Raw genomic sequence first — 115,343 nt, 5'->3', positions numbered from 1 at the left:
ATAAATCGCAATCGTCAAATGACACCTTTCCTACCGCTTTACACATTGCCGCATATAAGGCTGTAGTGGAACATACGATACCTGCCGCCGAAAAACTACAAAAAGCATTAGCCGATAAGGCCGGACAGTTTAAAGATATAGTAAAAATAGGAAGGACACACTTACAGGATGCTACACCACTTACATTAGGACAAGAGTTCTCAGGATATGCAATACAGGTACAGTATGCCATTGACGCTATAAAATCGACTTTGCCACATTTATCGGAACTGGCTTTGGGGGGAACGGCAGTAGGAACAGGACTTAATACGCCTAAAGGATATGATACTAAAGTCGCAGAGCATATTTCCTCTTTCACGGGCTTGCCTTTCGTCACTGCGCCTAACAAATTCGAAGCATTAGCTTCTCATGATGCTGTTGTATCGACTCATGGGGCTTTAAACCAAATGGCTGTAGCCCTGTTTAAAATAGCTCAGGATATCAGGCTTTTGGGTTCCGGCCCAAGATCGGGTATCGGAGAATTGCTTCTGCCCGAAAACGAACCGGGTTCGTCTATTATGCCGGGAAAAGTAAACCCGACCCAGAACGAAGCAATGACAATGGTCTGTACTCAGGTTATGGGGAATAATACTACCATAACATTTGCCGGAGCAAACGGAAATTACGAGCTTAACGTTTTCAAGCCCGTTATTGCAGCTAACTTCCTGCAATCGGCCCAGCTATTAGCTGATGCCTGTATTTCGTTTACGGATCATTGCGTATCGGGAATCGAACCTAATCGTCAACGCATCAAAGAGCTTGTCGACAATTCGTTAATGTTAGTCACAGCATTGAATACTCACATCGGGTACGAAAAGTCTGCTAAAATAGCGAAAGCTGCACATAAGAATGGAACGACATTGAAAGAAGAAGCTGTAAAATCGGGATTCCTCACTGCGGAAGAATTTGATCAATGGGTAAAACCCGAAGACATGACCGGCAGTTTGAAATAAGGATAAAGTACTCCTTAACAAGATCAAAGGCAGAATGTATTGAATCGCTTCAATATCATTCTGCCTAGTCTTATAATAAACTGTACTTGGATCTTAAAACTCGAGAATCAATGCTTCTCTTGGTGATAACGTCAGTGAAGTACCGCTAACATCTATGGTCTTACCAGTCAATACGTCTTTAGATTGCGCTGCAGGCAGAATCTCACGGTATTTTGCAAGATCGAGAGTTAGCTCTTCATCCGATCCGCTCAAGAATACAACTACCGAACGCCCGTTATACTTTCTTTGGTACACATATGCTCCGTCAACCACTGCAAAGTGTTTTAATGAACCCTTGGAAATCACTTCATTTCCTTGTCTCCAGTGCAATAACTTTTTCATGAAGTCGTAAGCTGCATTTTGCTTATCCGTACGACCTTCTCTAGTAAAAGCATTTTGCTTGTCACCAGCCCATCCTCCGGGAAAATCCTCACGTAAAGTCCCATCACCTTTTCCTTTATCGGCAGCCATCAGAATCTCTGTACCATAGTAAATCTGAGGTATACCACGAGTCGTAAACAGAAAGGTCAAAGCCTGTTTGTAACGATTGACATTATTAGTAGATTCTTCTGTCGTGAAGAAGCGTGATAAATCGTGATTATCCAGAAATATCAATAAGTTAGAAGGATCGGCATACACTATATCCTGACTCAGATAGTCATGCAAACCGGCTAATCCCCCACTCCACGATACCTGCTCCGTAAACACACGGTTCATCAGACCCTGTAACGGGAAATCCATTACCGAACGAAGATGTGAATTTTTTGGATAAGCTAACCTACTATCCTTTTGCCAGAAAGATATTCCGACATTGCTATCCAGCCAGGTTTCTCCTACTATATTGAAATCCGGATACTCATCTGTTACTTCTTTACACCATCTTGCCATCATATCGAAATCGGCATATGGGTGTGTATCCTGACGGATACCATCAATACCACTATATTCTATCCACCAGATACTTGTCTGGATCAGGTAAGTTGCCACATGTTTATTTCTCTGGTTAAAGTCGGGCATAACAGTTGCAAAAGCACCATCTACTGCTATATCTTTATCATACTCAGAAGCATACTTATCGAATTGAGAAGCTGTACGGAAAGAAGATTGTATATACTCTTCGGGATAATTAAACCAGTCTTTCGACGGCATATCTTTAAATAAGAAACTTTCGCTTCCGCAATGGTTGAAAATCATATCCATTACAACTTTCATCCCTTTTGAATGGCTCTGCTCTACAAGAGATGCAAACTCTTCATTCGTACCGAAACGTCTGTCAACATTATAATAATCGGTAATAGCATAACCATGATAAGAACCATGAGGCATATCATTTTCCTGAATAGGATTTACCCAGATAGCAGTTATACCTAAATCAGCCAAATAATCGAGGTTATTTTCCATCCCTCTGAAATCCCCTCCATGGCGTCCATATTGATCCTTGCGGTCAACCTTATTATCGATCATACCTTTGATCACATCATTCGAAGGATCTCCATTGGCAAAACGGTCTGGCATTATCAGGTACAAAACGTCGCTCGAATTAAATCCTACTCTGTCGGACGAACCTGCCTTACGGGCTTTCAGTTCATAAGGCAAAGATTTCTTTTCCTTTCCACGAGTCAGTTGGATTTCGAATTTTTCGGGTGTAGCATTAGACAAATCCAGATAAAGTAACAGATAATTCGGATTATCTTGTTTTACAATATCTTTCACTGTTGCAGATTTTGCTGTTATATTAACGTTACAACCGGCAATATTATCTCCATACAAGAGAATTTGCAGTTCGGTGTTCTTCATTCCTGCCCACCAAAAAGCAGGCTCTAGTTTTTTTACTTCAATTGCAGAAAGGCTTCCACAAAAAAATATTGCTAATAAAAAGACTAAGTAAGATTTTTTCATTTCTTGCTTGTTTTACTGTAATGCGGATACATATGCACCCTCATCATATAGATAAATGATTATTTGATATTTAACAAAAATAGGGATAATAAGTTCTGTAAACTTTACAGCTATCCTGCCATCTTAGGTAAAACTTATGCAAACGATTGCAGACTATTTCGTTTCCAGTTTATAAAAACGGTTCTTATCATAAGAATAACTGTACAACCAATTGTCGGCACTCCAACCGATATTTACCCAATTATCATAGGGCTCGACAGTAAGATCTTCGCTGAAGGAAGAATCAGATATATCCAATGTTTTGATAACTTTTTTATCGGTGTAAACCACAATCCGGCTATTTGAGAAGAATATATAGCGATCTTTGATCTGTACAGGCAGATTTGTATCAGTATCTGTATTCAGTTTTGTATTGTCCCAAAAGTAAGAAAGTTGATCTGATGAATATATAAGTTTAATATCACCTGACGACCAAACTTCGACCGGATCTGTCTCTTGCCGGTTTCGGGGTTTGTACTTCTCGAAAAAGCGTTCCTTTATACGGATTGATCTTTCGGAATAATCGGATTCTTCATAAGAAGGTGTAAACAAGGGTTTCCACTCAGATGATGCAAAATAGTCGACAAGAGCTATTAATTCATCCAATGACAGATAACCCGAAACATCAACAAAATAACCGTTTTGCCCCTGTGATATTTCCATTCTCGGACTAGTGGTATTCTGGTCATATATGGCAATTTCGAAGCGCTTTTCTTTCAATTCTCCTCTTGATATCTTTTCCGCAATATAGTCATTCAGTACTTTTGCACGGGCTTGATACAGTAATCCTAACGTTTCTCTAAAGGAGGAATAATTCTGGCACAAATACAGATTTAGGTGTTCCTCTTTAAATGTACGGTCTACACAGACCGTAGCTTTAGCCTGACTTACTGATATAATGAAACAGATAATAAAGAATAGTTTTCTCATAAACGGTATTTCGACGGTATCAACTTTAGCAGATCCGAATCCGCCTTATCCGAAAACAGCAGCAATTGGCTATAAGGTTCGTCCAAATGCAGCAGTCGCCCGAAAGCAGGTTCTGTTTTATAGCCCTCTCTTTTTAACCGGATAATCTCTTCCCTGAACTTCTCTCCGGCGAGATTGAGCAACCTCCATTCCACCAACATATGCCTGTATCCGTTCTGTTCTATAGCCCTCCTATTTTCAGCATATATCTCGATAGGGAGGCTATTATACTGAAAAGATGCAACATAAACCTTTTCCGTCAGTCTATCGGAGAAACCGGGTAAACTCCCATATTTGAGAATGATAAACTCTTTGAATGCGTCTAACTCATCTGAACAGCAAGCAATATCAGCATCACTCCCTTCGATATTCAGACCGATAGGAATAGTACCTACAAGAACCGGTTCGTAAGCCGAAAGATCGTTCAATATATTCAAAGAGATAAGCGTCTTATAGCAATATTGCTGAAATGCACCTCCCTTTTGCAGGTATTCGATATTATTGGTAAACAGACTATTGTTATTCACTTCCGGGCAATCTCTTTTCGGTAAATTATCTTCTCATTTTTCATATCATATATCTCAGTTACCGGACTGTCCGGGCTGTATCCTTTTTCTTCGAAATACTTATCTATCGCAGGATGAACCCTGTTCAGTCCCATTAATATCGACAAATGCCCTTCGAAAGGGAATTCAACAACCGCGTATTCTTTATGAGGAAGTACTTTTACCTGATATTTCTTTTTCAAGCGTTCTACTTTCAGGCTATCCATTCCTTCGATAATACAGCCTACATCAGACCTGAGTTTACTTTTGTGTACTTTCTGAGGATCGTCGTAAAACACTCCGAAACCTTTACTTGTTGTCAGCGTATCATTCAATAACAAAGTGTAATACATCCTGTTCGAAACAGTTCCTGCCTGCGAGTAATCGCCCGATACTTTTTCGTAGACCACAATCTCTCCCCCGTTCATTTTCTCTTGTATTTGCACCGGCGAGAAACCTCCGTAATACCAGTACCCAAGCAATCCGCTTAGTGCAATAGATCCTCCGATAATTGCACCTATAACAATCTTCTTCTTGCTTCCAGTCATGTTTTCCTCTTTTTTATCGTACTCAGAAGCGCAATTCTCTGAGCAACATTAACCCTTAACAAAATCAAAATACAGTTTTCACCCTGCCGCCTTTATGATATCTCAACCGGCTCCCCCAGAAAACGGGGCTGCTTATTCAGGAGAATATCAAGAAAGACTTTCACCCGGGCAAATTTTTCTCTTAAAATAGTTTTGTATGAGACTCTACCCAAACCTACATCCTTGGCATTATATCCGTAGACGGTAAGTCCATAATGTTGTGCAAGGAAAACAGCCCGTTCGTTATGAAAACGTTGTGATACAACAATAAACGAATCCTGACCGAATATCTCTTTCATTCGCACAACCGAATCCAGCGTTCTGAAACCGGCATAATCGAGATAGATAATACTATCAGGCACTCCTAACTTCACCAGAGCATCTTTCATATCCTCGGGCTCGTTGTATGTTTCGTGCCCATTGTCGCCGCTCATAACGAAAGCTTCTACTTTGCCGGCATCATATAAAGCCTTTGCCGCCTGTATACGGTATGTGAAATAAGGGTTGGGATATCCGCCCCTGATATATTTTGAGGCACCTAATACCAAGGCTGTTTTTTGTTTGGGTATATTATTCGTATTATCATACACATAGCCACGTGTTGAACGTGGTATCTCCCAATTTGCATAAACCAGTACCCCTATTACAAACAGAGCAAAGATTACAAAACTCACAATCGACCACTTTATAACCTTTCTCTTCTTTCCCTTTTCCATCAATTTATACCTGTATCTATCCCTAAACAACTTTTATATTCTTACTACAGTTACAAACTACTACAAAAAGTATACAAAAGTGTACATGCAATGTGTGATCTTTGTCACTTTGGTGTCACCTTTATCACCCTGTTACAATTCTTATTATCAATCGATAAACGAGTAAAAGGTGACAAAGGTGACAGATTTTTTCTATTTTTATTTTTTGTCCTATCCGTTCAGAAATCCGGCTCATCCTATATTTACTTTTATATAGTACCAGCCTTTCTATATAGATAATTATTTTATTAAATACGGTCTAATACGGTTTTCAGCAGATCTTCGATCGAACCTTTATAATTAGAGTTGGATTCTCCTGCCAGACGGTTAGCAATGATAGAGCAAACAGTCATTGCACGGTGTCCCATCAGTTTACCCAAACCAGCCAGAGGAGCACTTTCCATTTCGTAGTTGGTTATAACATCGCCCTGATATTCGAACGACTCGATACGACTGTTCAAATCGGGATTGGCTAAAGGCATACGGACATAACGACCTTGCGGACCATAAAAACCGATAGCCGAAATAGTCGCTCCTTTTATCATATCATGCCCTATTTGTTCAACCAGGCTCTCATCCGCTTTCACCACATATGGCGAACAATGCAGTGGCGACCAGTTGACATGTCTTTTGAATGCTTCTTCAAAGCCTAGTTCGGAAACAGCATTGCGTCCTTCGTAATAATTCAGGACACCATCGAAACCGATTGACTTGGCCGATACTACATACGAACCTATCGGGCAATGAGGTTGTAAGCCTCCCGATGTACCTACCCGTACCATTGTCAGTTGCTTAAAGTCTTTCTTCACCTCACGGGTTTTGAAATTGACATTTGCCAATGCATCCAATTCCGTGATTACAATATCTATATTATCGGGACCGATACCATGCGAAAGCGCTGTTATACGTTTACCCTTATATGTTCCGGTAATGGTATGAAACTCTCTACTAGCCACTTCGCATTCGATACTATCGAAAAACGAAGCTGTAAGCGTCACTCTCGAAGGATCGCCCATCATTATGATCTTATCCGAAAGTTGTTCGGGTTTCAAATGAAGATGAAAAACACTGCCATCGCTATTGATGATTAGTTCCGATTCTGGTATTATTCTCATAATCTTTTATTTTTTGTTATTTTATTTTTTACTTTTCTTTCACGACCTCTGCACTCATTAGCAGCTTATTGTTACAAGGGTAGAGCAGAGCCCTACCCCTACACAGATTCGCTATATTATTTACTGTTTACTGTACTACCTCTACCCACATTCCGCTTGTACGGCTTTGTGTCTGTGTGCTATACATAGCTTCGGTGGAAACTGCCGGCAGGTAGAAACGTCCGCAATAAGCAGCCTGCAACCTGATCTTCACAGTTGTAGAATATCCGTATCCGAGGTTGAAGAAAGTCATCACTCTATCGTCACGTATATCCTGATAATTAAATGAAGATGTATTATTGGCTCCCGAATTAAACAACCGGTTATTAAAGATTTCCCATCCCGAAGGGAAAATCTGATTCAGTGCCACATCCGTGATAGCCTCACCCGAAACATTCTGTACAACCACATTGGCATAGAACTCTGTTCCCTGACGGAGCGACTTCACATCTATCTCATTATTATTCTCGTCTACATACTTCACATACAAGTTAAGCCCGTTATTTACCGGAGCCGATTTGTCGACCAAAGGTTGCGTACGTCCAACCAAACGCACATACAACTGCCCTTCGCCCGTATTAGTGAAACTCACATTAACGGCTTCCTGTGGTTTTATCGGAAACTCCTGATAAACCAATCCCGAACTTTGGGATTTTTGAGGGACACCGTTCAACGACCAGTCGAAGGCAATAATACCTTTACCCATCTTCTCGGCAAGTTTCGACATAGCTATAAGACCATAAGCCGCACTCTGTGTAGAGATGTAATAAGAATTCAGTTCTTCCGACACTTTCGGGGCGATTGACAAAGCTTTGGATGTTTGTCCTAACAGCAGGTTAGTCTCCATTATCATCGCCATATCGCGCGCCGGACTACCGTATGTATTATTATTTGCCGAATAATTATCGACAACCATATTCGCACTTCTTATGACCTGATTAGCTGCTTCTTTTTTACCTGCTAAAGCATAAGCTCCGGCAAGCCTCCAGCGAGCCTGTACAGACAGATCGCTCATCTCCTTCAGTCGGTTCATAGCTCCCAGTTCGGGTTGATTCGCCAATGCCAGCGTATACAAGCGGTAAGCCTGTTGCAAATCGGTCATCGAATACTTGTAATAAGAATTATAGAGGTCTCCCCTGTTCCAACGCTGAGCTGCTTTTTTCTGGAACTGTTTCCATTTACTGATAACAGATTCCGGCACATTATATCCCTTATTCTGCGCTTCTATCAGAAAATGACCTGCATAAGTTGTTACCCACTCGGTAGGATACGAAGATCCGGGCCAGTAAACAATACCACCATCGCCCAGCTGACGTGATGCCAGAATCTTGATAGCCTCGTTTACCACATATTTCATGCGTTCATTCTCCTTATCTGTAAATTTCCTGAATGCACTTACATATAAGAGAGGGAAAGCACGGGAAGTTACCTGTTCCGAACATCCATACGGATAATCGAACAGATACGACATATTTTTACTCAAGTCCACACTCGGCATACGCGACACTTCCAGTTTTGCCCAGTCATCGGCTGTGGGATAATCCATTTCGATATTCAAATCGGCACTATTACCGGCACTGACAAGCGCTTCCGATGTCAGCAGAATAGCCGGATTGGGGTTGCGGACTTCTATATCTATCGTTTCGTTAGAGGTTTCGCCTCCTCCTGTCGCTTTTATTGTAATCTTTTCGGCTCCGGTCTTCTTCGCTACTTTTACTTTGAAATATACTACCTTGTCCCCCACTTCGGTAAATGCAATCGATTTGGATGTACCTTCGGTAAACTGCATTAACCCGTTGGACGCCTGTACCGAAATGTTGACGTTCTTCACCTTCTTATCCATCGCAAATACATTGACAGGCAGAAGTATTTCTTCGTCAGGCCCTGCTACACGCGGCAAAGTCGACAATACCATCAACGGATTTTTCACCTGAACAGTCTTTTCGGAGTTACCGTACGCTCCATCGCTATTTCCGGCAACAACCATCACACGCACCGAACCGACATACGGATCGAGTTTGATCTTATGGCTCTGCGTTTCGCCTTTCTTCAAGGTAAATGGCCCGAGGTATTTCACGATTGGTTTAAAACGGTTTACCGGATTAGTAGACGGCTTCAAGGCTTCATCCCCACCGATGCTCAATAGAGGCCCCAGTTTTCCGGTCTGTGCACCTACAACCATATCGAACATATCCCATGTGCGGACACCGAGTGCCTGACGGGCGTAAAAATCGGCCCACGCATTTGGTGTTTTGAATGATGTTAAATCCAACAATCCTTCGTCTACCACAGCAAGGGTATAAGTCATGCTTTTCTTATTCTTTTCTGATACCTCCACCGAGAATTCTTTTTCGGGACGTAATTCGTCCGGCATTGTGATAACCGGAGTCAGTATCGTATTCTTATTATCCACACTGATGTTCAGCACTCCGTACATACGTATCGGAAGATCGTTGTCGGTCTGGGCATGAGGTTGCAACAAAGTCGCAAACACATAGAAATTAGGAGTCATTTCCTCAGTAACCTCAAATGTGTATTTTGTATCCTCAGTTGCATTGGTCTTCACCCAATTGCGGGATAATACCTTCGATCCGTTCTCTATGCTGATCAAAGCGCGTCCGTCGGAACTCTTTGGCAGTACAACGGTTGCTTTTTCTCCTACGCCATACGAACGTTTGTCTGTCGAGAACGACAACATAGTCAGCCCGCTCGCATCCTGTTTATCTGCACGCCCTCTCCACGACGGCCAATCTACATAGATTATTTTTCCGGATGTATGTCCGCCTTTGTCCGTAGCCAGTACCAGATAACGCCCCCATTCGGGATAATCGACCCTGAATTTAACACGGGCTTTTCCTCCCGAGGTCGAAATATCCTGATCAAGAACGATATTTGCCGATGTACTGTTTACGTATGACGAAAGATCATCATTGTTACGGTTCCACCACCAAGACCAGTTTACCTTATATACCTTAACATTGATTCCCGAACGGTTGGTTGGTTTGCCATCGGACGTCAAGGATACAATATCTATCATGTTATCCTTATCGGTTTCCAGCATATCATAATCAGACTCTGCCGGAGACTTCACCCCTATATAAGCCGGATAAGGCGAATAAGCGACAGTCTGGGTATAGATACTGGCATCGCCTCCCGACTCGAATACCCGCGAAATGAAATTTGCCCTCAGCATACCGGGAGCATTCACCGCCGGAGGTAATTGAGCTGTTACACTGGCATTTCCACTTGCATCCAAACGCCCTTCGAAAATGGTATATGTATCGGAATTAAACTTATTCACAGGATTGTTGAACGAGTAACTCTCGTAGCCTTTAAACGGATTAGAGAGATAAGAAAGGCTCATCTCCACTGTAGCCTTCAGATTGGAAGCCGGCGCACCGTGCAACCATTGAGACGATAAGCCACTGCTGAACGAACCCCGGCTCGCATCTAATACTTCTCCTACATTTAACCGGATTTTCAAACGGTTAGGCTTAACGGTCTCTATCTTCACCGTTTTGGAGAAAGTAGCGCCTCCCACTTTTATTACTGCCCGCCAGTTACCGGTTACAGCATTAGCATCTGTTGCCAGTTTGAAAGGATAAAATCCGTTTATCCCATTCGTATTCACCGACTTATGATACAACTGCCCTGTCGGGGTAAATAATTCCAGCGAAACCGGATGCCCCTTAGGCAGGGTATTATCTTTATCATCCAGAATAAATGTCAGGTAAATAGAATCGCCCGGACGCCAGACTCCCCTTTCGCCGTAAATATATCCTTTCAGCCCTTTTTCTATTTCTTTACCACTCACATCGAAGTTACTCAACGACAATGAGAGGTTCGAGGTCACTTTCAGATATCCTTTTTCCTTATCATTAGTAGCTACTATCACAAACGGAACTCCGCCCTGATAAGGTACCGATACAAATCCGTCCCCATCGGTTTTTCCCGAACCGATACGCTGCATCTGGAAATTATAAATATCCACTACAGCACCCGACAAGGGTTTGGTTGTAAGAATATCTGTCAATACAACCTGTACTTTCTTTTCCGAGCCAATCTTGGCTATCATTCCTATATTGGAAGCCAACACCACGCAATCCGAGCGGCGGTTGGTATAATAGCTCTTCTTACAAGGGTCATCCCGTTCCACCCAATCGTAATCTGACCAGTCCGATTCGTCATAGTAGTAAGTATAGGGCTGATCCCATTTTGCTTCTTCGTCTTCTGAAATCGAATTATTATCGAACCGTTCCAATTCCGAGCCTTGCGGTACTTGCGGAATCATTCCTCCGCATGGATACAGCGAATATTCTTGCTTGAAAGTAAATAACACCCTGTAAATAGCTCCCGGATCTTGTTTTATCAATGTAGACAGGTCGAGATAGAAATTATTCCATTCGCCAAGCTTCAGTGTCCGGTCTTCATCCAAGCGGATGCGCTTTTTGGCCACCAACCGTCCAAACCTACGCAATTCTTCCGAACCGCCTATGTTATTCGATTGAAGGTAGCCTAATACGTTGTTCTCATATATTTTGATAACCGACACATCTACTGCCCAAAGGTTAACCGCCTGAAAAGGAATATTAAGGTTATCCGAATTAGGAAGTATATTCCCTGCATTCAGCAGTTTTACATCGGGCTTGTTCTTTGCCACCGAAAGGTCGTAATTATATGTCCGGTCGAGACGTTTACCTCCTGCACTTTTCAACTCCTTATAAATGCTCAGATTAACATTCGATGCACTATTACTTCCATCGAGATAAAGTTTTAACACATTCTTCTGAATGTCATACGAAAAATTCTCAACGCCATTAGGAGTTACCAGTCCTTGTATATTCTGGTTACTCGACAACGGATCGCTGAATGTTATGCGGATACATTCCGTAGGTTCGTAGGCGGTACGTACATCAACCACAGAAAACTCATTTTGCTTTATCCCGGGTATATTGATCTGCAATTTATCGGCTTCCTTTTTCGCTCCTACAGGGCTACCGTCTACATTCAGTATATACACTAAATCCTGCGAAGTCCGCTTCAGGCTGTCTATGGTAAACAGGTATTTACCGGATGTTTCGGTAGGGCTGACCTTTACTTTAGCATCATTGGGATTACCTTCTACTTTGAACATCTTTTCGATATCGGCAATCTGCGCATCATCGGCAAAAGAGATGGTTCCCTGCACAGTATTCCATGTGAGGTCATTGTCTTTAGTCGGTGAATATGGCAATAAATCCACACTGTAATTCTGTTCAGGCACATTGAAATAGAAATAGAATTCTTTGAAATCTTTTTCGACCTGCAACACTTTATCCAATTTGAACCATACATCGTATATTTCGCCTTGCTTCAGTTCTCCCGGCTCAGGGACAAACTTAATGGAGCGCGAACTGGTCCAGTATGCTTTTCCTTTGATTTTAGGTGAAAATTCGAACAGGTCGTCTTCTATCTCCTTGTTTAATTCTACAGCAGGCATATCCTGATTCAATTCGATCTGAATTGACGAAGAAGAAGATACCGTTCCGTATGTAAACGCTGCTATATAACGTGCAAATTCCGGATTAATAGTTCTCGGCCCTTCGCTCCGGCACGAATTCACGAGCAATAATAAAACTAAAGAGGACAAAAATATAAATCCCGAAACAATCTCTTTTCTCATGGCCATCTTCTTTTTTGAATATAAGTGTTGAATACCGGTAATAAACGTAAAAAACAAATGTAATACTTTTCTCTTAACTTTTGCTTTCGCTACGGGAGAAACGTTACCCTTTGTTAGAAACACGAAAAAGCCTGTTTATGTTCTCTGGCAATGGTTTTTGAGGGTATTTCTTAAAAAAATCTTAACCCTTTGAGTTTTCCGGATTATGACAAAAAGATATTATACCGGAAGAATATTTAATCTTATTGTATATTAAAACCGTTTTATTTAAAATCTTTTTTCATATATTTGTTAAAGTCTCACTATTCTTTCACTTACACACATAATATGTTTGTATGAAGAGTTTTTTCAAGAGTGTTCTGGCCACTATTGTCGGAATATTAATCAGCAGTGCTATTATAGGCGTTATTTGCGCTTTTTTATTTTTCGGGTTTATAGGGATTATTCTGAGTAGTTCTTCAGAATCTTATTCCCTTAAGAATAATACGGTTATGACTATCAACCTTACAGGAGTGATGAAAGACCGGGTTATACCCAATCCCATTTACAGTTACTTAGGATTAGACGGTGACCCCGAAATGAGCCTGACGGATATTCTTGCTGCAATAAAGAAGGCTAAGAATAACGATAAAATCAAGGGTATATATATCCGTTCGGGATATTTCTCCGCATCCAGTTCTTCCCTTAACGAGATACGTGAAGCTTTACTCGAGTTCAAATCGAGTGGCAAATTTATAGTTGCCTATGCCGACGACTACCTTCAAGGTGGTTACTATGTATCTTCCGTGGCTGACAAAGTCTTTCTGAATCCGCAAGGATCGCTCGATTTACACGGCTTATCGGTCAGTCCTACTTTTTATAAAGGAATGCTCGATAAACTAGGTATAGAAATGCAGATATTTAAGGTCGGCACATACAAATCGGCTGTAGAACCGTATATAACAGACAAAATGAGCGACGCCAACAGAGAACAGGTAAGTTCATTTGCCAATGACATATGGGCTTCGATCCTGAAAGGAATATCGGATTCGAGAGACATACCGATCGAAGACCTGAACAGGCTGACTGATACTTTACCGGCATTCAGAGGCGGCGATTTTATCATCAACAACAAGTTGGCTGACGACTTATTATATGAAACGGAAGCCAAACAATATTTAAAAAACATGCTGGGCTTATCAGAATCTGACGATCTGTATACTGCATCGGTAACTGATATGCAGTCGGTAACCGATCCTAAAGAGTCGGGATCATCAGACCGGATAGCCGTATTATATGCCGAAGGTTCGATTGTCAGCGGAACCGGTTCGTCCGACATAAATGACAGATACCTGATACGCCAAATCGAGAAGCTTCGCGAAAATGATGATGTAAAAGCAGTAGTCTTCCGTGTAAATTCTCCCGGAGGAAGTGCTTATGCTTCCGAGCAAATCTGGAAAGCAATAACGAACCTTAAGGCAGTAAAACCTGTTATAGTATCTATGGGCGGATATGCAGCATCGGGCGGATATTACATTTCGTGCAATGCAACCAAGATATACGCACAACCGACAACCCTTACAGGATCGATAGGTATCTTCGGGATGTTCCCTAATGTAGAAGGGCTTACCAATAAGGTCGGACTTACTTTCGATGAAGTAAAAACAAATAAGTTTTCGGATTTCGGTGATATTACCCGCCCGATGACCACCGACGAAAAAGTAATCTTGCAACAATATATCGAGCGGGGCTACCGCCTGTTCCTGACCAGATGTTCCGAAGGTCGCAATATACCAATGGATGTTATGGAGCAAATAGCCGAAGGCCGTGTATGGACCGGTAAGCAAGCTCTTAGCTTAGGCTTGGTAGACGCCCTCGGCGGCATGGACGATGCTATCAGAGATGCTGCCATGATTGCAGGCCTTTCGAGTTACACGGTTTCCGAATATCCGCGAAAACCCGGACCTTTCGACGAATTCTTTAAAACCCAGAAAGACGAATTTGCCACACGTACCCTGAAAGAGTATTTAGGCGGCGACTTCCAACTGCTGAAAACAATCAAAGAAATTAAAGATCTGAAAGAGCAAGATTTCATACAGGCGCGGATGCCTTATGATCTCGAAATCAAATAAAGTCCGATTAAAAAATATCCCCTTTTATAACCTGTGCCACTAAGCAAAAACATACATATTAATAAATGGCTATTACCATTATCGTGGTTATACGGGATTGTCGTGTTTTTCAGGAACAAACTTTTCGATTGGAAAATACTCAAGCAAAAGCAGTATCCTCTACCCGTTATTTGTGTAGGCAACATCACAGTAGGCGGAACAGGTAAAACACCACATACCGAATACCTGATCGAATTATTGAGCAAACGGTACAAAGTTGCTGTTCTCAGCCGGGGATACAAACGGAAAACATCGGGATACATGCTGGCAACCTCCGAATCGACTGCCGCCCAGATAGGGGACGAACCCTTCCAGATAAAAAATAAATTTCCGGATATATTAGTTGCTGTAGACAGTAAGCGCCAAAGAGGCATAGAAAACCTGCTGGCTTTACCGGAAGAACAAAAACCGGATGTTATACTTCTCGACGACGCATTCCAGCACAGATATGTAAAACCCTCATTTACAATTCTGCTGACAGACTACAACCGGCTTATGACAAGGGATACATTACTCCCCGCCGGACGGCTCCGCGAACCGGCTTACCTCGCAGAAAAAGCAGATATAGTTATTATCACTAAATGCCCTTCTGTAATTAACCCATTAGATCAGAGAATATTATCGAAAGAAGTAGAAGTATACCCCTATCAGCATTTGTTTTTTACCTCATTCGAATACGGATTACTGACCCCTGTATTTTCGGAAGATAAACCCCGGCTTACCCTAAAGGAAATTACGAACAAAGATGTACTGATAGTTACAGGTATTGCCAATCCTAAACCCCTTCACCGGAGAATTAAAAGGTATACAAAAAAAATCGAAAAGTTGTCGTATCCCGATCATTATGAATTTACGCAAAAAGACTTGGATGATATACTTCAAAAGTTAAAATCGCCGGAGAAAGAAGATAAGATTATCATAGTCACCGAAAAAGATGCAGCACGCCTCAAATCTTTTACTAATTTGGATGAATCTTTCAAAGATAAATTCTATTATTTGCCTATAGAAGTTACCTTTGTAAATTCGCACGACCGAGAAACATTTAATAATAAAATAATAGAACATGTTACAGAAAATTCAAGCAACAGCCGATTACATTAAAGGTAAGGTAGGCAATATCCCCCAATATGCTATCATTTTGGGCACGGGGCTTGGTGAACTGGCAAACGCTATCACTGACAAAAAAGAGTTACCATACAACGAGATTCCCAATTTCCCGGTATCAACAGTAGAGGGGCACAGCGGAAAACTTATATTCGGTAAACTGGGAGACAAAGAAGTTATTGCTATGCAAGGGCGCTTCCATTTTTACGAAGGATATGATATGAAGGAAGTTACTTTCCCTATCCGTGTATTTCAGGCATTGCAGGTAAAATACCTCTTTGTGTCGAATGCGGCAGGTGGCATGAACGGAAGCTTCGATATAGGCGACATCATGCTGATTGACGACCATATCAATCTGTTTCCCGAACATCCTTTACGTGGGAAAAACTTTAACGAACTGGGAACCCGTTTCCCCGATATGAGTAATGCTTACGACAAAAACTTACGACTGTTGGCGATGGAGATAGCCAAAGAAAATGATATAAAACTTCAACACGGAGTATATATAGGAACTTCGGGCCCTACATTTGAGACTCCTGCCGAATACAATTACTTCCGTATCATCGGAGGGGATGCCGTAGGTATGTCTACCGTTCCTGAGGTAATTGTGGCCAATCATGCAAAAATGCAGGTACTTGCTTTCTCTATTATTACCGATATAGGTATTATCGGCAAGATTGTAGAAGTTACTCACGAAGAAGTGCAGGAGGCTGCCAAAATAGCCCAACCCAAGATGGCATTTATCATAAAAGAAGTAATAAAAAGGATCGATTAAAGTATCCGGTCTTTATATTCTCTGAAAACTTATATAATTTTGGAATCATGACAATCTTATCTTGTCGTGATTCCAAAATGTTTTATTTAAAACCAAGCATCAGTAAAAAATATGCAAAACGCTAAACGTACCGAGATAGCCCGTCTGGGTGAATTTGGACTTATAAAGCATCTAACCGAAAAAATAGAATTAAAGAATAGCAGTTCCCAACTGGGAGTCGGCGATGACGCTGCCATTCTTTCTTATACTGGCGATGATTCGAAGAGAGTACTTGTTACTACAGACTTATTACTCGAAGGTATCCATTTCGACTTAGTGTATGTCCCTCTTAAACATCTGGGTTATAAATCCGCCGTAGTCAATTTTTCAGATATCTATGCCATGAACGGACAGCCTAAACAGATAACTGTATCATTAGGTATATCTAAACGTTTTTCGGTAGAAGACCTCGAAGATTTTTATGCAGGTCTGAACTTAGCCTGTCAGGAATACGGAGTCGACATTGTCGGAGGCGATACATCTGCTTCCCTTACAGGGCTTGCCATATCTATCACCTGTATAGGTGAAGGAATGGACGGAAAGGTTGTAACCCGGAGCGGGGCTAAAGAAACCGATATCATCTGTGTATCGGGCGATTTAGGTGCTGCTTATATGGGATTGCAGTTACTCGAAAGGGAAAAGGCGGTATTTGATGGTAAAAAGGATTTTACGCCGGATTTCTCAGGTAAAGAATATTTACTCGAAAGACAACTTAAGCCTGAAGCAAGGAAAGACATTGTAGCCACACTGGCTGCCGAAAACGTGCTTCCTACTTCGATGATAGATATATCGGATGGCTTATCTTCCGAACTGTTGCACATTTGCACACAAAGTAAAGTCGGATGCCGCATTTACGAAGAGCGTATTCCTCTGGATTATCAGACAGCTTCTATGGCCGAACAATTTAACCTGAATGTTACGACAGTAGCCCTTAGTGGTGGCGAAGACTACGAATTACTATTCACCGTTCCGCTTCATAAGCACGAAATAGTGTCGAAGATGAAAGGCGTACATGTTATCGGACATATCACCAACGAGTCTTTGGGACTAGCTATCGAAACGCGTGACGGTACAGAAATAGAATTAAAAGCTCAGGGCTGGAATTCTTTGGAAGAATAATTATGAATGATTAAGCAGGTATCTACAAAAGATAATTTCGAGTTATTAGCCAGATTACTGAACGAGGCTTTTCGGACTGTAGCACATGAGTTTGGGCTTACTAGAGAAAACTGTCCCACAAATAATGCCTTTATTACAGGGGATGAATTGAAATCTCAATTAAACGAGAAACGTAAATTCTTCTATCTTACCGAAGATTCGAAACCGGTAGGTTTTATTGCCATAGAGAAATCCGAAAGGGAAGACAGAACTTTCTATATTGAGAAAGTAGCTGTTCATCCGGCATACAGACGGAGAAAAATGGGCGTTAAATTAATGGACTTTGCTACCGGATACATAAGAGAGTTGAATGGTAGTAAAATCTCAATCGGAATCATTAACGAAAACGTACAATTGAAAAAATGGTACAGCCTTCAGGGTTTCAGAGAAACCGGCATAAAGATATTCGAGCATCTACCTTTCGATGTATGTTATATGGAAAAAATAGTATCAAAATAAAAAAGTGTCCGGCAAATCCGGACACTTTTCTTATTTAATGTTTAGTTATCTACTACTTACTCCGACAAATAGCGTTCAGCTTCGATAGCAGCTTTACAACCACTTCCTGCAGCAGTAATGGCCTGACGGAATATTGGGTCTGCTACGTCTCCGGCAGCAAATACTCCGGGAATATTAGTACTTGTAAGATTCGGTACTGTTTTGATATAACCCACTTCATCCAAGTCCAGTTGTCCGGCAAAGATATCGGTATTCGGTTTATGACCGATAGCAAGGAAGAATCCGTCAATAGCGATATCGAATTTTTCTTCATTTGCTTCGCCTTTGTGACGAATAAGGTGTGCGCCTTCTACCCCGTTTTCACCGAATAAGCCTAATGTATTTGTATTATATAAGATTTCAATCTTTTCGTTCTTTTCAACTCTATCCTGCATTACTTTCGATGCTCTCATGAATGGCTTACGTACAATCAGATATACTTTACTTGCCAACCCTGACAGATAGATAGCTTCCTCACAAGCTGTATCACCACCTCCTACAACGGCAACCACTTTTTTACGATAGAAGAACCCGTCGCAAGTAGCACAGGCTGATACTCCCATTCCGGCATATTTAGCCTCATCGGGTAAACCTAAGTACTTAGCGGTAGCACCTGTAGATATAATAACTGTATCAGCTTCGATAACAGTCTTTCCGTCTACAGTGATTTTTTTAGGAGAAGCCTTCAAATCGGCAGCTGTAACGATTCCGGTACGGATATCAGCACCATATTTTTCAGCTTGTTTTTTCAGGTCTTCCATCAATTCTGTACCTGTTATACCTTCAGGGTATCCAGGAAAATTTTCCACTTCTGTAGTAGTAGTCAACTGCCCTCCGGGTTGTATTCCTTCGTATAATACAGGAGATAAGTTTGCTCTTGATGCATAAATAGCCGCAGTGTATCCTGCAGGACCTGAACCAATAATCAGACAACGTACTTTTTCGCTCATAATGTTTGTATGTTTTATTTTGTTATTTCAATATTGATAGCAAAATTATAGATTCCATTTATCAAAAACAAGTCTTCATAGTAACTTATTTTCTATCATAAGATAAACAAATTCTATGCTTTGCCAAAACCTCAACCGAACAGATTACCGCAGATCTATTATTTCAACATCAGGATAATCTTTCTTACTGAATACAAATGTATTGTCCGGCAAGTTTACCCCTTGCTGCATCTTACGTATCTTCAAATGGTTATTAATCCCATTAGTTCCGTACAGGCTAACAGAGGTAAACAAATAGGTTGCTTTATCCAGTGTAACTGTCATTTTACTGTAATCCTGCGATTTCTGAGGAATCATATCTACTACAATAACAGTCTTTGCCCCTTCTTTCTTCTCTCCCTGATAGACCAGTTTGAAACCACTCTTGTAAATATTGAGCAATACGGAAGGACTTACTCCTGCCAACTCATCACCGGTCGGATTACTTACATTCACCTCATCACCGCCTTTCGCATATACCCATTGTGTTTTACCATCAAACCAGGTAATACCGTCAGGTACATCTATCTTAAACTTATTACCTTTCAGGTAAGCTTGACCATCCTGACTATGAATCACTCTTTGCTTTACTTCTTCCGTATTCAATGTAAAAACAGCATGCATTCCTCCGGCACTATTATATGCTGCACTTGCTTTATCTAGTATTTGTCGGGCATCCTGGGCTTTTACCTGTAATATTCCGCAAACTAATAACAATAGAATTAACTTAGCTTTCATCTTTCAGTTTTCTTGTTTAGACTATTAAAACAACCGAACGTTTAATTTGTTAACAGCGGGTTGTACATCATAATAGCATGGTTCTCCGAGACAAGCTCTTCTTCAACCTGATCACTACTCAGACTTGTCTTTCGTTTCCATATCTTATTATGACGGGTATATCCGCCCCACCATTGCTGCTTGATCTGATGATCGGTTTCAAACACTTCAAATTTACTATCAATCGGACAATCGGACAACAATTCCCCGTTAAGATATGTATCATCGAGCCATAAATTGATCCGGTAGCTTTGGGATGTATCGTTTGTCAGTTGTAAATCAATATAATTATAGGACAATGTAGCTCCACACGCAAACGGTATTTTCCGGTTGATATCCGGGAACACATCAAAACTGTGCCGCCAACGCTCGGTTACCTTCAAGTCTGAATGTAAAGCCATCCAATAAAGAAGGTTACCCAATTGACATAATCCACCGCCTATATCGGTCAGGATTTGACCGTTGTGCAAAGCCAATCCTTCGAGATATCCTTTTCGTCTGGAAGGACGTCCGACCTGCTTCCATATCGAAAACATTTTGCCCGGTTCGATTATCGTACCGTTCAATTTTTCGATTGCTAGCCGCAGATTTGTAATTTTATTATGTTGCAGGTACATATCCACATCCTTGAGTGGACGTAACAGTACCGACCTGTGCTTTATCAATGAATGCTGGCAACTATCGTTCTCTTTATTAATGTAACTATATCGCGACAGATGCTGTAACCAATACAATTTCCTTTTCAGTATAAAATATTCTTTGCCCAGAAAACTCCTTAGTTTCCCTCTGTGTTCAGGCTTGCGAACTTCCCGAAAATCCATAATTAGTGTCTTTAATTGTCTTTCTAAGTGTTGTCAGGTCTCAGACCTTCGATATATAATCCTTAAAAATAACAATTAATGAAAGAACTCGGGCATTTGCTCAAAGAAACTTATCGTACCTTTCAAATAGAACTGATTTTCTGCTCGAGACTATATTCGTCTGCAATAAGCACATCACGGGGTTTGCTTCCCTGAGTCGGGCCGACGATACCTGCAGCTTCCAACTGATCCATCAGGCGTCCGGCACGGTTGTAACCGATCGAAAATTTACGTTGAATCAATGATGTAGATCCTTGTTGATGAACAACTATCAGGCGGGCAGCTTCTTCGAACAAAGGATCTTTGTCGCTCAGATCAACGGCTCCCGGCTTATCTTCATCGTTTGCACTTACGAATTCGGGCAGTTCAAATGCATGCGCATATCCCTGCTGTTTTCCGATATATTGCGTTATCTCTTCAACCTCCGGTGTATCTACGAAAGCACACTGTATACGTACAAGGTCACTACCCTGAGAGAATAACATATCTCCTCTACCTATCAATTGATTAGCCCCCGACATATCGAGGATAGTACGTGAGTCGATTTGCGATGTCACACGGAAAGCCATACGCGCCGGGAAATTCGCCTTGATCGTTCCCGTAATAATATTGGTTGTAGGGCGTTGGGTTGCAATAATCATATGAATACCTACCGCACGGGCTTTTTGGGCGATACGGGCAATAGGCATCTCAATCTCTTTTCCGGCAGTCATTATCAGGTCGCCAAACTCATCGATAATAACTACGATGTATGGAAGGAAACGGTGTCCTTTCAAAGGATTCAGACGGCGTTTCTTAAACTTCTCATTATATTCTTTGATTGTTCTTACATTTGCAGCCATCAATAACTCGTAACGGTCATCCATCTCCTTTGTCAGCGAATTCAAAGTCTGGGTTACTTTAGTTACATCGGTAATAATAGCCTTTTCTGCATCAGGTAATTTTGCCAGGTAATGCTTTTCTATGGTCGAATAGATATTGAACTCAACCATTTTAGGGTCTACCAGCACCATCTTCATTTCAGCAGGGTGCTTCTTATATAGGAGCGATGTGATAATAGCGTTCAGCCCGACCGATTTTCCTTGTCCTGTTGCACCCGCTACCAGAAGGTGAGGCATCTTACACAAATCGAACATGAATATTTCGTTGGTAATAGTCTTTCCTAATGCTACAGGAAGGTCATAAGCACACTCTTGAAAACGTTTCGATGCAATAACCGACTGCATAGAAACAATCTGAGGATCTTTATTCGGCACCTCTATACCGATTGTTCCTTTTCCGGGCATCGGTGCAATGATACGGATACCCAAAGCCGAAAGGCTCAGTGCAATATCATCTTCGAGATTCCGGATTTTAGAAATACGGACTCCCGCCTGAGGAACAATCTCATAAAGTGTGATCGTTGGCCCTACCGTTGCTTTTATATTGGTTATCTCAATACCGTAATTACGAAGGGTATTGATAATTTTCTCTTTATTTGCCTTTTGCTCATCCATGTCGACCCCTTTGCCTGTGGTGTCATACACTTTTAGCAACTCCATGGATGGAAACTGGAATTGCGACAGATCTTTTGTAGGATCGTATTCCTCCATTTCCTCCCCATCTACAGCATCCAGAATATCGGATTCACCGGAAGACGTAACCGGAGGTGCCGTTATTATAGGGCGAGCCTGTTCGGTACGGGGAGCCTGATAAGTTTCTTCCTCCGGAATTACGATTTCGAAATCGTCATCCAGAGCATTATTCGTGTTTCTTAAAGGTTTTTCCACTAATGGGGTTATAGAACGGGTAACAACCGGCACTTCTGCAACATCATTTTCGGGATAACTATTTATCAGATCAATTTCCACATCCTGCTGTTCGCCGTCGTCTTCTTCCTGATCGTTGTCTGCTAATACTTTTTTCTTGAACAGATTAATAAAACGGGCAATAATAGAAGGTTTCTTTTCTACTATTTCATCCTCTGTCTCCTCGATATCGTCAATCAATTCAGCATCTCCATTTTCTTTATTTGCACCGGGAAACTTATTCCGGTAGAAATCCATCGATGTTTTCTTTGTTATAACCGAGAAAACTACGAGCAACATTACAATGATCAAAACCACACCTATACTACCCACCGTGGTTTCGAGCAATTGCTCCAATATATAACCGTGGCTTCCACCCCAAATAACATGGCTATCGGGAAAAATCTTTGTCAGGATAAATGAGCTGAATATCGAACCCCATATAAGGACAAAGGCCGAGAGGATAAAACCTTTGATCAATGATATGGTTTTTATTCCCATCAATCTCAATCCGATGATCGAAATATAGAGAGGAATAATCATAGCGAATATCCCGAAATACTTATTAATAAGACCTTCTGCAACAAATGCACCGCCAACCCCTGTCCAGTTGGCTATATCCTGCTTATGAATGATAAGATCGATAAAATTCTTATTAACCACTTTACTCTGGTCGGCAGCTCCGGTGAAGAAGAAAGAAATCATCCCTATAAGCATATACAAAGCAATAAAGACAACACAGACACCTATCAAGAAATGTCCTCTTTCGCTCCGTAAAAAACGAAGTATACTCGACCCTGTTTTTGCACTATTCTTTTTCTTTTTACTTTTTTTTGGAGGCATATATAAATAACAGTCTTTAGACTAACTTTAATCTTTTATAGTGTATATCCCCGAACAAAACATTCTGAATATAAAAGATATAACTTCACTACATTTATTCAGGCTTGGAAATAACAAAGATACATCTTTTCGAGTTAGAATCAATAATTTGTCATATTTTACAATTAATGAAATTAAAAATGAATCGACAATAGACTAAACAACGACATTCTACGTTTTTAGTTCATAACAAATACCTAAATACAACACGATGAGATTAATTATCCAACCTGATTTCGAGAATCTATCACAGTGGGCTGCAAACTACGTCGTAGCCAGAATTAATGCAGCTGAACCAACAGCCAATCAACCTTTCGTTTTAGGCTTGCCTACAGGTTCTTCTCCGCTGGGAATGTATAAATGCTTAGTAGACCTTTGCAAGCAGGGTAAAGTATCGTTCCGGAATGTAGTTACATTCAATATGGATGAATATGTAAACATACCTGAGAATCATCCTGAGAGTTACCACTCTTTCATGTGGAATAACTTTTTCAGCCATATTGATATCAAAAAAGAAAATGTTAATATACTGAACGGTAATGCTCCTGATCTGGAAAAAGAGTGTGAGAACTACGAAACTAAGATAAAAGCTGTAGGAGGTATTGACCTTTTCTTAGGAGGTATCGGTCCCGACGGACATATTGCCTTCAACGAACCGGGATCGTCGCTGTCGTCGCGCACCCGTGTAAAGACATTGACCAGAGATACCATCATCGCTAACTCGCGTTTTTTTGATAACGATGTCAATAAAGTGCCCAAAACAGCCCTTACTGTAGGTGTGGGTACAGTTATGGACGCTAAAGAAGTTCTGATTATGGTAAATGGACATAACAAAGCCCGCGCTTTGGCGCAAGTAGTAGAAGGTTCGGTAAATCATATGTGGACTATTACTGCACTTCAACTGCACCCTAAAGCAATCATTGTATGTGACGAAGCTGCAACCGAAGAGATTAAGGTAGGAACATACAGATACTTTAAGGATATTGAAAAAGAGAATCTTAATCCCGACAGTCTACTGAAATAAAACGGCTCCTGACCATAGACAATAAAAAAACAGCAAAAGAATTGCTGTTTTTTTTATTTATACCATATTTACGGGATTTACAAACCCGAAAATCATTTATAACTTTGCATTTACTAAAAAAGACAGACAATGAAGAAGTATATATTTTCTCTTGGTATTCTGATTCCTTTATTCTTTGGAGCATGTAATTCAAAATCTCCTCAAAATGAACAGTCTCTAAAAGACGGAAAATGGCGAGGAGAATTCTCTGCAAAAGAAGGAATTATACCATTTATATTTGAAATAAAAAAAGGTGCTCCCAACACTAATACATACCTGACCTTTATAAATGGGGGAGAAGAAGTTATATCGGATTCCGTAACATACCGAGGTGACAGTGTTTTCATTCCTATCAAAGCTTACGATACCCAATTCGAAGGTGTATTTAAAGGTGATACCCTGAGTGGTGTATTCAAAAGGCTTTTCGCTGATAATGATAAAGGCTTACCTTTCAAAGCTATATACGGAGAATCGCCCCGTTTTACCGCCGAAGGAACAGCAACCGACACTCTTACCGGAAAATGGGATATACAATTCCTTACGGATTCATCCTCAGTATCCAATGTCGGCATTTTCAAACAGGATAATGGTATTCTGACAGGTTCGATCCTAACTAATTCGGGAGACCTCCGTTATCTGGAAGGAGTAATCGATCAAAATGGATTCAAACTCTCTGCATTTGCCGGACTCAGCCCTTATCTGGTACAAGGTAAGTTTACAGATAAGAATAATTTTGAAGGAGAGTTTATCACAGCCAGAGGAAAACAAAAGATAAAAGGACAAAGAAATGACAAAGCAACCCTTGCCGACCCTTATACTCTGACCAAACTTAAACCGGGAAGTAAATCGCTCAGTTTTAAACTACCGGATCTGAAAGGAAATACAGTATCTCTATCTGACGATAAGTTCAAAGGGAAAGTCGTAATTGTTTCTATACTCGGAAGCTGGTGTCCTAACTGCCTTGATGAAGCCGCATTCCTTGCTCCTTGGTACAGGGATAATAAATCGAGAGGAGTTGAAATTGTTGGCTTAGCTTTCGAAAGAAAAGATGATCCCGAATACGTGAATAAAGTATTATCGAATTTCGTTCAGAAATACAATATCGAATATGATGTTCTATTCGCAGGAAAAATAGGTGCTGATAAAACAGTTCTGCCCGAAATAGACGGACTGAAGAGTTATCCCACGACTTTCTTTATCGACAAAAAAGGAAACGTACGAAAAATACATACAGGCTTTAATGGCCCGGCAACAGGATTGTTTTACGACGAATTCAAAGCCGATTTCAACAAGATAATTGATGATCTGCTTAACGAAAAATAAGGGTTATTTTAGTTATTGGTTAAAAGGAGAAGGAGAGAAACCACTGAGGTTTCTCTCCTTTTTTCATCTGATCTAAATCTCTCAAAAAAAGCCCCGGAATAACCGAGACTTTACATTATTTATATAAGGACTGAATACTTTCACTTGATAATCAAATCTTTTTGATTTCGCCATCCTCTAAAACTACATGTCAGATTTTTATTCTCTGGAAGTAAGAAGAAAGAAAGGACTTCTCCTGTTTTTTTTACATATATGTGATTCTGAATCTTTAGATCATCTATTACATAAGCAGACTTGAAATATTCAATTGCCAAAGAATCATTCTGGTAATAGTTCCGAAGGTTTTCAATCACAATAGAACACTTTCCCTCAATTAGTCCTTGTGCGGAAGTAACAGGTATTTGAAAGAATAAGGAGACAGCAGATATGAAAAAGATTTTTCTCATTTGATTCTTATTTAAATAAATCTAAGCAAACCACTCAATTGAAGTAATTGTGTATTGCGATCCATCAAAATCATAAAATAACCTACCATAGCCATGAGATGCACAACCCGATGATCCACCTTTTATCTTTTGTTGATTAGCCTTAGAGATCTCTTTCTTCTTAAAATTCTTGATTGTTGTTTTCATTATGTTTTGCTTTTGTGTTATAAACTTGCAGCAAGTAAGCCATAAATCACAAAAGAAAGTATAACCAAACTATCGTTTTTTCGTCAAAAAGAAAGGGTCGATAAAATTATCGACCCTTCTCATGTTACAAAAATATTATTTTTATTTATGTTTTGCTTTCAATGCTTCAAATATCAAACCTTCCAGCTCCTCGGCCAATTCAGGATTATCTTTGATCATATCCTTAGACGCTTCTCTTCCCTGTCCCAGTTTGGCATCGTTATAGCTATACCACGAGCCGCTCTTCTTGATAACACCCAACTCTGCACCTAAGTCGATAATTTCGCCTGCACGGGAGATTCCTTCTCCATACATAATATCGAATTCTGCTTTGCGGAAAGGAGGTGCAACTTTGTTTTTCACCACTTTCACACGAGTCTGACTTCCTCTTACTTCTTCACCATCCTTTAATTGACCGATACGGCGAATATCCAAACGAACAGATGCGTAGAATTTCAGGGCATTACCTCCTGTTGTTGTTTCGGGATTACCGAACATTACCCCGATCTTATCACGCAACTGGTTGATAAATATACAGGTCGTATTCGTTTTATTAATAGCAGCTGTAAGTTTACGAAGAGCTTGAGACATCAAACGGGCTTGAAGACCCATCTTCGAATCACCCATATCTCCTTCCAACTCAGCTTTTGGTGTCAATGCTGCCACAGAGTCGATCACCACAATATCAATAGCTGATGAACGAATCAACTGTTCTGCAATCTCCAAAGCCTGCTCACCGCTATCGGGTTGAGATATCCACAAATTGTCTATATCTACACCCAATTTTTCTGCATAAAAACGGTCAAAAGCATGCTCCGCATCCACAAATGCAGCTATACCTCCGGCTTTTTGAGCTTCCGCAATGGCTTGTATTGCCAAGGTTGTTTTACCTGATGACTCCGGGCCGTATATTTCGATAACACGTCCACGTGGGTATCCTCCAACTCCTAATGCAGCATTTAACCCGATGGAGCCTGTAGGAATAACAGGAATCTCTTCTATTTTCTCGTCGCCCATTTTCATGATCGAGCCTTTTCCATAGCTTTTCTCGATCTTTTCCATTGCAGCTTGTAAAGCTTTTAATTTATCGCTGCTGGGTGCAACTTTTTTGCCAGCTTTTTCTGCTTTTGCGGTTTCCTTATTATCTTTTTCTTCTGCCATTTGTTTTGGTTATTTCTTTAATGATTCGAGCCATTCTAAAATTTGTTCGGCATGCTCTTTTGCCTTAATCTCTTTGGGGGTAAAGATATGGGTAATTACTCCATCCTCATTGATAAGGAAAGTAGTACGCAATGTCCCCATATATTTTTTTCCGGCAAGGGTTTTCTCTGCCCACAAGCCGAATGTTTCGACCAATACTTTATCGGTATCGGCAATCAAACGAAAAGGCAATTCAAATTTCTCAATAAACTTATTATGCGATTTTTCATCATCAACACTTACTCCTACAATTTCATAACCGGCATGACGCAACTCGTAGAAATTGTCCCGGAAATTACAAGCCTCAGCTGAGCATCCCGGGGTGTTATCTTTCGGATAGAAGTATAGTATAAACTTCCTTCCTTGATAATCGCTTGCCTTGACCTCTTTTCCTTCCTGATCTTTTCCCAAAACTTCGGGGATTCTATCTCCAATATTCAATGCCATTATTTCTTAGATTAATTTGAACCAAAGATAAGATTTAATTCTTTTGACTAAAAATAATTCTTGTATGTGTTGAAAACTAATTAAGTCGATAATCCTTCTTAATGGTTCTGTTACTTATAACGACCTATTTTTCAATAAAAAAACGGACAATCACCGACTTACAATATTACACACATATGTAGCCAATCTGTTTAAGAATAGAAGTATATTTATATAATCGATTTACAATAGAGCTTCTATCTGCTGTTTTTCTAAATATTTTGTCTAATTTAGCAATCCTGAAAACCTACAGAATCTCTTCTCATATATAGAGATTCGATACACAATAAATTTTTAGGTATAATTTCGTATGAAAACAATTGTAATACTAGGAGATGGTATGGCCGATGAGCCAATCGAAGCATTAGGTAACAAAACCCCTCTGCAAGCAGCAAAAAAACCGTATATCGATTTGCTTGCTTCGAAAGGAAAAAGTGGCTTGCTCGATACGATTCCGCCCGGATTTAAACCCGGTAGTGAGATTGCCAACCTCTCGGTATTAGGGTATGATGTACCTAAAGTATTTGAAGGACGCGGTTCATTGGAAGCCGCCAGTATGGAGATTGATATCGAACCGGGAGAAATGGCTATGAGATGCAATGTCATTTGTCTGGAAGACGGCAAAATAAAAAACCATTCAGCCGGACACATTTCGACCGAAGAAGCAGCCGAGTTGATCCATTTTCTGGATAAAGAATTAAATGATGGAACTGTCAGCCTCTATCCGGGAGTATCATACCGCCATTTACTGAAAATGAAAGGAGGTAACAAGAATTTGGATTGCACTGCTCCCCATGATGTATTAGGCACTCCGTTCAAAGATGTTTTGATCAAGGCAACAGAACCCGAAGCAGAAGCAACTGCCAAATATCTGAATGATCTTATCATCAAGTCACAGGAATTACTGAAAGACCATCCTATTAATAAAAAACGCATTGCTGAAGGTAAAGATCCGGCAAACAGTATCTGGCCTTGGTCTCCGGGGTATAGACCTCAGATGCAGACACTACAGGAGCTGTACGGAATAAAAAGTGGCTCTGTCATTTCAGCCGTCGATCTGATTATGGGAATTGGAAAATATGCGGGATTAAAGCTCATCCATGTAGAAGGAGCTACCGGATTATATGATACAAATTACGAAGGAAAAGCTCGGGCTGCAATAGATGCCCTCAAGCATGACGATTTTGTTTATCTCCATATCGAAGCCAGTGACGAAGCAGGACACGAGGGTGATTATGATCTGAAAACAAAAACTATTGAATATCTGGACTCCCGTGTAGTGAAAACTATATACGAGGCAACCAAAGATTGGGACGAACCTGTTACCATTGCGGTATTGCCAGACCACCCTACCCCATGCTATTTACGTACTCATACCAATAAACCGATTCCGTTCCTGATTTACCGCTCAAATGAAAAAGGCGATGACGTTCAGGTATACGACGAGTTCGAATCAGCAAAAGGAGCTTATGGTACTATTGTCGGGCATGAGTTTATGGATACTTTATTCTTTAAACGGTAATATATGAAGATAAAACTAGCTTTATTTCTATTTATCGCTTTGCTTTTCGTTAACTGTAAAGATGCTTCAAAAGGAGTAAATTCTAGTCAGGCTGTTGATGCAATCTCTGACTCAACAGCATGGGCGCAGAAGGAGCTTGCTCAATTAAGCAACTCGTGGGTTATCGACACTCTTTCTTACGATGACATAGTTCGTGTCAATGATGATCCGAAGAAACAAGGTATGTCTATCAGTGTTTTTATGGCATGCCCCATATCTTCGCCCAAAGGAACCGATCTTCCGGCTATACAAAAAACCATTGCCGGAATATTCGATCACGAGAACAAACCGGCAACACCGAAAGAGGCTTTTGACAATATAGCGGAAAAATACAGAAAGGATGCACAGAACTATGCCCGAGATTGGGAGGTAGAAGGCAATGAGTTTATAAATTTTTCGAACTTTGAGCAGAGTGTAGGCCTTTCTATTGCCAGTATATTCAGTCAGCTCATTACTGTAAGCACAGGATATAGTTCGTATTTAGGAGGAGCCCACGGTTCATTTTTCGTCAGGTATGACAATATAGAAACAAAAAGCGGAAAACATATTCCGGAAGAAGTGCTTTTCAAGAAAGATTATGAAAGCAAATTAGCTCCCATGATCCGGGACGAAATAGCCCGCAGAAATAGTCTGCCGAATGAAGAAGAACATTTGTCTCTACTTGTCGAATTATCTGAAATACAATCCAGCGGGAATTTCTATTTCGACAAAACGGGGATTATCTTTGTTTATAACCAATATGAGATAACGCCGTACGTGCAAGGAGTAGTAGAAATAAGTATACCATACAGCAAAATCAAACCTTTGATAAATGATACTTATCTACCTTTAATTACTTCGGTAGAAAAAGACAATGCTTAAAACAAAAAACACCCGACCACGATGAAATATTACAGTACAAATAAGCAAGCCGCCGAAGCTTCTCTTCAAGAAGCTGTTGTAAAAGGGTTGGCTTCCGACAAAGGCCTGTTTATGCCCGAAAAGATAAAACAGTTGCCACAATCTTTTTATGATAAGATAGATACCCTGTCTTTTCAGGAAATAGCATATACGGTAGCCGATGCCTTCTTCGGAGAGGATGTGGATGCTGATACACTGAAAAAAATCGTATACGATACACTTAGTTTTGATACTCCTCTGGTACATGTAAACGATAATATTTACAGCCTCGAATTGTTTCACGGACCTACGCTTGCTTTTAAAGATGTAGGCGGACGTTTCATGGCGCGTTTACTGGCTTATTTCATAAAGAAACAAGGACAAAGCGATGTTAAAGTTCTTGTAGCTACATCGGGTGATACAGGAAGTGCCGTAGCAAACGGTTTCTTAGGTGTAGACGGGATACATGTATATGTCCTTTACCCGAAAGGAAAAGTTAGCCCTATTCAGGAATGCCAGTTTACCACTCTTGGACAAAATATTACAGCGATAGAAATAGACGGAACTTTCGACGATTGTCAGGCGCTGGTTAAAACTGCATTTATGGATGCCGACCTGAATAAACAATTAAACCTGACTTCGGCCAATTCAATCAATGTCGCGCGTTTCCTTCCTCAGGCATTTTACTATTTCCATGCTTATGCACAACTAAAAAAAGAAGGAAAAGCAAACAATGTTGTTATTAGTGTACCCAGCGGAAACTTCGGTAATATTACTGCGGGACTGATAGCCAAACGGATGGGACTGCCCATTAAACGTTTTATTGCGGCAAATAACAGCAACGATATATTTTATGAATACCTGCAAACAGGCAAATACAATCCCCGTCCGTCGGTACAGACTATAGCTAATGCAATGGACGTAGGCGACCCCAGTAATTTTGCCCGTGTACTCGATTTGTACAATCAATCGGTGGACGAGATCAGGAAAGATATTTCCGGATGCTGGTATAAGGATGAAGCTATCGCGCAAACTCTAAAAAGTACATTCGAAAAAACAGGGTACCTACTCGACCCTCATGGAGCATGCGGATATCAGGCTTTGGCAGACGGATTGGCCAAGGACGAGACAGGGGTCTTCTTAGAAACCGCGCATCCTGCAAAATTCAAAGAAACTGTGGAAGATATTATCGGTCAAACAATCGAGATACCTAAACCTCTACTTGAATTTATGAAAGGTGAGAAAAAGAATATCGAACTGAAAAACAGCTACGATTTATTCAAAGAGACTTTATTGAAAGATAAATAAGAGTTCATTACTTATAATGATTGCAGTCAATAAAAGCCGGCTCTTCTGTATTTGAAGAGTTGGCTTTTGCTTTTTTATATCTAAATCTGTATTTTTGAGAAAAACAACACTGTATATGAGGCTCTTATTATCACTTCTTTTTGTATTGGGAATATTTACACCCAATAATGCCCAAATTACGTCTGTTACATACAAAACAGGAATAGCCGATTCTAACGGCAAGATTCTCATTCCTATGTCTAATGATACTGCATTTACCTTTATAGACCCTAATAATAGTAAGATGCTCCGGATTTTTGTTGGTGACAAAGTAGGTGTAATAGATATAGACGGAAGATCAATTATCCCTCTTGAGTACGAAAGTATTTATAATTTCTTTTATGACCGAACTTTGGCTAAGAAGAACGGGAAATGGGGTATTATAGACAAACAGGGGAATGTAATACAACCTTTTGAATTCGAGAATATAAGGTTCCATAGCAAAGAACTGGCATTTGCCTCGCTAAATGGTAAATATGGGACTATTGATACTAAAGGAGATATTAAGACTCCTTTCATATATGATAAGATTATAGTAGAAGATACATTTCTCTATAGTCTGGCTCCACATTTTCCCCAATATGCCGTTTTCAAGGATTACAGAGCCGGTGCCATCGATAGCACAGGAAGGTTGATTGTTCCCTGTAAATATGATAACATAGGAACTTATGACGGATTGTACACTTCGGTCGAAGATGACGGTAAATGGGGATATGTAGATACTTTGGGTAATATTGCTGTCCCGTTTGTATTTGATAAAGTATATCCCTTTGTAAATGATATTGCTGTTGTTGGAATTGATGATAAGTATGGCCTTATCGATCGAAAAGGCAAACTGGTCACCCCCTGTAAGTATAAATATATCGATGACAATCAACATGGATGCATGGAAGCATACAATGATACAGATGACGAATACATATTAATCAATAAGAAGGGGAAGGAAATCCGTCCCCGGTTTAAAGAAATCAATAACTATAAAAACGGCTTGTATGCTGTACATAAAGCCGAAGTATTGGACGAAAATGGAAACGAGCTTTATGCAATAGTGAATGCCCAAGGCAAAATGGTACAACCATTTCAGTACACCGATGTGTCAAATAATTTTGAAGACGGTGTACTTATTCTCAAAAAAAATAATCTGTATGGAGGAATCAATACCGAAGGCAAAGAAGTTATACCTTTTATTTATAATGAAACTTGGGATAACCAATTCACGCACGAGGTGCTCCGTGTCGTACGCGAAGATAAAGTAGGGCTTATTGATACATCAGGGCGGGAACTTCTGCCCTGCAGATTCGATGATATAGATTTCGCGAACTATTCAAAAATCACATTCACAGAAGAAGAGGTATATGGTGTCTTCGATACCGAACAGAAAAAAATACTCTTCACATCATCTGAATACGAAAGAATAAGGGTTAACTACGACAATATTATTTCAGCACAAAAAGACAATAAATGGGCGCTTATCAGTGCAGATAACCGGATTTTAACTCCTTTTATTTTCGACTATCTCGCATATGTATATAATGAAAATTTCATTGAGGTTGTACAGGAACAAAAGCGTGGACTGGTTGATTCTACAGGGCGGTCAATACTACCATGTATATATGACCAGATAGAAGTCTCTAAAGACGGAGAGATTATTATAGTAAAGAACGTAAAAGAGAGAAAAGAAATTCGATAGAATATTTCTCTTCTCCCTATATTTCGATATTAGAGGCCTTTATCTCAACAGTACCATCACACCTTTAGCGCCGTGTGCACCAACTACCAGCGACTGTTCGATATCGGCTGTTTTTGAAGGACCCGAGATAAATATTCCAAAACCATAATCGTTAAATTCCAGCTTGTTGTATGCTTCGTGCATATTGTTTACAATTTCATTCTTATCCAACAGTATCACCAGATATTCCGAGATAAAATAAACAACTTTCTGACGGACATTCTGAGGAACCCATACACAAGCATTTTCGGCAACACCCAATTCGCCTTTGATAATGCCTAAGTCTGTTCCATTCAGATCGTGAGGATCGTCTACGTTATCCGGATTCACTGTTGCTATACTAACTTCGGGCAGATTGGATGCTATCACCTTCGCTTCAGGATAAAGGGACTTGATTACTTCATTAACATCCTCTCCCGGAACCAGTAAGCGAGCATCGCCTCCTACAGCTTTACACATCTGCATAAACTTTTCGAGCTTATCTGGGTATTGTATCGCCGCAATATTATCCAGATCGGGCATATCGTATTTATCGTTTATATGCCGCCTGACATTGTTCAATATATCGTTTTTGCTACTCATTGTCTTTGTTTTTAATAGGTAAACATCCTGTTCATTTTTTCTTTTGTACTTTGCCTTTCTTCCACATAGAAGTGAACGATTCTTTAGCGAATTTCGGCAGTTCCCTGCCTTTGCCCCAATCATTCAATCCATTATAGATCATAAAGCGAGGCATGCTATTAACTATCGGAGCCATAGACAATGCCGTTTTATACAACGAAGGATGTGTAAACAAGAATTTCATACCACCCGACATCATCTTCTTCATTTTATCGGCTTTACCTAACGAGTCGAGCCCTTGCCTCCATCTGTATATCTGATCTGCGAGATCTATCTTGGCAGGACATACGTTATTACATGAATAGCACAGTGAACATGCAGACACATTATCCGAGTATTCTTTTGGATTTTTCAGCATACCCAGATTGATTCCGATAGGGCCCGGAATAAAATAGGTATACGAATATCCTCCACTCCGGCGATATACCGGACAGGTATTCATACAGGCACCACAGCGAATACATTTCAAAGTCTGAATGTGCTCTCTATTTCCTAAGATCTCGCTTCGTCCGTTATCTACAATCACGATGTGCATTTCACAACCTTCGCGGGGTTTACGGAAGTGCGACATATATGATGTTACGGGTTGCCCTGTTGCCGAACGTGCCAACAAACGGGAATATACACTCAACGCCTTGTGATTAGGTATTAATTTCTCCAACCCCATCGACACGATATGTACTTTAGGTAAGGATGTACCCATATCGGCATTACCTTCGTTGGTACAAACGACTACATCTCCGGTTTCGGCTACCCCGAAATTACATCCGGTCATACCTACATCGGCAGTCATAAACTCGTTTCGCAAATGCTGACGCGCGGCACGGGTAAGGTATGTAGGATCGCTGTTTCCCTTTTCAGTTCCGAGTTTCACCTCAAACAGTTTTCCTACTTCCTGACGTGTCATATGTATAGCCGGCATCACAATGTGGCTGGGCGGCTGGTTATCGAGCTGAAGTATGCGTTCACCCAGGTCACTTTCGACTACATCGATGCCTCTTTGCTCGAGATAAGGATTGAGGTGACATTCTTCGGTCAGCATCGATTTACTTTTCACCAGCTTCTTTGCATTGTGGTCGGAAAGTATCTTATATACAATTTCGTTATGCTCTTTATCGTCCTTGGCCCAGTGTACAATCACCCCATTAGCTTCCGCTGCTGCGGCAAATTGTTCGGCATACTTATCCAGATGAGAGATCGTATGCATTTTTATCTGGCTCGACAGTTCTCTCAATTGCTCCCATTCAGGGACATCCTTAGCCATGTTATCTCTTTTGGCGCGTACCATCCAAAGAGTTTCATTGTGCCAAGACTCTTCTTTCTTATTCGATATGAAGCGTGTTGCAGCTTCTGCATGTTTTGTACTCATAATCCGGCAGCTAAAATTTGAATGACATGAATAAACTTAATGGGTAGTTTTTCTCTGTTAACCACTCCTTGCATATGCATCAGGCAAGAGCTGTCAGCACCAGTAATATATTCAGCTCCCGTATTTATATGGTTATGAACTTTGTCTTGTCCCATACATACCGAAACCGCAGGTTCTTCGATCGAAAACATTCCTCCGAAACCACAGCATTCATCTACTTTCTCCGGTTCGAGTACCGTTACCCCTTCTACTTTAGCCAACAGGTCTTTGATTTTAGAATAACGAGGTTCCATTAATTCACTGGCTGATGACAGGTGTAACTCGCGCACTCCGTGGCAGCTATTATGCACACTCACTTTGTGAGGGAATTTTCCGGGAAGTTTATCTACTTTCAATACATCATGCAGAAATTCGCAGATGTCATATATTTTGCCGCTCGTCTGACAAAGATGCTGTTCTTTGCCCAGTATCTTCGGATAGTTTTCTTTCACAAATACAGCACAACTTGCCGATGGGGCAACAATGTACTCGTATTTGTCAAATAACTTCTCGAATTGTTGAGCCAAAGGTAAAGCTTCGTCTTCAAACCCGGCATTTGCCATCGGCTGTCCGCAGCACGTTTGGTCCAGCGGATAGTCGACTTCTACTCCGAGCGAATCAAGCAACTTGTAAGATGCCACCCCCACCTCCGGGAATATGGCATTTACATAACATGGAATAAATAGTCCGACTTTCATTTCTATATAGTTTTTAGTTGTTTTCGTTATTATAATGCTCACTGAACAATCTAATTGTTAGAATACTACAGTCCCCATGATCTTAGGTACAAGGTATACCATCAAACCGGCAACTATAATGTATCCCAATGCGTATGGTATAGCTTTCTTCATTATCTCACCTTCGCGGCCCTGTAATCCACATGCAGATGTTGCTACGGCAATACTCTGAGGCGATATAATCTTACCACCTGTGGCTCCTGCGGTATTAGCTGCTGCCAGCCAACTCGGATCTGCACCTGTTGTATGCGCCACAGATGCCTGTAACTTACCAAACAAGATATTAGAAGAAGTATCACTACCAGTAAGAAACGTACCCAAACATCCGATAGTAGGAGCAAACAACGGATAAAGAGACCCTGTTGCAATAGCTAAGGCAAGCCCTAACTGAGAGATCATTCCGGAGAAATCCATTATAGACGATAATGCGATCAGAGAACATACAGTAACAATAGTTTTACGTTGCTGCTTAATAACTGTTCCCAGAAGCTTTATTAACTCAACAATTTTTGCACCCTGAACCAGTCCTCCTAAAATAGAGCCTAAAAATAACAATACTCCGGCATCTATCAGCCACGAGATCTTAACTGACCTCACAACCTCTGCATTAGTTACAGCATCAAATATATTGAACTTGAATGTTGTGGATAGCAAGGGAGCCAGCTCATTCCTTAATGGTAATAACGGGCTTGTAAGGATTACAAGGATAAGAATAAATCCATAGACACTCCATGCATTGATAATCTCCCCGAAACTTCTTTTCGGAAATTTTGCTTTCAATTCCTTATCTTCAGCTGTAGATGTTAATTTAGCATATACGATAATAGCAATAATAGAAGCGATACTACCCAAGATAGCAGGGGTTTCGGCTCCCATATAACGGGCAGCAATATATTGGGTTACAAGAGATACAACACCAACGATCACACTCAGCAGGATATGCTTCGGCAAAGCCTTAATCCGTGGATCGGTCATAAATACCAATACAAAAGGAATCAATATCATCAAGGGTGACAATTGTAATACGACCTGTGTACTTAATGTCTGTACATCTGTTACACCTGCTTGCTCGGCAAGAACTTTAACCGGAGTACCAACTGCACCAAAGCCTGTTGCCACACTATTGGCTATAAGGCTGGCGACAGCCGAGAATATCGGCTTAAAGCCGAGGCTAATTAGTATTGCAGCCGGTATCGCAACAGCTGTCCCAAAGCCGGCCATACCTTCCAATAGTCCACCAAAACCCCATGTAAGTAGCAGTACCTGAATACATTTGTCTGATGATATGGACGAAAACTGCTCCTTCAGCACCTCCATTTTACCCGTCTTTACCAATACATTATAACTAAATATTGCCATAATGATAATAATCAGGATTGGGAAGATCGCTTTCAGAACTCCATAAACAAAAGAAAGGCCTGTATCCGCTATTGGAAAACCAAATGCAAATAAGGCTAAAACGATGGTCGTAGCTAATGTGATGAGGGCACTCTTATCGCCCGCCATTTTCAGAAAACCCATTAGAACAATCAATAAAAGAACCGGAATAATTGCGAAAGCAACATGTCCCCATGAGACATCCAAATTTCCGGTTAATGCAGTGTTTTGTAAAATAATGTTTAGTAGTGTTACCATGGCGTACAATTTTATCGGGTTATAATAATATATCCGTTATTTGTCTTTCAGTTGATCACGCAAATTATAAAAATTTCCCGACAAATCAGTCTGTTTCCCGTATGTTATATTGCAGGTTTAGCCAGATTTCTCTACTTTCTTTTGTTGAGAAAAAATGGCTTCCATAAGCTGTTTTTCTATCCTTTTACTATACCTTTGTCACAAAGAACACTCACAATGCACACAAACGACAAAAAGTACAAACTACTATCCGATGGAGAGAAGTTGACTCCTTCTGTAATAGGAGTTATTCCTTACCAAAATCACGGGTTACCCGAAATCAGAGAAAAGCTCTGCTCCTATTCCTTTAATAATAACATACGTATCCTGTCTGTCGACGATGCTCACCTAGCAGATACCTGTAACAAAAGAGGGTATACCGTCACTCTTGAGTATGAAAGGAACATTTATACTATACAGATTTCTATAGTCAAAACCGACAATATTAATTTTCAGGATTTCGGACTGGATGACATGATTGACGAAGGTGAATTCTTATCAGCAATTACCAGTACCGAATATATCGAAATACGGATGATGTTCGGAAAAAATCCGCTAAAATCATTTCATTGCCAGCTCCAACTTTCATATTCCCTTATCCCAGATGCCTGGATGGTTATAGACTGTGCAACCTATAGGGTACTTCCGCGAAAATGGTTAAAACTGGCTGCTAAATCGAAAACTCCCCCTTCACCGGATTATCTTTATTCATTGCACGCTGTATACGAAGAAAAAGAAGGGTACAGAAATTATTGGTTCAAAACACACGGACTCTTGCGATGCGGTTTTGTAGATCTTGAGATATTGAATATCCGTTCGGGAGAACAGCAGATGTATGACCTCATAAACAATGTGGTAAAACGATTCTTATACAATCCGCCACTCGAAAATGAAAAGTTCACAATCGGATTTGACGGGCTACAGATCAACCTAACATGGATACGATGGGAACGTGCCTTAGCTTATTTTTCAGAAAACATACTAGGTGGAGATGAGGACAGATACAGTGATGAAATAAAACACCCGGATCCGTCCGGTATTCTTTTTGCCATTGAAGATGGAAACCTGATCTCTCCCGAAATATATGCACGGGCATTATCCAATAATCCCATACTATTTATATCCGAAGAAGAAACCTGCCGCATGGGTAATCTGGCAAGAGAACGGTATCCTTTCTTTTTTGATTTATTTTCTAAATTCCTGACAACCCGGAATTCTTCTTTCCTGAAAAAACTAGTGAATAATACCAGATTAAAACCAAAGGAGGATTGGTTTTTCTGGGCGAAAATAGGATTAATTATTGATGATGCAAAAAATGAAACCGAAAAAGAACATCTATGGTTCACTGTAATTGATGCCGGAGAGTGTAACATCAGATGTCAGCTAATAAACGACCCTTATTGGATATCGAATATTTATAAAGGTGATATCCGGACTTTTCCGACAGAAATGATTACCGACTGGCTGATTGCCGACAAAGATGGTAACCAATATACTCCTGATTCGATCTATCAGTTACTGGATTAGTTTACTTTAGAGATTTTACCTCCGTCAAAAAAGTTCAGAATATTTTTTGCTACCTCACGCTGCATATCGTGACGGGCATCGAGTGTTTGTGTTCCTGCGTGCGGAGTCAGAACAACGTTATCCAGTTTGAAAAATTCGGGATTGATCTTCGGTTCTGTTTCATAAACATCAAGGCCTGCCCCGTATATTTTGTTCTCTTTCAAAGCTTCTATTAAAGCGGTCTCGTCTACGGTAGAACCTCTGGATGTATTAATAAGCACTGCCGAAGGTTTCATCTTGGCAATAGCTTTCGCATCTATAATATGATATGTTTCGGCAGTTGCCGGAGCATTTACCGAAATATAGTCCGATTCGCTTAACAACTCCTCAAAACTTACATATCTTGCATGGTACTGCTCCTCTATTGCAACATCAACCGGTTTACGGTTGTGGTAAACAATATTCATCCCTGAAGCAACAGCACGCCGGGCAATAGCCTGCCCTATACGTCCCATACCGTATATACCTAAGGTCTTTCCATATAGCGAAGCACCCAGATTATCATATAATCCCCAGCCAATATTTTCGACTTCGCGTAACTTGTTATTAAAGAATCCTATCTTACGGGCTACAGCATGCATCAATCCGAAACAAAGTTCGGCAGTAGGCTCTAATACCGAATCGGGGGTATTAGTAACTACAATACCTTTTTGTGCGGCATAATCAACATCAATGTTATTAAACCCCACACCATAATTAGCTATCAACTTTAGGTTAACAGCCTTTTCTATGATTTCTTTGTCTGTAAAAAAACTGAAATTAGGAATGAATACATCGTAGTCTCCTATTATCTCCAGTATCTGTTCCTTCTTGAAATAACGTTTTTCAGGATAAGTTATATCAAACCGGTCTTCGAGTATATCGAAAGGCTCTCTATGAAAGTTGTGTCCTGATAAAATCTTCTTTTTCATAATCCAATCTTTTTACCCAGTCTATTACTCTTTACAGCCGGATCCAAACTCTGGAAGTTCTTTAAAACGGCAGATCGTCGGCGCTGTCTCCACTGAAATCTGCCGGTGCAGCAGGAGGAGCTTGCTGATAATTAGGAGCAGGAGCTGATGCTGGAGCACCATAACCACCACCGGCCATTGGCGCAGCTATTTCTACTTTCCATGCTCTGATATCGGTATACCAACGTCCATTATATTCACGACTTTCGACATCGAATGATATATCTAATATATTACCTATTTGAAGTACAGACTCATCGGCTTTATCACCCCATATGGAAATACATACCTTTTTAGGATATTGGCCATCTGTCTCAACTATAACGTCTTGTTTTCTCCACTCTCCATTTTTACCCATTCCTGACTGAAGAGGTAATAACTGAACTAATTTAGCAGTTAATTGCATAACAAATTTGTTTTTTTAATAAGATGAGCTCTTATCTCATCTCTGTCTCCAATGAGCAAAGGTACAAAAAACTACTCATTTGCGAGTTCATTATCCTGACTTTCTGTCTGCTCGTCATTATCGGAGTTTTCCTTTTTATTTATAAAACTCTGATAATAAGATATCAGCAATGTAGTCATCGGTATCGCAATAATCATGCCCGCTATACCCATCAGAAATCCCCAAATAGATAAGGAAAGTAAAATTATCGCAGGATTCAACCCCATTGCTTTTCCCATTATCCTGGGCACCAGAATAATATCAATTATACATTGGATAATGATATATATAAGCAATACCATACCGACAAGCGCCCAAAAACCCTGTCCGGTCTGAGACGCCTTCAACCAACATAGTAAAATAGCCGGCCCTATACTGATAATATGCATATACGGTATCATATGCAGGACACCTATACATACACCCAAAACAATAGCCAAAGGCAAGCCTACTATCTGGAAACCGATGGCAAACAGGATTGCGACAATCACACATATAAGAGCCTGATGGCGGAAATAAGTATTCATACTTTTTTCCACATCAGCTGTAAGTTTACTTACTCTGGGACGATGACGCGGAGGCACCATATCCATCCAGAGTTTATTCACTTTATCATAGTCGAGCAAAATAAATATCATATAAAGGATCACAATAAACACAACTGTGAATCCCAGTATAAAAGATATTCCGCTCGATAGCATATTCTGTACGGTTGGCATAATATACTTCAGAGTCTCAGTCGCATTTTCGGTAGATAAGGTATCCCGTAAAGACTGAAAATCGACATGTTTCTCTATAAAATCATGCACGCTAAGTGGTATTCCATTGATCTCAAGTGACTGTAACTGGTAGGTCGCTATCAGGTTGTTTATCTGAAATATTTCTCTCTCTATCAATGGAGTAATCCCCATAAATAGCAGCACAAGGGCTCCGATCAGTAATACAAACGTAAGCATCACAGCCAGATAGCGTTTCTTCAAACGTAACTTATCCTGAAGAAAACGCACAATCGGATTAAGTAAATATGCAATCAGCCAAGCGATAAGGAAAGGAAGCAACACACTCCGCAGGATATAAATCAGATAAATCCCGGCAGCAAGCAATAATACGCTTATAGTTAAACGAATAACTCTATCAAATGTAAATGGACGGTCAAAACTGTTACCCATAAGGAAATGAAGTCTTTTTAAATATTTTATCTTTGCAAAGATATTTTTTTTCGTACAGATTGGGTAACAATTCGATAAGAATTAATTTACAGATAGAGATTTGTACTAAATATGAATCCTCAATTTATATTAGAAATATGAGATATATACTATTAGTCCTTTTTACAGGTATTTTCAGTATTACAGGTTTCGCCCAGAATACAGCAGCAATAAATACTTTCGTAAACACTCAGGGATTTGAGAACGCATTACTCGGATTCTGCGTCAAAGACCTGAACGGCAAAGAAGTCGCTTCTTATAATAAAGATGCCGCCCTGACTCCTGCCTCAACCCTCAAGATAGTAACAACCGCAACAGCCTTAGAAGTTTTGGGCGATAACTATAGTTTCCCTACTACCCTGAGCTTAGATGCCGGCAATCCTCAGCGGCTTATTATCCATGGATATGGCGATCCCACACTGGGAAGCGAACACATCGGACGGGGTGCCAACGATTGGTTAAATGACTGGATTATACAGATAAAGAAAAAAACCGGATCGGATCTGCCTATCGACATATACATTGACGACAGCTATTTCGGTTATACAGGAGTTTCCTCCAAATGGCTACAAGAAGACCTTGGTAATTACTTTGCTGCCGGAACATACGGCATCAGTATATACGACAATCTTTACCGGTTGTACTTCAACACAGAGTCTTTTGACGAAGCTCCACGTATTGTAAAGACACAGCCCGATATGCCTGAACTGATTTTTCTTAATACATTAAAAACCAATAGTAGTAGCCAAGACAACGGATATATCAACGGACAACCATTCAGCAACTACAGGACTTTAGTAGGAGATATCCCGGCAAACCGCAAATCATTTTCGATAAAAGGCGATATTCCCGATCCGGGATTAATGCTTGGCAATATCCTCTCGCAGAGACTTAGTGAAGAAGGATACACTATTGGAAATATAAGTACAGCACGTACCCAATATTTTGAACAAATGTATAATACTTTCAGGTTGGCCTATAATAACGAGAATCTATTCTACACACACCTTTCTCCCGATTTAAAACTAATCATCAGGGTTATCAATGAAAAAAGCAATAATCATTATACCGAACACCTGATGCGTACAATCGGGCGTACCCTAGGCAATAAAGACTCATACACAAACCCCTTGCCTGAAGGCATTACGCAAACCGGATTATTCTGGCAGAGTAAAGGTATAGACACAAACTCTATGCACATCTATGACGGATGCGGACTTGCTCCATCCAATGCCATAAGTGCACAGATGTTGTGTGATATACTGGTATATATGAAGACTCAGAGCAAATACAGTGAATCTTTTTACGAGTCATTACCTAAAGCCGGAAAAGAAGGTACGGTACGCAATGTTCTGAAAGGTACACGCTTGGAGGGCAAAGTAGTGATGAAAAGCGGAAGTATAGCGAATGTGCAGTGTTTTGCAGGTTACTACATCGATGGTAATAAGAAATATGCCTTTTCGGTTATGGTAAATAATTACAATAGCCCCCGCAGACAAACTGTGAAGGCTATTGAAACTTTGTTATTAAATACTTTTTGAAAGTGTAAGTCGTTTTCTTTAAGACAAACCTTTCATCGGGTATATTTTAATCAACTTTATTCTGAACCAAAGTGTTGTATATGCCGGGATAACAACATAATTGGATGATGTACGGGCTGTACCACCATATGCCAACACGTAAGGGATACAAACGTCACGTTCTTCGCCTGTTACCATATCCTGTATAAGAGTAGACCAACCCTCGATCATACCTCCGATATAGTTATTGGAAGAAGAACTGGTTGTAGCCGGGTTCACCGCAAGATAACGGGTTTCTTTATTAGGATTTCCGGTTCCGTTTATTGTACTGGTCAAGGATTCGTTTTCAGTTGAATCGAAAATAACTTTATCTCCATCCTTGTTAAAATACCAGCCTTCATACCTGACACCTACAGTATCTGTAAATTCGGGCTTACCTGTTACAGTCACACGGATTGAGGCTGAAGGATTATCCGAATCTGTAATCACAGTCGATTTTTTCCAATATACTTTTCCTCCGCCTGTTTGAGATTCCAATCCAGTTAAGGACGCATCTGCAGCAGCCTGATTAAAACGGGTATCATTCAAGGCTTTCCATTCTTCGTCGATTTCCACCTCATCATCATCGTTATTCAAGCAAGATGTAGCAAAAAATAGGCTGAATGCAAATAGTACGAAAAATATCGAGTATGTTTTCTTCTTCATTTGAAAATATTAATCAATGATTATTTGTCGCAAAAATAGGACATTTTGAGTGAAGTCTCTTATAAAAAATGTAAATAAAAGAAGAAGAGCCGAATTACAGCCCTCCTTCTTATATAATAAATCCTAAAAAAATTATCAGATAAGCTTTTTCAACAAGCTCTTCATACTAACCTGTTCCGATATAATATTCGACAATTGATCTATAGCGACACGCTCCTGAGTCATAGTATCGCGGTAACGGATAGTAACTGTATTGTCTTCTAATGTCTGATGATCGACTGTTACACAGAAAGGTGTACCGATAGCATCGTGACGGCGGTAACGTTTTCCGACACTGTCTTTTTCATCATACTGGCATTTGAAATCGAATTTTAAAACATCCATTATTTCGCGTGCTTTTTCGGGTAATCCGTCTTTTTTAACCAGAGGAAGAATGCCCAGCTTAATCGGAGCAAGTGCTGCCGGAAGCCTCAAGACCACACGGTCTTCACCGTTTTCCAGTTTTTCTTCGAAATAAGACGCTGCGATAGTGGAAAGGAACAAACGATCTACCCCTATCGATGTTTCAACAACATACGGAGTATATGATTTATTCAACTCCGGATCGAAATATTGTAATTTTTTACCCGAGAACTTTTCGTGGCTGCTCAAGTCAAAATCGGTACGCGAATGGATTCCTTCTACCTCTTTAAAACCGAATGGCATTTCGAACTCTATATCAGTAGCAGCATTCGCATAGTGTGCCAATTTATCATGGTCGTGGTAACGGTATTTAGCATCGCCATAACCTAAAGCTTTATGCCATTTCATACGGACGTCTTTCCATTTACGGAACCAATCAAGTTCTTCGCCCGGACGTACGAAAAATTGCATTTCCATCTGTTCGAACTCGCGCATACGGAATATAAACTGACGGGCTACAATCTCGTTACGGAAAGCCTTTCCTATCTGAGCGATACCGAAAGGAATCTTCATACGGCCTGTCTTTTGCACATTCAGAAAATTTACAAAAATACCCTGTGCCGTCTCAGGACGCAAATATACTTTCATCGCACCGTCTGACGTAGAACCCATTTCCGTCGCAAACATCAGGTTAAACTGGCGTACTTCAGTCCAATTGCGTGTTCCACTTATAGGACATACTATTTCGCAGTCTATTATGATATTACGAAGCTCTTCAAGATTCGAGTCATTAAGGGCTTTCGCAAAGCGGGCATGTACCTCGTCCCTTTTTGCCTGATACTCTTTAACCCGAGCGTTTGTTTCGCGGAACATTGCCGCATCGAAACTATTACCGAATTTTTTTGCTGCTTTTTCTACTTCCTTTTCGATCTTTTCATCGATCTTAGCCAGATAGTCTTCAACAAGTACATCGGCACGATATCGTTTTTTACTATCTTTATTATCAATCAAAGGGTCGTTAAATGCATCAACGTGACCTGACGCCTTCCAGATAGTCGGGTGCATAAATATAGCCGAGTCAATGCCCACAACGTTTTCGTTGAGTAATACCATACTATCCCACCAATATTTTTTGAGATTGTTTTTCAGTTCGACTCCGTTTTGACCGTAATCGTAAACAGCTCCCAATCCATCATAAATTTCGCTCGATGGAAATACGAAACCATACTCTTTACAGTGCGAAACAATTTTCTTGAAAACGTCTTCTTGTGCCATATTGTCTTTTAAGTCTACATTCCGGGGCATAAAAGCCCCTATTTTTTACTATTTCTTTTCGAATCAGCAAAGTAAATGCTTTTTTTGCAAATTTCCCTTAAATAATCTGCGATATAGAGAGCGAAAATATGAAAGTGATATTTTTTTCTTTATTTTTACGGATAAAGTTTTAGGTATTACGATTTTGTTCAGGTAAATATTAATTTAAAAACATTTTGTATGAGAGCACTGCTTGGAGTTTTAATTACAATAATAGTTTTGACCGGATCTACATTAACCGTGCTGGCCCTTTGGGGAATACAACCTATATCGTGGACTATTGTCTGGAAGTCGGGTGCTACTATCGGGGTGCTATGTGTCACCGTTCTGCTTGTTTATCTTTTTTATTTTCTGTTCTTTAAGAACTACCATAAGAAATGATATCCGATTACAGCCTGACTTGCCAAACTCCTGATATTTACCGTTTTTTTATATCTTTGGCATCTAATTCGCTTTCTTTTATTTTTGAACGCTGCACTTATTAATTCATGATAATAACAAGATTACAAGGAGGATTAGGAAACCAGATGTTCCAATATGCTGCCGCAAGACAGCTAGAAACAGACTCTTATAAAAATGTCTTCTTCGATTTAAACTTTTTGAAAAAAAATCATATTTCATCAGATACATTTACCGCCCGTCACTTTGAATTGAGTATATTCAATAATCTGCGAGCCAGCTATCTGTCTGATGATCTATATATACAATTATTCTCTTACGGATTCAAAAACCGGATCAGGCGTTTTCTTACGAATAGCAGGCCGGATGTTATCAGGCAAACTGCAAACAGGCAAACAATTCATATATCAAGAAAGAAATATGTATATATGGATGGCTATTTTCAGTCGGAGGTGTACTTTAAAAATATCAGACAGGATATTTTACGGGACTTTACTTTTCCTCAATTAGATTCCTTAAACGAGTCACTTAGAGAGAAAATGAGCCAAGAGGTTTCGGTCAGTATCCATATTCGCAGGGGAGATTACCTGAAAGCATCCATCAGTAAGGAGCATAATGTGTTACCTCTTGAATATTATAAGAAAGCTATAGAAAAATTAATAGGCTGCCATTCGGATACAAATCCATTGTCTTTTTATATATTTTCGGATGATCCGTTATATATTAAAGAAAACTTTGGCTTTCTTAAACCATATAATCTCATCGAACATAATACAGGAGCCGACTCATGGAAAGATATGTGCCTTATGCAGGCTTGTAAACATCATATTGTAGCTAACAGCTCTTTCAGCTGGTGGGGAGCATGGCTCGCTGACGACGAGGGGCTTACCTTCGCTCCATCCAAGTGGAATAACTCTACAACTAATATCCATGACTTTATTCCTGAAAGCTGGTCTGTAATTGAAATTTAAAAACAAACGCAAATGAAAACATTTGGTCTTATTGGTTTTCCTCTTAAGCATTCTTTTTCTTACCGGTTTTTCGGTGAGAAGTTTAAAAAAGAAGAGATTGATGCCCAATACCTTAATTTCGAAATAGCCAATATCGGTATGCTTAGCGATATTGTAAACGAATACTCTAAATTACAGGGGTTGAACGTTACCATCCCTTACAAAGAACAGGTCATACCTCTTCTGGATGAGATGGATACTACAGCAGCGGCTATCGGAGCTGTAAATGTGATAAAAATAACCCGTAGGGAAGGAAAAGTGCATCTGAAAGGTTATAACTCTGATCTTATCGGCTTCCAGCGATCTATATCACCTCTTCTCGATCCGGCAATTCACCTGAAAGCCTTGATTCTGGGAACAGGGGGTGGATCTAAAGCAGTCGAATATGGGCTCAAGCATCTGGGATTAAGTACCCAGTATGTATCCCGCACAAAGAGGGACGGAGTCCTCACATACGATGAACTGACTAAGGATGTAATGGATGAATATAAGGTGATAGTGAATGCGTCTCCTGTAGGAACTTTTCCGAATGTAGATGAATGCCCGAATATCCCTTATGAATATATAGGTAAAGACCATCTTCTCTTCGACCTGGTATACAATCCTCCGTTGACTAAGTTTCTGGATCTGGGAGAAAGGCGGGGCGCCAAAATAAAGAACGGTGCTGAAATGCTGGAACTACAAGCCATGGCAGCTTGGGAAATCTGGAATCAATAAATATCTGAAATCATAAAGAATAAAAAGGAAAGCCTATTTTCAGGTTTCTCTTTTTATTCTTTCATTTTTTTGTATGCTTTCGTCTTCGTTCGTCAAAAGCCGAGATCAGCAGATAAACACTGCAAACCGATGTCACAAATATGATCGGCAGAAAAACCGGAGTCGACAACAAAGCTTCGCTGCCATAAGTCATATACACAGCCAGTACAATAGCTCCTACAATTGTATACATAACCCCTAGTACCGGAAAGATAGTGGTAAATAATGATCCGGAGTCTTTCGCTTTTTTACGTACTAATGCCGATTCGGTCTCGATCTGCCTCATTATTCTGTATCGCAGATTGTCTCCGGCCTTTTCTCCTGTACCCGAAAACAAGTGGCGCAATTTATCTTCATTTTCTTTACTCATAACTTATTTCTTCTATTAAAATTCAAAATTGTTCTTTTTGCATTACCCTGCCTAATGTTTCAGCAAAACGTTTTCTGGCTCGATGCAACTTTACTTTGACATTGGATTCGCTAAGCGCCATTATCTGTGATACATCTTTCACCGAATTTTCTTCTAGATAAAAGAGAGTCAGTATCAGTGCCTCATCTTTGGGCAACATGCCCAATGTACGGTTTATTACTTCTTTTCGCTCTTGTTCTTCGATCTGTGCCAATGGATTCCAATCTTCCGAATGGTTGTCGTCATCTATATGCTTGTAATCGACAAACTCGGTATTAAAACCTGTCGCGCTTATATGGGTCAATGCTGTATTATAAACAATACGATAAAACCATGTCGAGAATTTACTGTCCAACCTAAAGGTATGCAGGTTATGATAAGCCTTCACAAAAGCATTCTGTACGATATCCTCTGCATCCTGCCTGTTTTCACAGATACGATAGGCGATAGTTACCGCCATATCCTGATAGGTATCCACAAAATGGGCAAAGGCGGACGTATCCCCCTTTAGCACTTTTCGTATCAGTTGCTTCTCATCCATCTTTTACTCGTCCAGGTCTTTATCTTTGATCACTAAGTAGAACAAGACGTATGCCAATCCCAGAAACAGAAGGACACAGGCTGCCAGAATAAAAAATCCGGACTCTTCGCTCATGTTAGTCACATTTTGCAATATTACTCCTAAAATGAGCCCGATAGCAATACCGGCACAAAGAAAGCCGTTGCGTAACGATCTGTATTTATTGGGGGTTGGTTTACCTTGCGATGGAGGAACAATGCCTTGTTTTATCAGCTCCATATTTTCCCGGTGCTTGCTACGCATCGAAGATAACCCCAGAAACATCCCGAACCCAATGGGTAAAGCTACTGTAGACAGTATAGCTATAATGGGAACCAGTTCATCTATTATTTCCATAATTATTATATATTTGATTTCATTAATATGACCAGACAAAGATAATTCAGGTTACACTTTTTTGCTATTATTTTGAGAAAACTCATCTTTTATTGAAAATGTAACCCAATAAAAGGCAATGTAAGCCAATCCTAAAAATAGAAGAATACAAGCAGCGAGCACAAAAAACTCATTGCTCCTTCCGAAATCAGTAAGATCCTGCAACACCATTCCTAAAATAATCCCGACGGCAACGGCAACACATACAAATCCATTTCGCAAAGACCTTAGTTTATTAGGGATAGGTTTACTCACTTCATCCGGAATCACTCCTTGCTTTATCAATTCCATACTTTCGGCATGTTTATTACGCATCCCCGTTAAACCTAAGAACAAACCGAATCCAACAGGTAATGCTACTGACGATAATATTGCAATTACAGGTACCCAATCTCCGCTATCCATGATATTTTATTTTTTTAATTAATAATTTGTTTTCATGAATATGACCGGGGGTATTCTTTTTAGGTTACATTTTTTCGGATTATTTTTGTTATAAACCCCTCCAATTTAGTCAAAACGATGTGGTTTTGTTTTTTCCATATCAGCTACATTTATACAATACATCTTAGATGCAGGTACATTTTCCTTTAATCCGCCGAGTATATATAAAGAACCATTATCAAATAGCATTTCGGCATTTGACACCTCAATATCGACATGATACCCTATCAGTTCCCGATTGTGTATATCATATGTAAATAACTTTCCGCTATCATATATATAAACAGTACCATTACCGTTGTAGGCTAAAGCCGGACGTTCTATTACATAAGGTAATTTATCTACCACGTTAAACTGCCCGGTAGTGATATCGTAGGTAGATATGGAAGACAAAGCCCGTTCGCGATAACCTCCTACCAGATAAATTTTATTTCCGGCTATAATACCTTTGGTTTCCTCTCCATGTTCTTTGGGCAGGTCGGGCATCTCATACCAGAGACCGGTACTCAGGTCGAGAAGATGTACTTTATTGGTATATTCCTTTACTATCTGATTAGTCAGTTCCCTATACTTTACCGATCCTCCTAATACTATAATATTGTTATCGACCAGTACCGATGCAAAGTTAACTGCCTGATGCGGATTTGCCTCAGCTGTAAGCACCGTATCCTGCGCAATAGTATATACTTCAACTTTATCGTTCAACCGCTCGAGTTTTATATTCTTTGATAATTGTTTTCCTCCGAGTACATATATTTTTCCATTGTTGTAGTGGACATTATGAAAAGCTCTTTTCGACAATTTATGAGGCGATAAGCTCCACGAATCAGCCAATATATCATAAACATATATCTTGTCGCTATGCCTGTATAACTCTATAGCAATATCACCTCCGACCATTCCTTTCATACTCTCTCCCCGGTAGTTATCATCGAGAAAGGAGCTTTCGGCTGTCCGGGCGTTTATCGACTGGTCTCCGCCCATTATATATATTTTACCTTCGGCTAGTGTTACGCCAAAATAAGACAGCTCGTCGGGCATAGATGACAGTTCTTTAAATTTTAAAAGTGCCAGCAAATCGGGCTGTGCATCGGCTGTAACGGTCACCTGCCCTAATGTCTCGGCCTTTTCTTTCAGCAGAACCTCGTTATTTGCCTTCTTTATCTGATCAACAGCTATTTCCAAGGGAGCATAACCGACTATAGTAAATAACAGGATATCTTTATCCGAAATATTTTTAAACCTTTTCAGGCTGAAAGCTCCATTATTGTCGGTCATTACCTGTCTGTCTGTATTTTTGAGCGATACCCCTACCCCTGCTAAAGTCTCACCGGTCATAAAGTCTTTTACTACTATTCTATCCTGTGCAAGTATACATAACGGAATAAGAAAGAAAATGAGAAAAAATTTGAGATGAGTGTTCATGTGTGCTTAAATTTAAGATTAAATTGCTTAAAGATAAACCATTCTGTTAAAACAACAACATCATTACAACCAATAGATGCATCTCAACATGATAAGATAGGATAAATCCTCTTATTTTTATTCTAAGTGGGTATTTGTTCTGCGAATTCGTTATTTTTGTGTTTATAACTAACACTACATATTAATGAAAAACATATTATTGATATTTTCCTTTCTATTTCTCTTAGTGTCTTGTTCCAACGATGAGCCATCGGATTCTAATAGAGGAGGAAACCATCCGGAAGATTCCGGTTTTGTTCGCCTTGGAATAAACACATCAGCCAAAGATGCTAATATTTTCGAGAATGTCCAATTTACCTTATATCCAGACAGAGATTGTACTATGCTGGAAGTAAGGGAGTCATACGATTCTCTGATTTGGATTATTCCTGAACTAGACGGGCTTTTCGAAATAATGAGGACTTCTGAATTTACATTCTCATGGGGACATAGTTTTTCGTCCGAAGGCAAATACCACACAATACTGCAAGGATTCAAAGACAAAAAAATGGTATTAGCCGATACCATAATCGTTAATATTAAAAATGGACGTGAAATACTGGGCTACAACTGGAAAGATATAACTGAGAGCCAAAGCGCTATTTATGGTACAACAAACATCCTTGATTCCCGGTATAGTATTTACACAAGAAAATTATACGAAAACGAATCGCCTGCATTGGAAATATATTTTCAATTGGAAAGTACAGCGACAATCCCTCATGATGAGCAAAAAAGATTCTATGAACAGGAACAAGAGAAAATAATCTATGATTATATCACCGGACTATACGATATACCGAAACTAAGTTACGATAAGGATAGGGAAGCTATTACAGATATGTATAAAAACACGTTTAAAAAAGGGGATAAAAATCTTCTTCCAAAATATATCTGGGAAACCAATACATCCAGAATTGTCTTACTCGAGGTATATGATGAGTGGAATGAATGGCATAGTCATTTTGTTATTGCGGAACCTAAAAATTGAGGTTGCACTATGGCAAGTACAACCTCAACCTTTTAAATTATGTAGTAATTCACCCTTTTACAACCATACATAAGCTATCTGCTAATGCAGTTACCGAATGGATTACATTTACCGGAATACCCACTTCGTCGTATTGAGTAAGCATTACAGTTTTATCTCCTTCTTTATAAATTACCTTCCCTTCGAGAACCACGAGGCGTGCGGGAATATCTGTTTTGTGGTCATCCAACACCATCTTATCTTTAAACCCAATAAGTATTAGCTTAAATTTATCACCACTTTTTAAGACACGTGGAACAGGGCGTTTTGCCGATTCCAATTCTTTTTTTATAATTTTAATTGTCATTTTTCCAGTTATTTCAGTTAGTAGGTCTAAGACCTTAATATATATGTTTCGACTAAAAGTTCATTCTGTTTACTCCAGCATTTATAACCTTTGTTTTTCAGTATATCTATGATCGGAACCGGGACAAACGGTGTTATCAGTTTCAGCACCTGTTGATTTTCTAACTGTGCCGCCCGGGATAATATCTGGTTCATAGGGCTTCTTCCCTGCTCTATTACAGAACATACATCCATAACATCTGTTACTCCCTGAATATTTATCCAGTCCGGTTCTGGCTGAGTAAGCAAATCTGCGCCATCTGTATCCGTGGTAGCAGGCATAAGGTTTGCAGCCTTACGTAAAGTAGAAATCAGGAATCCTGCATCAATACCACCTACTTCAGCGACTTGTTTTAAAGACGCTACTTTAGCCACTGTCCTCCTGAGGATCGGATTTTTCAACTTGGCAAAAGCAGGAGACATACTCAACAGTACATCTTCGAGTTCGGGATAGTATTGCAGAATCTCTCCAACCTTAGTTTGCAGTGTTATATCCGGCTTTTCCATATCAGTGTGACGAATATGAGAGTAAACGCTGTTCGCCTTCCAGTTTTCGTAAAGCAGTCAGATCCTGGGTACATTCTACAACTCCCAGATATTCGCCGTTCTCTCCTCTCATAGCAATATACTCGATATATATAAACTGTCCTTTGAAATTGATCCAGAATGCAGCTCTCGATTCCTTTCCACTTTTAAAGTCATTCAATATCTGTTCTACAACATGTACGCTTCCGGGAGGATGGCACAGCTGAACACTGCGACCAATAATAGCCCTGTTACGGTCAAATATCCGGTGTGGCCCCAAAGAGAAGAACTTCACTCTATCATCCTTGTCTACAAATGTAATATCCATTGGTAAAAGGTTGAAAAAGGCTGTCAATTCGTCTATCGAAAAACTACCGGTGGGCAGTTGTACATTTCCGTTTCCGGAATACGAAACCTCACCAACTTGAATATCTTCGGGCTGCCACTTGTACTGCGGATCATAAAGGCAAAAACCAAATTCGAGTGTCTGTTGGTATATCTGGTACCACTCTATATCGGTCAGTGTATCCATGCACATAGGTAAAAGAATTTCTTCTTCTTTCATTATCATACCTTCCAGCGAAGCCAGTACAGGCTCTAGTGTATATACGATAACCGTACATAAATCCTGAACGGAAATTTCCTCTTGTATATCGAGTACTTCATGTGCGGCTTTCAACAACTCCCTTGTTTCGTCATGTTTTCCCCACATTACTTTGGGAGGGCCTGTTATCCCGTGTTTCTCCAGAAATGGGAATAACAGGTATTCTTTTCGGCGGTAATGCTTGTCCACATCCGAGAGGGCATTATACAAAGCTTTTAGTTTCAACAGAAAACCTTTAACCTCGGAAGCCTCTAAGCCCGGTACTTTTTCAAACAGAGCCCGTACTTGTGTAATCACTTTTTCCAGCTCTCTATTCTCTTTTTTGAATGTATCCACAGGATGCCCTGCAGGTACAGGTTTTGCGTGAGTTTGCTCGATACGCCCGTCTAAAACTGCTGTGTGAATATCACAAAAGCGTAACACTTCCTCCTCAGGTAAACCTTCGGATATAAGTTCTTGTTCTACTTCTACTACTTCATTATAAGGTACGGTTCTTAGATACTCTTCCAATCTCTTTCTTACTACATCAGGAGCTTCGCCCGAATGTAGCTGTAAGATAAGATGTTTGAGAAGTTCTTTCCGTTTTGCTGAATTATTAATTAGTTCACTCATAAGTGATAAGGTATTATATTTTGTATATAACAAAAATAGATACTCCGGATACCTCAAATTTGTATCATTTGTTACAGTAGCAATAAAATTTCCAACAAATAATTAAATTCTTGTTTTAATCATTTGTTTAAATCAAAAATTTAATCTTCTTTTGTAACATTAAATAGAGGAAAAGGAATGGAAAAAGACATAACAACAGAAGAAAGAATAAAGGAAGCTGCTCGCCGACTATTCCAGCAAAAGGGTTATGGAATGACTAAGTCGAGGGACATAGCAGAAGAAGCGGGAATAAATCTTGCTCTGCTCAATTACTATTTCAGAAGTAAAGAGAAGCTTTTCGAGCTAATCATGGGTGAAAGCCTTCATAATTTGATCGCATTCCTGAGTGGCATAATGAATAATGAAAAACTCAGCCTTCCCGAAATGATAGACCGGATAGTAGAGAAATATATAGACCTTCTGATCGAGAATCCAAATCTTCCGTTATTCGTATTAGGGCAAATACAGGCTGATCCCGGAAAATTTATCGAAAAATCAGGTTTTCCTTTGAACATTGTAAAAACAAGCCGACTACAGAGATTGTTAGAAAAGCAGATCGAAGATTCCGGATTGAAGGAGGTAAGCCCTACACATATAATAATAAATGTAGTTTCGATGACAATCTTTCCGTTTATAGGTAAGCCTTTGCTGTTAAGCATATTTGGATTAGATGAAGAGTCATACTGGCAATTTATAAGCGAGAGACGAAAATTAATACCCAAAGAGATCAAGACATTCTTAAAAATGGAAATATGAAAAAGCTCTTATCATATATTGTTGTTTCACTGATAGTAATAAGCAGTTTACCTGCACAGACTATACAATTGACTTTAGATGAATGTCAGTCGAAAGCCCGTGACAATTACCCGCTCATCAAACAATATGGGCTTATCAGCCGGTCGGAAAAATTTAACCTCGAAAACGCAGGAAAAAGTTACCTCCCGCAAGTAACCCTCAATGCACAGGCTACATACCAGTCGGATGTGACTAAACTACCTATCGATATATCTCAATTCGGAATGGATATTCCGTCCATGAGCAAAGATCAGTACAAAGCGACAATCGATATCAATCAGGTCATATGGGATGGAGGACAAACCTCGGCTCAACAGGGAATTATTAAAGCAAACACCGCAGTAGAACAGCAAAGCCTGGAGGTAAATTTGTACCAGATACGGGACCGGGTAAACCAGCTATATTTCGGTATCCTTTCTATAGATAAGCAGATCGCGATTCTTAAACTAAATACCGAAAGCCTGAATACAACTCTCGACTTCGTGAATGCCTCGTTTCGAAACGGAACTGCCATGCAATCAGATATAGATGCCATTCAGGTTGAGATCCTCAATATTGAGCAACAAACGACCGAATTAAAAGCTTCGCGGAAATCTTATACTGATATGTTATCTGTTTTTATCAAACAAGAGATTACGCCGGAACACCAATTGACAACTCCCAATTCAGCCATAGTTGCCGAACAAAATAACCGTCCCGAGCTTTTCTATTACAACAAGCAATTAGAACTGCTCAACAAACAGGAAACAGCTATCTCTGCCAAGAATATGCCTAACATAGGGCTGTTCACTCAAGGAGGATACGGACGTCCAGGATTAAATATGCTCGAAGACCAATTTAAGTTATTCGCTATCGGTGGTGTGAAACTCACCTGGAAATTCGGAAACCTATACACAAAAAAGAATGAGCAGAGGCTGATAGAAACACAACGGCAACTTGTAAACATTCAGGAAGAAACATTCTTATTCAATAATACAATGGAATCTTCGCAGACATCGAACGAAATACAGAAGTATAAGAACTTATTAGAAAAAGACACGCAGATAATCGCTCTACGGGAAAGAGTGAAAAACGCCAGCGACAGCAAATACCGCAACGGAATATATACCATAAACGACCTGATAAAAGATATTAATGCCGAAAATCAGGCACGACAAACCATGGCTCTGCACGAGATACAATATTTATACAGCATATACAATTATAACAACATCAAAGGTTACTGATTATGAAAACGCAATACATCGCATATATATTCGTACTCGCAGGTTTATGGGCTTGCAATAATAACAAATTCGAACACGACGCTTCGGGTACTTTCGAGGCTACCGAAGTTATTGTATCGGCAGAAGCTTCGGGAAGAATCGAAAGCTTCAGTATCACGGAAGGCGACGTACTTACCAAAGGTCAGTATGCAGGTTATATAGACAGTACACAGACCTATCTGAAAAAGCTTCAGTTACTGGCTTCACATAAATCGGTAATAGTAAGCCGCCCCGACCTCAGCCTCCAGATAGCTGCAACTAAGGAACAAATAGCCAAAGCCGAAATTGAAAAAAGACGTGTAGATAATCTTTTTGCAGCTAATGCAGCTACTCAAAAGCAGGTTGACGATGCCAACAGCCAACTGAAAGTATTACAAAAAACACTGGAAGCACAAACCAACTCGATCGGCACATCTGTAAACAGCCTGAACGAGCAAGCCTCGTCCGTCGACATACAAATAGCTCAGGTGGAAGATATGCTTACAAAATGTAAGATCAACAGCCCGATCGACGGTACTATCCTGAACAAATACAGTGAGGAGGGCGAAGTTGTCTCTCCCGGAAAACCACTGTTTAAAATCGCCGATACGCAGAATTTATATTTAAGAGCATATATTGTTTCTAATCAACTCGAAAAAGTGAAAATCGGACAAAATGTTACTATCTTTATCAACGAGTCGGGATCGGAAGGCGGACAAAAGTCTTATGCGGGACGTGTCACCTGGATCTCGGACAAGGCTGAATTTACCCCAAAAACCATTCAGACCAAAGACGAAAGACAAAATCTGGTATACGCCATCAAAGTGGCTGTGACCAATACTGACGGTGCTATAAAGATCGGAATGTACGGGGATGTTGACTTTAAAGAGAAAGACAAATGAACACTGAAACCAAACACTTCGAAACAATCATTATTGGCGGAGGCCCGGCCGGTACTACCTGCGGATACATGCTGACACAAAAAGGAAACGAATGTTTAATCATCGAAAGGAGTACTTTCCCCAGAGACAAAGTCTGCGGAGGAGGACTTACCCCCAAATGTTATAGATTAATAGACAAAATTTTCGACAACTTGACTTACGACTATAAGCCGGTTAAAACTCTCGAAGTGAATCTCGGAAAGAAAAGAAGCCGCAAATTTCCTCTTTCGGACGAAATACGAGTGGTTTGCCGCAAAGACTTTGACAACACTCTGCTGGATGCATACAAAAGAGCAGGAGGCCAAATACTACACGGCAGGGCAACCGGAATAGAGGAGCAAGACGGTAAAATATTTGTAACGCTAGCCGACGGAAGCCGCCTTTCGTGCAACAAACTGATCGGGGCCGATGGTGCAAACAGCATAGTACGAAAGTATCTTCAACCGAAAAACAACCGCAAAATGCTTTTGCTCGAAAAGACCATTACAGATAAGAGCTTTGACCACATAAAGTTGTTTTTCGATTACCATCTGGATAAAGGCTACATGTATATGTTCCCTAATCCCGAAGGTTGTGTTATCGGATACGGAGATACGGAAACCAACAGGGAAGAATTCAGCAGGAGGATAACAACCTCCCATCTCCCCAATACCGAAAAGCAGAAAGGGGCATATCTCCCTATATTCGACAATATCGAATATCGTATGCACGATCAGATTATACTTATAGGAGACGCCGGGGGATTTGTCGATTCCATTTCGGGTGAAGGTATCTTTTATGCTATCCAGACAGGAGCATTTGCCGCCCAGTCTGTCTCGGAAGGCAAATCCTATAAAGATCTATGTATAGGCATTACCAACCGTATACGGAAAATAAATATGTTGTCGGAGTATTTTTACAATAAACTGGTACATGTACCTGTAGTGTATTTCTGTACAACGGACTTTATGTATGACCGCATACGCCGAAAGATTGATGAGTATCTGGCGAGGTAAAGTATCTTCGCATTAGAAAAGAATTTATCCCAAAAAGTAAACAATGAATACAACTATCAGGCATATAAAGACCATTATCGTAGGTGCAGGACCTGCGGGCAGTGTCTGTGGGTATATTCTTGCCAAAAACAAACAGGAATGCCTGATTATAGAACGGAAAGAGTTTCCTCGTGATAAGACCTGTGGCGGAGGCCTGACCCCTAAATCGGTTCGCCTGCTCGAAAGAATATATACTGATCTGAAGTATGATTATCAGACTGTATACCAGATGGAAATATACTCTCGCAAGCAATTGTTGGCTAATTTCCGGATGTCGGAAGGTATACGTACCGTCATACGCAAAGATTTCGATAATGTACTTTTAAGTCGTTACAAAGAAATTGGAGGCGAAGTACTCCATGCAAAAGCTGCTTCTATCGAAGAGAAAGAAAATAGAATATATCTTACTTTAGGAGACAAATCGGTAGTTTCGTGCGATTACCTTATCGGTGCTGACGGAGCCAACAGTATTGTCCGAAAATATATAGACCCCAATCACAGTAAAGGATTGGTATGGATGGAAAAGAGCGTAGCGGACAAATCAGAAAAGAATATCAAGATATTTTTCGACAAACGTTACAAAATGGGTTATGGGTATCTTTTCCCGAACGAGAACGGATATGTAGTGGGATACGGACATGCAGGTACGCCATCACTGAATGAGTTTGATGATATGCTCGAACATTATGATTTATCAAAAGAAGGAAAAATAAGGGGTGCATACATACCTACAATGGACAATATCGACTACGAGTTCCGTAAAAACATCATCCTTATAGGCGATGCAGGCAGCTACACAGATTCGGTTACCAGCGAAGGGCTTTTCTATGCGATGAAAACCGGAGAAAATGCAGCTACCTCTATTCTGGTCGATAAAGAGTTCAAAGAAGTAAACCAAAGGATAATCCTGCGTATACGCAAAATACGCAATCTGGCTTTGTTGTTTTACAGCGGATTTGGACAATGGATATTTTATCGAACAAGTAAACGGAAGTCGCTTTATAACAGAATTTGTAAAACAATAGATTCCTATATAGCAAAATAACTTTGACTTTTTAAAGCATATAGAACAACCGCCAACAAGATTTTTGAATAGGCGGAGGGGTGTTTTGTCTCTATTTAAATATAAATCACGCACAAAAAGGGTATATGGCAGCCATATCTATTAATAATATTACAAAAATGTACGGAGGAGAATCTCCGGTAAAAGCCTTGCAAAATATTAATTTTGAAGTCAATCACGGTGAACTGTTCGGATTGATAGGTCCTGATGGTGCAGGAAAAACTTCCTTATTCCGGATTCTGGCAACCCTCCTTTTACCAGACAAAGGCAGTGCATCTATCGAAAATTTGGACGTTGTGAATCACTACCGTGAAATACGCAACATTCTCAGCTATATGCCGGGTAAATTTTCTTTATATCAAGATTTAACAATCAAAGAGAATCTTGAGTTTTTCGCCGGATTATTTGGCACTACCCTCGATGCTAATTATGAATTTATCAAAGATATATATGTACAGATAGAGCCGTTCAAAAACCGTCGTGCAGGACAATTGTCAGGAGGAATGAAACAAAAGCTAGCACTTTGCTGCTCCCTGATACATAAGCCTAGTATCCTTTTGCTCGACGAACCTACTACAGGTGTAGATCCCGTATCACGTAAAGAATTCTGGGAAATGCTCCGTACCCTGCGTAATCAGAACATTACAACTTTAGTATCGACACCGTATATGGACGAGGCGAATATGTGTGACCGCATAGCCCTGATACAGAACGGACAAATAATGTCGATAAATACCCCATCGGGTATTCTGGATCAATTTCCTTATCGCTTGTTCGCTATTAAGTCAAACAATAATTACCATTTACTGCAAAAACTAAAAGATAATAGTGAAATAAGAAGTTGCTATATTTTCGGCGAATACCTGCATATAACATTCCAGGACAACAGGCCTATAGAAATACATGGTACTGAAATGATGGAGATTAAACCCGGTATAGAAGATTGTTTTATTGAATTGATGGATAATGGAAGCAATAATAATTAAAGACCTTACCAAGAAGTTCGGAAGCTTCACGGCAGTAGACCACATATCATTCGAAGTAGGACAAGGCGAAATATTCGGCTTTCTCGGGGCGAACGGTGCAGGAAAAACTACCGCTATGCGGATGCTTTGCGGATTACTCGAACCGACATCCGGACAGGGCACAGTTGCCGGATACGACATATATAAACAGCGCGACCTGGTAAAACAAAATATCGGTTATATGAGCCAGAAGTTTTCGTTATATGAAGACCTGACCATCAAAGAAAACATGCGTCTCTTCGGGGGAATCTACGGTATGTCCGATAAGGAAATAAAGATGAAAGGCGAGCAGGTAATACAAGACTTGAGCTTACAGAACGAGCAAAATGCTCTGGTTGAGTCTTTACCGTTAGGCATCAAGCAGAAGGTTTCGTTTGCAGTATCCACCTTTCATACACCCAAAATAGTCTTTTTGGATGAACCGACAGGCGGTGTCGACCCTATTGCCAGACGGATATTCTGGGAAATGATTTATGAGGCTGCCGACAGGGGAATTACTGCATTCGTTACCACGCATTATATGGACGAAGCCGAATATTGCAACCGGATATCCATTATGGTAGATGGTAAAATAGAAGCATTAGATACTCCATCGAATTTACGTAAACAATTTGGTGCCGACAATCTGGAAGAAGTATTCTACACGTTGGCAAGAAAAGCAAAAAGGGGGGACGACTGATGAGACAATTTTTCAATTTTGTAAAAAAAGAGGTATACCATATAACAAGGGACAAACGTACCTTATTTATCCTGTTGGCAATGCCCATTATACAATTGCTGTTATTCGGGTATGCCATTACCTCTGATATTAAAGATGTGCGGTTTTCGGTTCTCGATGAGTCTGGAAGTACAGCTTCGAGGCAACTTGTAGAGAAGTTCGCAGGCAACAAATATTTCATACACTATAGTGACCTGCACTCTTACGACGATATAGAACGTGAATTTCATAAAGGAAAAACCAAACTGGTAATTGTTATCCCATCCGATTTTGCAAACGAATTGCAACATACGGGTACAGCTAGAGTACAATTACTTGCCGATGCCTCTGACGCCAGTGAAGCGTCTATTGTAGCAGGATACGGACAATTAATTATTTCCGATTTCCAGCAGGATCTCAGTAAAAACGAGACGATACCTTACCGGATACACATCGAACAGAAGATGTTATACAACCCGCAGCTGATCAGTTCATACAACTTCGTCCCGGGAATTATAGGACTCGTGTTGATGCTTATCTGTGCGATTATGACATCCATCTCTATTGTCCGCGAGAAAGAAGAAGGCACTATGGAAGTACTGCTGGTCTCTCCTATCAAGCCTGTATATATTGTACTGGCTAAGGCTGTTCCCTATCTGGCAATCGCCTTCGTTAATATATTAAGTATTCTGTTTATTTCTCATTTTCTGATGGATGTTCCTATTGTCGGCAATATATTTCTGATACTCTTTTTAGGCATACTATTCATCATATCAGCCCTGTCATTAGGTTTACTGATATCCTCTATAGTAGATACACAGCGGGTAGCTATGATTATAAGTGCCGTGGGGCTACTGGTGCCTACACTTTTACTATCAGGCTTAATATATCCTATCGAAAATATGCCGTGGCTATTGCGGGCTATCTCTAATATTATTCCGGCTAAATGGTTTATATCGGCAGTGAAAGATGTTATGCTCAAAGGAATGGGATTCGAAGCGATTGCATTCGAATGCGGAATACTTATTCTGATGGCTGTCGTATTATTAACAATCAGTATCAAACAATTCAAAAACCGATTGTAAAATGAGAACATTAAAATTCTTACTCCAAAAAGAGTTTCTCCAAATATTCAGGGATAAAACCATGCTGCGTATTATCCTGATGATGCCGCTTATACAACTATTGATATTTCCGTGGGCAGCCACGTTCGAGCAACGCAATATTTCGCTTAGTGTTATTGATAATGACAAGAGTACCCTATCAAAACAACTGATCGAAAAAGCCATATCGAGCGGATATTTCAAACTTACTGATTATTCTGATTCGTACGAGGAGGCAATGATCTCCATAGAACAAAATACAGCCGACCTGATTCTGGAAATACCCCGGAATTTTGAAAATGACCTGATAAAGGAACAATCCTCTGGACTGATGCTATCCGTAAATGCGATTAACGGACAGAAGGCTTCGTTGGGCAGCAATTATATTTCACAAATTATTACCGACTTTAACCGGGATATTATCAGCAGTACAGGGCAAAGTTCGAGCCTGACCAATAATATTGAGGTATCTACCTATTTTCGTTATAATCCCGAAATGAATTACCGGATATTTATGGTACCTGCCATATTAGTACTGCTTATAACCATTATCGGGGGAATGCTATCTGCCTTAAATATAGTCCGCGAGAAAGAGAAAGGTACAATGGAACAAATTAACGTAACACCTATCGGCAAAGCTACATTTATTCTGAGTAAACTGATACCTTTCTGGATAATCGGATATGTGATGCTCACCATCGGATTGATTGCTTCGTGGCTGATGTACGGGTTGATCCCCGCGGGAAATATTCTTATTATCTATTTCTTCTCATTTTTCTATCTGCTGGCATTCAGCGGTATCGGGCTGATTATCTCCAATTATTCCGAAACACAGCAGCAAGCGATGCTGATCGCCTTCTTCTTCATGCTGATATTTGTACTATTGAGCGGAATGCTCACACCTATCAGCAGTATGCCGCAATGGGCACAAATGCTGACACTTATTAATCCTATCCGTTATTTTATCGAAGTTATTCGGCTCATATTTATCAAAGGTAGCGGACTGTTCGACATTCTGCCTCAGCTATTTGCAACCATCGGTTTCGCTATTGTATGTAACATCTGGGCTATCTTGAGCTATAAAAAAACCAACTGAGGTCTCAGACCTATTTATTACTTTGGTAAGTAAAACAACAATAGTTAGTTATACCATGAAAATACATTATTAAATACTTGCTATTGCTTGATATATTCCATTTATATAGAGATAGATATATGCTATTTTATTTAGAATCATTATAAATATAAGCTCATATAGGCTTTTTTAGCTTATTATTTACATTTATAAATATTCATTTTGCTACTTTTACATGACAAAATAGATATATTTTGAAATTCAAGATTTACATTTCTTGATATATTAAGGTTACCTTAAATGAAGAAGATCTAACTATTGTCATGGAAAAACAAGGCTATATAACAACTATCAAGGGAAAAACCGGAGTAAATGTCAACCGGTGTTACCAATGTGGTAAATGCTCAGCCGGATGCGCTGTAGCCGAAGATATGGACTATCCTCCCAGTATGGTAATGCGCATGTTGCAGACCAATGATGAAGACAATTACCAATCGGTATTGAAATCCGAATCTATCTGGTTATGTGTATCCTGTCAGAACTGCCTGACCCGTTGTCCGATGCAAATAGATATTCCTTCACTGATGGACTATATGCGCGAAAAATCCCTTGAACAGAATAGTGTCAATAAAAAATCGAAAAACATACTCTCTTTCCACCGTGCATTTCTCGACTCGGTACGATATACCGGACGGCTCTACGAGATAGGGCTTGTAGCAGGATATAAAGTCCGCAGCCTGAAACTTCTTCAGGATATGAATGTAGCGCCCGGAATGTTTATGAAAGGCAAATTGCCCATATTACCCGAAGTCGTAAAAGACAAAAAACAAATATCGAACATTTTTTCAAAGACCGGCGAAGTTCATTCCGGTCCGAAATAAATATGCCCTGCGGATTATCTGTAAATGATATCTGTACTTAAAAACATATAACTGCTCATTGCAGAAACGATCAACTTGTAAAAATTATGGAAATAGGATTCTATCCGGGATGTTCCCTGAAAGGTACTTCTTCTGAATATGCACAATCGACACTGGCACTAGCTAAAGCTTTCGATATAAATCTGGTTGAAATCGAAGACTGGAATTGCTGCGGAGCCACAGCAGCCCATAATATCAATCATGAACTGGCAACAGCATTGCCTGCCCGTATACTGGCTTTAGCCGAAAAACAAGGACTTACTGAAATAGTAGTGCCTTGCGCCGCCTGCTACAACCGCCTGACGGTAGCTCAACATGAGATAAATAAAAACCCGGAACTGAAAGCCCGTGTTGCGGAAATACTGCAAATGCCTATCGAAGGCAAAGTACAAATACTGAATGTAATGCAGTTTATCTTGAAATACATTTCGGATAAGATAACCGACAAAGTAACCAAACCATTCGAGCATAAAGTAGTGTGTTACTACGGATGCCTGTTGGTTCGCCCTCATGACATCCTGCAATTCGACCGTCTGGAAGACCCTCAATCAATGGACGACCTGATGCGCAAAATAGGTGCTACTTCTATGGATTGGGGATATAAAACCGAATGTTGCGGAGCCGGATTCTCTGTATCACGAACCGATATCGTAGCCAAACTTTCGGGACGGATAGTAAAGGATGCGAGCGACCGGGGAGCAGAAGCTATCATTGTAGCCTGCCCTATGTGCCAATCAAATCTGGATATGCGCCGCCCACACATCAACAGCTACCTGCAAACTAAAATCGAAACGCCTGTATTGTATATTACTCAGGCTATCGGACTGGCTGTCGGATTAGACAGGGATACATTGGGACTTAAGAAACTATTTGTCGCACCCAGCTTTGCATAAGCTATAAAAGACTTAGATTATGTCAAAAATAGGAGTTTTTATTTGCCATTGCGGCGAAAATATCAGCGCAACAGTCGACTGCAAAAAAGTCGCACAAGAAGCTGCTAACATAGAAGGGGTAGAATTTGCCACCGACTACAAATATATGTGTTCCGATCCGGGACAAACGATGATCAAAGAGGCCATCAAAGAAAAAGGACTTACAGGTGTTGTTATCGGTGCCTGTTCTCCGCGGATGCACGAACCTACTTTCCGTAAGGCGTGTGCCGAAGCCGGACTGAACCCTTATATGTGCGAAATGTCGAATCTGCGCGAACACTGTTCGTGGGTACATGACAAGAGCGATACTACAACCGAAAAGGCTATCGACCTCGTTAAGATGCTTGTTGCCAAAACCAAACTCGACAAGCCTCTTAATGCGATTAAAGTGCCCATCACCAAAAAAGCACTGGTTATAGGCGGAGGGATTGCCGGTATACAAGCCAGTCTGGATATTGCCAATGCAGGGAAACAGGTAATACTGATAGAACGTGAACCGTCTATCGGAGGGCATATGTCTCAATTGTCGGAGACCTTCCCTACCCTCGACTGCTCGCAATGTATCCTTACACCTCGAATGGTGGAAGTAGCTCAGCATCCCAACATCACCTTATATAATTATGCCGAACTGGAAAGTCTGGACGGTTCTATCGGAAATTTCAAAGCCACTATCCGCCTGAAAGCAAAAAGTGTAGACCCCAAGACCTGTACAGGTTGCGGTATCTGCTGGAGTAAGTGTCCGAAGAAAAAAATTCCGAGCGAATTCAATGCCGGATTAGGCATGCGTACTGCTATATATACACCATTCCCTCAGGCTGTACCCAATAAGCCGGTCATAGACAAGGCGAATTGTAACTATTACCTGAATGGTAAGTGTAAGGTTTGCGAAAAAGTATGTCCTACAGGAGCCATCGCATTCGATAAACCCGATGAACTGATCACCGAAGATATAGGGGCTATTGTTCTGGCAACAGGTTTCGATGTACTGAAACCCGATTTCTTCCCTGAATACGGTTACGGTAAATACCCTGATGTGATTACCGGATTGCAGTTCGAGCGTCTGGCATCGGCATCGGGCCCTACTCTGGGCGAGATACGCCGCCCGTCGGATGGTAAGATTCCGCAGAAAGTAGTATTTATTGCCTGTGCAGGTTCACGTGATCCGGCAAAAGGAATTCCTTACTGCTCTAAAATATGCTGTATGTACACTGCTAAGCATGCTATGCTCTATCAGCATAAGGTACACGAAGGCGAATCGTACGTATTTTACATGGACATCCGTGCCGGTGGTAAAAACTACGAAGAGTTTGTACGCCGCGCCATCGAAGACGACGGAGCAAATTATATACGCGGACGTGTTGCCCGTGTTTACGAAAAAGACGGCAAACTGATTGTACGCGGCGTTGATACCCTCATGGGAGCTAAACCCGTAGAGATTGAAGCAGATATGGTAGTGCTGGCATCAGCCGGAGTATCTAATTGCGGAGCAGAAGAACTGGCGCAAAAAATGCACGTATCATACGACCCTTATAAGTTCTTTGCCGAAGCTCATCCTAAACTAAAACCCGTTGAAACTAATACTGCCGGAATATACCTGTGTGGTGCTTGTCAGGCTCCCAAAGACATTCCCGATACGGTAAGTACAGCTTCGGGAGCAGCAGCTAAGGTTATCGGTTTATTCTCGAATGACGAGCTGACCCGTGAACCTATCATAGCGGTTGTAAATCGTATTCCTTCTCATGATGTGTCGACCTGCGTAGGGTGTTTCATGTGCGAAACTGCTTGCCCTTATCAGGCTATTGAACACGAAGAGATCAAAAACCGTCAGGGTGAAGTTATCAAAACAGTTGCCCGTGTCAATCCCGGACTTTGTCAGGGTTGCGGAACCTGTGTTTCATTCTGCCGTTCGAAATCAATCGATATACAAGGATTTTCTAACGAACAGATGTACGCCGAAGTTATGGCAGTACTTGCCGACTAAAAACTTACTGTCCGTAATTTATCTATATATGGGATGTGTTTCCCGAAAGAGATCTTTTTTATTTTTCGAAGTTTTATTTTAATTGATATGATAGGGTATTTTATGTAGGGGCAGATTTTCACCTACTTTAATCAGAAAAACTTATCTGCTCCTACATAGCGTACCTGAAAACACGGTTTAATAGTACTTGATTAATACAAGGCAAATTAAATCAGAAAATAAAATAGTATAAAACTTGTCACTTTTGTCACTTTACAGAGCATTATACATTTATAATCAATTAATTGACAAGGTAACAAAAGAGGTAACAGTGTCACTTTCGTGACACCTTATTTGTAACGTTTGTTACTTTTTTGTAACCCAGTGTCACCTTTATTATGAAGAAAAACTAAAATTCTATGAATAACGAATTTGAACCTAAAATAGTCGCTTTTGTCTGCAATTGGTGTACTTACGCCGGAGCAGACCTCACAGGCACGAGCCGTATCAAATATGCTTCGAATGTGAAGATTGTTCGGTTTCCTTGTACGGGACGGATTGATTTTATGCTGCTGTTGAAAGCTTTTGCCAATGGCTCCGATGGTATTATCGTATCGGGTTGCCATCCGAACGATTGTCATTATACATCGGGTAACTTTCATGCCCGCCGCCGTTGGATTCTCTTCCGCAGTCTGCTCGACTTTATGGGAATAGATGTCAACCGTATCCGGTTTGCATGGGTATCTGCTGCTGAAGGGGCTAAATGGGCGGACATAGTAAATGACACTGTTAGCACTATCCGGGAAATGGGTCCTTATACCGAATACCGCAAAGCCGCCAGCTTTTTAGCAGAGAACGAAGTCGAACTAGCCAAAGAAATGGAGGTGCCGCAATGAGTGAACTTATAAACAAAGTAAAAGAGCTTTTCGACAAAGAGGCTATCGACCTGTTCATCGGTTATGAAGAAGGTTCGCGCCGTCCGCGTCCGTTCTTTGCCAAAAATGCAACAGATGCCACCAAGCTGGTATTTGACGACAGATGTCAGGGAAATCTCGCTGTTTACCTTACCCGCAAAGATTTGGTAAGAGGTAAGCGTGTCGGAATATCGGCTTCATATTATGCCCTGAAAAGTATATCGCAACTGTTCAACGAAAACCAACTGAATAAAGACCTTCTGACAATCATCGGGATTGGCTCAGACGGTAACCTTTCTGTATTTGAAGGTCAGGAACAAATAAAAGCATATCTGAAGGAGACTCCTCCTCCGGCTAAACCGGAAGATGACGAGCTGGTCAGTAAGATCAACGCAATGTCTCCTGCCGAACGCTGGGAGTTTTGGACAGATGAGCTTTCTAAATGCTTCAAATGCTATGCCTGCCGGGCTGCATGCCCTATGTGTTACTGTACCAAATGTATAGTGGAAGTAAACCGTCCCCAATGGATACAGCCATGGGCTAGTACATTGGGCAACATGGAATGGCAAATAAACCGGGTGATGCATATGGCAGGACGTTGTTCCGACTGCGGATCGTGTGGTACAGCATGTCCGTTGGGAATACCTATCCACCTGCTTACCCATAAGATGAAAGAATCTGTTTTAGCAAATTTCGGAGGAGATGACGAGCGTGGCAATGTGTTGTCTACATTCAAACCCGAAGACCAAGAATCCTTTATATTGTAAGCCTTATGGAAAAAAAACATATATCGCAAGACTCTCTGAAAGTCTGGTTAAATAAAATGGGTAACGATGGACAAAGAATTTTCGCTCCCGTTTCCAAAGGCGATAAAACCGATTTTAAATATATTACTTCTGCTGACGAGATCAGCCTCGACCATATACAAACGACTCAATCGGCTAAGGCTGTTGCATTTCCCCGCACCGAGAAACTATTCTCATTCGAGAAAAACAAGGGAGATGTACAACTTACAGATTTCGACGCAGAAAGTGTTCCTTATACCGTTGTGTTCGGTATCCATCCATGCGACGCTGCAGGATTCCGCCCTCTGTCGGGAATATTCAACTGGGATACAAAAGACAAGCCTTTCAATGCGCATATAGACCGTACTACTCTCATTTCGATGAGTTGTACTCAATGCGACGACTACTGTTTCTGCACCTCAGTAAATGGTAGTCCCGGTAATACCGAAGGCAGCGATATACTGCTGACTCCAATTACGGATGGTTACCTTGTAGAGATTGTCACCGAAAAAGGTAAAAACCTTGTAGATAAATATATTGATCTGTTCGGAGCAGACCCCAATATCAATAAAGATGACTTTTTGGCTAAGCTTCCGGTTAAATTCAATCTGGAAGAACTTAATACCAAAATATCCCATATGTTCGAGAGTGAAGTATGGAAACAACAATCGGAGCGTTGTATCGGTTGTGGAGCCTGCGCATTTGTATGCCCCACCTGTGCCTGTTTCGACATACAGGAAGATACAAAAGGTAATTCGGGCAACCGCCTGCGTTGTTGGGATTCGTGCGGATTCTCTCTTTTCACAATACATACTTCGGGACACAATCCACGCGAAATCCAGAGTCAACGCTGGCGCCAGCGCCTTCTGCATAAATTCTCGTATATGCCCGAACGATTGTCGGTCAGAGGGTGTACGGGTTGTGGACGCTGTTCGAGAGCCTGTCCGGTAGACATGAACCTGTCGGAACACCTTACGGGAATAGCTGAGTTATAATTAAAAAGATAAAACGATGAATGACAATATATATTTACCTCATCTGGTAACGATCGAAAAGATCACTCAGGAAGCTCCGGGAGTGAAAACATTCCGCCTAAAATTCAAGGACGAAGAAACAGCTAAAAACTTCGAATTCAAAGCCGGACAGTTCGGCGAGTATTCGGCATTTGGTGAAGGAGAATGTACTTTCTGTATCGCCTCCTCTCCTACCCGCAAAGGATATATCGAATGTACTTTCCGGGAAGCTGGGAAGGTTACTTCGGCTCTCGCCAAATTAGAAGAGGGTCAGACCATGGGTTTCAGGGGACCATTCGGCAATACATTTCCTTTGGATGAGTGGAAAGGCAAGAACCTTGTTTTCATTGCAGGAGGTATAGCGCTTCCACCAATGCGGTGCGTTATATGGAATGTATTGGACACGCGGGAAAATTTCAACAATATCAGCATCCTTTATGGAGCTAAATCAGTTGCAGACTTAGTATATAAACACGAACTAAAGGAGTGGGAAGAGCGTTCGGATGTAAACCTTGTCACCACAGTCGATCCGGGAGGCGAAACTCCTGACTGGAAGGGGGAAATAGGCTTTGTACCGAGTGTTCTAGAAAAAATGAATCCTTCGCCCAAAAATACAATTGCAATAGTTTGCGGACCTCCGGTGATGATCAAATTCACTTTTCCTGTTTTGGATAAGCTTGGTTTTCAACCCGAAAACATATACACTACACTAGAAAACCGGATGAAATGTGGCGTCGGCAAGTGTGGCCGATGCAATGTAGGCAGCCAGTATGTATGTAAAGACGGGCCGGTATTCTCGAGAGTCCAGTTGGAAGCATTACCTGCCGAATATTGATATAAAAAAATAGCCAGCTTCACAGCTGGCTATCTTCTATTACGGTATCTTAGCATAAATAAACCGGTCAGATGCTATCTATATTGAACAAGCTGGCAACAAAGCCTCCAAAGATTGCACCTACGGCACAATTGACCCAGCACTCGGCTGAGAGGAGATAATTACCCCAATAACATCCAAAATAAAACCAGTGTAGATATCCTAAGAAACCGCCTACAATAAAGCCTGTTAGGATTTTTGAATTTATGTGTAAAAATAAAAGTAGTTTTTTCATTATACCTGATATTTCTCTATATCTTCCAATTTCATTAACTCTATAGCATTCAAGCAGGAGATGCTGTCATGGCATACTTTTTATCCCGTTTCTTCATCTCTTTGTCTTTAATACTTTCGATATAGTATTCGCGTATGGCACGAGCTAGCTGGTTATTGATTTTATGTCCGGGACGGTTAGCTACTACACGTCCTTTAATAAAACCTCCGGCTAAAGCCAGATCTCCCATTATATCCAGAAGCTTATGTCGAGCCGGTTCATTACTGAATAACAAGGGACGGTTCATTATATAGCCTAATTTACCTGCATCACGATAACCTACTCCGACAATATCGGCTATTTTGTTATATTCTTCCTGTGATAAGACCGAATCATAAATCACAATTGAATTATCCAGATCTCCTCCTTTGATCAGATCATTCTGAAGCAGATATTGTATCTCCCTGACAAATACGAATGTGCGGGCAGATGCTATTTCACGGGCAAATTCCCGTAGATTCTCGAGGCTGGCACTCTGCTTCCTCAACAATGGAGAATTAAAGGAAATCTCGCATTGGATGGTATACGAATCCTGAGATGGGATCAATTGCATACTTGCTCCGGTTTGAGGATCGGATATCTTAAATTTCTTTCTTGGAAAATCAAGGTATATCCTTTCTGCATCTTGTATCTGGGTTCCAACTTCTTTTAGCTGTTTGATATACTGAATCGCACTTCCATCCAATATAGGAAATTCAGGCGAGTCGATCTCGATCAGACAATTATCAATTTCGCAGGCATATAAGGCCGCCATTGCATGCTCAACAGTAGCAACCTGCACTCCGTTACTACCCAAAACGGTACACCTCTCGGTATCTATTACATTCTCTGCTAAAGCATCTATAACCGGAGTGTCCTTCAAATCGGTACGCATAATCTTATATCCGTGATTTTCGGGTGCCGGACTGAATGTTATTTTTGTATGAACACCGGAATGCAATCCCTTACCTTCGAGCGAAAAACTACTCTTTAATGTTTGTTGCTTAATTAGTGTAGTCATATAATTCAATTGTTTCTGTTTACTCTTTTATGAATGATTTCTAAATTTGAGACAGGGACAATCCCCATTACCTCCTGAATTGGCTTTCCATCTTTGTATATCACGACATAAGGCACTTGCGATCTTAAATGGAACTTTTCTTGCCTGTGTTTTGCTATATTAACACAATAAAAATGGGTATCCTTTTGTTCTTCCGAAAATCGATCCAGATTATCAGCCATCCTTACACACCGGTCCGAATCTTCTTCGTAGAATAATACATACGAAATGCCATTATGCGTCCGATCCTTCAACATCCGAAAATCCACTTCCATTAACCGTGTCTGACTAATAGATTCAACACTGGCTCTTGGCGTAACCTTCTCGACTATATACATTATACCGAACAATAAAATGAGCGCCACAAGGCAGTGTAATGAATTAATTCGAAAAACCCGTTTCATAATCATATCTGATTTACGTTGACAAAGTTCTTTTTTTTCTACTAAAATTGTATTGCCTGAACTTCGTCAAATATGTCCTATTTTTCTCTTTTTCTCTTATCTTTACCTTCTCAATAGAGTTGTTTAATATTTACCCAAGCCATTTGGTCCACTATGAGAAAAATAGGACGTATTTCGGGAAAAGATATTTTGGATAAAAATTCGGACGCTTATGTTGTCGAGGATGTTGTATTTTCCGAACTTACGCGTATACCTAAAAGTACTTTACTCGACTTTCCTCATATATTCGAAGGCTTTCTTTTAGCATTCTGCTCCGCAGGCAAGGCCAGATTCAAAATAGACCTAAGGGAGTATAGTATAGAAAAGGATATGCTACTCATTATATTTCCCAATCAAATATTTGAGCCTATATCGCGGAGCGAATTTTTACACATACAATATTTATTCTTTCCTCTGGATATTTTATCCGGTATATCCTTTCCTTTTGACCTGAATGTCGCTTTCAAAATAGGAAAGCAACCGAGCATAAAAGTTCCTACCGGAATAATGCAGGAGCTTCAGACATACTATAACATGATCAAGAATCTTCATCAAAGGGATACTCAGGTATACCGGAAGGAAATAGTCCGCGGACTATTATATTCTGCCGTAATACAAGCATGTTCTATCTACACAGATACAGAATCTGATTTAGAAATAAAATCTCCCCATAAAGAAAGGCTGATAAAAAATTTCCTTAAATTATTGATGCAAAACCGCAAGCAAGTCCGTAATGTCTCTTTTTATGCCGACCAGCTATTTGTAACACCCAAGTATTTATCGAGCACTCTGAAAAAAGTAACAGACAGAACTGCCCTCGATTGGATTAATGAAGCAGTAATTATTGAGGCTAAAACAAAACTCAAAACTACAGACCTTACAGTCATGCAAATTTCAGAAGAGTTAAACTTCTCCAACCCCTCTTTTTTCGGTCGGTATTTTCGACAATATACAGGAATGACCCCTCTCGAATACCGGGATCGCTGATATTTCATTATTATCCATTACTTTTATATATCGATTAAATAGCACAATACTTTACTCCTTTTTTCTTTCACTTAGTACCGGTTCGGGTACAATATTCATCCTCCAACCGTTTCCGGCATACGGCAGAATGTCGGGATTTTTATTATTTATAATAATCAATAACAATTTATTATGCAAAAAGATAACTATTATATTATCACCGGAGGCCCCGGTGCAGGTAAGATTTCATTGATAAATGAATTACAAACCAAAGGCTTTAAATGTATCAGAGAAGCAGCCCGCGAAATTATCCGCCAACAAGTCCAGATAAAAGGTAGAGCATTGCCTTGGGCAGACATAAAAGAATATTCTAAGCTAATGCTCGACCAATCCATTATTGACTATCAGACAAATATCGACTTAGAAGAAACTATTTTTTTCGATCGTGGAATTCCAGACACATTTGGTTACGAACAACTGATGAATCTCCCTTACAATTCCCATCTGGATTTTGTCTTAAAGGATTTCCGGTATAACCCGGTAGCATTTATTCTTCCTCCGTGGAAAGAGATATATGAAACAGACAGCGAGCGAAAACAAGACTTTGCGATAGCTGTTGAAACCTTTCATGTTATGCGTGCTACATACAGATCCTCTGGCTACAGATTAATAGAGCTGCCCTGTATCCCGGTTGAAGAAAGAGCCGACTTTATTCTCAGACACCTTAAGATGGTTTGATAATTTATAGATACTTTTACAAAAAAAAAAGAAGATGGCACGAAGCAGAGTTTACAGTAAAAACGAAGAATTAGCAAACAGCTTGTCGCATGCTGCCGGTATCCTACTCGGTATTGTTGCTGCGTTTATCTTACTATCGGCAACCCTGGATAGTGGAAGTAAATGGGCTACGGGCAGTGTTTGTATATACCTGTTCGGGATGTTATCGTGCTATGTTATTTCTACAAGCTACCATGCTTGTGCTGTAGGTGTACGAAAGAATATTCTGCAGAAGTTTGATCATGCCTCTATCTATCTGCATATAGCAGGTACATATACCCCTTTTACCCTGATTGTATTACGTGATCAGGGATATTGGGGATGGGGATTGTCGACCTTCATATGGCTGGCGGCATTAGTCGGGGTCATTGTCAGCTTCCGGAAATCCGGAAAACATAGCTATATCGAAACCGCCTGCTATGTAGTTATGGGTTGTAGTATTCTGGTAGCATTTAAACCCCTGATCACGATTCTGAGTTCGGATGGAGAAATAGATTCCCTATACTGGCTCATAGCCGGAGGCATTTCTTATATAATCGGTGCATTATTCTATTCGTGGGCAAAGAAACCATACATGCATACAGTGTTTCATTTCTTTGTCCTTGGCGGTAGTATTTGCCATATTGTTGCGATATACCATATATTATAACACAAACAGAAGATAAGATAATCGTGCCACCGTTCTTTCTCCGAAAAAATTTAACTTTCAAACGATCAAAAACAGTTTCAGTTTGTTGTATATAGTAAATGCAACATTATGGGCGTATATGATTTTACGGTAAAGGATACAAAAGGCAACGACGTTTCTCTCGGCGAATACAAAGGCAAAGTTTTATTGATAGTAAATACAGCCACAGCCTGCGGATTTACTCCTCAATATAAAGAGTTACAAGACCTGTATTTAAAATACAAAGATTCGGGATTCGAAATTCTCGATTTTCCATGTAATCAGTTTGGAAAACAAGCCCCCGGCAGTAACGAGGAAATAGCGAGTTTTTGTGAAATGAAATACAAAACAACCTTCCGTACTTTTGCCAAGATAAATGTTAACGGCGAGAATGCCGATCCCTTATACGTCTATCTGAAACAGCAAGGCAAAGGGTTTCTGGGGGATGCCATAAAATGGAATTTCACCAAATTTCTAGTAGATAAAGATGGTAATGTCGTAGAACGATATGCACCTGTGACACGCCCTCTTAAAATCGAAAGCGAAATCAAAAATCTTCTGGATAAATAATATATCTCCCCATGAGACTTTGGTCTGTCCATCCCATGTACTTAGATTCAGCAGGGTTAAATGCCTGTTGGCGCGAAGGCTTGCTGGCCAAACATGTGCTCGAAGGCAAAACAAAAGGCTATACTAGCCATCCCCAGTTACAACGCTTCAAACAATCGGCTGACCCTATATCATACATCAATGCCTTCCTGACCGAAATCTATCTTGAAGCTTCAAAGCGGGGATATTCATACAACTCGGATAAAATTAAACTAACACATAACCTTCCTCTACTTTCTGTAACAGAAGGACAAATCAGATATGAAATGATGCATCTGAAAAGAAAACTTGAAAAACGAAACCCCGAATATCTAAAGAGAATGATCCCATTAGTAGATACAATACAGCCTCATCCTATATTCAGTATCCATGAGGGTGAAATAGAAGAATGGGAGGTAATTATATGAAAATAGCTATAAGCGGATCTACCGGTTTTATCGGGACTTATCTTTCTAACTATTTCGAAAGCCGTGGGCATACCATCATTCCCATCGGACGTAGGGAGCTTTCCGACGGACACGAATCTTTATTGTCAGGTATCTTAGAACAGGCAGATATGGTCGTTAATCTTGCCGGCGCATCGATCAACAAGAAATGGACTGAAGCATATAAACAGGAATTGTACAGCAGTCGCATTAAAACTACTCAAAAAATAGTGGACGCAATAAATAAATCGTCTCATAAACCCCGGCTACTCATTTCGGCTTCGGCTGTAGGATATTATCATTCTGAAGGGTTGCATAACGAATATGAGTTTACAAAAGGTAACGGATTTTTATCCGATCTATGCGAGTATTGGGAAACCGAAGCAAAGAAAGTTTCTCCCGAAGTGAGGCTTTGTATTACGCGGTTTGGAGTTGTACTGGCTTCAGAAGGTGGAGCTTTCAAGAAATTGGCATTTCCGGCCAAGGTAGGCCTGAGGGCTGTTTTTGGGTCAGGGAAACAACCATTTCCATGGATAGACATAGCAGATCTGGCACGTTCTATCGAATATATTGTTTATAATAATGAGATTACAGGAACTGTAAACCTTGTTTCCCCCAAAATAATCAGTCACGAAGAATTTATACGTTGTGTATCAAAGCATTACCGAGGAATACTTCCATTAAGAGTACCGGCATGCCTTTTACAGTTTATGATGGGTGAAATGGCAACGTTTCTGACTGAAGGGCAATCAGTAGAGCCTAAAGTACTGAATGACTCAAGATTTACGTTTAAAAGCCGGACTGTATCCGAATTTTGTTCTAATTTATTGTATTAACATTATTCAACCTTTGTACCCTCGCCCCAGATAGAAGTAATATTTTTATTTGCTGTCTTTTCGAATGTGTACAGTATAGGCGCATTATATGCATTGCCTTTCTTACGTTCGTCTAACTGTACGATATTCCCTTCCAGTAATATCTTACGTTGGAAGTTTCTCCTGTCGAAGCTTCTGTCGAGTATATTTTCATATATCTTACGGAGTTCGTACATCGTAAACTTTTCCGGAAGCAATTCATAGCATAAGGGAATAACAGGCAGTAACGCCCTTATTGTATCTAATGCTGTTTTTACAATATTCTCGTGATCGGTATACAAAGGAGGCAGTTCCTTTACATTGTACCACTTCAGCTTCATATCTTTAGCCGGTCTCAAAGCCTTTTGAGCTTCGTTGTACCTTACCAGCCCATAATATCCCAGACTAAGGAAACGCTGCAAAAACCATTTATTTTCGGCTTCTTCCGGCATTTCATTTTTTTTCAGGATACCTGCGTTTTGTTCAATAATAGTCCTTTTCGGGTCACTGAATAAGTAAAATTGCTTCATATATATATTGGAAAGCCCCGAGAAACCTTCGAGCTCGCGCCAGGCTGCTTCATCCGCACTTTCTTCCTTGAACATAAATCCTCCGGGTAGCATCCAGTAATCATCTATCATAAATTCAGGTTTACCCAGCAGTACCTTTATTTTCCCCTCGTGCAAGGTAAAAACAGCACAATTCAAAGAGAATCCCGGATGGGTATTCTCCGATGAATATGGGTGAAGCGCATTCTTCTTCATTTCTATTCTATTATAAGTCTTTTTATTTGTGTAATCTCTACATACAAAAATAATGATTTCATCGCAATATATAACAATCTATTTTCGTGCGTCGTTTTCACGCACTTTATGCTTTAAAACATATCTGCGTCATTTTAACGCATCTTATTGTATTTTTTTACAAATATTAAAATATATTTGCCTCAGATAACATTCTAATCAATTCGTAAAACACCTTAACATGATGAAAAAGACACTTATAATATTGTCTGTTCTTGCTATTCCTGCAGCCTCTTTCTCTCAAGACTTTACCATAGTAGAGAATACAAACGGAGCAACACTCGGCTATTCTCCAAACTCAGGAGTAAAAATCATTACTAAAGACGGACTAAAATTTAAAGATCTGAATAAGAATGGTAAGCTGGACACGTATGAAGACTGGCGACTACCTGCTGAAGTAAGAGCCCAGGACTTAGCCAAACGGATGACTGCCGAAGAAATAGCCGGACTGATGCTATACAGCAGCCATCAGATGATACCATCTCCATCTTCAGGTTTCGGAGCTGCCACTTATAACAGTAAACCTTTTTCCGAAAGCGGAGCTAATCCTTGGGATCTGTCAGATGAACAGAAAAAAATCTTAAAAACAGATAACCTGCGTCATATACTGGTTATGAGCCTCCAATCTCCGGAGATTGCCGCCCGTTGGAATAACTCTATGCAAGCCTATGCCGAAGGTATTGGTTTAGGTATACCCGGAAATACCAGTTCTGACCCCCGCCATGCTTCGGACGGAGTAAAAGCTGAATTCAACGCAGGAGGTAATGGAGATATCTCTATCTGGCCCGACGGATTAGGGATGGCAGCAACATTCGATACGGCTGTAATGAAACAGTTCGGCGAAATAGCATCTAAAGAATACCGTGCACTCGGAATCGGAACAGCCTTATCTCCTCAAATTGACTTAGGAACCGAACCCCGTTGGTTCCGCATAGGAATGACTTACGGAGAAAGTCCTGAGTTAACCACAGATATGGCAAGAGCATACATTGATGGTTTCCAGACTTCTACAGGCAGTGACGAGATCAAAGACGGATGGGGATACCAGAGCGTTAATGCGATGGTAAAACACTGGCCTAGCGGCGGACCGGAAGAAGGTGGTCGCGACGGGCATTGGGCATTTGGTAAATTTGCCGTATATCCCGGAAATAACTTCGAAACCCACTTGAAACCTTTTACTGAAGGAGCATTTAAACTAGATGGAAAAACAGGGGCAGCATCTGCAGTTATGCCTTATTACACAATCTCATATAACCAATCTAAAGACGGAACAAATTACGCCAATGGTTTCAGTAAATACATTATCACCGACCTGCTAAGAGAAAAATACGGATATGACGGCGTGGTTTGTACAGACTGGATGGTTACTCATAATGAAGGGCAAACTCCGGATCAATTTATGGGTAAACCATGGGGTGTGGAAAAAATGACCGAAGACGAAAGACACTATATAGCTTTAATGGCCGGAGTTGACCAATTCGGAGGTAATAACCAAGTGGCACCCGTAATGGCTGCATATCAGATGGGAGTAAAGGAACACGGGAAAGCCTTTATGAGAAAAAGATTTGAGCAATCAGCCGTTCGCCTTCTGAAGAATATCTTTCATTTAGGTTTATTCGAGAATCCTTATTTAAATGTAAAAGAAAGTGCGGAAACAGTAGGCTGCCCCGAATTCATGCAAGCCGGTTACAACGCTCAGTTGAAGTCAATTGTAATGCTGAAAAACAAAAGCAATGTATTACCCGTGAAAGATAAAAAGACAGTTTATATTCCTAAGACTTATACACCTGCGACCTCTAATTGGTGGGGATTGTGGACAGAGCCGACTTTGGATTATCCTGTAAATATGAACATCATCAAAAAATATTACAATGTAACCAACGATGCTTCAAAAGCTGATTTTGCCCTTGTTTTCGTAAACGGGCCTCATTATAATGCTGACGGCGGAGGTTATAGCATCAATGACCGCAAAGCCGGAGGAAACGGATATGTACCTATCTCTCTTCAATACGGAACATATACAGCAACCGAAGCCCGCGAACACAGTATTGCAGCAGGAGACCCGGTAATAGATCCGACAATAACCGACAGATCATATAAAGGAAAAACTACAACCGTAAACAATACAATGGATCTGAATACCATCCTCACAACCTGCGATATGATGAAAGACAAGCCGGTGGTAGTCGTTGTTAATGCAACCCGTCCGATGGTATTCAATGAATTCGAAAACAAAGTAAATGGAATTATCGTCCGCTTTGGAGTATCAGAACAAGCTGTTATGGACATTGTTTCGGGAAAATATGAACCATCAGGATTGCTTCCTGTGCAAATGCCGTCAAACATGGCTACTGTTGAAAAACAATTCGAAGATGTTCCGTTCGATATGGAATGTCATAAAGATACAGAAGGAAATATTTATGATTTTGGATTCGGGCTCAACTGGAAAGGAGAGATAAAAGATGCCCGGACTCAAAAGTATAGTACGAAATGAACCCCTGAAAAACACTCAAACAATCAATCTATTCATATTGAAACTATTAATCTCATCAATTAAAAGAACCATGAAAAAGAAAATCTTAAGTCAAACCAGCTTAATCGCCCTTATGTCGATTAGTAGCGTCGCGGGAGTCTACGCTCAAGAACCTGCAAAAGCAAAAACTGATACAGTTAGTGCCGCTACAACCAAAGCAGGAAAAACTTCGAATGTGATGTTAAATGCTTCGGCTGACAATGGTCCCCGTGCCGTAAACATCGGATTACCCGCCAGTGTAGGAGGAACAGTAGTATTAGAAAACGGATTGCCTGTAGTTTATGACTATATGGGACAGTTCCCTACAGCCGTATGGCGTAATGATGCAGGAATCGCGAAATTTGGAGTATTAAATGTTGCCGAAACAGCTCTTTTTGCCAGTGATGTCGGTGTCTCTGTAAGTACATGGACAAACCGTGGAACCGATAAATTCAAAGGAAGTGCATCATTCACTACAAACTCGTACGGACTATTACGGGGTGATGTAAGCGTGAGCGGCCCTATGAAAAACGGATTCTATTACTCATTGACTGCATTCGTGAATATGGACCCCGGGACATTCAGTTCCAACATTTCTCAATTCCTTGATAAAACACAAATATATAAAGGAGTTATAAACAAAAGATATGCTAAAGGACAGATAGGTTTACAATACAAATACGCTTATAGCGAATCTATTTCGACAAAACAAAGTCCTTACATATATCGTAAGGATGGAACCGTTGACAAACTTCCGGGATTCAGAATCGGCCGCGATTCGTATCTGGAGCAATCGGGTATCATCAATGCAATCGACCCGCTTACAGGTAAAGCTGTAACATGGGATGCAATGGGAGATGCAGCAAGTACGTCGCATGTTATCGACCTGATGGGAGACCATAACTTCGACAACGGAATGAAACTGGATTATACACTTCGCTACCATTATGCAAAATCGGGTATGTACAATCCATACATAACAAGCATCACTCAGGGTATTGGCACGGATGCGACTCCTGGTGTAGGTGATTCCCGTTATGTATACGCTGACGATCCTACTTCGGTTTATAACGGTCTTGTACAAAAAGGATTAATGCTTTTCAACCCTAGTACTGTAAAGAATACAGTAATGGCACGTGTTGAATTAAGCAAAAAATCAAAAAAGCATCATTGGATGGTTGGATTCCATAACTGGTATTACAATACAGATAAAGCTATAACTGCAACTTACAACTATCAGTTCGAAGTGGCTCCCAATCCTAAAAAACTCATTCAAGAGAAATGGGCTGCCCTTTCTGGTGGCGGATATGGATGGGTAAACCAAGGCGATGCTTACGGAAACAGTTCGTACAACGGTGCAATGCAGTACTACAATGGTATAGACAATAAAATGGCGTTGGTAGGAACTGAAAAATGGACACCAAGTGATAAATTAACCGTAGACGTGGGTACACGTATCGAATGGCAACGTATTGATGGTGACTGGTATAATGCCGAAGACAGAAAAGCTGCCGGAACAAACTGGATTTCGGGCGAAACTACCGATATCAAAAAAGACTGGTGGAACGTTAGTGCTACAGCCAGCGCCACATACAAAGCATTCCAGAATTTTGGATTTCTTGCTGATGTATATTATATCCAACAGGCTGGTAAACTTAGCGCATACGCCGGAGCTGATGATCCTGCAATCGAAAAATGTGAAATCCCCGGATTTTCTGCCGGAGTTTACTTCAATCACCCAATGATCAGCTTGGTTTCTAAAGTAACTAAGATCAAACGTACTAACTTCAAGAACAACTCAACATTCAACGCTACTTGGACAGATACTAACTATCCGGGCGAAACATTCTCAGCTACAACTAAGCAAACCAGTAGTTATGATGTAAGTACTGTAGGCTGGACAACAGACGTGCTATTCACTCCATTCAAAGGATTTAACCTGCACTTGTTACTGACATTGCAAAATCCTAAATACGAAAATTATGCAATGACTATCAACTACGAAGCTCAAAGCCAGAATGGAGGAACATCTACATACAGCGAAACTGTAGACAACAGCGGAAATGTAGCGCGTAGTGTATCTAAAACGCTGATAGAGATTGACCCTAGCTATACATGGGGAGCAGGAGGTAAATTCAGAGTATGGGCCAGCGCACGCTATTTCAGCAAAGAATACGCAAACTATCCTAATACTTTGATCTTTGCAGGACGTTGGGAAACTTTTGCCGGATTCAACTACAAGTATGATAAGAACGTAGATTTCAGCATCAGTGCAGTAAACTTATTGAGACAAAGCGGAGCTCAGGGCTCTATCACAGGAACTAATACTACTACTGCCGAAGGTGCAAAACTATTGTATGACAAACCATTGACAGGAACATATATCCGTCCATTCACTCTTGAATTTAAAACAAGAATCAGATTCTAAATATTGTTAGTTGAACTGCCCCAAGTATCAGTTTGAGCTTGGGCAGTTTACTTAACCTCAAAAAAGCGAATTCTATGAAAACAAAATACCTAAAATCAGTATTATTACTAATCTTTTGCAGTATCATTTCTCTTCAATCATATGCCCAGAAAAAAGAATGGAAATTGATCAGTTACAATGTATACTGGGGTATGCAAAAAGACTCTACTGAAAACAAGTCGAAATTTGCAGCCTGGATCAAAGCGCAAGACCCGGATATCGTTGCTTTACAGGAAATGAATGGCTTTACACAACAGAATCCCGAATTTGCACCCAAAGGAGCTAATCCTAATAACCTCCAGAAATTTGCAGAGAGTTATGGGCATCCCTACGTTTTTATAGTTAGAGAACCTGCTCCCGATGGTTCTATCAGTTTCCCTGTTGCTATCACCTCTAAATATCCAATAGTGAACGTTACCCGTGTTGTTGATAATGCTTCACATGGTTTCCTTACTGCCGAAATAGAAGGAATGCATTTTGTAGTAACACATTTCCATCCGTTTTCATCAGAAAAAAGAGGATACGAAATCGACCAGATACTGGCAACTATAAAATCGAAACCTGCCGGAGAGAAATGGTTATTCATGGGTGACCTCAATTCGGTATCTCCCCTTGATAAAAGTGCATATGACGATAATAAGCTTCGCGACTTTATCCGTGAAGACAGAAAGAAAAGGCCTCATAACAAGAATCTAGGAAAAGATGATGAGCTGGATTATACAATACAGCAAAAAATTCTAGACTTTGGTTTTGTTGATGCACTAAAAGTAACTCACCCTCAGTTCATCGCATCTGCTCCTACTAAATTATTTTATGACCAGTCTAAATTTCCGTTACGATACGATTATCTGTATGTAAGCTCTAATATGAAGAACGACATAGTAAAATGTGAAATAATGAAAGACGATTTCACTGACTACTATTCTGATCATTATCCGGTATTATTAATCTTCAAAAAATAAGGGACTATGAAAAAGACTTTCTTTTATCTTTTAGCTGCAATAGCTATTGCGGGAACAAGTTTCTCTTGCAACGGTAATGCAAATAAGGATTCTGCCAAAAACGACGAATCCAAAAACGGTGAAGTAGTGATGTATATTACACGCCATGGTAAAACGATATTCAATACAATGGATCGTGTACAGGGATGGGCAGACAGCCCTCTAACACCTGCCGGAGTAGAAGTTGCAGAAGATCTTGGGCGAGGATTACAAGACACAACATTCGTGGCAATATATACCAGTGATAGTGGACGTGCCCGTGAGACAGCAGATATTGTAATGAGCTTTAACAAACACAATGCGGATGTTCCACGTAGCGAAACTAAGGATTTAAGAGAGTGGTATTTCGGTTCGTTCGAAGGAGATTTTAATAAAGTAGCCATAGCAGCTTCGGTTAAAGCATCCAATAAACCCATGGAGGAATTGACCATACCCGAAATGGCTGATAATATTGCCGCATCCGATCCTGAAAAACAGGCCGAAGACTGGCAAGCTATAGAAACCCGTGTGAAAAGGGCTATAGATAAAATAGCTACCGAATCTGCCGCTAAAGGTGGAGGTAATGTGCTTGTCGTTTGCCATGGACTGACTATATCTTCTATAGTACAGATATTAGATTCGGCACAGGCAAAACCCGGATTACACAACGCCAGTGTAACCAAAGTAATTTATAAAGATGGAAAATATTCTGTAGTATCATTCAATGATATGGAATATGTAGAAAAAGGAAAATCTTTGAGACAATAACAAAAACACCAAGATTATGAAAAAAATACAAATACTACTAGTAGCTACCTTATTAGCCCTTGTACCAAGTGCTTTTGCACAGAAAAAAAGCACAGACACAAAAGATAATACAGTGGTAATGTACATTGCCCGTCACGGAAAAACTATACTTAATACAATGGACCGTGTACAGGGATGGGCTGATGCGCCCCTAACCCCTCCGGGAGTGGAAGTTGCGGAATTTCTGGGAGTAGGATTACAGGATGTGCCTTTCAAAGCGGCATATTCGAGTGATTTGGGGCGTGCCCGTCAGACAGCCCGTATCGTTTTAGATGCAAAAGGACAGACTAATATGACTATTACTGAAGTTCCGCAAATTCGCGAAACGAACTTTGGTAGCTACGAAGGCGAGTTCAATCCTAAAATGTGGAATGATGCTGCTTTATATCTGCATTATAAATCGTACAAAGAGATGATGGCTGCTATGGAAAAAGATCCCGGATTATTAAAAGATATGGTGGATACTTTCAAGGCATTGGAAACGCTTGGCATAGGAGAAGACTATAATCAGGTAAAAGCCAGAGGGCAAAAAGCTCTTCGCGAAATTGCCGAAAAAGAAGCTGCAAATGGAGGTGGGAACATCCTTGTTGTAGGACATGGTATGTCTATCGGCATATTCTTATCTGACATAGACAGCTCCGGCAAAAAGCCTGATGCTGGACATATGGGCAATGCTGCCGTATGTAAAGTGATTTACAAAGACGGAAAATTTTCTCTTGAATCTTTCGGAGATATGAGCTATGTAGAAAAAGGTAAAAAATTATCAGGTAAGTAACATAATAGTATGCACCTAAGAGGTACTCCTAAACCCGGTTTTAGGGTACCTTTTTACTCAAACAAACTTATGAAATTCCTAAACAAACTTAAGATAACCTCTATTCTTGCACTATCAGCAACGATTAATGTAAGCGCACAGGCTCCGGCTAAAATCACAGTCGACAATATGTCGTTTGCCGACCTGAATAAAAACGGAAAACTGGAGCCTTACGAAGATACCCGATTACCCAATAATCAGCGAGTATCTGATTTAATGAAACGTCTGACTATTGATGACAAGTTAAACCTTGTTCTGGGTATAGGTATGATCGGTTTTGATATGCTTAAAGGGTTCGATGCCATAAATCCTATAGTGGAAGCTAAAGACTTTATGGTACCGGGCGCCGCAGGATCGACTATGCCGTTACTCAAATACGGATTACCTGCTGTAATCATGACCGACGGCCCTGCCGGAGTTCGTATTAACCCTAATCGCCAGAATACAAGCGATACATTTTTTGCAACAGGTTTTCCTGCCGGCTCATCAATAGCTTCTACATGGGATGTTGCCCTTGTAGAGGCAGTAGGTAACGCACTGGGAAATGAGACGCGTGAGTATGGCTCGGATATACAATTAGGACCTGCGCTCAACATAATGCGTAACCCTTTGTGCGGACGTAACTACGAATACTATTCAGAAGACCCCGTTGTATCCGGAAAAATAGCCGCTGCAATGACTCTCGGTATTCAAAGCAATGATGTAGGTGTTTCTTTAAAACATTATGCAGCCAATAATAGTGAACGTAACCGGATGGGTATCAATGTACATGTATCGCCTCGTACATTACGCGAGATATATTTACGCGGATTTGAAATAGCTGTTAAAGAATCGGATCCTAAGACAATAATGTCATCTTATAACATGATTAACGGGAAATATACTTCTGCTGATTATGACCTGTTGACTACTATCTTACGTGACGAATGGGGATTTAAAGGGCTGGTTATGACAGACTGGTTTGGAGGTTATTCCGATGTATCCAACCTATTCAACAGCACTTTAAGTGGCGAAGACTTTGCAAAGAATTATACTTCCGAGCAAATAAAAGCCGGAAATGACCTGTTAATGCCCGGTATACGCCCGCAGTTACAAAACCTGAAAGATGATTTGAAATCCGGAAAGATCACTGAACAAGAAATAGATATCTGTGTCAGACGTGTATTGGATATGGTTTTCGATTCCCATAAGATGAAAGACTATAAATATTCGGATAAACCAGACCTGAAAGCTCATGCCGAACTTACCCGTAAGGCTGCTTCGGAAGGTATGGTATTACTCGAAAACAAAAATAAAGCACTCCCCTTTACAACCGATATTAATAAGCTGGCTGTATTCGGTAGCCTTTCTTACAAGTTTATCTCGGGAGGTACAGGTAGCGGACACGTAAATAAAGCATATACTGTTTCGCTGATCGAAGGTTTAACAAAAGCCGGATATACATTGGATAAAAAAGTGAACGATGTATACGTTCCTTTTGTCGCAAAAGAGGAAGCCAAGCAAAAAGCAATTGACAACGGGCTCACCTTATTACCCTTATTCCCTCAACCTGTACTGAAAGAATCATTAATTGCAGAAAGTGCCAAGAATAACGATCTGGCAGTGATCACTATCGGACGTAGTTCGGGTGAATTAGACGATCGCCCTCTTGACGGTGACTTTTATCTGACTAAAGAAGAATTGGCTTTACTCGATCAGGTATCGGCAGCATTCCATGTACAAGGCAAAAAAGTGGTAGTAGTTATTAATGTAGGTGCAGTGATTGAAATGTCAAGCTGGAAAGACAAAGTTGATGCAATTCTGCTCGCTTGGCTACCCGGACAGGAAGCCGGAAATTCTGTGGCAGATGTATTATCCGGGAAGGTAAACCCTTCAGGAAAGCTGGCTATGACTATTCCTGCAAAGTATGAAGACCTTTCTACAGCCGATAATTTTCAGGGATTACCTATCGAAAAACCTACCGATGTTACATACAGCGAAGGCATATATATCGGATATCGCTATTTCGATACTAAAAAGATCGAACCTGCTTATCCTTTCGGTTATGGATTGTCATATACAACATTTGAGTACTCAAATATAAAAGTAAGTGACAAAGAATTCGGCAATGAAATATTCGTAACTGTAGATATAAAAAATACGGGTAGTATAGCCGGAAAAGAAGTTGTGCAGCTATATATGTCCGCTCCTAAAACAGGTATTGACAAACCGGAAAAAGAACTTAAAGCTTTTGCTAAAACACGTCCGTTAAATCCCGGAGAAAGCCAAACCCTTTTCTTTAAACTGAACCCTAAAGACTTGGCATCATTCAACGAGAATGTTTCGGCATGGGTTGCAGACAAGGGAACCTATAGTATTCTGATCGGAAGTTCATCACGAAATATTAGTCAGAAAGCCTCTTTCGACTTATCAGCAAAAAGAATTGTTGAAAAAGTTAACAACGTGATGAGTCCAGACATTAAATTCATTGATTTACGACCCTAAGCAGCACTTTTCTATATATTTGTGTTTTTTTAAAAAAGGTGTATTCTTCCCTAAGAATACATCTTTTTTTCAAAGAAAAACCGGAATAGATCATTATCAATTCCGGCTTTCAGCAAATACTATATGAGTTTTATTTATTTACTTTAAAACGCTCATTTCCGTTTTCGAAGAAATCCACGATCTGATTAGCAGCTGCTATACCGGCATTTGTATTGGCTTCACTTGTCTGTGCACCCATCTTTTTCGGTGTAGAAAAGTATCTGTCGGCAAACTTAGCTACCAACTCATCATGGTTACCGGGTTTGATATCAGTTACATATTTGAAATCGGTACGCTCTTCCATAAACTTCACAATTTCTACTTCATTTATTACTTCTTTACGGGCAGTATTCAGCAATAAAGCTTTCTTTGGAAGTTTACTTAACAGGTCGTAATTGATTGAGTTTTTAGTTTCGGCTGTTGCCGGAATATGTAATGATACATACTGACAGGTTGTATACAGTTCTTCTACTGTCTTAACTGCTTTTACTCCCTCTTTCTCGATAGCCTCAGCTGACAAGAATGGATCGAATGCATACACATCCATACCAAATCCTTTAGCAATACGGGCTACATTACGCCCTACATTACCATAGGCATGAATTCCCAACTTTTTACCTAAAAGTTCGGTTCCGGATGTACCGTTATAGAAATTGCGGATTGCGTATACAGCCAGTCCAAAAACAAGTTCGGCTACAGCATTCGCATTTTGTCCGGGTGTATTCATCGCACAAACTCCATGAGAAGTTGCAGCATCCAGATCAATATTGTCGTAACCTGCACCTGCACGTACAACTATTTTCAGTTGTTTTCCAGCTGCAAATACATCTTTATCAAAAATATCGCTACGGATGATTGCTGCATCTACATCAGCTACCGCATCGAGTAATTGTTGCTTTTCAGTATATTTTTCAAGCAGAACTAATTCGTAACCTGCTTTTTCTATTACGTTCCTGATTCCTTTTACAGCCTCAGCAGCAAAGGGTTTATCAGTGGCTATTAATACTCTTTTACTCATGTTTTCCCTTTTTATCCGAATCGTTTATTTTGCATTATTTTTTTCGAATTCCTTCATAGCATCAACCAATGCCTGAACTCCCGAAAGTGGCATCGCATTGTAAATAGAAGCTCTGAAACCTCCTACCGAACGGTGTCCTTTCAATCCATCAAGACCTTTGCCTGAAGCAAATTTCAAGAAGTCAGCTTCCAACTCTTTATAGCCTTCAGCCATCACAAAACAAACATTCATGCGAGAGCGGTCTTCTTTAGCTGCAGTACCCACAAATAATGGGTTGCGGTCTATCTCTGTATAAAGTAATTCTGCTTTTTCTTTATTTACTTTTTCCATTGCAGGCACACCTCCGTTGGCTTTCAGCCAGCGTAATGTCTGCATAGCGGCATATACCGGAACTACAGGAGGAGTATTGAACATAGATCCGTTTTCGATATGTACACGATAATCCAACATTGTAGGTATCTGACGCGATACTTTTCCAAGTATCTCATCTTTAATGATTACGAATGTCACTCCCGCAGGTGCTAAGTTCTTTTGGGCACCACCATAGATAAGTGCATATTTAGATACATCTATCACACGGGAGAATATATCTGAAGACATATCCGCTACCAACGGAACAGGAGAATCCAGATCGGTAAGTATTTCTGTACCGAAAATTGTATTATTGGTAGTTATATGGAAATAATCTGCATCAGCAGGTATAGTATAATCTTTCGGAATATAAGTAAAGTTATCTGGTTTAGAAGAAGCTACTTCTACTACCTCACCAAATAATTTTGCTTCCTTTTCTGCCTTGCTTGCCCATGTCCCTGTATTGAGGTAAGCAGCTTTTTTCTCTAGAAGATTAAACGGAATCATGCAAAATTGCAGACTCGCCCCTCCTCCAAGTAAAATAACCGAATATCCTTCTGGTATGTTTAATAGTTCTTTGAACAAAGCGACCGTTTCATCCATTACTGCGATGAAATCCTTCCCTCGGTGACTAACTTCCATTAGGGACAACGTAGAACCATTGAAATCTAAAATAGCTTTTGCTGTTTCCTCTATTGTCTGTTCGGGTAAAATTGACGGACCTGCACTAAAATTGATTTTTTTCATATTTGCAATAATTAGAATCGTTCTTTCTTATAGATTAGACATCTGTCAAAATTAGTAAATATATTTGATAATAGCAGCAATAATATGAAATGCGATTTTATTTTAGCGCATTTTATGGCTTTATGTCACTAATGACTTCCATTTATCCACCTCATGGTAGTAGAATAAAGAAAACCTGACACAATAAAAGTATAATTTTACTGTATCAGGTTTAGAATTTTCCTTCCGGATAAACTATTAATATTCTATTTTATCTTCTTTTTCAGTCCACATTCTGAATGCCTTCAATGCCTCATTATGCAATACCTGCGACGAAGCGATGCTTCTTTGTTCGGGTTTCAATTCGATCTGTTCGTATATAAAAGAATCATCAAAACCAATGTTCTTTGCATCTGTTTTATCACATCCGAAATAAATACGCTCAATCCGAGCCCAATATATTGCAGACAAACACATCGGACACGGTTCACATGATGTGTATATCTCGCAGCCACTCAGATCGAAAGTATTGAGAGTACTGCAAGCTTTACGTATTGTAGTCACTTCCGCATGGGCTGTAGGGTCATTATTCAATGTGACACAATTTGAACCTTCGGCTACAATTTTTCCGTCTTTCACAACCACTGCACCAAAAGGGCCTCCCCCATTTTCTACGCTTTTTATCGAAAGCTCTATAGCTCTCTTCATGTATTCTTCTTTCATAATATTCAATTCTTTAGATTTTCATTGATCTGCTCTATATAGTCAAGCACATCCTCTCCTCCTATCCTATGCTCAGATGAAGTCTGAAATACAGGAGGTAACTCGTCCCATGTTTCTTTAAGTTTATCTAAATATACTGTCAGATTTTCTTTCAAATGAGCCTTGCTCACCTTATCTATTTTTGTGAAAATAATGGAAAACGGAATTGCGTTCTCGCCCAGCCATTCTATAAATTCGAGATCTATTTTCTGAGGTTCGTGACGGCAGTCCAACAGAAGAAATAAGTTTGTAAGAGCCTCACGCTCCAATATATAATCTTCGATAATTGTTTTGATACGTTCCCTACCCTCACGACCGCGCTGAGCATAGCCATACCCCGGAAGATCGACAAGATACCATTCGTTGTTTATAATAAAATGATTTATGAGTTGGGTTTTCCCCGGCTTAGACGAAGTCATTGCCAATCCCTTCCTGTTAGTCAGCATATTAATAAGAGAAGATTTTCCTACATTAGAACGCCCGATAAAAGCATATTCGGGTTTTCCATCTTGCGGGCATTTCCGGTAATCGGTATTACTTATTACAAACTGAGCGTCTTTTATTATCATCCGGTAAAATATTTTACTTATAAATCGACTACAAAAGTACAACTTTAGCCCCAGAAAACAAGATTCTTAATTCTTATTAGTACTTTTAATGCTCCGAATTTACATTTGTAACAATAGAGTAAAAAGATGGAAAAGAACGAATTAATATCCCTGATAAATCAAAAAGTCAGTTTATATCATAACGATACAGTATCGTATTACAAGTTTCTGCACCGGCACCCCGAACTTTCCTTTGAAGAAAAGAATACCTCCGAATATGTAGAACAGCATCTAAACCAGTGGGGTATCGAGCACAGAAGCCGTATAGGAGGCTATGGAATATTAGCCTGTATTAAAGGGAGAAATCCCGAATCGAGAACTATTGCTCTTAGGGCAGATATGGATGCTCTGCCCATTACGGAACAGAATAATATCGATTTTAAGTCTCAGAATGAAGGGATAATGCATGCCTGCGGGCATGATACCCACACAGCCAGTCTATTAGGAGTTGCCAGAATTATCAATGAGCTCCGCGAACATTTTGAAGGAACTATACTATTTATATTCCAACCCGGAGAAGAGAAACATCCCGGTGGAGCCAGCTTAATGTTAAAAGACGGTATTTTCGATACATATAAGCCTGATCTAATTATCGGTCAGCACGCTTATGTAGACTATGCTGTAGGAACTGTTGGCTTCGAGAGCGGTGTGGTTATGGCATCGGCGGACGAAGTACATATCCGGATTAAAGGAAAGGGGGGGCACGGGGCCATCCCTCACGAAGTAAATGACACAGTACTTGCCGCATCGCAAGTTATAGTATCCATGCAACAGATTGTGAGCCGGCGTTCAAATCCATTTAAGCCTTGTGTCTTATCATTCGGTAAGTTTATAGCAGACGGGGCAACCAATGTTATACCCGATACTGTAACTTTAGCCGGATCGTTACGCTGCATGGACGAGGAAGAACGCAGCAAACTGAGACCCATCATCAGAGATATTGCTATTCACACAGCTTCCGCATATGGATGCGAGTGCGAGATAGATGTATATGACGGCTATCCATGCACATACAATGATGAAACAGTAACAATACAAGCCAAATCATTTGCCACTGAATATCTGGGTAAAGAAAAGGTTCTGGGTCTCCCCAAGAGAATGACTTCGGAAGATTTCGGTTTCTTTTCGCAACAATATCCGTCTACTTTTTACCGATACGGTATCAAAGGAGATCAACTATGTACAGGATTACATACGTCGACTTTTCTTATCGATGAAGATGCATTACGGACATCTGTCGGCACAATGGCATATCTAGCCATGCGGTATTGCATATAATCATTCTATATTTTTAATCACCTTTGCAGGTATACCGCCTACAATCGTATTATCAGGAACATCTTTCGATACAACTGCGCCTGCTGCTACAATAGCATTTTCGCCAATGGTAACCCCTGAAAGGATAGTGACATTAGCACCAATCCATGCATTCTTTTTGATATGAATATGCCCTACGGCAAGAGAATGTCTTTTTTGAGGAGAAATCGGATGACCTTCTGACAATAAACTGACCTTTGGCCCTATCAAGACATTATCGTCTATAGTAATTCCTCCTAAATCAAGAAAAGTACAATCAAAATTAACAAACACATTTTTTCCTATTTTAGTGTGTTTCCCATAATTGATATATAGGGGTGTAAATACAGCTACACTCTCATCAATTTCGCTCCCTGTAACAAGCCCTAATATTTTTCTGATCTCTACCGGATCATCTGAATTATTCATTTGTACCAATAGTTTCTTGGTGGTATAAGAGGCTTCGCGCATCTTATAGGCTTGTGAATCATCAGGGGCAATTGTTTCACCATTTCTCAATCTTTCAAAAATATCTGTTACTTCATTTTCCATCTTGTTCTTTTATATATTAACCGATTTGTAAAACTAATTAATATTTTTATCATAATTATTGCTCATAGGTTCAAACCATTTTGCTGTAAAGCTCACCCTAGAGCAAAAAAGTATCGCTTACCATCAACTTTACCGATGAGAAAATCTCTTCCAAAAGAAATAAAGCCACACAAATTTGTGTAGCCTTATTTAAATCTGATCCGAAAAGATTTTTATATATCCAGAAATTCTACTTTACCGTCTTCTATATGGTATATAGCTCCAACTATCTTGATTTTGCCTTCTTCGTGCATTTCACTCAGGATAGGTTTTGAGTTACACAATTGTTTTACCCCGTGTTCTACGTTTGCTTTAACTGCATTATACGGAAGTGCTTCCCCTCCTTTTTCGAGCGCTTCCTTCTCTTCTGTTTCTGCTTTTAACGCATCAACAATAGAAGCGATATGTCCGGGAACGGTTTCCCCTTCTTTTGTATCCAGCATCGCTTTTATGGCACCACAACTAGTATGTCCCAACACCACCACAAGTTTTGCCCCGGTATGTTCTACTGCATATTCGATACTCCCTTCTTCGTAATCGCTCATTACATTTCCGGCTGTACGAATCGTAAATATATCACCTAAACCCTGGTCAAAAACAATTTCGGGAGTAACTCTCGAGTCCGAACAGCATATAACGACTACACGCGGATGCTGACCTTCGGTCAACTCTTTTACCCGTAAAGAATCCTGATGAATATGTACCAGTTTACCCGAAACAAACCTTTCATTTCCCTTGATTAGGTTCGTCAAAGGATTTTCATCAATTATATCAGCTTCATTCTGCTGAGAAGATAACGCATTTTGAGTACTTGCATTTTCCGACTTTGAAGTACACGAAGAAGTTCCACCGATCAACAATACTCCCATAACAATGAATACTGTCTTTAATAATGTTTTTTTCATAAAAGTGAGAACTATTTTTAAGTATGATAATTAAAATCGCCGCAAATTTACGATTATGATTTTTTATTTAATATCCGTAGCAATATATTTTTATCGAAATTCTTTTATATCACTTGTCTACAAAGAGAAGTGATACATCCGGCTCATTTCCAAAAAGTATATATATATTCAATTTATCCCCCTAAAAACGCTAAAATACCACTGTACAATCAGTCCCGTTTTTTCTAATTTTACATTTAACTAATTAAATACTACCTAACATGAAAGACATTATTGCTGTAATATTAGTTTTATCAGGAATCTTGCTATCTGAAAAAAGCATGTCACAAACGCCTGCATTTCCGGGAGCAGAAGGTGGAGGAATGTTTACTACCGGAGGCCGTGGTGGTAAGGTATTCTATGTAAATACACTCGAGGACAATGATACGGGAGACGCTTCTACAAATGAAGGTTCGCTCCGCTGGTGTATAAATCAAGACGGCAAAAGGACTATCCTATTCAAGACAAGTGGAACTATCAGGCTGAACGCTCCTCTACATATTGCGAGCGGCAATGTAACTGTGGCAGGACAATCGGCACCGGGCGATGGAATATGTATCGCAGACTATCCGGTTGTTGTCTCCGCAGATAATGTCATAATCAGATATATGCGTTTTCGTATGGGAGACCTTAAACTTACCCCGGAAAAAGCCGACGGAGCTGATGCGTTTAGCGGAAGGAAAAATAAGGATGTTATTATTGACCATTGTTCTATAAGCTGGAGTACTGACGAATGCTCTTCGTTCTATGACAATGAAGACTTCACGATGCAATGGTGTATCATCTCGGAAAGTTTGCGTTTGTCAGGGCATTCAAAAGGACCGCACGGATACGGTGCTATCTGGGGAGGAGTTAATGCAACATTCCACCACAACCTGCTCGCACACCACGATAGCCGTACTCCCCGCCTCGGCCCGGGAACAAAACATGCCGGAAACGACATTACAGATGTACGTAACAACGTCTTTTACAACTGGAATGGCGAAGGTTGTTACGGAGGTGAAGCAATGCACGTAAACCTCGTGAATAACTATTATAAAGCTGGTCCTGCTACAAGTGACAGAGTCGCGAGCCGGATAACAGCGATAAGTACCAATAAAGGAACCGGAGGTTTTGAGCGTATAAAAGATGTATGGGGAAAATTCTACATAGCCGGAAATGTGATGCCCCATAACAAAGAAGTAACCGGCGATAACTGGTTAGGAGTAAGTGCTGCCGATAATAAGGACAAAAATGAACTGAAATTAGCTAATCCTCTGAATGTAAAAGAAGTTTATACACATACCGCTCATACCGCTTACGAAAAAGTTTTGATGTATGCCGGATGTTCGAAGGTTCGTGATAATATAGACACACGTATAATCGACGAAACAACTAACGGTACTGCTCCATTCTCGGGGAAGAGTAAGTACAATGGTCAGGGCGGAGTATGGAAAAGCCTGAACTATCCACGGAAAGGAATTATTGATTCTCAATCAGACCTTAATCCTGACCCTCAGAATAAAAATTGGTCTGCGTGGCCGGATTTAAGAAGCAGTACCTTCGCCACTGACAGTAATCAGGATGGTATTCCCGACGGTTGGCTCGAAGCGAACTATCCGGGAAAGAATGCAACTGATCTTACCAAAGAAGGTTATACATATCTGGAAGTATATCTGAACAGTTTAGTTGAGCCTATCACTAAAAATCAAAAATAAAGAAGCCCAAAAAACCGGGAAGCAGAAAATCTGCTTCCCGATAAACCAATACAATCTATTACTAATGCAAATCAGTAGTTGAAGACGTTCTGTCTTTTTCTGTAATGATCTTTATAGAAAGGTGACAATAACTAAACAGAGGTGACATTCGGCTGTTACCCGGGTGTCACTTTTGCCATCTTGCTATTTCGTTATACATCAAGCAAATACTCTTAAAAAGGTGACAAAGGTGACAAAAGTGACACCTTTTTTGAATTTATTTTTTTTAAATTTTCTACTTTCAGTTTGCTCTGTTCCAATATATCAAAGGTCTCTTTGGTAATAGATAAAAATAAAAGGAATTTATAATCGAGAGAAGTCCTTTGATCATTGTTTATTTGCTAAAACGTACTTTTAGTTGACGGGTGTAAGCAAAACCTTACGTAAGCGTAAGGGTCTTTTTTGCTTTTGCTACTGATTCGCATTACTAACAGAACTATACTGTTTTGTTTAGCCATTTACCTCTCCTAAGGTATACTAAGGATAATAGTAGCAACACTATTACATATAATTGCTCGGACGTCCAATACATCGCAAGCGGAATATCCGGTAAACGGGATAATAAAAATAGATAAGACAAATAGACAAACATATTTATTATCTGAAATATAAAAGCGGTCTTAGTATTTCCGGTGCCAATTACCGTATTACAATAAACGTACGCAGGCACTGAGATAATAAACGTGGACAACATTACATAAAATGGATAGAACGCCGTATGAACGACGACCTGATCATCGGTGAATGACCCCAAAAGAGGTTCGGAGAAGGCAAAGGCCAATAACATTAGCGGAATACCTATCGCATAATTCAGTACGATAATACGGCGGCAAACCGGAATCACCTTATCTGCCTGATTTGCTCCTATAAGATTACTTACAAGGGAAATAGTAGTCGTGGCAAATGAATTGATAATGACAAAAAAGAGCATAGAGATACTCCTTACTACATTTGCTGCCGCAAGTTCATATTCTCCCAAATGTTCAATCGCTACAAAGAATAAGAACCAGGGAGCAATACAAAAGAAAGAGCGGATCATAGTCCAAAAAGATATCCTGAAAAGATGAAGGGACAACCCCAAGTCAAATACAGCGCGTAATCCATACTTTTCTTTATCTGCATTTCGCCACATATAAACAGCTAAAAACAATAATCCGACAAGTTCGGCTAAGGATGACCCGATACCGGCACCGCTGATTCCTAACTGAGGGAATCCTGCTTTTCCGAAAATCAACAGATAGTTAAACAGAACATTACTGAGCACCATCACTACAGAATTGGCTGTAAGTATTTTGGTATGGGTAGTACCTATGAAGAACGCCCGGATTGCCAATAAAGGAAAAGCAAACAGATAACTGTAATCACGCCATTCGATATATTGTATTGTAGCCTGATATACACTATCCGAAGAAATAATCGCTCGGAGCAATACCGGTGAAAATAGTTTGGACAATACAAAAACAACAATCGCAAAAACGGATAAAGAAATCAAACTTTGAAAGAATACCTTACCGGCATCTGCATATTTCCCTTCTCCGTTTCGTCTTGCAATAACTACCTGCGCACCAAGGCTAAAACCGAAGCCCAGCATAAAAATTGCGATAAAATAGATAGAAGCCAAAGCTGACGCCCCGAGATATATAGGGCTAACATGCCCCAGAAATATAGAATCGGTTATATTAATCAACTGTTCCATGAGCAGGCTTATCATTATGGGTAAATTGATAAGCCAGATTTTTTTGTATGTATAATTCATCTGTTGTATGAAATGCGATGCCTATGCAACACTTCAAAAGCGTTACAGACAATCATTAATATTATTTTATTGATTAAACTCTGTGAAAGGAACGGGTATAACAACTTAATGCCGGAGAGATATTCCCCGACACACCCGAAGCAGGATAGCTATATACAGAGTTGGCACTTCATTAATCAGACAGTAGGTTGGTTTATAAATACAAAGATATATAACTTTTATTCCGGTTCATCCGTATCGAGACAGAAAGGATGCCCGGCGGGATCAATCATTGTCCGCGATGTCTTAAAATATTGTTCATCGGCAACTTTAGCTCCCAATCGGATTGCATAAGCTACCGCTTCTTCGAGATTCTCAACATAAAAATCCAGATGCAACATCTGTCCTTGTTTTTCTTTTACCGATGGCCATACAGGCGGTTGATATTCTTCGACCTCCTGAAAGGCGATTACCATACCTGTAGGAGAAGTAATTGCAGCCCATCCGTTAGCCTGCGGATGTGTCCATTCCCATCCTAGCAATTGGCTGTAGAAGCCGGCAAGGATTCCGGCATCTTTACAATCGATAACAACATTGATCTTATAGATATTAATTTTCTCCATTCTGTTTATTTATTAATAGTTATAATACCTTGCTTATTATTCATTGCAGGATACAAATATAATCCCAATCACGATGAGAAAGTTTCCCTATCTTGCTAAATTATCCGCTGTTCCATAAATAAATAACCGGTAAGGAGAAGAGCTATCTTCTCCTTACCGGTTTCTCTACATTGGCTTAATTATCAGAATACAATCCGATAATATTCCCTTCCGAATCTGTAAACATGGAAAAATAACCTAAATTATCAGCTTCTATCTTTGTCTTTTCTTTGACTATTTTACCTCCGGCTGAAGTAATACGGGTGAGTACCTCATCCATACAGTCAACAGCCAAGCTGATCAAAATCCCATTAAAAGAGGGATTAAATCCTGAGGCAAAAGAAATTGCTCCGGGATATTTTCCGTCTTCTTCCGGAAAGAACGCCATCTTCTCAGCGTCGCATTCCATCACAGATAGTTCCAAATTAAGTACTGTTTCGTAAAACTTCACCGCTCTGGAAAAATCAGCTGCTGGAATTTCAAAAAATGCTACTAACCTTTTCTTTTTCATCTTCTTGTATTTTTATTATTTGACACTGCAAAGATAAAGGCAGGCCGGTAGCCGGTATTGTAGAAAACGGACATTCTCCGGCCTATGAAAAATAGTCGGAATAAGGGGTGCACATCGCGAGATACTCCAATGGGGTATAACCCGAAAATACTTTAAATTCCTTTATCAAATGAGGTTGATCATAATAGCCACATTCAAACGCGAGCTGTGCCATATTGATATCCGATTGTGTTTGTAAAACAAATAATGCTCTTTGAAAACGAATTACACGCTGATATTCTTTAGGATTAGCTCCTACCATCTCTGTAAATATCCTCTTAAATTGCTTTGGACTCAGGCAAGAGGCTCCGGCAAGTGTTTTAATATCCGTTTGCCGGTTATTAATCAGTTCTATTGCAGTATTTATCCGCTTCAAATTATAGTCTGCCAAATTACGGATTCGTTTAAACAAAAACTGTTCGATCAGCAAAGCGCACTGTATATTTGATTGCGTCTCTTCTAAGACCTTACGAAGGTCTATTAATTCTCTGTCTTCCAAATCATAAATATCAGTTCTAAGCCCATTAATTTCGCTCATCGGCATCTTGAAGAAGACTCTGGCTCCAATCGGATGAAAAACAATGCAGATCATATCCAGATCCGAAGTGTATAATAAGTCTGTGAATGACTTTTCCTGGCCACTTATAAATGCCTGTGGCTGGAATTGATTATCGGACTCCGAGAATATACGCTCTCCTCTATGAAACATCATACAGACATGACCCGTTGGCACTATACGCGTCCGGGATGAATGTGTAATATTTGCTTTTAAAAACCAATAATGCTTAACATATGGAGCAAGCATTGGCGATGGTTTTATAATCTGGAAATTTTCCATTCAGAAGAGAATATAACTTAATGATCGACAAAGTTATCACATTAAAAAGTTCCGGTCTTGTAAAAAAAGGACAATTTTACAAGACCGGAACTTTCCATATACTCTTTCGCTTTCTATAGGCTTCACATAAATCAATGATTTATTTATTAACAAGCTTCATTGCCGATTCGGGATAACGCTCTCCTGTATTCGGATATTTGGCTATAATATTTTCTACCTCCTTAATATCACTCTCTGTAAGTTGGGCATCTACTGCTTTTACATTTAATTCGAGGTATTTCCGTTTTTTCGTACCCGGAATAGGAATTATATCAGAACCTTTTCCTAAAAGCCATGCTAATGCAAGTTGAGCCGTATTGATATTTTTACTGTGTGCAAATTCAGTTAATTCAGCCATCATTCGTTTATTATTCACAAAGTGATCTCCCTGAAAACGAGGCAAAGACCTTCGTGCGTCATTTTCCTCCAAGTCTATATCAAAATTCTCTGTAAACATCCCTCTACCCAATGGTGAATATGGCACTAGAGAAATGCCTAATTTACTGATCAGCGGATATATTTTATCCTCTACGCCCCTGCTCAATAACGAGTACTCACTCTGTAAAGCTGCTATCGGATGTACTTTGACCGCTCTTTCTATTGATTCGGCCGAAGCCTCTGAAAGTCCCAGATAGCGGACTTTTCCCTCTTTCACCAGTTCAGACATAGCTCCTACTGTTTCTTCAATGGGCACTTTAGTATCTACACGATGTAAATAGTAGAGGTCTATGTAATCAACTCCCAAACGTTGTAAACTCAGATCAACAGCTTTTCTCATCCATTCAGGTGAGCCGTCAACTTCCGATGCCAATAAATTACTTTGCTCGTAACGTAATCCGAACTTAGTAGCCAGAAATACCTTATCTCGCTTACTTTTAAGTACGTTAGATAATAATTTCTCGTTTTCGCCTCCTCCATAAAAATCAGCTGTATCCCAAAAATTCACTCCTAATTCGAGTGCTCTATGCAATGTAGCTATACTTTCTTTGTCATCTTGCCCCGAATAGGCATGCGACATTCCCATACAACCCAATCCTATCGCCGATAATTCTTCGTTGGTGTTACCTAATTTTCTGTATTTCATATCTCTTATAATTATTAGAAGTTATGATACAAAAGTAGAGTAGATAGCAAGAAGCAAGCTATACAATTCAAATCAATACTTATAGAATTCAAAGAATATAACTCAATCTTAATTCTTTGGGCGAAGCTCCGGCATGCTTCTTTAAGAAATTGGTAAAATAGGAGGGATATTCAAAACCCAAAGCATCCGATATTTCCGATATATTCCAATCTGTATTCTGCAATAAGCTCCTGGCTTCTGTTACTATTCTTTCGGTAATCAATCCGGAAGAAGTATTCCCGGTAACCTTCTTTACTGAACTATTTAGATGATTGACGTGCATATTAAGTTTCCGTGCATAGTCCTGAGGGCTTTTTAGATCCAAGGGCATTTCGGGAGATTGTACCGGAAATTGCTGTTCCAATAGTTCAAGGAAACGAAAAACCGTACGATGAGCGGCATCCATCATTTGACTGGTTGAGAACACCTGATCTCCTAACATTTGTATCCGGTGTAGAAGTAAATTAAGGTAGTTCTGCAACAAAGCATATTTATATATATAATCTGACTTAAAATCTTCTTCGATCTTTTCGAAAAAAGCAGAAAATTCTTCCTGTAAAATATTATCCAGATTATAAATCGGTATAGTTTCCAGATTAAGAACCGGATATACCTCCGGATTGGTTGTATTCAAAAATTCACTCGAGAACAAACATACCCAACCATCCTGATTCTCTGATAGAGGTTCCCATGAATAAGGGATTATCTTATTGGCTATAAAAATAGAGGGTGCGTCAATTCTGACTTTATGGTTCAGGAAGCTTAGAATTCCACTCCCTTTAGTTAAAACAATCCTATAGAAATCGCGGCGAATATAAGTTTTCGCAGCAGAACATCTCCAGCGGGGAAAGATATTGAAGTGCCTGATAATTTTATTCTCTCCGGAAAGTAAATGTTTATTTTCCGACATTTTATAAAAATCCTGTAAACTTTCGGTATGCTTCATACTTCAAAGTTATAAAAATCAAATAAAAGAAACAGGCTTCAAGCAATTATTCAGGTAAGAGTCGGTTATTGTGGTTTTCTTTCTCTATTCATTTATTTTTCTTTTAGTTTGAATAAATATCTTTTGCTTGTAAAGGTATCGGTTGCACTCAGAATAGCGATTATCCGGTTTTGCGCTTTTATATAAAAATCCCCTCCGGAAACTTATCCGAAGGGGATTTTATTGTGATTTTTCACAATGGGGTTACCGGAATACAAATATCAACAACAAACTGTGCTCCGGTTTTCTCAGGCTTGATATCATTGTGATAAAGTTCAAAAGTGCTACCTTCAGCCTGTTTATATCCGCTTTCGGTAAACCAATCGCACATAGTATTCCACGCCTGTTCAAAGTCCGAAACCCCAAGTTCGAACCGACCGACTACAAATTTCCCTCCCGAAACAGTCATTTTACCAAATTCTCCTTCCGGCTCAACGTCCTTGTCTATTAATAGACATGCGCTCTGGCGAACTTTGCTTATATCTGTTACTGCCGGGTCATCATGGGTAACTGTCATACTTTTGGTTTTCCCCTCTTCATACAGATCACGGGGAGCAGCCCAGCGTGCCAACTTCTGATAAGCTTTTCCGATTTCGTGGAACGGACCGGTATGGCGGCAATAAATAACACGCATGTCCGGTAACTGCTTTACTTCGATTTTTGTTTCCATAAAAAATAATTGTTTAAATTCTACGGGACAAAGTTCAGACATAATCGCCGGATTATTTTTACCATTCTTGCTTACCAGTTTACCCTGCTTGCTAAAATATACACCATTTTTTGCCAACACGATTCTGTCTTCTTTCCTAAATTCGCGGGAAGTCACGCCGAAAGTTTTCCGGAACGTCCGGCTAAACAAGGAAAGGCTACTGAATCCGCACATAAAAGCTATCTCTGATACGGATAGCGCCTGATTATTACGTAATAGCTGCGCTGCTTTCTCTATTCGCAACCGTTGGGTAAAAGCAATCGGTGTTTCTCCTGTCAGGTAGGTAAATATCCTGTGAAAATGAAATGATGAGAAACACGCTACATCTGCCAATTCATTAAGAGTCAATGGTTGGTCGATGTGTTTCTCGATATAATCCATCACTTTATTTATACGATATATATATTCCTGTTTGCTTCTTTCTTTGGTTGTTTCCATAACTTATTTACAAATATAAAAGTCTGCGAAACCGGAGTGTTGTTTTATCTTGCTAATATTTTATTGCTCCGATTCTAGTAAATACTCATTTCTATTTCTCTTTTACTTCTACAGCAAGTCATAATACTCTTTCGCTTTCTATATTCAAAGACAATAATTATCAGTCGGTTCGCACTTAAGCCGTTAATTTTCGGAGATTTACCCCTCAGAGAACAGCCTGTTATAGATATATCAATATCTACTGAATTAAAAATAATTATCTAAATATTTCGATAACAGAGATTAGCTCAGGTAAGTTTTACCTGATAGAAGAGAGATAATCTGCAAAAGTTCCTTTACAGATTATTTCAGGCCGGACACCTGTATATGTGTAGTAGTCTTCATTCGTTGGCAAAAATAACAAATTAGAGCCAAGTTGTTTAAACATTGGCTCTAAAAATGTATATACAAAAGTAATTTAGCAAGATGAGTAAAGTCCATTGATCAACCAAGAGTAATGATATTTATGACGAACCCGATTATTGGTAAAGTGATCTTTCGAACTCGAATGGGCTATTCTCAGATTAATATAAGCAGATATATTATTAACCGGATCAAATGATCCGGTTTTTATTATTCGGGTTCGAGAGTATATGTACCAAGGCAGAATGGATGACCTGCAGGATCGATCATTGTTCTTGATGTTTTGAAGTATTGCTCATCGGCTATTCTCGCGCCACATTCGATAGCATGTGCCACCCCTTCTTCGAGGTTGTTGACAAATAAATCGAGATGCAGCATCTGGGCTTGTTTTCCCTCTTGCCATGGCCACACAGGAGGTTGATACCCTTCTACTTCCTGAAATATAAAGAACATTCCTGTTGGAGAGGATATTGCCGCCCAACCTTCATCAGACCGGGGATGAGTCCATTCCCAACCCATTAATTTGCTGTAAAAACCGGCCATAATATTTGCATCAGAACAATCTATTATGACATTCATACCGGTTATAAGAACACTTTTTTTATTTTCCATATTACTTACTTATATTATGTTTATACCGTGAGTGTTGTTTTCATTCGCATAAAAATATACCTCCGTATATCATCTACAAATCTTTCTAAACTGCTTTCTGAACGGGAGCCACACTAAGTTCATCCTCTATATCCAAATAAACCCGACCTTCCTTTGCCAGCCAACCAAGAACTAAAGATAGATATAACTCCTGATATTCAGTAATCTCTCTTAGCTCTCCTATTGTCAGCGTGTTTCTTTTTGTAAGTAACAGATAAATTGCTTCGGCATCTTTCTTTACAATCTCTTTTATCATAAAACTATAGTTCTTTATCGAATATTTTCTTCTGTTTTAACATATAAAGAGGGTGATAGAGACCTGTTGGCTCATAAAACGTATCTTCTATATATTCAAAACCCAGTTTTTTCAGAGCCCTTTCGGATGCTTTATTATTTGGATTGTGACCCGCATAAATATTAGAAATGTTTAAGGTATCTAATGCATATTCTATAACTTTCATTCCTGCTTCCTGTGCAAACCCTTTACCCCAATATTCGGGTTTGAAGTAAAATCCAAATTCACAAACAGACTTTCCGGTATCATACGGTCTTAAACCGCAACATCCCACAAATATATCTCCTTCGAGAAGAAAGACGGGATAATATTGTATACCATAGAGTCGTTTATTCTTGATCTCTAAAAGGAGGCGTTCCTTAATATCAGCTTCAGAGAAAACGCCTTCAGATACAACGAATCGGGAGACCTGAGGATTTCCCCAAAGATCAATCGCATAATGGAGGAACTCGTCATTCCAATAGGTAAATCCCAATCGTTCCGATTTCAAAAAATATTCCATAAATACATTCTTCAGGAAAACAAAATACAAATTTAGATAATACAAGCTAAGCGCAATTGTCCGATATTGCTAATATTATAAATAATCAGACTGTTTGTTGTAATTTTGTGTACAATTAATTGATACTATACCTCCTATGATATATTTTGAGACCCCTCGTTTATTGTTACGCAGCTGGAAAGAAGAAGATATTGAAGTATTTGCAAAGATCAATCATGATCAACTTGTCATGGAATATTTCCTGAAACCGCTAACAGATAAAGAATCTCTGGATCTTTATAACAGGATTCAGGACGAATTCTCCATGTACGGATATGGTTTATATGCAATCGAGAAGAAAGAAGATGGCGCTTTTATCGGGTTTACGGGCTTCCATAATATTACCTTTAATGTTGATTTTGCCCCGGGTATTGAAATAGGATGGCGCATACAACAAGAGGACTGGAATAAGGGATATGTAACCGAAGCTGCAAAAGCCTGCCTTTTGTATGCAAAGGAAAACCTGCCCTTCAAAACAATATGGTCTTTTACTTCACTGCCTAATAAAAGATCGGAAAGAATAATGCAAAAAATCGGGATGGAAAAGGTTAAATCTTTTCCTCACCCCTCGGTACCCGACGGACACCCCCTTAAGGAGCATGTTTTATATAAGATAACAATCTGAAAAAAACGACTGACCCCAATATATTCTTATAACTCTTTCAGCATATGGATTGTGGTCGCATAATGTCCCGAATCCCCTAAACGGTTATTCAAATGACGGAATCCATTTTTTTCGTATAAAGCGACTGCATGTTTAAATTCATCGAAAGATTCTATATATAGATGAGTATATCCGGCTTTGGCTGCTCTGTCTTGAATCATATTGAGAAGATAAGAACCTGTACCCTTCCCTCTTGATTCATCCGAAAGATAAAACTTTACAATTTCGGCACACAATTCGGGTAACCCTTTTGTGGGATAAAAACCGCATCCGCCCAATATTTTATTATCCGATTCAACCACCCAATATTCTGCGCGGGAATCCGTAAAAGCCTGAAACAACATATCGGTCTGAGGATCATCGTACACTGTGTCTTTTTTAGGGGCGTTAAACTCATCAAAGACTTTACGTATCAATGCCGCTATAGTTTTATTATCTCTTTCTTCAATTGGACGGACGACCATATTCCCGCGATCATTAACTGATTGAGACATTCCTATATTATCTAAATAACTTTGTAACCTCTCAATGTACTGTCCCACATGAATACCGTCTGCCAACGCATGATGAACCTGAACCGAAAACGGTAACAAAATTTTATCTCCTTCATTATAATATTTGCCCCATGATATTCTGGGTACAGCATCATCTTTCTTTAAAGAAATAGTATGGGAAAGGTGGGTAAACGATATCCAGGGAATGCAGGTTATATAAATCAGATCATCCCTTCCGATCAGTTTTTTCGGATCAAAATAGATCTTCTGGTCTTGACTCTCCTTCTGGGCTTCCTCCACAAAATCGGCAATGGGTTCTATTAAATCTACAGTAACCATTTTGAACAGATCATCAGAAACATCATCATTCATCTCGGTAAAAGAAGGATGGATAACGTCATGTAAAACGACTTTTCCGTCTCGGATACGGTATCTGAAATTCTCAGACTCATTTGCAATATGGGTAACGGCATAAATCATGGAATAGTAAAATGACAATTTTTCCTTTTGGGTAAACGACAAAAAGTTTGTTATATCCAAATCCGTACAGATATTATATTGCGGATAATCCATCTTATAGAAGAATTTGAAATGCTCCTTTCTTTTCCAGTTTTCGATATCGATGTATTTCATAATCTATAAAAATTACATTTTATACTATTCCTTTTTCGGTATATTCTCTGCTATAATCCTAAGGAATAAAACTCTTTATCTCTGTCATAAATAAATCCGTTTGATAAAAGGGCTTTACAAGAAGCAATATTTTCTTCTTCGGGCTGAACTATGACTTTAACACTACCGGATTCCTTTTGTATTTTCTCGACTAATAACCTTACAATCTCTTTTCCGTATCCTTTTCGTAGGTACTCTTCTTCTCCTATAAAATAATCGATACTATAGAATTCGTTAGGCTTGTCAACAATATACCACTCTTCTTTAGCATCAAAACAATCGTAATATTGTCCAAAACCAATTGGTTTATCTCCTATCAGAACAATGAAATGATGCAGGAAACCGAAGCTTCTGTTTCTTTCCCGAATTTCGTAAAGCCATTCATCTGCATCATGATACCATTTTAACACATGTGGCTTATTCAACCATAGTTGCACTTGTTTTATATCACTATCGTCTATTGGTCTTAGAATAAGTTTCATATAGTTAAATGTATTACAATTTATTTAAAGTATCAGCCTATAACTTAAATTAATTCCGGTCATTTTTCAGCTATTATAAACATCTCATTATTAGATGTAAAATTATTACCGGAGAGAATATTCTTATGTGCAGAGACCTGCCGGAATCCGATACCTTTTAGTATATCTGTTATTTCTCCTTCCGAATAGTACCTGTCCCAAACTATAAAATGTTTATTTTCACCTTCAGTCAATAGGTTATATTGATAGACGAAAGCCTTGTTCTCAACATAATGAAATGTCTGGCTCAACAATAAGTATTCATTCCCTGCCCAGAAACCTCCGGACGGAGAATACTCCCAGTTTTTTTGTTCGGTTTTATCTTCGACTATACCTTCAGTAAAAACATCGAAAATAAGTACTCCGCCATTATCTAGTGATGAATAGATATTTCTTAGAAGCTTATCGCGGTCTTTATCTGAATGGGTTCCCATATCACAATAAATCATGATTACAGCATCATACCGTCCTTCAGGATATTCCTGTATATAATTCCCGCATATGTATTTTATATCATATCTCTTCTCAATCGCATAGTCTATAGATGCTTTATTAAAATCGACTCCTGTTACTTCATACCCCTTGTCTTTGAACAGGGAAGTATATAATCCGGGACCACAACCCAGATCAAGTAACCGATTATCCGGCTTAATATATTTTGAGATAAAGTCTATTGTTTTCAGTATAGATTCCTGTTTCCTGCTGGCTCCATCTGAATCCTGATTCAGATGGGCATTCAACATCTGTTTTTGAATATACGGATCTGTCCATATATTACAATCCGATCTTTCGAACAGAGCCGGTTTCTTGTCTATGATATTTTTATACATACAACTATCTCCTTAATACAACATGGACACAAAGTTAGTTTCTTCAACTCAGATAGAATTGTCTGATTTTGCTAAGATAAGATGGAAAAGAAACAATAACCTCAATAAATCGCAGGAAAAGGAAATACCTTAATCCATAATCTCTTACCTTTGTTCTATGAAAACAGAAAATCAAACAATAAACATATTATCTAATCTTGGTATTGACAGCCTGAACAAAATGCAGATTACGGCTCAGGATACCATTACTAATGAGCAAAATATACTATTATTATCTCCCACCGGATCGGGTAAGACTCTTGCTTTTCTACTACCTATTCTCCGGTTATTGAGAGAAGATATAAAAACAGTGCAATGCTTGGTAGTTGTTCCATCACGCGAACTGGCTCTTCAGATAGAACAGGTATGGAAGAAAATGGGCACAAAATTTAAAGTAAATGTTTGCTATGGCGGACACTCTATTGATACTGAACTAAAGAATTTAAGCAATCCTCCGGCTTTACTTATCGGAACTCCGGGACGATTGACCGACCATCTGGAACGAAAATCTTTTGAGACAGACTCCATCAGAATATTAGTATTGGATGAGTTTGACAAATCCCTGCAATTAGGGTTTCAGGATGAAATGAATACTATTATCAGCCAATTGCCTAGTCTTGAAAAAAGAGTTCTTCTTTCGGCAACTGCCGATGTGGAGATTCCCGAATTTGTAGGTATAGATTCGCCTATTGTTCTTGATTATATACACGAAGAGAAAAATGACGCTCTTTCGATCAAACTCGTTTTATCTCCCGAAAAAGACAAAATAGAATCGTTGTTTCAACTTATATGTTCACTTGATTCCGAGCCGGCACTTATTTTCTGTAACCACCGGGAAGTTACGGAACGAATTAGCGACTTATTGAATAAGAAAGGAATACAAACCGGATACTATCATGGAGGTATGGATCAGGATGACAGGGAAAGAATCTTGGTTCAGTTTAGGAATGGTAGTTTAAATTATCTGGTTACAACCGATTTAGCTGCCAGAGGTTTGGATATTCCCGAGATGAAACATGTCATACATTATCATCTGCCTGCTAAAGAGAGTGAGTTTGTACACCGCAACGGGCGCACAGCACGCATGCATGCTTCGGGTACAGCATATATTATACAGTTCAAAGAAGAGAAAGCGCCTGATTATATCCCTGACGATTTAGATGTTCTCCAAATTAAAGCAGGTAAACCATTACCAAACCGCCCCGAGTATCAAACCATCTATGTGAGCGGAGGCAAGAAAAACAAACTGAACAAAAGCGATATTGTAGGTTTCTTTTTACAGAAAGGGAAGCTGGATAAATCTGACTTAGGATTGATTGAAGTTAAAGACTTTATTTCATTTGTCGCCGTTCGTCATTCTTCTGTAAAAATGCTTCTGGCAAATATCAGGGATGAAAAAATGAAGGGTAAGAAATATAAGATAGAAGTAGCGAGGAATGTTATCAAGAGGGTTGATCTGAAATAGTCACGATTTAATTTTACAATCTTACCCATGCGACAAGTTCGCTGTTCTTCCCTCCGTAACCATAACGGAAAATAGCAATCATGGTTTCGTCGGCTGCTATTCCATAGCATCTTTCGTCTTCATCGTTGGGTATTTCTATTTGTGCCGCAAGATATTTCTTATTATCATCTAATATTTTACCCGTTTTCCCATTGGGTAAAAGGCTCTCAAGGTTGATGTAATCGCCGTTTAACTCATTTAAATAGTTTACGTTTTCGAGTTCGGGTATGCCTAGTGTTTTTAATCTTGATATTATTTTTTCATTCATTTTAGATGCTTTTTTGATTTATATTATCCTCTGAATAATAACAGACCTGTAAGTTTTATTATCGAAATATTTATATGATATTCTGTATTTATCCCGATCAAGGTATTGTTCTATAAAAGGCAGATCGGGGGCATAATGAAATGAACCTCCCACTTTTAAAGATCCGAGAATCTGCATATATTTTTTGGCATAGACAACAAAGTCTCCATCTTTACGATAATGATGGTGTATAAAATGGTTGCTAAATCCAAGGTTGCTTACTACGGTTCCCCATTTATCAACTCCGAAGTCATATTCTAACCAGTCCTTATTTTCCACATTTAGGTTGCATGAAGAATATCTGTCTATTCCAGAGACAGTAATACTTTGGAACCGAAGATATTTTACCAGAAGTTGTTCTTTGCCACAACCGACGTCAAGAACAGGTTCCATTATTGATTCTATATTGATACGTAATATATCTAACTGTAATGCAGGACTGTATTCATAGCAATGTACCGAATCAATACATTCGGCCTCGCTTTGATACATTTTTTCGGCGAAAGGTGCTGCCTTTCTGAGCCATCTCTTCAATCGCAAATAATGGCGAATCGCGAGGTCTTTTGGGAGAAAATACTTATCAGATATCTCTTCGAATAATTTACTATAGATATTGTTCAGTTCAGTCTTTGCTTCGCTATTGAAATTGTAATACTGATTTACTCTATAAAACTCTTCCAGAACTTTCTTTTTTGCATAATCAATTAATAACTGTGGAGAGAATTCCTTCTGCTTTTCAATATTCTTTATTGTAATTATTGTTTCTACAAAGTAATCGAACGATTCTTTTGTTGGAGAAAACAGATTAGTTCCTTTATTGAAGCCGATCTGCCTATCGATTATATTATAAAGATTATCCATGTAGTAAATGTACGGAATTTATTAAACAGAATGTTTACCTCATTACTTTGTTTGCAGAAAAAAACAGGAAAGAGAAGGCTTGGAAGATAATTGTAACTATAAGTTATTCAACTTATAAACTAAAAGATGTATTTTTGCTTATAACAATAAACTGATAGTCATGGAAGCACAAATGTTATTAAGGGATTCAAATATATTTCCATCAAACGAAGTCCTGAAAAATGTTCTGGGGGATACTATTTATGATGTTCTGGAAGCTTTTCTGAGAACAATTACTGATGAAGAATATGCATTAACCTTTGAGTGGAGATTCTATAATGATGGAAAAGCATGGTTATGTAAAGTCATATATAGAAAGAAAACAATATTATGGCTCTCTATATGGGATGGTTTCTTCAAAACAAGCTTCTTCTTTACCGAAAAGCATCTCGAAGGTATTGCAGCATTGGATATTTCGGAAGCCATCAAAGAAGAGTTTTCGAAAGCCCAACCTTCCGGCCGTCTGATTCCAATGATAATTAATGTAAGCGATAAAAGTAAAATTAATGACTTGTTGACCATTGTCCGTTTTAAGAAAAGTTTAAAATAAGTTGAATAGATGGAAGCTCTGGTTGAACAAGTGCGTCAGGCACTGATAGATAGTATTGATCCTAAAACACTAGCTTCATCAAGCCGATACTTTAAGGAAGGGGAAGCTGCAAGAGTATATGGTGTAAGAATGTCTGAAGTAAGTAAAATCGGCAAGACTAGTCTTCAGCAAATAAAAGTATTACCTAAATATAAAGTCTTCGAACTTTGTGATGAATTATGGCAATCGGGCTATCTCGAAGAATCTGTAGTTGCCTGCCTTTGGGCAGAATCATTACATAAACAATACGAAGCTGCTGATTTCAAAATATTCGAATATTGGGTGCACAATTATTTAACGAATTGGGCAGATTGTGATACATTATGCAACCATACGATTGGCAATTTTATTATGATGTACCCCGAATATATTACCCAACTAAAAAGATGGGCCACCTCCTCCAATCGCTGGATAAAACGGGCTTCGGCTGTAACCTTGATCATTCCGGCCCGAAAAGGTCTGTTCCTGAACGACATTTTTGATATAGCAGATATCCTCCTCCTCGACAAGGATGACCTGGTACAGAAAGGCTACGGGTGGATGCTAAAAGCTGCCAGTGAAGCATATCAAAAAGATGTGTTTAACTACATAATGTCTAAAAAATCGGTAATGCCCCGCACTGCTTTACGTTATGCCATAGAGAAAATGCCTGCTGATTTGAGGACAGAAGCTATGAAGAAGTAATATTTAGATTCTATTTTCCTCATCGGGATAAGCTTTGAATTAGTTCTAAACTATCGTGAGATCTAGATATCCCACTTTTATAAATAAAAAGAGTCTGACTATCTACTGATAATCAGACTCTTTTTATTTTGTTGGCTTTGCTTGCCTTTCGACATTTCCACCTTTCGGTGGGCGTTGACGGATTCGAACCGCCGACCCTCTGCTTGTAAGGCAGATGCTCTGAACCAGCTGAGCTAAACGCCCTTTTAGGAGTTGCATTTTCTCTCAAATGCGATGCAAAGATATAGCTTTTTTCTTTTGTACCAAACAATGTCGGGCTTTTTTTTGAAAAAAAATAAAAAACACTCATTACAGAAGTTCTAAGCCGAATTCGTCCTTCAGTTTTTTAAGGCTTTCGTTTTCTTCCATCATCAGATTAAACTTTTCCAAAGAGGTAAATCCAAGCTTTTTCTCATTATCAACAGTAATACGAACCTTCATTTGAATATGAGTATTGCGAAGGTTTTTCCGTAAGATAGTTAAGATAGATACTGCATTATCCAATAAGCGTTGCTCTTGTACTGGATTATTGACAACAACCTCAAAAGTATCCCTATTCAGAAGAGAAGGCAAGCAATTGATCATTGTATTCTTCAGATGGTGTTCCTCGGTCAAAGTTTCCACATACGCTTTCCATTCGTTAAGCAATTGAATAGGAGTAAATGTTTCGGAGAGTTCCTCAACTACTTTTTGAACTGTTTTTTCTTCTATCTCTGATTTCTGGGAAAGAGCCGAAATCGATATACCCAAACCGGATATAGAAGGTTTCTTTATTGTTGGTTTAGGTTTTTCAGAACTATTATTACCGGCTGTTGTTGATTGGGGTTGAGATCGTGATGGTGTTGTAGAAATGGCTGTATTCGCCACTTGTTGTACCTGATTCTCTGTTGTTTTAGAGAAAATAGGTTCAATTATGACTTTTTTTTTTCGTCCAACGATTGTGGATTAGCTGAACATTGACACAACCGTATCAAGGTCAACTCTATCAACAGCTTTTTATTCTTACTGTTACGATAGTTCAGATCACATTCATTAACTATCTCGATGGCTTTATAAAGAAACTCATTGCTACATTTTTGCGACATTGCCACGTAACGCTCCCTGATAGATGCTCCAACTTCGAAAAGCACCGCTGTTTGAGGATCGCGACATACAAGTAAATCGCGGAAATGAGATGCAATACCCGAAATAATATTATGCCCGTCAAAACCTTTATTCAGGATATCATTCAGTATCAGCAACGAATCCGAGACATTATTTGCCAGAATTGCCTCTGTCAGTTTAAAATAGTACTCATAATCGAGCACATTTAAGTTTTCTATTACAGCCTTATAAGTTACATTACCTCCGGTAAAACTAACAACCTGATCGAAAATAGACAGCGCATCACGCATACCGCCATCAGCTTTTTGAGCTAATACGTTTAAAGCTTCAGGTTCTGTTGTAACACCTTCTTGTGATGCGACATACTGCAGATGTTCAACCGTATCGGAAATACTGATACGGCTAAAATCGTAAATCTGACAACGTGATAATATGGTCGGCAATATTTTGTGCTTTTCTGTCGTAGCCAAAATAAATATCGCATGATGAGGTGGTTCCTCCAATGTTTTAAGGAATGCGTTGAAAGCCGCAGACGATAACATATGAACCTCGTCGATAATATATACCTTGTATTTTCCTATCTGAGGAGGAATACGTACCTGATCTATCAGAGCCCGTATATCATCTACAGAGTTATTAGATGCTGCATCCAGTTCGTGTATATTGAACGAGCGCTGCTCATTAAATGCAACACATGACTCGCAGGCGTTACAAGCTTCCCCGTCAGCAGCAGGAGATAAACAATTGATTGTTTTGGCAAAAATTCGTGCACATGTAGTCTTCCCTACACCTCTCGGACCGCAAAACAAATAGGCATGTGCCAGTTTGTTTGATGCGATAGCATTTTTAAGTGTAGTTGTCAAAGAACGCTGTCCCACCACCGACTTAAAAGTCGAAGGGCGGTATTTACGTGCTGAGACGATATAGTTATCCATGTGATGATCGTAGTTTTTCTTTTACAAATTTACATCTTTTTCTTCAATAGTGAAACTTTTTTGTATCAGCCTGTCTAATTATTGCTGTTAAATATATAAACAGATATAACGAAATAGCAGGTTTGTTTTTCGTGTTATGACACTAAGCAAATGCCTTTATTGCATACATTCCAGACATACTAAAGCATATGATAACGGTTAAGAAATGAAGAAGTAAAAAAAGCTAGGCTATGAAGCAAGGTACCACCCTTCGATTTTGTCGATTTAATTATATCTTTGCAGCGTTAAAAACAACAAGCACACCGGGTATCATAGTGTAAACAATAAGATTAAAACAATTCACTAAACCTTCATTTTGATAAGGTTTGTCGCAGAAATACAGTGTTTCGTCGCAAAATAAACTCTGATAACAAAGATCTTTCTACTTTCGTAAAAAAAATAAAAACAACATAGTATTAAATATAATTTACTAATTGCATTCCCCTATAATCAAGAACTGGCTTCGGGTTTGTATTAATTTTAATAATTAAATGAATAAATTTATGAGATTGCATTATTTGTGTTCTAGAGGCAAAATCTCTGTATTATTCCTGTGGATATCTTTCCTCATATCACCGATATTAGTAGCACAAAATTACACTATCAGCGGAACCGTAAGAGATAAG

General features: G+C 39.7%; 109 protein-coding genes, 1 tRNA gene and 1 pseudogene (2 of these 111 running past the window's edge). 53 read left to right on the top strand and 58 right to left on the bottom strand.

Translation table 11 applies throughout. The features are described from left to right. Nucleotides 1–992 carry the 3' portion of a class II fumarate hydratase gene (fumC, locus tag BUC12_RS01025; protein WP_062175321.1) on the top strand. 403 nt of this gene lie to the left of the window's left edge, so the window shows 992 of its 1,395 coding nt (coding positions 404–1,395); the start codon falls outside the window, past its left edge; it ends in the stop codon at nt 990–992. Between the two features lie 93 nt (nt 993–1,085). Here fumC and BUC12_RS01020 read toward each other — a convergent pair whose 3' ends face one another. From BUC12_RS01020 to BUC12_RS00990, 7 genes are all read right to left on the bottom strand, one after another. Continuing rightward, a complete protein-coding gene (locus BUC12_RS01020; RefSeq protein ID WP_062175320.1) occupies nt 1,086–2,930 on the bottom strand; it encodes a glycoside hydrolase family 13 protein in 1,845 nt (614 codons plus the stop codon). Between the two features lie 153 nt (nt 2,931–3,083). After that, complete coding sequence (locus BUC12_RS01015; RefSeq protein ID WP_062175319.1) at nt 3,084–3,899, bottom strand: hypothetical protein; 816 nt, start codon at nt 3,897–3,899, stop codon at nt 3,084–3,086. Next, on the bottom strand, nt 3,896–4,465 hold the full coding sequence (locus BUC12_RS01010) for a DUF4269 domain-containing protein (protein WP_062175318.1): 570 nt from the start codon (nt 4,463–4,465) through the stop codon (nt 3,896–3,898). The genes BUC12_RS01015 and BUC12_RS01010 overlap by 4 nt, the downstream gene beginning before the upstream one ends. Further along, nucleotides 4,462–5,031: a GyrI-like domain-containing protein gene (locus BUC12_RS01005; RefSeq protein ID WP_062175317.1), complete on the bottom strand. Its 570-nt coding sequence runs from the start codon at nt 5,029–5,031 to the stop codon at nt 4,462–4,464. Before BUC12_RS01005 ends, BUC12_RS01010 begins: the two co-directional genes overlap by 4 nt. A 92-nt stretch (nt 5,032–5,123) precedes the next feature. Further along, nucleotides 5,124–5,786, bottom strand: coding sequence for a SanA/YdcF family protein (locus BUC12_RS01000; protein WP_062175316.1), 663 nt, complete (start codon nt 5,784–5,786; stop codon nt 5,124–5,126). Between the two features lie 287 nt (nt 5,787–6,073). Next, nucleotides 6,074–6,940 (bottom strand): nucleoside phosphorylase, encoded by an 867-nt coding sequence (locus tag BUC12_RS00995; protein WP_062175315.1) that lies wholly within the window; start codon nt 6,938–6,940, stop codon nt 6,074–6,076. 127 nt (nt 6,941–7,067) lie between these two features. Next, nucleotides 7,068–12,641, bottom strand: coding sequence for an alpha-2-macroglobulin family protein (locus BUC12_RS00990; protein ID WP_070808525.1), 5,574 nt, complete (start codon nt 12,639–12,641; stop codon nt 7,068–7,070). A 335-nt stretch (nt 12,642–12,976) separates the two neighbouring features. Between BUC12_RS00990 and sppA the strand changes: the two genes are divergently transcribed. The 5 genes from sppA (at nt 12,977) to BUC12_RS00965 (ending at nt 18,326) form a co-directional block, all read left to right on the top strand. After that, entirely contained in the window at nt 12,977–14,752 is a 1,776-nt protein-coding gene (gene sppA, locus BUC12_RS00985) for a signal peptide peptidase SppA (protein ID WP_062175313.1), read from the top strand. A 33-nt stretch (nt 14,753–14,785) separates the two neighbouring features. After that, nucleotides 14,786–15,892: a tetraacyldisaccharide 4'-kinase gene (lpxK, locus tag BUC12_RS00980; RefSeq protein WP_062175312.1), complete on the top strand. Its 1,107-nt coding sequence runs from the start codon at nt 14,786–14,788 to the stop codon at nt 15,890–15,892. After that, nucleotides 15,855–16,670 carry a purine-nucleoside phosphorylase gene (locus BUC12_RS00975; RefSeq protein ID WP_062175311.1) on the top strand — a complete coding sequence of 272 codons (816 nt, stop codon included), beginning with the start codon at nt 15,855–15,857 and terminating at the stop codon, nt 16,668–16,670. Before lpxK ends, BUC12_RS00975 begins: the two co-directional genes overlap by 38 nt. Before the next feature lie 111 nt (nt 16,671–16,781). After that, nucleotides 16,782–17,828, top strand: a complete 1,047-nt coding sequence (gene thiL, locus BUC12_RS00970) for a thiamine-phosphate kinase (RefSeq protein ID WP_062175310.1) — start codon at nt 16,782–16,784, stop codon at nt 17,826–17,828. Nucleotides 17,829–17,834: 6 nt separating this feature from the next. After that, complete coding sequence (locus BUC12_RS00965; protein ID WP_062175309.1) at nt 17,835–18,326, top strand: GNAT family N-acetyltransferase; 492 nt, start codon at nt 17,835–17,837, stop codon at nt 18,324–18,326. A gap of 56 nt (nt 18,327–18,382) precedes the next feature. Here the strand turns inward: BUC12_RS00965 and trxB are convergent, their stop codons facing one another. The 4 genes from trxB to BUC12_RS00945 form a co-directional block, all read right to left on the bottom strand. After that, nucleotides 18,383–19,315: a thioredoxin-disulfide reductase gene (gene trxB, locus BUC12_RS00960; protein WP_062175308.1), complete on the bottom strand. Its 933-nt coding sequence runs from the start codon at nt 19,313–19,315 to the stop codon at nt 18,383–18,385. A 144-nt stretch (nt 19,316–19,459) separates the two neighbouring features. Beyond that, on the bottom strand, nt 19,460–20,092 hold the full coding sequence (locus tag BUC12_RS00955; protein ID WP_062175307.1) for a LolA family protein: 633 nt from the start codon (nt 20,090–20,092) through the stop codon (nt 19,460–19,462). A 41-nt stretch (nt 20,093–20,133) separates the two neighbouring features. After that, entirely contained in the window at nt 20,134–20,952 is an 819-nt protein-coding gene (locus BUC12_RS00950; protein WP_062175306.1) for a VanW family protein, read from the bottom strand. A gap of 122 nt (nt 20,953–21,074) precedes the next feature. Continuing rightward, on the bottom strand, nt 21,075–23,621 hold the full coding sequence (locus BUC12_RS00945) for an FtsK/SpoIIIE family DNA translocase (protein ID WP_062175305.1): 2,547 nt from the start codon (nt 23,619–23,621) through the stop codon (nt 21,075–21,077). 250 nt (nt 23,622–23,871) lie between these two features. Between BUC12_RS00945 and nagB the strand changes: the two genes are divergently transcribed. Both nagB and BUC12_RS00935 read left to right on the top strand, forming a co-directional pair. Next, nucleotides 23,872–24,684 (top strand): glucosamine-6-phosphate deaminase, encoded by an 813-nt coding sequence (gene nagB, locus BUC12_RS00940; protein ID WP_062175304.1) that lies wholly within the window; start codon nt 23,872–23,874, stop codon nt 24,682–24,684. 129 nt (nt 24,685–24,813) lie between these two features. Continuing rightward, complete coding sequence (locus BUC12_RS00935; RefSeq protein ID WP_062175303.1) at nt 24,814–26,046, top strand: peroxiredoxin family protein; 1,233 nt, start codon at nt 24,814–24,816, stop codon at nt 26,044–26,046. A gap of 140 nt (nt 26,047–26,186) precedes the next feature. Here the strand turns inward: BUC12_RS00935 and BUC12_RS00930 are convergent, their stop codons facing one another. From BUC12_RS00930 to bcp, 4 genes are all read right to left on the bottom strand, one after another. Beyond that, on the bottom strand, nt 26,187–26,492 hold the full coding sequence (locus tag BUC12_RS00930) for a hypothetical protein (protein ID WP_062175302.1): 306 nt from the start codon (nt 26,490–26,492) through the stop codon (nt 26,187–26,189). A 21-nt stretch (nt 26,493–26,513) separates the two neighbouring features. After that, nucleotides 26,514–26,678, bottom strand: coding sequence for a hypothetical protein (locus tag BUC12_RS19955; RefSeq protein ID WP_157257461.1), 165 nt, complete (start codon nt 26,676–26,678; stop codon nt 26,514–26,516). 141 nt (nt 26,679–26,819) lie between these two features. Further along, on the bottom strand, nt 26,820–27,878 hold the full coding sequence (gene recA / locus BUC12_RS00925; protein ID WP_062175301.1) for a recombinase RecA: 1,059 nt from the start codon (nt 27,876–27,878) through the stop codon (nt 26,820–26,822). A 9-nt stretch (nt 27,879–27,887) separates the two neighbouring features. Next, nucleotides 27,888–28,364, bottom strand: coding sequence for a thioredoxin-dependent thiol peroxidase (gene bcp, locus BUC12_RS00920; protein ID WP_062175300.1), 477 nt, complete (start codon nt 28,362–28,364; stop codon nt 27,888–27,890). A 349-nt stretch (nt 28,365–28,713) separates the two neighbouring features. Between bcp and BUC12_RS00915 the strand changes: the two genes are divergently transcribed. The 4 genes from BUC12_RS00915 to BUC12_RS00895 all read left to right on the top strand — a co-directional run bounded on the left by BUC12_RS00915 (nt 28,714) and on the right by BUC12_RS00895 (nt 33,880). Continuing rightward, entirely contained in the window at nt 28,714–29,925 is a 1,212-nt protein-coding gene (locus tag BUC12_RS00915; RefSeq protein WP_062175299.1) for a cofactor-independent phosphoglycerate mutase, read from the top strand. Nucleotides 29,926–29,928: 3 nt separating this feature from the next. Beyond that, the gene (locus BUC12_RS00910; protein ID WP_062175298.1) at nt 29,929–30,825 is read left to right on the top strand and encodes an RsiV family protein; all 897 of its coding nucleotides are present in this window, start codon (nt 29,929–29,931) and stop codon (nt 30,823–30,825) included. A gap of 21 nt (nt 30,826–30,846) precedes the next feature. Then, entirely contained in the window at nt 30,847–32,151 is a 1,305-nt protein-coding gene (gene thrC, locus BUC12_RS00905; protein WP_062175297.1) for a threonine synthase, read from the top strand. 115 nt (nt 32,152–32,266) lie between these two features. Continuing rightward, on the top strand, nt 32,267–33,880 hold the full coding sequence (locus tag BUC12_RS00895; RefSeq protein ID WP_082141841.1) for a WG repeat-containing protein: 1,614 nt from the start codon (nt 32,267–32,269) through the stop codon (nt 33,878–33,880). Nucleotides 33,881–33,919: 39 nt separating this feature from the next. Here the strand turns inward: BUC12_RS00895 and BUC12_RS00890 are convergent, their stop codons facing one another. Genes BUC12_RS00890 through BUC12_RS00875 form a run of 4 tightly spaced genes read right to left on the bottom strand, consistent with a single transcriptional unit; the run spans nt 33,920 to nt 38,320 of the window. Next, the gene (locus tag BUC12_RS00890) at nt 33,920–34,501 is read right to left on the bottom strand and encodes a LutC/YkgG family protein (protein ID WP_062175294.1); all 582 of its coding nucleotides are present in this window, start codon (nt 34,499–34,501) and stop codon (nt 33,920–33,922) included. A gap of 31 nt (nt 34,502–34,532) precedes the next feature. Next, entirely contained in the window at nt 34,533–35,909 is a 1,377-nt protein-coding gene (locus BUC12_RS00885; RefSeq protein ID WP_062175293.1) for a lactate utilization protein B, read from the bottom strand. Continuing rightward, entirely contained in the window at nt 35,906–36,646 is a 741-nt protein-coding gene (locus BUC12_RS00880; protein ID WP_062175292.1) for a (Fe-S)-binding protein, read from the bottom strand. Before BUC12_RS00880 ends, BUC12_RS00885 begins: the two co-directional genes overlap by 4 nt. Nucleotides 36,647–36,703: 57 nt before the next feature. Continuing rightward, nucleotides 36,704–38,320 (bottom strand): L-lactate permease, encoded by a 1,617-nt coding sequence (locus tag BUC12_RS00875; RefSeq protein WP_073357274.1) that lies wholly within the window; start codon nt 38,318–38,320, stop codon nt 36,704–36,706. Nucleotides 38,321–38,536: 216 nt separating this feature from the next. On the opposite strand from BUC12_RS00875, the gene BUC12_RS00870 reads away from it, so the two are divergent. Beyond that, complete coding sequence (locus BUC12_RS00870) at nt 38,537–39,886, top strand: DUF4026 domain-containing protein (RefSeq protein ID WP_062175291.1); 1,350 nt, start codon at nt 38,537–38,539, stop codon at nt 39,884–39,886. Here the strand turns inward: BUC12_RS00870 and BUC12_RS00865 are convergent. The 3 genes from BUC12_RS00865 to BUC12_RS00855 form a co-directional block, all read right to left on the bottom strand. Then, nucleotides 39,883–40,836, bottom strand: coding sequence for an NAD(P)-dependent oxidoreductase (locus BUC12_RS00865; protein ID WP_062175290.1), 954 nt, complete (start codon nt 40,834–40,836; stop codon nt 39,883–39,885). The two genes, BUC12_RS00870 and BUC12_RS00865, sit on opposite strands and share 4 nt — an antisense overlap. Before the next feature lie 61 nt (nt 40,837–40,897). Then, on the bottom strand, nt 40,898–41,281 hold the full coding sequence (locus BUC12_RS00860; RefSeq protein ID WP_062175289.1) for a DUF3127 domain-containing protein: 384 nt from the start codon (nt 41,279–41,281) through the stop codon (nt 40,898–40,900). A gap of 71 nt (nt 41,282–41,352) precedes the next feature. Next, nucleotides 41,353–42,489, bottom strand: coding sequence for an AI-2E family transporter (locus tag BUC12_RS00855; RefSeq protein ID WP_062175288.1), 1,137 nt, complete (start codon nt 42,487–42,489; stop codon nt 41,353–41,355). Between the two features lie 137 nt (nt 42,490–42,626). On the opposite strand from BUC12_RS00855, the gene dacB reads away from it, so the two are divergent. Beyond that, nucleotides 42,627–44,069, top strand: coding sequence for a D-alanyl-D-alanine carboxypeptidase/D-alanyl-D-alanine endopeptidase (gene dacB, locus BUC12_RS00850; protein ID WP_062175287.1), 1,443 nt, complete (start codon nt 42,627–42,629; stop codon nt 44,067–44,069). 18 nt (nt 44,070–44,087) lie between these two features. Here the strand turns inward: dacB and BUC12_RS00845 are convergent, their stop codons facing one another. Together BUC12_RS00845 and BUC12_RS00840 are read right to left on the bottom strand one after the other, a co-directional pair. Further along, on the bottom strand, nt 44,088–44,753 hold the full coding sequence (locus BUC12_RS00845) for an FKBP-type peptidyl-prolyl cis-trans isomerase (protein WP_062175286.1): 666 nt from the start codon (nt 44,751–44,753) through the stop codon (nt 44,088–44,090). A gap of 135 nt (nt 44,754–44,888) precedes the next feature. Then, nucleotides 44,889–46,430, bottom strand: a complete 1,542-nt coding sequence (locus BUC12_RS00840; RefSeq protein WP_062175828.1) for a glycine--tRNA ligase — start codon at nt 46,428–46,430, stop codon at nt 44,889–44,891. Between the two features lie 219 nt (nt 46,431–46,649). On the opposite strand from BUC12_RS00840, the gene BUC12_RS00835 reads away from it, so the two are divergent. The 3 genes from BUC12_RS00835 (at nt 46,650) to BUC12_RS00825 (ending at nt 48,595) form a co-directional block, all read left to right on the top strand. Beyond that, nucleotides 46,650–46,850 carry a hypothetical protein gene (locus BUC12_RS00835; protein WP_062175285.1) on the top strand — a complete coding sequence of 67 codons (201 nt, stop codon included), beginning with the start codon at nt 46,650–46,652 and terminating at the stop codon, nt 46,848–46,850. A 107-nt stretch (nt 46,851–46,957) separates the two neighbouring features. Further along, a complete protein-coding gene (locus tag BUC12_RS00830) occupies nt 46,958–47,839 on the top strand; it encodes an alpha-1,2-fucosyltransferase (RefSeq protein WP_062175284.1) in 882 nt (293 codons plus the stop codon). A gap of 12 nt (nt 47,840–47,851) precedes the next feature. Next, the gene (locus tag BUC12_RS00825) at nt 47,852–48,595 is read left to right on the top strand and encodes a shikimate dehydrogenase family protein (RefSeq protein ID WP_062175283.1); all 744 of its coding nucleotides are present in this window, start codon (nt 47,852–47,854) and stop codon (nt 48,593–48,595) included. A gap of 61 nt (nt 48,596–48,656) precedes the next feature. Here the strand turns inward: BUC12_RS00825 and BUC12_RS00820 are convergent, their stop codons facing one another. The 5 genes from BUC12_RS00820 to BUC12_RS00800 form a co-directional block, all read right to left on the bottom strand. Next, the gene (locus BUC12_RS00820) at nt 48,657–49,004 is read right to left on the bottom strand and encodes a hypothetical protein (protein WP_062175282.1); all 348 of its coding nucleotides are present in this window, start codon (nt 49,002–49,004) and stop codon (nt 48,657–48,659) included. A 22-nt stretch (nt 49,005–49,026) separates the two neighbouring features. Next, on the bottom strand, nt 49,027–49,584 hold the full coding sequence (locus BUC12_RS00815; RefSeq protein WP_062175281.1) for an RNA polymerase sigma factor: 558 nt from the start codon (nt 49,582–49,584) through the stop codon (nt 49,027–49,029). Nucleotides 49,585–49,587: 3 nt separating this feature from the next. Then, nucleotides 49,588–49,959, bottom strand: a complete 372-nt coding sequence (locus tag BUC12_RS00810; protein ID WP_062175280.1) for a DUF6249 domain-containing protein — start codon at nt 49,957–49,959, stop codon at nt 49,588–49,590. A 51-nt stretch (nt 49,960–50,010) separates the two neighbouring features. Beyond that, on the bottom strand, nt 50,011–50,403 hold the full coding sequence (locus tag BUC12_RS00805) for a DUF6249 domain-containing protein (RefSeq protein WP_062175279.1): 393 nt from the start codon (nt 50,401–50,403) through the stop codon (nt 50,011–50,013). Between the two features lie 105 nt (nt 50,404–50,508). Next, nucleotides 50,509–51,867: a Kelch repeat-containing protein gene (locus BUC12_RS00800; protein ID WP_082141840.1), complete on the bottom strand. Its 1,359-nt coding sequence runs from the start codon at nt 51,865–51,867 to the stop codon at nt 50,509–50,511. Nucleotides 51,868–52,051: 184 nt separating this feature from the next. Here BUC12_RS00800 and BUC12_RS00795 point away from each other — a divergent pair, with 184 nt between their 5' ends. Beyond that, the gene (locus BUC12_RS00795) at nt 52,052–52,897 is read left to right on the top strand and encodes a hypothetical protein (RefSeq protein ID WP_062175277.1); all 846 of its coding nucleotides are present in this window, start codon (nt 52,052–52,054) and stop codon (nt 52,895–52,897) included. A gap of 49 nt (nt 52,898–52,946) precedes the next feature. Here BUC12_RS00795 and BUC12_RS00790 read toward each other — a convergent pair whose 3' ends face one another. Genes BUC12_RS00790 through BUC12_RS00780 form a run of 3 tightly spaced genes read right to left on the bottom strand, consistent with a single transcriptional unit; the run spans nt 52,947 to nt 55,022 of the window. Further along, a complete protein-coding gene (locus BUC12_RS00790; protein ID WP_062175276.1) occupies nt 52,947–53,243 on the bottom strand; it encodes a cupin domain-containing protein in 297 nt (98 codons plus the stop codon). Between the two features lie 26 nt (nt 53,244–53,269). After that, complete coding sequence (locus BUC12_RS00785) at nt 53,270–53,788, bottom strand: DUF1858 domain-containing protein (protein ID WP_062175275.1); 519 nt, start codon at nt 53,786–53,788, stop codon at nt 53,270–53,272. A gap of 1 nt (nt 53,789) precedes the next feature. Then, on the bottom strand, nt 53,790–55,022 hold the full coding sequence (locus tag BUC12_RS00780; RefSeq protein WP_062175274.1) for a DUF438 domain-containing protein: 1,233 nt from the start codon (nt 55,020–55,022) through the stop codon (nt 53,790–53,792). A 177-nt stretch (nt 55,023–55,199) separates the two neighbouring features. Here BUC12_RS00780 and BUC12_RS00775 point away from each other — a divergent pair, with 177 nt between their 5' ends. The 16 genes from BUC12_RS00775 to BUC12_RS00700 all read left to right on the top strand — a co-directional run bounded on the left by BUC12_RS00775 (nt 55,200) and on the right by BUC12_RS00700 (nt 71,397). Continuing rightward, on the top strand, nt 55,200–55,817 hold the full coding sequence (locus BUC12_RS00775; protein ID WP_062175273.1) for a TetR/AcrR family transcriptional regulator: 618 nt from the start codon (nt 55,200–55,202) through the stop codon (nt 55,815–55,817). Then, nucleotides 55,814–57,082 carry a TolC family protein gene (locus BUC12_RS00770; protein ID WP_062175272.1) on the top strand — a complete coding sequence of 423 codons (1,269 nt, stop codon included), beginning with the start codon at nt 55,814–55,816 and terminating at the stop codon, nt 57,080–57,082. The genes BUC12_RS00775 and BUC12_RS00770 overlap by 4 nt, the downstream gene beginning before the upstream one ends. Before the next feature lie 2 nt (nt 57,083–57,084). Continuing rightward, the gene (locus BUC12_RS00765; RefSeq protein ID WP_062175271.1) at nt 57,085–58,002 is read left to right on the top strand and encodes an HlyD family secretion protein; all 918 of its coding nucleotides are present in this window, start codon (nt 57,085–57,087) and stop codon (nt 58,000–58,002) included. Continuing rightward, entirely contained in the window at nt 57,999–59,036 is a 1,038-nt protein-coding gene (locus BUC12_RS00760) for an NAD(P)/FAD-dependent oxidoreductase (RefSeq protein WP_062175270.1), read from the top strand. Before BUC12_RS00765 ends, BUC12_RS00760 begins: the two co-directional genes overlap by 4 nt. Nucleotides 59,037–59,079: 43 nt before the next feature. Beyond that, a complete protein-coding gene (locus BUC12_RS00755) occupies nt 59,080–60,120 on the top strand; it encodes an NAD(P)/FAD-dependent oxidoreductase (RefSeq protein WP_062175269.1) in 1,041 nt (346 codons plus the stop codon). Nucleotides 60,121–60,224: 104 nt separating this feature from the next. Further along, on the top strand, nt 60,225–61,124 hold the full coding sequence (locus BUC12_RS00750) for an ABC transporter ATP-binding protein (RefSeq protein WP_062175268.1): 900 nt from the start codon (nt 60,225–60,227) through the stop codon (nt 61,122–61,124). Then, complete coding sequence (locus BUC12_RS00745) at nt 61,105–61,842, top strand: ABC transporter ATP-binding protein (RefSeq protein ID WP_073357273.1); 738 nt, start codon at nt 61,105–61,107, stop codon at nt 61,840–61,842. Before BUC12_RS00750 ends, BUC12_RS00745 begins: the two co-directional genes overlap by 20 nt. Continuing rightward, nucleotides 61,842–62,945, top strand: a complete 1,104-nt coding sequence (locus BUC12_RS00740; protein ID WP_062175267.1) for an ABC transporter permease — start codon at nt 61,842–61,844, stop codon at nt 62,943–62,945. Before BUC12_RS00745 ends, BUC12_RS00740 begins: the two co-directional genes overlap by 1 nt. A 1-nt stretch (nt 62,946) precedes the next feature. Next, the gene (locus BUC12_RS00735) at nt 62,947–64,059 is read left to right on the top strand and encodes an ABC transporter permease (RefSeq protein WP_062175266.1); all 1,113 of its coding nucleotides are present in this window, start codon (nt 62,947–62,949) and stop codon (nt 64,057–64,059) included. Nucleotides 64,060–64,361: 302 nt separating this feature from the next. Beyond that, entirely contained in the window at nt 64,362–64,919 is a 558-nt protein-coding gene (locus tag BUC12_RS00730) for a 4Fe-4S dicluster domain-containing protein (RefSeq protein WP_062175265.1), read from the top strand. Nucleotides 64,920–65,005: 86 nt separating this feature from the next. Beyond that, a complete protein-coding gene (locus BUC12_RS00725) occupies nt 65,006–65,851 on the top strand; it encodes a CoB--CoM heterodisulfide reductase iron-sulfur subunit B family protein (protein WP_062175264.1) in 846 nt (281 codons plus the stop codon). 19 nt (nt 65,852–65,870) lie between these two features. Further along, nucleotides 65,871–67,871, top strand: coding sequence for a CoB--CoM heterodisulfide reductase iron-sulfur subunit A family protein (locus tag BUC12_RS00720; protein WP_062175263.1), 2,001 nt, complete (start codon nt 65,871–65,873; stop codon nt 67,869–67,871). A 398-nt stretch (nt 67,872–68,269) separates the two neighbouring features. Further along, a complete protein-coding gene (locus BUC12_RS00715) occupies nt 68,270–68,746 on the top strand; it encodes a hydrogenase iron-sulfur subunit (RefSeq protein ID WP_062175262.1) in 477 nt (158 codons plus the stop codon). Further along, nucleotides 68,743–69,531: a 4Fe-4S dicluster domain-containing protein gene (locus BUC12_RS00710; RefSeq protein WP_062175261.1), complete on the top strand. Its 789-nt coding sequence runs from the start codon at nt 68,743–68,745 to the stop codon at nt 69,529–69,531. Before BUC12_RS00715 ends, BUC12_RS00710 begins: the two co-directional genes overlap by 4 nt. A gap of 5 nt (nt 69,532–69,536) precedes the next feature. After that, complete coding sequence (locus BUC12_RS00705) at nt 69,537–70,544, top strand: 4Fe-4S dicluster domain-containing protein (protein ID WP_062175260.1); 1,008 nt, start codon at nt 69,537–69,539, stop codon at nt 70,542–70,544. A 16-nt stretch (nt 70,545–70,560) separates the two neighbouring features. Further along, complete coding sequence (locus BUC12_RS00700; protein ID WP_062175259.1) at nt 70,561–71,397, top strand: FAD/NAD(P)-binding protein; 837 nt, start codon at nt 70,561–70,563, stop codon at nt 71,395–71,397. Between the two features lie 323 nt (nt 71,398–71,720). On the opposite strand, the gene BUC12_RS00690 is transcribed toward BUC12_RS00700, so the two are convergent. Together BUC12_RS00690 and BUC12_RS00685 are read right to left on the bottom strand one after the other, a co-directional pair. Then, complete coding sequence (locus tag BUC12_RS00690; RefSeq protein WP_062175258.1) at nt 71,721–72,710, bottom strand: UDP-3-O-acyl-N-acetylglucosamine deacetylase; 990 nt, start codon at nt 72,708–72,710, stop codon at nt 71,721–71,723. A 5-nt stretch (nt 72,711–72,715) separates the two neighbouring features. Next, entirely contained in the window at nt 72,716–73,153 is a 438-nt protein-coding gene (locus tag BUC12_RS00685; protein WP_062175257.1) for a thioredoxin family protein, read from the bottom strand. A 153-nt stretch (nt 73,154–73,306) separates the two neighbouring features. Between BUC12_RS00685 and BUC12_RS00680 the strand changes: the two genes are divergently transcribed. The 6 genes from BUC12_RS00680 (at nt 73,307) to BUC12_RS00655 (ending at nt 77,472) form a co-directional block, all read left to right on the top strand. After that, complete coding sequence (locus BUC12_RS00680; protein WP_062175256.1) at nt 73,307–74,179, top strand: AraC family transcriptional regulator; 873 nt, start codon at nt 73,307–73,309, stop codon at nt 74,177–74,179. 171 nt (nt 74,180–74,350) lie between these two features. Further along, nucleotides 74,351–74,896, top strand: a complete 546-nt coding sequence (locus BUC12_RS00675; RefSeq protein WP_236689346.1) for an AAA family ATPase — start codon at nt 74,351–74,353, stop codon at nt 74,894–74,896. A 34-nt stretch (nt 74,897–74,930) separates the two neighbouring features. Continuing rightward, nucleotides 74,931–75,584 carry a PAQR family membrane homeostasis protein TrhA gene (gene trhA, locus BUC12_RS00670; RefSeq protein ID WP_062175254.1) on the top strand — a complete coding sequence of 218 codons (654 nt, stop codon included), beginning with the start codon at nt 74,931–74,933 and terminating at the stop codon, nt 75,582–75,584. A gap of 108 nt (nt 75,585–75,692) precedes the next feature. Continuing rightward, the gene (locus BUC12_RS00665; RefSeq protein WP_062175253.1) at nt 75,693–76,172 is read left to right on the top strand and encodes a glutathione peroxidase; all 480 of its coding nucleotides are present in this window, start codon (nt 75,693–75,695) and stop codon (nt 76,170–76,172) included. A gap of 11 nt (nt 76,173–76,183) precedes the next feature. Beyond that, nucleotides 76,184–76,618, top strand: a complete 435-nt coding sequence (locus BUC12_RS00660; protein ID WP_062175252.1) for a pyrimidine dimer DNA glycosylase/endonuclease V — start codon at nt 76,184–76,186, stop codon at nt 76,616–76,618. After that, nucleotides 76,615–77,472, top strand: a complete 858-nt coding sequence (locus BUC12_RS00655) for a TIGR01777 family oxidoreductase (RefSeq protein WP_157257459.1) — start codon at nt 76,615–76,617, stop codon at nt 77,470–77,472. The genes BUC12_RS00660 and BUC12_RS00655 overlap by 4 nt, the downstream gene beginning before the upstream one ends. Nucleotides 77,473–77,474: 2 nt before the next feature. Here BUC12_RS00655 and BUC12_RS00650 read toward each other — a convergent pair whose 3' ends face one another. Next, nucleotides 77,475–78,254 carry an NUDIX hydrolase gene (locus tag BUC12_RS00650; protein ID WP_062175250.1) on the bottom strand — a complete coding sequence of 260 codons (780 nt, stop codon included), beginning with the start codon at nt 78,252–78,254 and terminating at the stop codon, nt 77,475–77,477. A gap of 223 nt (nt 78,255–78,477) precedes the next feature. On the opposite strand from BUC12_RS00650, the gene BUC12_RS00645 reads away from it, so the two are divergent. From BUC12_RS00645 to BUC12_RS00620, 6 genes are all read left to right on the top strand, one after another. After that, complete coding sequence (locus BUC12_RS00645) at nt 78,478–80,787, top strand: glycoside hydrolase family 3 protein (protein ID WP_087880219.1); 2,310 nt, start codon at nt 78,478–78,480, stop codon at nt 80,785–80,787. Between the two features lie 70 nt (nt 80,788–80,857). Continuing rightward, complete coding sequence (locus BUC12_RS00640; protein WP_070808524.1) at nt 80,858–83,233, top strand: TonB-dependent receptor; 2,376 nt, start codon at nt 80,858–80,860, stop codon at nt 83,231–83,233. 74 nt (nt 83,234–83,307) lie between these two features. Further along, nucleotides 83,308–84,234: an endonuclease/exonuclease/phosphatase family protein gene (locus BUC12_RS00635; RefSeq protein ID WP_062175247.1), complete on the top strand. Its 927-nt coding sequence runs from the start codon at nt 83,308–83,310 to the stop codon at nt 84,232–84,234. A 6-nt stretch (nt 84,235–84,240) separates the two neighbouring features. After that, complete coding sequence (locus BUC12_RS00630; RefSeq protein ID WP_082141839.1) at nt 84,241–85,020, top strand: histidine phosphatase family protein; 780 nt, start codon at nt 84,241–84,243, stop codon at nt 85,018–85,020. Nucleotides 85,021–85,036: 16 nt separating this feature from the next. Next, nucleotides 85,037–85,834, top strand: coding sequence for a histidine phosphatase family protein (locus BUC12_RS00625; protein ID WP_062175246.1), 798 nt, complete (start codon nt 85,037–85,039; stop codon nt 85,832–85,834). A gap of 69 nt (nt 85,835–85,903) precedes the next feature. Then, the gene (locus BUC12_RS00620; protein ID WP_062175824.1) at nt 85,904–88,357 is read left to right on the top strand and encodes a beta-glucosidase; all 2,454 of its coding nucleotides are present in this window, start codon (nt 85,904–85,906) and stop codon (nt 88,355–88,357) included. A gap of 130 nt (nt 88,358–88,487) precedes the next feature. On the opposite strand, the gene BUC12_RS00615 is transcribed toward BUC12_RS00620, so the two are convergent. The 4 genes from BUC12_RS00615 to yihA form a co-directional block, all read right to left on the bottom strand. After that, nucleotides 88,488–89,414: a 3-phosphoglycerate dehydrogenase gene (locus BUC12_RS00615; protein ID WP_062175245.1), complete on the bottom strand. Its 927-nt coding sequence runs from the start codon at nt 89,412–89,414 to the stop codon at nt 88,488–88,490. Nucleotides 89,415–89,438: 24 nt separating this feature from the next. Beyond that, nucleotides 89,439–90,512 carry a 3-phosphoserine/phosphohydroxythreonine transaminase gene (gene serC, locus BUC12_RS00610; protein WP_062175244.1) on the bottom strand — a complete coding sequence of 358 codons (1,074 nt, stop codon included), beginning with the start codon at nt 90,510–90,512 and terminating at the stop codon, nt 89,439–89,441. A gap of 237 nt (nt 90,513–90,749) precedes the next feature. Next, nucleotides 90,750–91,217 (bottom strand): nucleoside deaminase, encoded by a 468-nt coding sequence (locus tag BUC12_RS00605; protein ID WP_062175823.1) that lies wholly within the window; start codon nt 91,215–91,217, stop codon nt 90,750–90,752. Between the two features lie 2 nt (nt 91,218–91,219). Next, on the bottom strand, nt 91,220–91,822 hold the full coding sequence (gene yihA, locus BUC12_RS00600) for a ribosome biogenesis GTP-binding protein YihA/YsxC (RefSeq protein WP_062175243.1): 603 nt from the start codon (nt 91,820–91,822) through the stop codon (nt 91,220–91,222). A gap of 126 nt (nt 91,823–91,948) precedes the next feature. On the opposite strand from yihA, the gene BUC12_RS00595 reads away from it, so the two are divergent. Next, the gene (locus BUC12_RS00595) at nt 91,949–93,139 is read left to right on the top strand and encodes a M20 metallopeptidase family protein (protein WP_062175242.1); all 1,191 of its coding nucleotides are present in this window, start codon (nt 91,949–91,951) and stop codon (nt 93,137–93,139) included. Here the strand turns inward: BUC12_RS00595 and BUC12_RS20390 are convergent, their stop codons facing one another. Then, entirely contained in the window at nt 93,140–93,709 is a 570-nt protein-coding gene (locus tag BUC12_RS20390; RefSeq protein ID WP_062175241.1) for a sugar O-acetyltransferase, read from the bottom strand. A gap of 212 nt (nt 93,710–93,921) precedes the next feature. Continuing rightward, nucleotides 93,922–94,653 carry a carbonic anhydrase gene (locus BUC12_RS00585; protein WP_236689345.1) on the bottom strand — a complete coding sequence of 244 codons (732 nt, stop codon included), beginning with the start codon at nt 94,651–94,653 and terminating at the stop codon, nt 93,922–93,924. A 260-nt stretch (nt 94,654–94,913) separates the two neighbouring features. On the opposite strand from BUC12_RS00585, the gene BUC12_RS00580 reads away from it, so the two are divergent. Continuing rightward, nucleotides 94,914–96,389, top strand: a complete 1,476-nt coding sequence (locus tag BUC12_RS00580; RefSeq protein ID WP_062175240.1) for a pectate lyase family protein — start codon at nt 94,914–94,916, stop codon at nt 96,387–96,389. A gap of 475 nt (nt 96,390–96,864) precedes the next feature. On the opposite strand, the gene BUC12_RS00575 is transcribed toward BUC12_RS00580, so the two are convergent. The 10 genes from BUC12_RS00575 to BUC12_RS00530 all read right to left on the bottom strand — a co-directional run bounded on the left by BUC12_RS00575 (nt 96,865) and on the right by BUC12_RS00530 (nt 105,357). After that, entirely contained in the window at nt 96,865–98,184 is a 1,320-nt protein-coding gene (locus tag BUC12_RS00575; RefSeq protein WP_062175239.1) for an MATE family efflux transporter, read from the bottom strand. A gap of 218 nt (nt 98,185–98,402) precedes the next feature. Next, nucleotides 98,403–98,786, bottom strand: a complete 384-nt coding sequence (locus BUC12_RS00570; RefSeq protein ID WP_062175238.1) for a VOC family protein — start codon at nt 98,784–98,786, stop codon at nt 98,403–98,405. Nucleotides 98,787–98,961: 175 nt separating this feature from the next. Then, nucleotides 98,962–99,336, bottom strand: a complete 375-nt coding sequence (locus BUC12_RS00565; RefSeq protein WP_062175237.1) for a VOC family protein — start codon at nt 99,334–99,336, stop codon at nt 98,962–98,964. Between the two features lie 82 nt (nt 99,337–99,418). Beyond that, nucleotides 99,419–100,213, bottom strand: a complete 795-nt coding sequence (locus BUC12_RS00560) for a helix-turn-helix domain-containing protein (RefSeq protein ID WP_062175236.1) — start codon at nt 100,211–100,213, stop codon at nt 99,419–99,421. A 139-nt stretch (nt 100,214–100,352) separates the two neighbouring features. Then, nucleotides 100,353–101,336: an aldo/keto reductase gene (locus tag BUC12_RS00555; protein ID WP_062175235.1), complete on the bottom strand. Its 984-nt coding sequence runs from the start codon at nt 101,334–101,336 to the stop codon at nt 100,353–100,355. An 88-nt stretch (nt 101,337–101,424) separates the two neighbouring features. Next, nucleotides 101,425–102,321 carry a helix-turn-helix domain-containing protein gene (locus tag BUC12_RS00550; RefSeq protein WP_062175234.1) on the bottom strand — a complete coding sequence of 299 codons (897 nt, stop codon included), beginning with the start codon at nt 102,319–102,321 and terminating at the stop codon, nt 101,425–101,427. A 232-nt stretch (nt 102,322–102,553) separates the two neighbouring features. Beyond that, nucleotides 102,554–103,507: an AraC family transcriptional regulator gene (locus tag BUC12_RS00545; protein ID WP_062175233.1), complete on the bottom strand. Its 954-nt coding sequence runs from the start codon at nt 103,505–103,507 to the stop codon at nt 102,554–102,556. A gap of 612 nt (nt 103,508–104,119) precedes the next feature. Further along, nucleotides 104,120–104,521, bottom strand: a complete 402-nt coding sequence (locus BUC12_RS00540) for a VOC family protein (RefSeq protein WP_062175232.1) — start codon at nt 104,519–104,521, stop codon at nt 104,120–104,122. 85 nt (nt 104,522–104,606) lie between these two features. Then, on the bottom strand, nt 104,607–104,816 hold the full coding sequence (locus BUC12_RS00535; protein WP_062175231.1) for a winged helix-turn-helix domain-containing protein: 210 nt from the start codon (nt 104,814–104,816) through the stop codon (nt 104,607–104,609). Between the two features lie 4 nt (nt 104,817–104,820). Further along, on the bottom strand, nt 104,821–105,357 hold the full coding sequence (locus tag BUC12_RS00530; protein ID WP_062175230.1) for a GNAT family N-acetyltransferase: 537 nt from the start codon (nt 105,355–105,357) through the stop codon (nt 104,821–104,823). A 136-nt stretch (nt 105,358–105,493) separates the two neighbouring features. Between BUC12_RS00530 and BUC12_RS00525 the strand changes: the two genes are divergently transcribed. Continuing rightward, entirely contained in the window at nt 105,494–106,021 is a 528-nt protein-coding gene (locus tag BUC12_RS00525; protein ID WP_062175229.1) for a GNAT family N-acetyltransferase, read from the top strand. A 26-nt stretch (nt 106,022–106,047) separates the two neighbouring features. Here BUC12_RS00525 and BUC12_RS20255 read toward each other — a convergent pair whose 3' ends face one another. The 3 genes from BUC12_RS20255 to BUC12_RS00510 are packed head-to-tail and all read right to left on the bottom strand — an operon-like array spanning nt 106,048 to nt 108,577. Beyond that, entirely contained in the window at nt 106,048–107,187 is a 1,140-nt protein-coding gene (locus tag BUC12_RS20255; RefSeq protein WP_070808520.1) for a CatA-like O-acetyltransferase, read from the bottom strand. Between the two features lie 50 nt (nt 107,188–107,237). Then, nucleotides 107,238–107,708, bottom strand: a complete 471-nt coding sequence (locus BUC12_RS00515) for a GNAT family N-acetyltransferase (protein ID WP_062175228.1) — start codon at nt 107,706–107,708, stop codon at nt 107,238–107,240. Nucleotides 107,709–107,767: 59 nt separating this feature from the next. After that, entirely contained in the window at nt 107,768–108,577 is an 810-nt protein-coding gene (locus tag BUC12_RS00510; RefSeq protein WP_062175227.1) for a class I SAM-dependent methyltransferase, read from the bottom strand. Between the two features lie 157 nt (nt 108,578–108,734). On the opposite strand from BUC12_RS00510, the gene BUC12_RS00505 reads away from it, so the two are divergent. Further along, nucleotides 108,735–110,081 (top strand): DEAD/DEAH box helicase, encoded by a 1,347-nt coding sequence (locus tag BUC12_RS00505; RefSeq protein WP_062175226.1) that lies wholly within the window; start codon nt 108,735–108,737, stop codon nt 110,079–110,081. A 13-nt stretch (nt 110,082–110,094) separates the two neighbouring features. On the opposite strand, the gene BUC12_RS00500 is transcribed toward BUC12_RS00505, so the two are convergent. Both BUC12_RS00500 and BUC12_RS00495 read right to left on the bottom strand, forming a co-directional pair. Then, complete coding sequence (locus tag BUC12_RS00500; RefSeq protein ID WP_082141838.1) at nt 110,095–110,388, bottom strand: hypothetical protein; 294 nt, start codon at nt 110,386–110,388, stop codon at nt 110,095–110,097. An 18-nt stretch (nt 110,389–110,406) separates the two neighbouring features. Beyond that, complete coding sequence (locus BUC12_RS00495) at nt 110,407–111,288, bottom strand: hypothetical protein (RefSeq protein WP_062175224.1); 882 nt, start codon at nt 111,286–111,288, stop codon at nt 110,407–110,409. A 160-nt stretch (nt 111,289–111,448) separates the two neighbouring features. Here BUC12_RS00495 and BUC12_RS00490 point away from each other — a divergent pair, with 160 nt between their 5' ends. Both BUC12_RS00490 and BUC12_RS00485 read left to right on the top strand, forming a co-directional pair. Beyond that, a complete protein-coding gene (locus tag BUC12_RS00490) occupies nt 111,449–111,877 on the top strand; it encodes a DUF3788 family protein (protein WP_062175223.1) in 429 nt (142 codons plus the stop codon). Between the two features lie 9 nt (nt 111,878–111,886). Beyond that, nucleotides 111,887–112,600 (top strand): DNA alkylation repair protein, encoded by a 714-nt coding sequence (locus tag BUC12_RS00485; protein WP_062175222.1) that lies wholly within the window; start codon nt 111,887–111,889, stop codon nt 112,598–112,600. Nucleotides 112,601–112,768: 168 nt separating this feature from the next. Here the strand turns inward: BUC12_RS00485 and BUC12_RS00480 are convergent. Then, nucleotides 112,769–112,843, bottom strand: a tRNA-Val gene (locus tag BUC12_RS00480). A 105-nt stretch (nt 112,844–112,948) separates the two neighbouring features. Then, a pseudogene (locus tag BUC12_RS20430) lies at nt 112,949–114,678 on the bottom strand (DNA polymerase III subunit gamma/tau). A gap of 542 nt (nt 114,679–115,220) precedes the next feature. Between BUC12_RS20430 and BUC12_RS00470 the strand changes: the two are divergent. Beyond that, nucleotides 115,221–115,343 carry the 5' end (the start) of a TonB-dependent receptor gene (locus tag BUC12_RS00470; RefSeq protein WP_062175819.1) on the top strand. It continues 2,223 nt past the right edge of the window, so the window shows 123 of its 2,346 coding nt (coding positions 1–123); it begins with the start codon at nt 115,221–115,223; its stop codon lies off the right edge, out of view.

Source organism: Indolivaga macrotermitis, from assembly GCF_900128985.1.
GTDB lineage: Bacteria > Bacteroidota > Bacteroidia > Bacteroidales > Dysgonomonadaceae > Dysgonomonas_A > Dysgonomonas_A macrotermitis.
The sequence above is the reverse complement of the archived record's forward strand: the minus strand, read 5'-3'. Positions and strand labels throughout refer to the sequence as shown.

What these genes read in the sequence shown, in the direction of transcription:
- BUC12_RS01020 (WP_062175320.1), bottom strand. Translation starts at nt 2,930, where the DNA reads ATGAAAAAATCTTACTTAGTCTTTTTATTAGCAATATTTTTTTGTGGA.
- BUC12_RS01015 (WP_062175319.1), bottom strand. Translation starts at nt 3,899, where the DNA reads ATGAGAAAACTATTCTTTATTATCTGTTTCATTATATCAGTAAGTCAG.
- BUC12_RS01005 (WP_062175317.1), bottom strand. Translation starts at nt 5,031, where the DNA reads ATGACTGGAAGCAAGAAGAAGATTGTTATAGGTGCAATTATCGGAGGA.
- BUC12_RS01000 (WP_062175316.1), bottom strand. Translation starts at nt 5,786, where the DNA reads ATGGAAAAGGGAAAGAAGAGAAAGGTTATAAAGTGGTCGATTGTGAGT.
- BUC12_RS00995 (WP_062175315.1), bottom strand. Translation starts at nt 6,940, where the DNA reads ATGAGAATAATACCAGAATCGGAACTAATCATCAATAGCGATGGCAGT.
- BUC12_RS00990 (WP_070808525.1), bottom strand. Translation starts at nt 12,641, where the DNA reads ATGAGAAAAGAGATTGTTTCGGGATTTATATTTTTGTCCTCTTTAGTT.
- sppA (WP_062175313.1), top strand. Translation starts at nt 12,977, where the DNA reads ATGAAGAGTTTTTTCAAGAGTGTTCTGGCCACTATTGTCGGAATATTA.
- BUC12_RS00975 (WP_062175311.1), top strand. Translation starts at nt 15,855, where the DNA reads ATGTTACAGAAAATTCAAGCAACAGCCGATTACATTAAAGGTAAGGTA.
- thiL (WP_062175310.1), top strand. Translation starts at nt 16,782, where the DNA reads ATGCAAAACGCTAAACGTACCGAGATAGCCCGTCTGGGTGAATTTGGA.
- BUC12_RS00965 (WP_062175309.1), top strand. Translation starts at nt 17,835, where the DNA reads ATGATTAAGCAGGTATCTACAAAAGATAATTTCGAGTTATTAGCCAGA.
- trxB (WP_062175308.1), bottom strand. Translation starts at nt 19,315, where the DNA reads ATGAGCGAAAAAGTACGTTGTCTGATTATTGGTTCAGGTCCTGCAGGA.
- BUC12_RS00955 (WP_062175307.1), bottom strand. Translation starts at nt 20,092, where the DNA reads ATGAAAGCTAAGTTAATTCTATTGTTATTAGTTTGCGGAATATTACAG.
- BUC12_RS00950 (WP_062175306.1), bottom strand. Translation starts at nt 20,952, where the DNA reads ATGGATTTTCGGGAAGTTCGCAAGCCTGAACACAGAGGGAAACTAAGG.
- BUC12_RS00945 (WP_062175305.1), bottom strand. Translation starts at nt 23,621, where the DNA reads ATGCCTCCAAAAAAAAGTAAAAAGAAAAAGAATAGTGCAAAAACAGGG.
- nagB (WP_062175304.1), top strand. Translation starts at nt 23,872, where the DNA reads ATGAGATTAATTATCCAACCTGATTTCGAGAATCTATCACAGTGGGCT.
- BUC12_RS00935 (WP_062175303.1), top strand. Translation starts at nt 24,814, where the DNA reads ATGAAGAAGTATATATTTTCTCTTGGTATTCTGATTCCTTTATTCTTT.
- BUC12_RS00930 (WP_062175302.1), bottom strand. Translation starts at nt 26,492, where the DNA reads ATGAGAAAAATCTTTTTCATATCTGCTGTCTCCTTATTCTTTCAAATA.
- BUC12_RS19955 (WP_157257461.1), bottom strand. Translation starts at nt 26,678, where the DNA reads ATGAAAACAACAATCAAGAATTTTAAGAAGAAAGAGATCTCTAAGGCT.
- recA (WP_062175301.1), bottom strand. Translation starts at nt 27,878, where the DNA reads ATGGCAGAAGAAAAAGATAATAAGGAAACCGCAAAAGCAGAAAAAGCT.
- bcp (WP_062175300.1), bottom strand. Translation starts at nt 28,364, where the DNA reads ATGGCATTGAATATTGGAGATAGAATCCCCGAAGTTTTGGGAAAAGAT.
- BUC12_RS00915 (WP_062175299.1), top strand. Translation starts at nt 28,714, where the DNA reads ATGAAAACAATTGTAATACTAGGAGATGGTATGGCCGATGAGCCAATC.
- BUC12_RS00910 (WP_062175298.1), top strand. Translation starts at nt 29,929, where the DNA reads ATGAAGATAAAACTAGCTTTATTTCTATTTATCGCTTTGCTTTTCGTT.
- thrC (WP_062175297.1), top strand. Translation starts at nt 30,847, where the DNA reads ATGAAATATTACAGTACAAATAAGCAAGCCGCCGAAGCTTCTCTTCAA.
- BUC12_RS00895 (WP_082141841.1), top strand. Translation starts at nt 32,267, where the DNA reads ATGAGGCTCTTATTATCACTTCTTTTTGTATTGGGAATATTTACACCC.
- BUC12_RS00890 (WP_062175294.1), bottom strand. Translation starts at nt 34,501, where the DNA reads ATGAGTAGCAAAAACGATATATTGAACAATGTCAGGCGGCATATAAAC.
- BUC12_RS00885 (WP_062175293.1), bottom strand. Translation starts at nt 35,909, where the DNA reads ATGAGTACAAAACATGCAGAAGCTGCAACACGCTTCATATCGAATAAG.
- BUC12_RS00880 (WP_062175292.1), bottom strand. Translation starts at nt 36,646, where the DNA reads ATGAAAGTCGGACTATTTATTCCATGTTATGTAAATGCCATATTCCCG.
- BUC12_RS00875 (WP_073357274.1), bottom strand. Translation starts at nt 38,320, where the DNA reads ATGGTAACACTACTAAACATTATTTTACAAAACACTGCATTAACCGGA.
- BUC12_RS00870 (WP_062175291.1), top strand. Translation starts at nt 38,537, where the DNA reads ATGCACACAAACGACAAAAAGTACAAACTACTATCCGATGGAGAGAAG.
- BUC12_RS00865 (WP_062175290.1), bottom strand. Translation starts at nt 40,836, where the DNA reads ATGAAAAAGAAGATTTTATCAGGACACAACTTTCATAGAGAGCCTTTC.
- BUC12_RS00860 (WP_062175289.1), bottom strand. Translation starts at nt 41,281, where the DNA reads ATGCAATTAACTGCTAAATTAGTTCAGTTATTACCTCTTCAGTCAGGA.
- BUC12_RS00855 (WP_062175288.1), bottom strand. Translation starts at nt 42,489, where the DNA reads ATGGGTAACAGTTTTGACCGTCCATTTACATTTGATAGAGTTATTCGT.
- dacB (WP_062175287.1), top strand. Translation starts at nt 42,627, where the DNA reads ATGAGATATATACTATTAGTCCTTTTTACAGGTATTTTCAGTATTACA.
- BUC12_RS00845 (WP_062175286.1), bottom strand. Translation starts at nt 44,753, where the DNA reads ATGAAGAAGAAAACATACTCGATATTTTTCGTACTATTTGCATTCAGC.
- BUC12_RS00840 (WP_062175828.1), bottom strand. Translation starts at nt 46,430, where the DNA reads ATGGCACAAGAAGACGTTTTCAAGAAAATTGTTTCGCACTGTAAAGAG.
- BUC12_RS00835 (WP_062175285.1), top strand. Translation starts at nt 46,650, where the DNA reads ATGAGAGCACTGCTTGGAGTTTTAATTACAATAATAGTTTTGACCGGA.
- BUC12_RS00830 (WP_062175284.1), top strand. Translation starts at nt 46,958, where the DNA reads ATGATAATAACAAGATTACAAGGAGGATTAGGAAACCAGATGTTCCAA.
- BUC12_RS00825 (WP_062175283.1), top strand. Translation starts at nt 47,852, where the DNA reads ATGAAAACATTTGGTCTTATTGGTTTTCCTCTTAAGCATTCTTTTTCT.
- BUC12_RS00820 (WP_062175282.1), bottom strand. Translation starts at nt 49,004, where the DNA reads ATGAGTAAAGAAAATGAAGATAAATTGCGCCACTTGTTTTCGGGTACA.
- BUC12_RS00815 (WP_062175281.1), bottom strand. Translation starts at nt 49,584, where the DNA reads ATGGATGAGAAGCAACTGATACGAAAAGTGCTAAAGGGGGATACGTCC.
- BUC12_RS00810 (WP_062175280.1), bottom strand. Translation starts at nt 49,959, where the DNA reads ATGGAAATAATAGATGAACTGGTTCCCATTATAGCTATACTGTCTACA.
- BUC12_RS00805 (WP_062175279.1), bottom strand. Translation starts at nt 50,403, where the DNA reads ATGGATAGCGGAGATTGGGTACCTGTAATTGCAATATTATCGTCAGTA.
- BUC12_RS00800 (WP_082141840.1), bottom strand. Translation starts at nt 51,867, where the DNA reads ATGAACACTCATCTCAAATTTTTTCTCATTTTCTTTCTTATTCCGTTA.
- BUC12_RS00795 (WP_062175277.1), top strand. Translation starts at nt 52,052, where the DNA reads ATGAAAAACATATTATTGATATTTTCCTTTCTATTTCTCTTAGTGTCT.
- BUC12_RS00790 (WP_062175276.1), bottom strand. Translation starts at nt 53,243, where the DNA reads ATGACAATTAAAATTATAAAAAAAGAATTGGAATCGGCAAAACGCCCT.
- BUC12_RS00785 (WP_062175275.1), bottom strand. Translation starts at nt 53,788, where the DNA reads ATGGAAAAGCCGGATATAACACTGCAAACTAAGGTTGGAGAGATTCTG.
- BUC12_RS00780 (WP_062175274.1), bottom strand. Translation starts at nt 55,022, where the DNA reads ATGAGTGAACTAATTAATAATTCAGCAAAACGGAAAGAACTTCTCAAA.
- BUC12_RS00775 (WP_062175273.1), top strand. Translation starts at nt 55,200, where the DNA reads ATGGAAAAAGACATAACAACAGAAGAAAGAATAAAGGAAGCTGCTCGC.
- BUC12_RS00770 (WP_062175272.1), top strand. Translation starts at nt 55,814, where the DNA reads ATGAAAAAGCTCTTATCATATATTGTTGTTTCACTGATAGTAATAAGC.
- BUC12_RS00765 (WP_062175271.1), top strand. Translation starts at nt 57,085, where the DNA reads ATGAAAACGCAATACATCGCATATATATTCGTACTCGCAGGTTTATGG.
- BUC12_RS00760 (WP_062175270.1), top strand. Translation starts at nt 57,999, where the DNA reads ATGAACACTGAAACCAAACACTTCGAAACAATCATTATTGGCGGAGGC.
- BUC12_RS00755 (WP_062175269.1), top strand. Translation starts at nt 59,080, where the DNA reads ATGAATACAACTATCAGGCATATAAAGACCATTATCGTAGGTGCAGGA.
- BUC12_RS00750 (WP_062175268.1), top strand. Translation starts at nt 60,225, where the DNA reads ATGGCAGCCATATCTATTAATAATATTACAAAAATGTACGGAGGAGAA.
- BUC12_RS00745 (WP_073357273.1), top strand. Translation starts at nt 61,105, where the DNA reads ATGGAAGCAATAATAATTAAAGACCTTACCAAGAAGTTCGGAAGCTTC.
- BUC12_RS00740 (WP_062175267.1), top strand. Translation starts at nt 61,842, where the DNA reads ATGAGACAATTTTTCAATTTTGTAAAAAAAGAGGTATACCATATAACA.
- BUC12_RS00735 (WP_062175266.1), top strand. Translation starts at nt 62,947, where the DNA reads ATGAGAACATTAAAATTCTTACTCCAAAAAGAGTTTCTCCAAATATTC.
- BUC12_RS00730 (WP_062175265.1), top strand. Translation starts at nt 64,362, where the DNA reads ATGGAAAAACAAGGCTATATAACAACTATCAAGGGAAAAACCGGAGTA.
- BUC12_RS00725 (WP_062175264.1), top strand. Translation starts at nt 65,006, where the DNA reads ATGGAAATAGGATTCTATCCGGGATGTTCCCTGAAAGGTACTTCTTCT.
- BUC12_RS00720 (WP_062175263.1), top strand. Translation starts at nt 65,871, where the DNA reads ATGTCAAAAATAGGAGTTTTTATTTGCCATTGCGGCGAAAATATCAGC.
- BUC12_RS00715 (WP_062175262.1), top strand. Translation starts at nt 68,270, where the DNA reads ATGAATAACGAATTTGAACCTAAAATAGTCGCTTTTGTCTGCAATTGG.
- BUC12_RS00710 (WP_062175261.1), top strand. Translation starts at nt 68,743, where the DNA reads ATGAGTGAACTTATAAACAAAGTAAAAGAGCTTTTCGACAAAGAGGCT.
- BUC12_RS00705 (WP_062175260.1), top strand. Translation starts at nt 69,537, where the DNA reads ATGGAAAAAAAACATATATCGCAAGACTCTCTGAAAGTCTGGTTAAAT.
- BUC12_RS00700 (WP_062175259.1), top strand. Translation starts at nt 70,561, where the DNA reads ATGAATGACAATATATATTTACCTCATCTGGTAACGATCGAAAAGATC.
- BUC12_RS00690 (WP_062175258.1), bottom strand. Translation starts at nt 72,710, where the DNA reads ATGACTACACTAATTAAGCAACAAACATTAAAGAGTAGTTTTTCGCTC.
- BUC12_RS00685 (WP_062175257.1), bottom strand. Translation starts at nt 73,153, where the DNA reads ATGAAACGGGTTTTTCGAATTAATTCATTACACTGCCTTGTGGCGCTC.
- BUC12_RS00680 (WP_062175256.1), top strand. Translation starts at nt 73,307, where the DNA reads ATGAGAAAAATAGGACGTATTTCGGGAAAAGATATTTTGGATAAAAAT.
- BUC12_RS00675 (WP_236689346.1), top strand. Translation starts at nt 74,351, where the DNA reads ATGCAAAAAGATAACTATTATATTATCACCGGAGGCCCCGGTGCAGGT.
- trhA (WP_062175254.1), top strand. Translation starts at nt 74,931, where the DNA reads ATGGCACGAAGCAGAGTTTACAGTAAAAACGAAGAATTAGCAAACAGC.
- BUC12_RS00665 (WP_062175253.1), top strand. Translation starts at nt 75,693, where the DNA reads ATGGGCGTATATGATTTTACGGTAAAGGATACAAAAGGCAACGACGTT.
- BUC12_RS00660 (WP_062175252.1), top strand. Translation starts at nt 76,184, where the DNA reads ATGAGACTTTGGTCTGTCCATCCCATGTACTTAGATTCAGCAGGGTTA.
- BUC12_RS00655 (WP_157257459.1), top strand. Translation starts at nt 76,615, where the DNA reads ATGAAAATAGCTATAAGCGGATCTACCGGTTTTATCGGGACTTATCTT.
- BUC12_RS00650 (WP_062175250.1), bottom strand. Translation starts at nt 78,254, where the DNA reads ATGAAGAAGAATGCGCTTCACCCATATTCATCGGAGAATACCCATCCG.
- BUC12_RS00645 (WP_087880219.1), top strand. Translation starts at nt 78,478, where the DNA reads ATGAAAAAGACACTTATAATATTGTCTGTTCTTGCTATTCCTGCAGCC.
- BUC12_RS00640 (WP_070808524.1), top strand. Translation starts at nt 80,858, where the DNA reads ATGAAAAAGAAAATCTTAAGTCAAACCAGCTTAATCGCCCTTATGTCG.
- BUC12_RS00635 (WP_062175247.1), top strand. Translation starts at nt 83,308, where the DNA reads ATGAAAACAAAATACCTAAAATCAGTATTATTACTAATCTTTTGCAGT.
- BUC12_RS00630 (WP_082141839.1), top strand. Translation starts at nt 84,241, where the DNA reads ATGAAAAAGACTTTCTTTTATCTTTTAGCTGCAATAGCTATTGCGGGA.
- BUC12_RS00625 (WP_062175246.1), top strand. Translation starts at nt 85,037, where the DNA reads ATGAAAAAAATACAAATACTACTAGTAGCTACCTTATTAGCCCTTGTA.
- BUC12_RS00620 (WP_062175824.1), top strand. Translation starts at nt 85,904, where the DNA reads ATGAAATTCCTAAACAAACTTAAGATAACCTCTATTCTTGCACTATCA.
- BUC12_RS00615 (WP_062175245.1), bottom strand. Translation starts at nt 89,414, where the DNA reads ATGAGTAAAAGAGTATTAATAGCCACTGATAAACCCTTTGCTGCTGAG.
- serC (WP_062175244.1), bottom strand. Translation starts at nt 90,512, where the DNA reads ATGAAAAAAATCAATTTTAGTGCAGGTCCGTCAATTTTACCCGAACAG.
- yihA (WP_062175243.1), bottom strand. Translation starts at nt 91,822, where the DNA reads ATGATAATAAAAGACGCTCAGTTTGTAATAAGTAATACCGATTACCGG.
- BUC12_RS00595 (WP_062175242.1), top strand. Translation starts at nt 91,949, where the DNA reads ATGGAAAAGAACGAATTAATATCCCTGATAAATCAAAAAGTCAGTTTA.
- BUC12_RS20390 (WP_062175241.1), bottom strand. Translation starts at nt 93,709, where the DNA reads ATGGAAAATGAAGTAACAGATATTTTTGAAAGATTGAGAAATGGTGAA.
- BUC12_RS00585 (WP_236689345.1), bottom strand. Translation starts at nt 94,653, where the DNA reads ATGAAAAAAACATTATTAAAGACAGTATTCATTGTTATGGGAGTATTG.
- BUC12_RS00580 (WP_062175240.1), top strand. Translation starts at nt 94,914, where the DNA reads ATGAAAGACATTATTGCTGTAATATTAGTTTTATCAGGAATCTTGCTA.
- BUC12_RS00575 (WP_062175239.1), bottom strand. Translation starts at nt 98,184, where the DNA reads ATGAATTATACATACAAAAAAATCTGGCTTATCAATTTACCCATAATG.
- BUC12_RS00570 (WP_062175238.1), bottom strand. Translation starts at nt 98,786, where the DNA reads ATGGAGAAAATTAATATCTATAAGATCAATGTTGTTATCGATTGTAAA.
- BUC12_RS00565 (WP_062175237.1), bottom strand. Translation starts at nt 99,336, where the DNA reads ATGAAAAAGAAAAGGTTAGTAGCATTTTTTGAAATTCCAGCAGCTGAT.
- BUC12_RS00560 (WP_062175236.1), bottom strand. Translation starts at nt 100,213, where the DNA reads ATGGAAAATTTCCAGATTATAAAACCATCGCCAATGCTTGCTCCATAT.
- BUC12_RS00555 (WP_062175235.1), bottom strand. Translation starts at nt 101,336, where the DNA reads ATGAAATACAGAAAATTAGGTAACACCAACGAAGAATTATCGGCGATA.
- BUC12_RS00550 (WP_062175234.1), bottom strand. Translation starts at nt 102,321, where the DNA reads ATGAAGCATACCGAAAGTTTACAGGATTTTTATAAAATGTCGGAAAAT.
- BUC12_RS00545 (WP_062175233.1), bottom strand. Translation starts at nt 103,507, where the DNA reads ATGGAAACAACCAAAGAAAGAAGCAAACAGGAATATATATATCGTATA.
- BUC12_RS00540 (WP_062175232.1), bottom strand. Translation starts at nt 104,521, where the DNA reads ATGGAAAATAAAAAAAGTGTTCTTATAACCGGTATGAATGTCATAATA.
- BUC12_RS00535 (WP_062175231.1), bottom strand. Translation starts at nt 104,816, where the DNA reads ATGATAAAAGAGATTGTAAAGAAAGATGCCGAAGCAATTTATCTGTTA.
- BUC12_RS00530 (WP_062175230.1), bottom strand. Translation starts at nt 105,357, where the DNA reads ATGGAATATTTTTTGAAATCGGAACGATTGGGATTTACCTATTGGAAT.
- BUC12_RS00525 (WP_062175229.1), top strand. Translation starts at nt 105,494, where the DNA reads ATGATATATTTTGAGACCCCTCGTTTATTGTTACGCAGCTGGAAAGAA.
- BUC12_RS20255 (WP_070808520.1), bottom strand. Translation starts at nt 107,187, where the DNA reads ATGAAATACATCGATATCGAAAACTGGAAAAGAAAGGAGCATTTCAAA.
- BUC12_RS00515 (WP_062175228.1), bottom strand. Translation starts at nt 107,708, where the DNA reads ATGAAACTTATTCTAAGACCAATAGACGATAGTGATATAAAACAAGTG.
- BUC12_RS00510 (WP_062175227.1), bottom strand. Translation starts at nt 108,577, where the DNA reads ATGTATAAAAATATCATAGACAAGAAACCGGCTCTGTTCGAAAGATCG.
- BUC12_RS00505 (WP_062175226.1), top strand. Translation starts at nt 108,735, where the DNA reads ATGAAAACAGAAAATCAAACAATAAACATATTATCTAATCTTGGTATT.
- BUC12_RS00500 (WP_082141838.1), bottom strand. Translation starts at nt 110,388, where the DNA reads ATGAATGAAAAAATAATATCAAGATTAAAAACACTAGGCATACCCGAA.
- BUC12_RS00495 (WP_062175224.1), bottom strand. Translation starts at nt 111,288, where the DNA reads ATGGATAATCTTTATAATATAATCGATAGGCAGATCGGCTTCAATAAA.
- BUC12_RS00490 (WP_062175223.1), top strand. Translation starts at nt 111,449, where the DNA reads ATGGAAGCACAAATGTTATTAAGGGATTCAAATATATTTCCATCAAAC.
- BUC12_RS00485 (WP_062175222.1), top strand. Translation starts at nt 111,887, where the DNA reads ATGGAAGCTCTGGTTGAACAAGTGCGTCAGGCACTGATAGATAGTATT.